The 97,675-nt window shown below is 67.5% G+C and carries 90 protein-coding genes, 2 pseudogenes and 1 riboswitch; of the genes and pseudogenes, 31 read left to right on the top strand and 61 right to left on the bottom strand.

The genetic code is table 11. The annotated features are described in order from the left end of the window. Together ABIB51_RS15090 and ABIB51_RS15095 are read right to left on the bottom strand one after the other, a co-directional pair. Positions 1-441, bottom strand: a pseudogene (locus ABIB51_RS15090) (HNH endonuclease signature motif containing protein); the annotation flags it as partial. A 193-nt stretch (positions 442-634) separates the two neighbouring features. Beyond that, on the bottom strand, positions 635-4,126 hold the full coding sequence (locus tag ABIB51_RS15095; protein ID WP_354189394.1) for a DEAD/DEAH box helicase: 3,492 nt from the start codon (positions 4,124-4,126) through the stop codon (positions 635-637). A gap of 209 nt (positions 4,127-4,335) precedes the next feature. On the opposite strand from ABIB51_RS15095, the gene ABIB51_RS15100 reads away from it, so the two are divergent. Then, positions 4,336-5,229, top strand: coding sequence for a DMP19 family protein (locus tag ABIB51_RS15100; protein WP_354189396.1), 894 nt, complete (start codon positions 4,336-4,338; stop codon positions 5,227-5,229). 66 nt (positions 5,230-5,295) lie between these two features. Here ABIB51_RS15100 and ABIB51_RS15105 read toward each other — a convergent pair whose 3' ends face one another. Beyond that, the gene (locus tag ABIB51_RS15105; RefSeq protein WP_354189398.1) at positions 5,296-5,835 is read right to left on the bottom strand and encodes a COG4315 family predicted lipoprotein; all 540 of its coding nucleotides are present in this window, start codon (positions 5,833-5,835) and stop codon (positions 5,296-5,298) included. A 160-nt stretch (positions 5,836-5,995) separates the two neighbouring features. On the opposite strand from ABIB51_RS15105, the gene ABIB51_RS15110 reads away from it, so the two are divergent. Both ABIB51_RS15110 and ABIB51_RS15115 read left to right on the top strand, forming a co-directional pair. Then, positions 5,996-6,496: a sigma-70 family RNA polymerase sigma factor gene (locus tag ABIB51_RS15110; protein WP_354189400.1), complete on the top strand. Its 501-nt coding sequence runs from the start codon at positions 5,996-5,998 to the stop codon at positions 6,494-6,496. After that, complete coding sequence (locus ABIB51_RS15115; RefSeq protein ID WP_354189402.1) at positions 6,493-7,188, top strand: anti-sigma factor family protein; 696 nt, start codon at positions 6,493-6,495, stop codon at positions 7,186-7,188. Before ABIB51_RS15110 ends, ABIB51_RS15115 begins: the two co-directional genes overlap by 4 nt. Before the next feature lie 59 nt (positions 7,189-7,247). Here ABIB51_RS15115 and ABIB51_RS15120 read toward each other — a convergent pair whose 3' ends face one another. Both ABIB51_RS15120 and trmB read right to left on the bottom strand, forming a co-directional pair. Next, on the bottom strand, positions 7,248-8,054 hold the full coding sequence (locus ABIB51_RS15120) for a DUF1206 domain-containing protein (protein ID WP_354189404.1): 807 nt from the start codon (positions 8,052-8,054) through the stop codon (positions 7,248-7,250). 251 nt (positions 8,055-8,305) lie between these two features. After that, complete coding sequence (gene trmB / locus ABIB51_RS15125) at positions 8,306-9,229, bottom strand: tRNA (guanosine(46)-N7)-methyltransferase TrmB (protein ID WP_354189406.1); 924 nt, start codon at positions 9,227-9,229, stop codon at positions 8,306-8,308. 85 nt (positions 9,230-9,314) lie between these two features. On the opposite strand from trmB, the gene ABIB51_RS15130 reads away from it, so the two are divergent. Then, complete coding sequence (locus tag ABIB51_RS15130; protein ID WP_354189408.1) at positions 9,315-9,923, top strand: class I SAM-dependent methyltransferase; 609 nt, start codon at positions 9,315-9,317, stop codon at positions 9,921-9,923. Between the two features lie 143 nt (positions 9,924-10,066). Continuing rightward, a complete protein-coding gene (locus ABIB51_RS15135) occupies positions 10,067-11,299 on the top strand; it encodes an MFS transporter (RefSeq protein ID WP_354189547.1) in 1,233 nt (410 codons plus the stop codon). 14 nt (positions 11,300-11,313) lie between these two features. Here ABIB51_RS15135 and ABIB51_RS15140 read toward each other — a convergent pair whose 3' ends face one another. Both ABIB51_RS15140 and ABIB51_RS15145 read right to left on the bottom strand, forming a co-directional pair. Continuing rightward, complete coding sequence (locus tag ABIB51_RS15140) at positions 11,314-12,600, bottom strand: MFS transporter (RefSeq protein ID WP_354189410.1); 1,287 nt, start codon at positions 12,598-12,600, stop codon at positions 11,314-11,316. A 25-nt stretch (positions 12,601-12,625) separates the two neighbouring features. Beyond that, a complete protein-coding gene (locus ABIB51_RS15145; protein WP_354189412.1) occupies positions 12,626-13,912 on the bottom strand; it encodes a M20 metallopeptidase family protein in 1,287 nt (428 codons plus the stop codon). A 174-nt stretch (positions 13,913-14,086) separates the two neighbouring features. Between ABIB51_RS15145 and ABIB51_RS15150 the strand changes: the two genes are divergently transcribed. After that, positions 14,087-15,121: an AsnC family transcriptional regulator gene (locus ABIB51_RS15150; RefSeq protein WP_354189549.1), complete on the top strand. Its 1,035-nt coding sequence runs from the start codon at positions 14,087-14,089 to the stop codon at positions 15,119-15,121. On the opposite strand, the gene soxR is transcribed toward ABIB51_RS15150, so the two are convergent. Beyond that, positions 15,118-15,648, bottom strand: coding sequence for a redox-sensitive transcriptional activator SoxR (soxR, locus tag ABIB51_RS15155; RefSeq protein WP_354189414.1), 531 nt, complete (start codon positions 15,646-15,648; stop codon positions 15,118-15,120). The two genes, ABIB51_RS15150 and soxR, sit on opposite strands and share 4 nt — an antisense overlap. Before the next feature lie 104 nt (positions 15,649-15,752). Between soxR and ABIB51_RS15160 the strand changes: the two genes are divergently transcribed. Then, positions 15,753-17,198: an MFS transporter gene (locus ABIB51_RS15160; RefSeq protein WP_354189416.1), complete on the top strand. Its 1,446-nt coding sequence runs from the start codon at positions 15,753-15,755 to the stop codon at positions 17,196-17,198. Positions 17,199-17,520: 322 nt separating this feature from the next. Here ABIB51_RS15160 and ABIB51_RS15165 read toward each other — a convergent pair whose 3' ends face one another. Then, positions 17,521-18,180 (bottom strand): class I SAM-dependent methyltransferase, encoded by a 660-nt coding sequence (locus ABIB51_RS15165; RefSeq protein ID WP_354189418.1) that lies wholly within the window; start codon positions 18,178-18,180, stop codon positions 17,521-17,523. Positions 18,181-18,330: 150 nt separating this feature from the next. Here ABIB51_RS15165 and ABIB51_RS15170 point away from each other — a divergent pair, with 150 nt between their 5' ends. After that, complete coding sequence (locus ABIB51_RS15170; protein WP_354189420.1) at positions 18,331-18,507, top strand: hypothetical protein; 177 nt, start codon at positions 18,331-18,333, stop codon at positions 18,505-18,507. 473 nt (positions 18,508-18,980) lie between these two features. After that, positions 18,981-20,879 carry a DEAD/DEAH box helicase gene (locus ABIB51_RS15175; RefSeq protein WP_354189422.1) on the top strand — a complete coding sequence of 633 codons (1,899 nt, stop codon included), beginning with the start codon at positions 18,981-18,983 and terminating at the stop codon, positions 20,877-20,879. A gap of 115 nt (positions 20,880-20,994) precedes the next feature. On the opposite strand, the gene ABIB51_RS15180 is transcribed toward ABIB51_RS15175, so the two are convergent. The 5 genes from ABIB51_RS15180 to ABIB51_RS15200 all read right to left on the bottom strand — a co-directional run bounded on the left by ABIB51_RS15180 (position 20,995) and on the right by ABIB51_RS15200 (position 24,118). After that, positions 20,995-21,645: an MBL fold metallo-hydrolase gene (locus tag ABIB51_RS15180; RefSeq protein ID WP_354189424.1), complete on the bottom strand. Its 651-nt coding sequence runs from the start codon at positions 21,643-21,645 to the stop codon at positions 20,995-20,997. A 21-nt stretch (positions 21,646-21,666) separates the two neighbouring features. Beyond that, complete coding sequence (locus tag ABIB51_RS15185) at positions 21,667-22,689, bottom strand: aldo/keto reductase (RefSeq protein WP_502916144.1); 1,023 nt, start codon at positions 22,687-22,689, stop codon at positions 21,667-21,669. Between the two features lie 160 nt (positions 22,690-22,849). Next, the gene (locus ABIB51_RS15190; RefSeq protein ID WP_354189551.1) at positions 22,850-23,245 is read right to left on the bottom strand and encodes a DMT family transporter; all 396 of its coding nucleotides are present in this window, start codon (positions 23,243-23,245) and stop codon (positions 22,850-22,852) included. A gap of 2 nt (positions 23,246-23,247) precedes the next feature. After that, positions 23,248-23,571 carry a DMT family transporter gene (locus tag ABIB51_RS15195; protein ID WP_354189428.1) on the bottom strand — a complete coding sequence of 108 codons (324 nt, stop codon included), beginning with the start codon at positions 23,569-23,571 and terminating at the stop codon, positions 23,248-23,250. Between the two features lie 9 nt (positions 23,572-23,580). Further along, a riboswitch (guanidine-III (ykkC-III) riboswitch) is annotated at positions 23,581-23,648 on the bottom strand. 50 nt (positions 23,649-23,698) lie between these two features. Beyond that, entirely contained in the window at positions 23,699-24,118 is a 420-nt protein-coding gene (locus ABIB51_RS15200) for a PDC sensor domain-containing protein (protein WP_354189430.1), read from the bottom strand. Here ABIB51_RS15200 and ABIB51_RS23265 point away from each other — a divergent pair. Then, the gene (locus ABIB51_RS23265; protein WP_502916145.1) at positions 24,110-24,274 is read left to right on the top strand and encodes an ATP-binding cassette domain-containing protein; all 165 of its coding nucleotides are present in this window, start codon (positions 24,110-24,112) and stop codon (positions 24,272-24,274) included. The genes ABIB51_RS15200 and ABIB51_RS23265 overlap by 9 nt on opposite strands. Next, positions 24,252-25,097 (top strand): ABC transporter ATP-binding protein, encoded by an 846-nt coding sequence (locus ABIB51_RS15205; protein WP_502916146.1) that lies wholly within the window; start codon positions 24,252-24,254, stop codon positions 25,095-25,097. The genes ABIB51_RS23265 and ABIB51_RS15205 overlap by 23 nt, the downstream gene beginning before the upstream one ends. Here the strand turns inward: ABIB51_RS15205 and ABIB51_RS15210 are convergent. Next, complete coding sequence (locus tag ABIB51_RS15210; RefSeq protein ID WP_354189432.1) at positions 25,004-25,621, bottom strand: HutD/Ves family protein; 618 nt, start codon at positions 25,619-25,621, stop codon at positions 25,004-25,006. The two genes, ABIB51_RS15205 and ABIB51_RS15210, sit on opposite strands and share 94 nt — an antisense overlap. A gap of 168 nt (positions 25,622-25,789) precedes the next feature. Here ABIB51_RS15210 and ABIB51_RS15215 point away from each other — a divergent pair, with 168 nt between their 5' ends. Then, on the top strand, positions 25,790-26,398 hold the full coding sequence (locus ABIB51_RS15215; RefSeq protein WP_354189434.1) for a phosphoribosylanthranilate isomerase: 609 nt from the start codon (positions 25,790-25,792) through the stop codon (positions 26,396-26,398). Between the two features lie 91 nt (positions 26,399-26,489). Here the strand turns inward: ABIB51_RS15215 and ABIB51_RS15220 are convergent, their stop codons facing one another. From ABIB51_RS15220 to ABIB51_RS15250, 7 genes are all read right to left on the bottom strand, one after another. Further along, a complete protein-coding gene (locus ABIB51_RS15220) occupies positions 26,490-27,212 on the bottom strand; it encodes a hypothetical protein (RefSeq protein WP_354189436.1) in 723 nt (240 codons plus the stop codon). A 247-nt stretch (positions 27,213-27,459) separates the two neighbouring features. After that, positions 27,460-27,837: a hypothetical protein gene (locus tag ABIB51_RS15225; protein ID WP_354189438.1), complete on the bottom strand. Its 378-nt coding sequence runs from the start codon at positions 27,835-27,837 to the stop codon at positions 27,460-27,462. Beyond that, entirely contained in the window at positions 27,827-29,707 is a 1,881-nt protein-coding gene (locus ABIB51_RS15230; protein ID WP_354189440.1) for a hypothetical protein, read from the bottom strand. Before ABIB51_RS15230 ends, ABIB51_RS15225 begins: the two co-directional genes overlap by 11 nt. Then, the gene (locus ABIB51_RS15235) at positions 29,704-31,827 is read right to left on the bottom strand and encodes a glycosyltransferase (RefSeq protein WP_354189442.1); all 2,124 of its coding nucleotides are present in this window, start codon (positions 31,825-31,827) and stop codon (positions 29,704-29,706) included. The genes ABIB51_RS15230 and ABIB51_RS15235 overlap by 4 nt, the downstream gene beginning before the upstream one ends. Further along, positions 31,824-32,924 (bottom strand): hypothetical protein, encoded by a 1,101-nt coding sequence (locus ABIB51_RS15240; protein WP_354189444.1) that lies wholly within the window; start codon positions 32,922-32,924, stop codon positions 31,824-31,826. The genes ABIB51_RS15235 and ABIB51_RS15240 overlap by 4 nt, the downstream gene beginning before the upstream one ends. A 69-nt stretch (positions 32,925-32,993) precedes the next feature. Beyond that, entirely contained in the window at positions 32,994-33,992 is a 999-nt protein-coding gene (locus ABIB51_RS15245) for a glycosyltransferase family 2 protein (protein WP_354189446.1), read from the bottom strand. 1 nt (position 33,993) lies between these two features. Continuing rightward, positions 33,994-34,818 (bottom strand): glycosyltransferase family 2 protein, encoded by an 825-nt coding sequence (locus ABIB51_RS15250; RefSeq protein ID WP_354189553.1) that lies wholly within the window; start codon positions 34,816-34,818, stop codon positions 33,994-33,996. Positions 34,819-35,143: 325 nt separating this feature from the next. Here ABIB51_RS15250 and ABIB51_RS15255 point away from each other — a divergent pair, with 325 nt between their 5' ends. Continuing rightward, positions 35,144-36,154 carry a glycoside hydrolase family 16 protein gene (locus ABIB51_RS15255; RefSeq protein ID WP_354189448.1) on the top strand — a complete coding sequence of 337 codons (1,011 nt, stop codon included), beginning with the start codon at positions 35,144-35,146 and terminating at the stop codon, positions 36,152-36,154. On the opposite strand, the gene ABIB51_RS15260 is transcribed toward ABIB51_RS15255, so the two are convergent. Continuing rightward, positions 36,155-37,228, bottom strand: coding sequence for a metallophosphoesterase (locus ABIB51_RS15260; protein WP_354189450.1), 1,074 nt, complete (start codon positions 37,226-37,228; stop codon positions 36,155-36,157). A 285-nt stretch (positions 37,229-37,513) separates the two neighbouring features. Here ABIB51_RS15260 and ABIB51_RS15265 point away from each other — a divergent pair, with 285 nt between their 5' ends. Beyond that, the gene (locus ABIB51_RS15265; protein ID WP_354189452.1) at positions 37,514-38,059 is read left to right on the top strand and encodes a YceI family protein; all 546 of its coding nucleotides are present in this window, start codon (positions 37,514-37,516) and stop codon (positions 38,057-38,059) included. On the opposite strand, the gene ABIB51_RS15270 is transcribed toward ABIB51_RS15265, so the two are convergent. Together ABIB51_RS15270 and ABIB51_RS15275 are read right to left on the bottom strand one after the other, a co-directional pair. After that, positions 38,056-38,466 (bottom strand): hypothetical protein, encoded by a 411-nt coding sequence (locus tag ABIB51_RS15270; protein ID WP_354189454.1) that lies wholly within the window; start codon positions 38,464-38,466, stop codon positions 38,056-38,058. The genes ABIB51_RS15265 and ABIB51_RS15270 overlap by 4 nt on opposite strands. A gap of 22 nt (positions 38,467-38,488) precedes the next feature. Further along, on the bottom strand, positions 38,489-38,647 hold the full coding sequence (locus ABIB51_RS15275) for a hypothetical protein (protein ID WP_354189455.1): 159 nt from the start codon (positions 38,645-38,647) through the stop codon (positions 38,489-38,491). A gap of 133 nt (positions 38,648-38,780) precedes the next feature. Between ABIB51_RS15275 and ABIB51_RS15280 the strand changes: the two genes are divergently transcribed. Together ABIB51_RS15280 and ABIB51_RS15285 are read left to right on the top strand one after the other, a co-directional pair. Further along, positions 38,781-39,194, top strand: coding sequence for a YccF domain-containing protein (locus ABIB51_RS15280; RefSeq protein ID WP_354189457.1), 414 nt, complete (start codon positions 38,781-38,783; stop codon positions 39,192-39,194). A 36-nt stretch (positions 39,195-39,230) separates the two neighbouring features. After that, entirely contained in the window at positions 39,231-39,749 is a 519-nt protein-coding gene (locus ABIB51_RS15285) for an SRPBCC family protein (protein WP_354189459.1), read from the top strand. On the opposite strand, the gene ABIB51_RS15290 is transcribed toward ABIB51_RS15285, so the two are convergent. The 10 genes from ABIB51_RS15290 to ABIB51_RS15335 all read right to left on the bottom strand — a co-directional run bounded on the left by ABIB51_RS15290 (position 39,728) and on the right by ABIB51_RS15335 (position 49,890). Beyond that, a complete protein-coding gene (locus tag ABIB51_RS15290) occupies positions 39,728-40,048 on the bottom strand; it encodes a hypothetical protein (protein WP_354189461.1) in 321 nt (106 codons plus the stop codon). The genes ABIB51_RS15285 and ABIB51_RS15290 overlap by 22 nt on opposite strands. Continuing rightward, the gene (locus tag ABIB51_RS15295; protein ID WP_354189463.1) at positions 40,045-40,914 is read right to left on the bottom strand and encodes a DUF4031 domain-containing protein; all 870 of its coding nucleotides are present in this window, start codon (positions 40,912-40,914) and stop codon (positions 40,045-40,047) included. The genes ABIB51_RS15290 and ABIB51_RS15295 overlap by 4 nt, the downstream gene beginning before the upstream one ends. A 9-nt stretch (positions 40,915-40,923) precedes the next feature. Further along, positions 40,924-42,129 carry an AI-2E family transporter gene (locus tag ABIB51_RS15300; RefSeq protein WP_354189465.1) on the bottom strand — a complete coding sequence of 402 codons (1,206 nt, stop codon included), beginning with the start codon at positions 42,127-42,129 and terminating at the stop codon, positions 40,924-40,926. Between the two features lie 87 nt (positions 42,130-42,216). Beyond that, entirely contained in the window at positions 42,217-43,548 is a 1,332-nt protein-coding gene (locus ABIB51_RS15305; protein WP_354189467.1) for an FAD-binding oxidoreductase, read from the bottom strand. Between the two features lie 136 nt (positions 43,549-43,684). Continuing rightward, complete coding sequence (locus tag ABIB51_RS15310; protein WP_354189468.1) at positions 43,685-44,176, bottom strand: carboxymuconolactone decarboxylase family protein; 492 nt, start codon at positions 44,174-44,176, stop codon at positions 43,685-43,687. A 460-nt stretch (positions 44,177-44,636) separates the two neighbouring features. Continuing rightward, positions 44,637-45,626 (bottom strand): glycerate kinase, encoded by a 990-nt coding sequence (locus ABIB51_RS15315; protein WP_354189470.1) that lies wholly within the window; start codon positions 45,624-45,626, stop codon positions 44,637-44,639. A 4-nt stretch (positions 45,627-45,630) separates the two neighbouring features. Further along, positions 45,631-46,563, bottom strand: coding sequence for a 3,5-dioxohexanoate:acetyl-CoA acetone transferase (kce, locus tag ABIB51_RS15320; RefSeq protein ID WP_354189472.1), 933 nt, complete (start codon positions 46,561-46,563; stop codon positions 45,631-45,633). Between the two features lie 20 nt (positions 46,564-46,583). Continuing rightward, the gene (locus ABIB51_RS15325; protein WP_354189474.1) at positions 46,584-47,348 is read right to left on the bottom strand and encodes an SDR family oxidoreductase; all 765 of its coding nucleotides are present in this window, start codon (positions 47,346-47,348) and stop codon (positions 46,584-46,586) included. Between the two features lie 47 nt (positions 47,349-47,395). Beyond that, on the bottom strand, positions 47,396-48,715 hold the full coding sequence (locus ABIB51_RS15330; RefSeq protein WP_354189476.1) for an MFS transporter: 1,320 nt from the start codon (positions 48,713-48,715) through the stop codon (positions 47,396-47,398). A gap of 116 nt (positions 48,716-48,831) precedes the next feature. Then, complete coding sequence (locus ABIB51_RS15335) at positions 48,832-49,890, bottom strand: LacI family DNA-binding transcriptional regulator (RefSeq protein WP_354189478.1); 1,059 nt, start codon at positions 49,888-49,890, stop codon at positions 48,832-48,834. Positions 49,891-50,140: 250 nt separating this feature from the next. Between ABIB51_RS15335 and clpB the strand changes: the two genes are divergently transcribed. Further along, the gene (gene clpB / locus ABIB51_RS15340; protein ID WP_354189480.1) at positions 50,141-52,810 is read left to right on the top strand and encodes an ATP-dependent chaperone ClpB; all 2,670 of its coding nucleotides are present in this window, start codon (positions 50,141-50,143) and stop codon (positions 52,808-52,810) included. 83 nt (positions 52,811-52,893) lie between these two features. Here the strand turns inward: clpB and ABIB51_RS15345 are convergent, their stop codons facing one another. Beyond that, complete coding sequence (locus tag ABIB51_RS15345) at positions 52,894-53,766, bottom strand: septum formation family protein (RefSeq protein WP_354189482.1); 873 nt, start codon at positions 53,764-53,766, stop codon at positions 52,894-52,896. Between the two features lie 288 nt (positions 53,767-54,054). On the opposite strand from ABIB51_RS15345, the gene ABIB51_RS15350 reads away from it, so the two are divergent. Both ABIB51_RS15350 and ABIB51_RS15355 read left to right on the top strand, forming a co-directional pair. Further along, the gene (locus ABIB51_RS15350; RefSeq protein ID WP_354189555.1) at positions 54,055-54,288 is read left to right on the top strand and encodes a DUF3073 domain-containing protein; all 234 of its coding nucleotides are present in this window, start codon (positions 54,055-54,057) and stop codon (positions 54,286-54,288) included. 172 nt (positions 54,289-54,460) lie between these two features. Beyond that, positions 54,461-55,243, top strand: a complete 783-nt coding sequence (locus tag ABIB51_RS15355; RefSeq protein WP_354189484.1) for a VOC family protein — start codon at positions 54,461-54,463, stop codon at positions 55,241-55,243. Between the two features lie 152 nt (positions 55,244-55,395). Here the strand turns inward: ABIB51_RS15355 and purM are convergent, their stop codons facing one another. From purM to ABIB51_RS15370, 3 genes are all read right to left on the bottom strand, one after another. After that, positions 55,396-56,559, bottom strand: coding sequence for a phosphoribosylformylglycinamidine cyclo-ligase (purM, locus tag ABIB51_RS15360; protein ID WP_354189486.1), 1,164 nt, complete (start codon positions 56,557-56,559; stop codon positions 55,396-55,398). Continuing rightward, positions 56,556-58,229: an amidophosphoribosyltransferase gene (gene purF, locus ABIB51_RS15365; protein ID WP_354189488.1), complete on the bottom strand. Its 1,674-nt coding sequence runs from the start codon at positions 58,227-58,229 to the stop codon at positions 56,556-56,558. Before purF ends, purM begins: the two co-directional genes overlap by 4 nt. Before the next feature lie 65 nt (positions 58,230-58,294). Beyond that, positions 58,295-58,675, bottom strand: coding sequence for a hypothetical protein (locus ABIB51_RS15370; RefSeq protein WP_354189490.1), 381 nt, complete (start codon positions 58,673-58,675; stop codon positions 58,295-58,297). A 94-nt stretch (positions 58,676-58,769) separates the two neighbouring features. Here ABIB51_RS15370 and ABIB51_RS15375 point away from each other — a divergent pair, with 94 nt between their 5' ends. Continuing rightward, entirely contained in the window at positions 58,770-59,618 is an 849-nt protein-coding gene (locus tag ABIB51_RS15375) for a class I SAM-dependent methyltransferase (RefSeq protein ID WP_354189492.1), read from the top strand. An 81-nt stretch (positions 59,619-59,699) separates the two neighbouring features. Here ABIB51_RS15375 and bcp read toward each other — a convergent pair whose 3' ends face one another. The 11 genes and pseudogenes from bcp to ABIB51_RS15430 form a co-directional block, all read right to left on the bottom strand. Further along, on the bottom strand, positions 59,700-60,179 hold the full coding sequence (gene bcp / locus ABIB51_RS15380; RefSeq protein ID WP_354189494.1) for a thioredoxin-dependent thiol peroxidase: 480 nt from the start codon (positions 60,177-60,179) through the stop codon (positions 59,700-59,702). 69 nt (positions 60,180-60,248) lie between these two features. Beyond that, positions 60,249-60,905, bottom strand: coding sequence for a winged helix-turn-helix domain-containing protein (locus tag ABIB51_RS15385; protein ID WP_354189496.1), 657 nt, complete (start codon positions 60,903-60,905; stop codon positions 60,249-60,251). An 8-nt stretch (positions 60,906-60,913) separates the two neighbouring features. After that, on the bottom strand, positions 60,914-62,257 hold the full coding sequence (gene allB / locus ABIB51_RS15390) for an allantoinase AllB (protein WP_354189498.1): 1,344 nt from the start codon (positions 62,255-62,257) through the stop codon (positions 60,914-60,916). Then, a complete protein-coding gene (locus ABIB51_RS15395; protein ID WP_354189500.1) occupies positions 62,250-63,446 on the bottom strand; it encodes a glycerate kinase in 1,197 nt (398 codons plus the stop codon). Before ABIB51_RS15395 ends, allB begins: the two co-directional genes overlap by 8 nt. 3 nt (positions 63,447-63,449) lie before the next feature. Further along, entirely contained in the window at positions 63,450-65,228 is a 1,779-nt protein-coding gene (gene gcl, locus ABIB51_RS15400) for a glyoxylate carboligase (protein WP_354189502.1), read from the bottom strand. Positions 65,229-65,399: 171 nt separating this feature from the next. Further along, a complete protein-coding gene (locus ABIB51_RS15405) occupies positions 65,400-66,488 on the bottom strand; it encodes a 2-hydroxy-3-oxopropionate reductase (RefSeq protein ID WP_354189504.1) in 1,089 nt (362 codons plus the stop codon). Next, a pseudogene (locus ABIB51_RS15410) lies at positions 66,415-67,122 on the bottom strand (hydroxypyruvate isomerase family protein); the annotation flags it as partial. The gene ABIB51_RS15405 and the pseudogene ABIB51_RS15410, both read right to left, overlap by 74 nt. Before the next feature lie 192 nt (positions 67,123-67,314). Next, positions 67,315-67,527, bottom strand: a complete 213-nt coding sequence (locus ABIB51_RS15415) for a hypothetical protein (RefSeq protein ID WP_354189506.1) — start codon at positions 67,525-67,527, stop codon at positions 67,315-67,317. Continuing rightward, entirely contained in the window at positions 67,518-68,096 is a 579-nt protein-coding gene (locus tag ABIB51_RS15420) for an LssY C-terminal domain-containing protein (RefSeq protein ID WP_354189508.1), read from the bottom strand. Before ABIB51_RS15420 ends, ABIB51_RS15415 begins: the two co-directional genes overlap by 10 nt. Before the next feature lie 778 nt (positions 68,097-68,874). Then, positions 68,875-69,051: a CsbD family protein gene (locus ABIB51_RS15425; RefSeq protein WP_354189510.1), complete on the bottom strand. Its 177-nt coding sequence runs from the start codon at positions 69,049-69,051 to the stop codon at positions 68,875-68,877. Positions 69,052-69,218: 167 nt separating this feature from the next. Further along, the gene (locus ABIB51_RS15430) at positions 69,219-69,860 is read right to left on the bottom strand and encodes an NADPH-dependent F420 reductase (protein WP_354189512.1); all 642 of its coding nucleotides are present in this window, start codon (positions 69,858-69,860) and stop codon (positions 69,219-69,221) included. Positions 69,861-70,019: 159 nt separating this feature from the next. Here ABIB51_RS15430 and ABIB51_RS15435 point away from each other — a divergent pair, with 159 nt between their 5' ends. Then, positions 70,020-70,952 carry a threonine/serine dehydratase gene (locus tag ABIB51_RS15435; RefSeq protein WP_354189514.1) on the top strand — a complete coding sequence of 311 codons (933 nt, stop codon included), beginning with the start codon at positions 70,020-70,022 and terminating at the stop codon, positions 70,950-70,952. Between the two features lie 44 nt (positions 70,953-70,996). On the opposite strand, the gene ABIB51_RS15440 is transcribed toward ABIB51_RS15435, so the two are convergent. The 5 genes from ABIB51_RS15440 to ABIB51_RS15460 form a co-directional block, all read right to left on the bottom strand. Continuing rightward, positions 70,997-71,773 (bottom strand): carbonic anhydrase, encoded by a 777-nt coding sequence (locus ABIB51_RS15440; protein WP_354189515.1) that lies wholly within the window; start codon positions 71,771-71,773, stop codon positions 70,997-70,999. Positions 71,774-72,050: 277 nt separating this feature from the next. Next, positions 72,051-72,863, bottom strand: coding sequence for a bifunctional allantoicase/(S)-ureidoglycine aminohydrolase (locus ABIB51_RS15445; protein ID WP_354189557.1), 813 nt, complete (start codon positions 72,861-72,863; stop codon positions 72,051-72,053). Positions 72,864-72,873: 10 nt separating this feature from the next. Then, positions 72,874-74,166, bottom strand: a complete 1,293-nt coding sequence (locus tag ABIB51_RS15450) for a DUF6986 family protein (RefSeq protein ID WP_354189516.1) — start codon at positions 74,164-74,166, stop codon at positions 72,874-72,876. Between the two features lie 3 nt (positions 74,167-74,169). Further along, positions 74,170-75,768 carry a malate synthase A gene (gene aceB, locus ABIB51_RS15455; protein WP_354189518.1) on the bottom strand — a complete coding sequence of 533 codons (1,599 nt, stop codon included), beginning with the start codon at positions 75,766-75,768 and terminating at the stop codon, positions 74,170-74,172. 16 nt (positions 75,769-75,784) lie between these two features. Then, the gene (locus tag ABIB51_RS15460; RefSeq protein WP_354189520.1) at positions 75,785-77,179 is read right to left on the bottom strand and encodes an NAD-dependent malic enzyme; all 1,395 of its coding nucleotides are present in this window, start codon (positions 77,177-77,179) and stop codon (positions 75,785-75,787) included. A gap of 220 nt (positions 77,180-77,399) precedes the next feature. Here ABIB51_RS15460 and ABIB51_RS15465 point away from each other — a divergent pair, with 220 nt between their 5' ends. After that, entirely contained in the window at positions 77,400-78,155 is a 756-nt protein-coding gene (locus ABIB51_RS15465) for an IclR family transcriptional regulator (RefSeq protein ID WP_185261646.1), read from the top strand. Between the two features lie 148 nt (positions 78,156-78,303). Here ABIB51_RS15465 and ABIB51_RS15470 read toward each other — a convergent pair whose 3' ends face one another. Both ABIB51_RS15470 and pucL read right to left on the bottom strand, forming a co-directional pair. Continuing rightward, entirely contained in the window at positions 78,304-79,809 is a 1,506-nt protein-coding gene (locus ABIB51_RS15470) for a nucleobase:cation symporter-2 family protein (RefSeq protein WP_354189522.1), read from the bottom strand. 142 nt (positions 79,810-79,951) lie between these two features. Further along, a complete protein-coding gene (gene pucL, locus ABIB51_RS15475; protein ID WP_354189524.1) occupies positions 79,952-80,860 on the bottom strand; it encodes a factor-independent urate hydroxylase in 909 nt (302 codons plus the stop codon). 363 nt (positions 80,861-81,223) lie between these two features. Here pucL and ABIB51_RS15480 point away from each other — a divergent pair, with 363 nt between their 5' ends. Beyond that, positions 81,224-81,421: a hypothetical protein gene (locus tag ABIB51_RS15480; protein WP_354189526.1), complete on the top strand. Its 198-nt coding sequence runs from the start codon at positions 81,224-81,226 to the stop codon at positions 81,419-81,421. Between the two features lie 47 nt (positions 81,422-81,468). Here ABIB51_RS15480 and ligD read toward each other — a convergent pair whose 3' ends face one another. Then, complete coding sequence (gene ligD / locus ABIB51_RS15485; protein ID WP_354189528.1) at positions 81,469-82,713, bottom strand: non-homologous end-joining DNA ligase; 1,245 nt, start codon at positions 82,711-82,713, stop codon at positions 81,469-81,471. Between the two features lie 130 nt (positions 82,714-82,843). Beyond that, entirely contained in the window at positions 82,844-84,238 is a 1,395-nt protein-coding gene (locus tag ABIB51_RS15490; RefSeq protein WP_354189530.1) for an 8-oxoguanine deaminase, read from the bottom strand. Positions 84,239-84,601: 363 nt separating this feature from the next. On the opposite strand from ABIB51_RS15490, the gene ABIB51_RS15495 reads away from it, so the two are divergent. From ABIB51_RS15495 to ABIB51_RS15530, 8 genes are all read left to right on the top strand, one after another. Continuing rightward, positions 84,602-85,096, top strand: coding sequence for a nucleoside deaminase (locus ABIB51_RS15495; RefSeq protein ID WP_354189532.1), 495 nt, complete (start codon positions 84,602-84,604; stop codon positions 85,094-85,096). A gap of 14 nt (positions 85,097-85,110) precedes the next feature. After that, positions 85,111-86,637, top strand: coding sequence for an NCS2 family permease (locus ABIB51_RS15500; RefSeq protein WP_502916150.1), 1,527 nt, complete (start codon positions 85,111-85,113; stop codon positions 86,635-86,637). Between the two features lie 295 nt (positions 86,638-86,932). Next, a complete protein-coding gene (locus ABIB51_RS15505; protein WP_354189536.1) occupies positions 86,933-88,180 on the top strand; it encodes an XdhC family protein in 1,248 nt (415 codons plus the stop codon). After that, the gene (locus ABIB51_RS15510; protein WP_354189538.1) at positions 88,171-89,106 is read left to right on the top strand and encodes an FAD binding domain-containing protein; all 936 of its coding nucleotides are present in this window, start codon (positions 88,171-88,173) and stop codon (positions 89,104-89,106) included. The genes ABIB51_RS15505 and ABIB51_RS15510 overlap by 10 nt, the downstream gene beginning before the upstream one ends. 2 nt (positions 89,107-89,108) lie before the next feature. Continuing rightward, positions 89,109-91,970, top strand: a complete 2,862-nt coding sequence (locus tag ABIB51_RS15515) for a molybdopterin-dependent oxidoreductase (protein WP_354189539.1) — start codon at positions 89,109-89,111, stop codon at positions 91,968-91,970. A 195-nt stretch (positions 91,971-92,165) separates the two neighbouring features. Beyond that, a complete protein-coding gene (locus ABIB51_RS15520) occupies positions 92,166-93,734 on the top strand; it encodes an NCS1 family nucleobase:cation symporter-1 (protein WP_502916147.1) in 1,569 nt (522 codons plus the stop codon). A gap of 44 nt (positions 93,735-93,778) precedes the next feature. After that, positions 93,779-94,522 (top strand): aspartate/glutamate racemase family protein, encoded by a 744-nt coding sequence (locus ABIB51_RS15525; protein WP_354189541.1) that lies wholly within the window; start codon positions 93,779-93,781, stop codon positions 94,520-94,522. A 28-nt stretch (positions 94,523-94,550) separates the two neighbouring features. After that, positions 94,551-95,330 carry an SDR family oxidoreductase gene (locus ABIB51_RS15530; protein WP_354189543.1) on the top strand — a complete coding sequence of 260 codons (780 nt, stop codon included), beginning with the start codon at positions 94,551-94,553 and terminating at the stop codon, positions 95,328-95,330. A 298-nt stretch (positions 95,331-95,628) separates the two neighbouring features. Here the strand turns inward: ABIB51_RS15530 and nboR are convergent, their stop codons facing one another. Both nboR and ABIB51_RS15540 read right to left on the bottom strand, forming a co-directional pair. Next, entirely contained in the window at positions 95,629-96,237 is a 609-nt protein-coding gene (gene nboR / locus ABIB51_RS15535) for a nicotine blue oxidoreductase (protein ID WP_354189545.1), read from the bottom strand. Positions 96,238-96,289: 52 nt separating this feature from the next. Then, the coding region (locus ABIB51_RS15540; protein ID WP_502916148.1) for a transketolase-like TK C-terminal-containing protein at positions 96,290-97,675 on the bottom strand (1,386 nt) is incomplete at its 5' end.

Here is a 97,675-nt window from a genome sequence, read left to right on the forward strand (position 1 = left end):
GGCGTTCAGGGTCAGCGGCAACGCCGTCGTCAGTGCCTGGCATTCTCCCAGGAGGGCGGCGGAGGCCCGTTCGCTGACGGTCAGGACACAGGCGATCTCGGCCACCAGGGCCATCTCCCGGGCGGTGTGTTCCGGCGGGGACGCCGCCGGTGGTCTCAGGGCCCTGGCCGCCCCCACGTATCCGGCGGCCAGCCTGACCTTCAGCGCAGCGAACCTGGCTTCCATCCGGGCGACGTCGGCGAGCCCGTCCAGGCAATCATCCGCCAGATCCCGCAACGGATCGGCGTCTTCCAGCGGAGCGGCGTTTCGGAGCGGATCGGGCCCGGACGGATCAGTCTGGGCCGCCCCCGCGCCGGTGAAGGCGGCAAGCGCAGCAGCGGACGCGGCGACGGCGGCCAGGGCCGCCCTGCTGTCCGCCATCCAGGCTGTGCTGCCTTCCATACACTCAGTACATCAGGAGGCGCTGACATTTAAGGGCGCCGACATTCAAAGGCGGCGAAGGCGACAACTGCGGTCGTAGGGCCGCAGTTGTCGCCTTCGGCTGACGCCGTGTGGCCGGAGCTTAAGTGCCGGTTGACGGCGGGCGGGGGCTTGAGTGCCCGTTCGCGCCATGGGCGTAGGTGCCCGTTCGCGCTCAGTCGTTGAAGAGCCCGGCGAGGTCGTCCGCCGTGAGCGCCCCGCCGGAGAGGGCATCGCCCTCCATGACGTCCGCGAACAGCCGGGACTTCTTGGCCTTGAGCGCCATGACCTTTTCCTCAATGGTGTCCTTGGCGACCATCCGGTAGACCATCACGTTCCGGGCCTGGCCGATCCGGTGCGTGCGGTCCACGGCCTGTGCCTCCGAGGCGGGGTTCCACCAGGGGTCCAGCAGGAACACATAATCCGCCTCGGTGAGGTTCAAGCCGAAGCCGCCGGCCTTGAGGCTGATCAGGAACACCGGGGCGGCGCCGTTCTTGAACTCATTGACGACGTCGGTGCGGTTCCGGGTGCTGCCGTCGAGGTAGCAGAACTCGATGTTCTCCTCGACTAGCCGCTCGCGGACCTTGCCCAGGAATCCGGTGAACTGGCTGAAGATCAGGGCCCGGTGGCCTTCCGCAACCAGGTCCTCCAGCTGCTCGAAGAGCACGTCGAGCTTGCTGGACCGCACCCCCGAGAGCGAGGGGTCGATCAGCGAGGGGTCGAGGCTGAGCTGCCGGAGCAGCGTCAGCGACTGGAAGATCGTGAAGCGGTTCTTGTTGACGTCGTCGATCAGGCCGAGGATCTTCTGGCGTTCCCGCTGCAGGTGCGTCTGGTAGACCTTCTGGTGCCGGGGGTTCAGCACCACCTCCAGGATCTGCTCCTGCTTCGGCGGCAGGTCGTGGATGACCTGTTCCTTCGTGCGGCGCATCATCAGCGGCCGGACCCGACGCCGGAGCTTGTCCAGCTGGGCCTTGTCGCCGTTCTTTTCCACCGGTTTCTGGTAGTACTCGGCAAACCGCTTGGGACTCGAAAAGAGGCCCGGCGCCACGATCGAGGTAAGCGCCCAGAACTCCATCAGGTTGTTCTCCAGCGGTGTGCCGGTGATCGCCAGTTTGAAAACCGCCGGGAGTTTCCGGGCGCACTGGTAGGCCTTGGACTGGTGGTTCTTCACGAACTGCGCCTCGTCGAGGACCAGACCGGCCCATTCCCGCCCGGCATAGGCCTCATAGTCGATCCGGAACAGCGCGTAGGAAGTGATGACGATGTCCGCACCGGCCATCGCCTCGGCCGGCGTGGACCCGCTCTTCGCGAACGTCTCGCTGATCGCCTTCACCCTGAGACCGGGTGCGAACCGCGCAGTCTCCGCCTCCCAGTTCCCCACCACACTCGTCGGTGCGACGACGAGGAAAGGGGCGGAGCCGGACGCCGCCCCGGCACCCGGGTCCCCGCCGGACCCTTTTGCGGCCTCCTTGGCCGCGCAGATCAGGGCCAGCGCCTGGACGGTCTTGCCCAGGCCCATGTCATCGGCCAGTACTCCACCGAGGCCGTGCCGGAAGAGGAAGCTGAGCCAGTTGAACCCTTCGAGCTGGTACGGGCGCAGTTCGGCGTTGAGCGTTGCGGGCAAAGGCAGGCCCGTCACGCCGCCCTCCAGGAGTCCGCCGACGGCCTCGCGCCACGCGGCGGCCTGCTCGTCCACGATGCCGAGCTGGGCCAGTTCGTCCCAGAGCCCGGCCTGGAAGCGGCTGATCTGCAGCGGCGCGTCCTTGTTGTCCTGCAGCGAGCGGGCTTCATCAATGAGCGCCCGGAGCTGGTGCAGCTCGGGCAGGTCGAGGGAGAAGTACGCGCCGCTGGGCAGCAGCATGCGTGTCTGGCCTGACGCGAGGGCGGAAAACAGGGCCGCGAAGGACACCGGCTGGCCCTCGAGGGTGATGACGATGCCGAGGTCGAACCAGTCCCGGCTGTCGGTGGCCTTGGTGGAAATCGCCACCACGGGCGCTTCTTCGGCTTCCCGGTAGTCGGCAATCTCGCCGGCCGTATCCACCGCGACGCCGGGCAACTCGCGGAGCCGGGGGAGGACCTCCTCGGTGAAGGCCAGGGTGTCCAGGCCGCTGAGTTCCGCCGAGGCCGCCAGCCGCGGCGTCCCCCAGCCGCCCGTGGCGGACTCGCCCAATGCGGGCACCACGTCCCAGGGCTGCCCCACGGCCTCCAAGACGCTGGCCTCGGCCGGGTCGTCGCGGTAGCCGTGATCGCCGGGGTGGCGCCACAGCGGCTGCGCCGTGACAAGCTTCCCGGACTTGTAGTGCCATTCCCAGTGCAGCCGCACCCGGTGGTCCGCACCGTAGTTGGCGAGCAGGGACAGGGTGGGGACAGCCAGAGTGGGCAGCTCGACGGACTCATCGGACGCCGTGACCCGCGCGGACTGCTTGAGCTTGGGATAGAAACCGGTCAGGAACCGGCTCTCATCCCGGGCCGGAATGTGCAGGGTTGCCCCTGCGGTGACGAAGGTCAGCAGCTCTTCGCTGAGCCCGCCTTCCAGCGGGGCGAGGGTGATGATCGAATCGGCCGGCGCGACGCCGGGGAGGGCGTCTCCGCCCGAGGTCAGGAAGATCCCGTGGGCCGGGCGCCCGATGGTCCCGACGGAGGCAGGATCAACGACGGCGCCCTCCACCGTGATGGTGGGCGCGAGGGACAGGCCGTCGGTCGGTAATCCGCCCGCCGCCCCCTCGACGCCCGCCGCCTTGGGGACGCCCGCCCCCTCGACGCCGTCGCCGTCCGGGCCGGCCGCGGGCAGCCCGACGCCGAAGCGGGTGAGATTAAGTCCGACGACGGCCGGGTCCTCCACGAGCCGCACCGGTTCCTGGCCCCGGCTGTGGACGAGGGCGACGCCCACCTTCCGGGCCTGGGCCAGCAGGCTCCACAGGTTCTTGCCGGCGTAGGTGTTCAGCCCCAGCCAGGGCGCGGTGCCGGAGTGCTGGCGGTTGGCGAGGGCGGTGTGCGAGGCCAGGAACTCCTGCATCCACTCGACGTGGGCCTCGTTGCACTCGCGCCGGTAGCTCAGGTAGCTCAGGGTGTTCCAGGAGACGTCGCCCCGGATCCACTTGCCCTTGGCTCCCATGATGACGGGCCGGGCCTTCAGCTGCCGGACGCTGCGGAGGGGGTCCCGGCGGCCGGTGTACGAGAAATGCGGCGCGGGTTCCTCGATCTCGAGCTGGAGCGCCAGCGGAATCCCGTTGGTGGACTGGGTGATGCCGGGGCGGGCAATCAGCGGGCTGAGGGCCTGTTCCCAGTCCGGCACCTCGAGTACCGGCGTCGGGCGGGCGAGCCGGGAGGTATCGGCCGGGGCCAGCAACTGGACACGCGTCGCAGGGTTGTCCTCGGCTGCGAACAGCAGGGCGGCCACGTGCTTGCAGTCCTTCCGGACCGGGCAGCTGCAGACGCCCACGGTGCAGCTCCAGCCGCCCGCCTTCCGGACCAGCTTCGCCGTCGTCGAATAGGGCACATCAGAGCCGCCGCGCACCTTGCCGAGCATCAGCCCGGTGGCGGCGTCGAAGGAGATCCCGGAAACGCGGCTCCCCATGGCGTAGGCAAGCCCGGCCGCAAGGGAGCGGTCGTTGATCGCGGGAGTCTGTATTGCCAGTGCCGCACTCTCGTCCGGATGGGATGGCATTGTGCGCACTACTTTCAGCAGTTGGTCATCTGATCCATCTTAGCGAGCCTGCCGCGGTCCTGAGACGACGTCCCAGGCGCAGGCCCACGGGCAGGAAGGTGCACCCAAACTTCGCCTGACGTTCAGCTGGGTCTCAACTGCCGGGCCGCCGGAGCAATTACGGTGAAATGGTTCGGAGCGCCACCCGCAGTCAACAGCGAGGACTTCCCATGACCCACAGCCTTTCCACCAGCCCTTCTGTCCGGAGCTACGCCCCCGTGCTGACCCGGGAAGGCATCAACGGCGGCGACGCGGAGGTGGTCGACGCGAACGTCGACGTGGTCAACACCATGTACGCGGAGCTGCTCGACGTCGAGGAGATCGCCCCGAACGCCCTCCGCAGCTATTACGTCGACTTTTACCTGACCCAGTCGCTGGGCGGCGGGTTCGCCCAGTACGTGTTCACCACGCCGGAACGCGACGACGTCGACCCCTACGTCCGCGAGGGGCTGAAAGGCATGGGGGCCACCGCGCACCTGGACCTTTTCAACCGCACTGTCGCGGCCTTCAATGCCCTCTCCGAGGAGGAAGCCGACGCGTACCTCGACGGGGACGCCGGTCTGGAAGGCGGCGACGCGGCCGGGACCGCGGACGTTTCGCCGGCGTTGCAGCTCCTCGAAGAGCTTGACGGCGAGTTTGAGCCGCTGCTGGAGACCGAGGATATTGTCCGGCTCAACGCCGAGTGGCTCCGGACCCAGCCGGATCTGCTGGTCCTGGACGACGAGGAACTCGACCGGCACATCGCCGAGCGGGTCTCCCGAGTCCCCAACCTGGCGGAACGCCAGGCCGAAGCCGCGGAAGAGGAACGGATGAACGTGCCGGAGTTCGAGCTCATCATCCGTGAACTCTGCGACCTGGCCGGTCACACACTCGTGAAGATCACCATGGGCGATCCCAATTACAACCACGACGGCGGGCAGTCCCTCGCCTGGCATTTCACCACGGACCAGGGCGAATTCCTGATGGTGGAGGAGAACGACGAAGCCTTTATGATCCACCCTGTCACCAAGGAGATCGTGGCCGCCGTCGAGTTCGAGGAAGCGGACAGCGGCACTCTCGGCTAAGTGTTCTGGGCCCGGCACCGGTCCTGCCGCCGGTCCTGCCGCCCCCAGCGGCGGCAGCCGGTGGCGCTAGGAACCGGGTGCAGTGGTGATCATTTCGCCGGACGGTGCCGCGAGATACCAGACGCTGTTGACGCCCTGGCCCAGGATATCCCCGGCCGCAAGGTCCTTGGCGAAGTAGTAGATCGGCATTGAGTTGATGGTCACCTGCTTCTTGCCGTCGGGGGTGGTGATGGTTCCCAGGGTGCCGGTGACGCCTTCGACCGCCGGCGCATCCGAGGTGGTGGTGACGGGAGGCCATGCGGTGAGGCATCCGCCGGTGCAGGCGCTCGTGCCCGAATCCTTTGTGTCCTTCGTGAAGTAGTAGACGCTCATGCCCTTGCCGTCCACCACGATCTGACCGAGTTTGGACGCCGCCACCTTGAGCTCCGCGGCCGTGGCCGGGGCAGGAGCCGAACTGGCGGCCGCGGAGGACGCGGGAGCCGGGCTGGTGGCCGGGGGCGCGGCGGCCGACGTCGTTGCCGTGGTGGTCCCGCTGCCGCCGGCACAGCCGGAAAGCAGTGCGGCAAGAGCAAAAGCGGACAGGCCAATGCTGAGGTGCTTCTTCAACTGCTGCTCCTTGACTCGGACCGGCCACCTCGCCAGGCCGGCGCTATCCGATACGACGTCCACCGGTGAAGAATGGTTCAAGGCGGCGCAGTGAACTTTTGTGGTGCGTCATACGTCATAGGGGTCAAAAGGCACAGGGCACAAGGCCGGGAGGGATCGCATGTCGTTGGACGAGGACGTGGTGACCGCCATCTACCGCGAGCACGGTACGGCCCTGCGGCGCTTTGTCCTCAGCGCCTCCCGGGACCCGCAGATGGCGGACGACGTCGTGCAGGAGACCATACTGCGCATCTGGCAGCAGGCGCCCGAGATCACCGGCAGCCTCAAAAGCTACTTGTTCAGGACCGCGCGCAACATCATGATCGACAACTACCGCAAAGCCCAGCGCAGGCCCCGCGAGGCCGCGGAACGCGATCTGGCCGATCCTGTCGACGCTGCCGAACGCGTCGACGAACTCCTCAACAAGGTCCTGATGGAGGAAGCGCTGCTGCGGCTCAGCGCCGAGCACCGGGACGTCCTGGTGGCCCTCCACTACCGCCGCTACACGGTCCAGGAGACGGCGAAGACGTTGAGTATCCCCGCCGGAACGGTTAAATCAAGGGCGTTCTACGCGGTGCGGGCCTTGCGGACAATCCTTGACGAAATGGGGGTGCAGCGGTGAACGGGACGGAACTCCACCGGTTGCTCGGCGCTTATCTGCTGGGCGGACTCGACCCGGCCGAAGCCGCAGCCTTCGAACAACACCTGGGCGCCTGCCCTGACTGCCGGCAGGAGCTCGACGAACTTGCCAGCCTCCCCGCGCTGCTGGACGCGGTACCCGTGGCAGACGCTGTGGCCCTCACGGTGGTCGACCTCACCGCCTTGGCTGCTGCGGCCGGACCAGGGCTGCCAGCACCCGGGGCTGATCCCGGGCCCCGGAAGCTGCTCGATGCGTTGTCCGCCCGCCGGCGGACAGTCCGACGCCGGTGGACGGCGGCGGTGGCAGCCGCGGCTGCGGCCTGCCTGGCGTTGGGGGCCTTTGCTGCGCCGCTGCTCAGCCCGCCGGCCAAGCCGGATGCCAGCTACTCCGTGCAGGCCGGCAACGGTCTGCAGTTCACCGTGGGCCTGGTCAAGAAGACTTGGGGCACGGAACTCGCGGTCGACGGCCGCAGCCTGCCGGTGGACGGCACATTCTCGCTCTGGGTGAAGGACCGCGACGGCGTCGAAGACCGGGCCTGCGCCTGGACGGCCACGCCCAGCGGTCGGGTCAAGATCACCGGCGCCACCCCCGTGCAGCTTGCGCGCATCGCCAGCGTCGAGATGCGCGACGGTCAGCAGCAGACGGTGGCCGTCATCGCCGTCCCGAATGGGTAGCCGCCCGCACCCGCCCGGCTGCAGCCGGACGGCAGGGCCGGCCGCCCGGCCCGCCCCAGCTACATCTTGGCGAGTTTGGCGCGCACCACCATAAAAACGCCGTAGCAAATCAGGCCGATGCCCACGGCCGCCAGCATGTAAATGCCGTACGGCTGTTCGCGCAGACCCTTCAGGCCGCCGTCGATGCCGGTCGATTCTTCCGGATGGACCCTCAGGGTGGCAATGATGATGAGGAAGCCAGTCAGCAGAAGGGCGATCCCCTTCGCGGCGTAGCCCACGACGCCGAGCACTGTCACCGCGGACCGCGCCTTCTCGGAGGCCGGAAGCCGGAGGTGCTTCTTGAAGGACTGCCGGAAGCCCCGGATGGCGTAGACGATCCCGGTGACGGCAACCGCAGCGCCGATGGCCAGCAGCAGCGCGTACCCGCCGGGAGCCTGCATCACGGAGACGGAAAGGTCGCTGGTGGAGCTGCTTTGCTCCTTGCCGGCGCCGACGGCGAAGGACGCGAGGGTCACAGCGAGCCCGGCGTAGACCACGGCCTGCAGGGCGGCCTTGAGTTTCTTCCCGAGCTTCTTCTTGGCCGGCAGGTGCTCGAAATCGAAGATGGCATCGCTGGTCTGCCACAGGGCCAGCGCGACGCAGGCTGCGAACGAGCCCCACAACAGCAGCGGCCCCGCCGGCTGGCTGGCGAGTTGCTGCACTGCGCCGCTGACGTCGGCCTGGCCCTGGCCGCCCATGGCCAGCCGGATCGCAACCAGGCCGATCAGGAAATGCAGGAGTCCGCTCACGGCAAACCCGGCGCGCGCCACGATTTCCAGCGCCCGCGAGTTGGTGAAGTCCTCGGTCGCATCAGCGACGTCTTTCATTTCTTTTTTGATGACGGCTCCCTCAACTGGCTCGGTTGTTTCGGCCGGGCAAGACTTCCGCCCGGCGCATGCCTCTGAAGGCAATCGTGCCATGCCACGGCGTCCGGGAACAGCCTCCGGCGCTTCGGGACCGGGCCGTTTCCGGAGGGCGCCGCGGAGAACAAGGCGGAACAAGTGGACGCCGCCGCGCCAGCAAAGCGGACGCCGACGGCGCCGCGGAAGCCGGCGCCGCGGGGGAGCGCCGCCGCCGTTCAGCGCCGCCGGTAGCTGAGGTCGAAGATGAGCCGCCCGGCCTCATGGGCCTTGCCCTCGAAGCTGGTCAGGACCCGGCCGTCGAACCTGGGTGCCCAACCTCCGGTCTGGTCCGTGCCCTCGTTGGGGCCGGTGTGTTCGGTGCTCACGGGGGCGCGGCCCTCCTTGACGGGTGCGCCGCCGACGAGGGACTCGACGCCGGATTCCCAGACCTGGGTGAGGGGGCTGTCGGCGCCGCTGCGCTCGCCCTCGTACAGGTTTTCGAAGTCCGGCGAGCCGGCCAGGACATCCCGCACATGGACGGCGTAGTTGGACCAGTCCGTCGCGATCCGCCAGATGCCGCCCGGCTGGATGGCGCGTGAGGCGAGTTCGGCGAAGGCCGGCTGGATGAGGCGGCGTTTGTGGTGCCGGGACTTGTGCCACGGGTCCGGGAAGAAGACCCACAGCTCCGTGACGGAGCCGGCGGGGAGCATGGTGGCGAGCACCTCGGGGGCGTTCGCTTCCACGACCCGGACGTTGCTCAGGCCGCGGCCGTTGATCTTGATCAGTGTGTTGGCCAGCCCGGGGGTGTACACCTCGACTGCGAGGAAGTCCTTGTCCGGGTTTGCCTCGGCGGCGTGGCAGACGGCGTCGCCCAGTCCAGAACCGATCTCGACAATGAGCGGGGCCCTGCGGCCGAATTCCGCCTCCGCGTCAAACACGTAGTCCGGGTGCACGGAGGTGTTGGCGATGTGGCGCGGGACCTCGACGGCCCAGCGGTCGGAGTGCTCTTCCCAGGCGACCTGGCGGCGGCCCTGCAGGCGGGTGCCGCGGCGCACGAAGCTGACCGGGCGGCCGCCGTAGGTACCGAACGAGGCCTGGGTTCCGGGGGTCACCGGGCGGGGCGTCTGCGGCGTCTGGGGGGATTCTGGGGTTTCACTCATCCCTTCCAGAATAGTGGAGTTCCGGCGTCCCGCCGGGTGGGCCGTGGCGCCTGTTCCTGTCAGGGGGCCGTGGCAGACTGTCCGCATGATCGACTCAACACTCGAATACTGGGACGGGCAGGCGGCAGAATTCGACCGGGAAGCCGACCACGGCCTGCTGGATCCGGGCGTCCGCCGGGCCTGGGCGGAGCTGATCCTGCCGCTCATTCCCATGCCCGGCAGTGAAGCGGCAGATTTAGGCTGCGGGACCGGCAGCCTGTCCATCCTGCTTGCGGAGGCAGGCCACAGCGTCAGGGGCCTGGACCTGTCCGCCCGGATGGTGGACGCAGCGCGGGCCAAGGCTGCCGAAGCCGTAGGCGCCCGACTTTCGGCAGCGGTTGAGTTCATGCAGGGCGACGCCTCAGAACCGCCATACCCGCCGGCGAGCTACGACGTCGTGCTGGCCCGTCACGTGCTGTGGGCACTCCCGGACCCGGACGCCGCGCTTGGTCGTTGGGCGCGGCTCCTGCGCCGGCCGGGAACTATGGTCTTGGTGGAAGGGCTGTGGGGCACCGGCGCCGGAATGCCCTCGGCGGAGTGCCGGGAACTGGTACTCAGGCACCGCCACCACGCCGAGGTCGTGCCGTTGACAGACCCGGCGCTGTGGGGAAAGGAGATCAGCGACGAACGCTACCTGATCCTCAGCCGGAGGTGACAGGACCGCCGGCAGTGCTGCTCTAGACAGGGCGCTGTTGACAACGCCTGCGGCGACGGACCTGCCAAAATGGGTCCGTGACTGTACCGAAGAGCTCCCAGGACTCCACCGTTCCCGGACTCGAGATCGAGGCCGGCCGAGGCATGCTGGTGGACGCCGAAATCGACGACGTCCCCGCGGCCGGATCAACCCGGGTCGGCAGCCGCCGTGCGCTGGCCTACCTCGGCGTGTGCCTGGTCCTGATCGGGCTGAACCTCCGCACCGTCTTCTCCAGCTTTTCCGCGGTGCTTCCGGAAGTGACGGCCGACGCCGGGCTGCCGGGCTGGGCGGCGGTGGTCCTCACTACGGTGCCCGTGACGCTGCTTGGCGTGTTCGCCCCGCTCGCCCCTGTGCTGGCCCGCCGCTTCGGCGCGGAACGTGTGCTGCTCGGCGCCATGCTGGCGCTGACCGCGGGCTTGCTGCTGCGCCCGGTGGAGGTGACCGGCGCGGGGCACCTGCCCGCCCTGCTGGCCGGAACGGCAGCCTGCGGCGCCGCGATCTCGCTCTGCAACGTGCTGCTGCCCGGCCTCGTCAAGCGTGACTTCCCGCACCGGCTAGGCCTGATGGGTGGCCTCTACACGACGGCGATCTGCGCCTCCGCGGCGCTCGGCGCCGGCTTCACCTACCCCGTTTTCGCCGCGACCGGGGAGTGGACCGCGGCGCTTTGGTTCTGGGCGCTGCCCGCCGGCGTCGTCCTTGTGCTGTTCCTGCCGCTGGCCGTGAGGCAGCGCCACGGCCGGCACCAGCAGGCGGCCGGCGTCGTCAACGTGTGGCGCTCGGGCATCGCCTGGCAGGTGACCATCTTTATGGTCCTGCAGGCGATGATGTCCTTCAGTGTCTTTGCCTGGCTGGCCCCGATCCTGCGCGAGCGCGGGGTGGACGGAGGCACCGCCGGGCTGATCGTTTCCGCCTCGATCGTGCTGCAGATGCTTGGTTCCCTCTTCGCCCCGGCCCTGGCCGCCCGGTTCCGGGACCAGCGCGCCATCAACGCCGTCGTGGCGCTGATGACCGGCGGCGGGTTCGCGCTGAGCATCTTCGGCCCGTTGGAGCTGATCTGGCTCTGGACCGGGCTGCTGGGCCTGGGCCAGGGCAGCCTGACCGCCGTCGCGCTGACCATGATCATGCTCCGCACCCGCGACGGCCACACCGCAGCCCACCTGTCCGGCATGATGCAGGGCGTCGGCTACGGGGTGGGATCCGCCGGCACCCTCCTGGTCGGCCAGCTGCACCACTCCACCGGGTCCTTCGCCGCGGCCGGGGCACTGTTCCTCGGGGTTGGCGCGCTGGCGGCCGTGTTCGGCTACCGGGCCGGGCGTAACCGCTTCGTTGGCGGCTGAACCCGGCCCGGAACTCAGCCGCGCAGGTCCTTGCCCTTGGTCTCCGGGATGCTGAAGATGAACAGGATGCTGATGACCAGCAGGGCCACCGCGTAGAGGTTGAAGGCCTGGGCCATGTTGATGTCCTTGAGCCACTGCTGCAGGTACGGGGCGGTCCCGCCGAACGCGGCCACGCAGATCGAGTACGGGACGCCGACGCCCACAGTCCGGATGCTGGTCGGGAACAGTTCGGCGAACACGGCCGGCACGATCGCGGCGCTCGCAGCGATGAAGACCAGCATCACCGACATGCTGACCGCCAGCTGCCAGGCCGAATCCTTGAGCAGCCACGTCATCGGGAAGTGCAGCACCGCCGCACCGGTGGCGCCGGCCCACAGGACCTTCTTGCGGCCGATCCGGTCCGAGAGCTTCCCCCAGAACGGCAGGGCGGCAATGAAGACCACGTTGCCGATGACTCCGGCCCACAGGGCTTCGCCGCGGTCGATCTTCAGAGCGGTGGTGGCGTAGCTGGGGGCCACCACGCCCCAGATGTAGTAGATGACGGTGAGGCCGACGGTCAGGCCGATCACCTGGAGCGCCTGCTTGCGGTGCCGGACGATCTGCGGCCAGATGGGTTCCCGCTTGTCCGCCGCGGGCTCGTCTTCGAAGACGCTGCTCTCGTGCATCCGGGCGCGCATCACCAGGGCGTAGAGACCCATCACGGCACCGATCAGGAACGGGATCCGCCAGCCCCACGCGTTCATCATCTCCGTGCTGAGGCTCATGTTCAGGACCGCGCCCAGCAGCGTCCCGAACAGGATCCCCACGGTGCCGGAGGTGTAGATCAGGGTCGACCAGAGCCCGCGGCGTTCCCGCGGCGCGATCTCGGACAGGTACGTCTGCGACGACGGCAGCTCGCCGCCGTGCGCAAGCCCCTGGATCAGCCGGGCCACGAGGAGCAGCACGGACGCCCAGACGCCCACGGCGGCGAAGGTGGGGGCAATGCCGATCAGCAGGCTGCCGAGCGAGGCCAGCCCGACGGCCAGCGTCATGGAGGACTTGCGGCCGATCCTGTCGCCGATCCAGCCGAACAGGAAGCCGCCGAACGGCCTGGCGACGAAGCCGACGGCGAAGATCGCCAGGGTGGACAGCACCGCCGAGGCGGGATCGGCTTTGCTGAAGAGCTGGCTGGCGATGAACGGCGTGAAAGTGGCGTAGATCGCCCAGTCATACCATTCGACGGCGTTGCCGATCCCGGTGCCGACGATGGTTTTCCGGAGTGTGGCCCGGGCATCGCGCTGTGGGTTGAGGGTGGTTGTCATTGCATCTCTCCAGGGCAGGGGTGAGTCAGGGGCGGATGGCGGGAGCGGCGGCGTCTGCGGCCGCGCCGGGGCGGGCGGCCAGTGCTGCGATGCGCTGCAGGGCCAGTTCGGCGTAGAGCGCCGCGCCGTCGGCGAGCACGCCGTCGTCGAACGTGGCATACGGGGAGTGGTTGAACGCGGAGGTGGTGTGGTCCGCGTCCGCGGGGACCGCGCTGAGTCCGATGAACGTGGACGGGACCTCGTTCATCACCCGGGAGAAGTCCTCGGATCCGCTGAGCGGGTTCGCGAAGCGGGTGTGCCGCTCACTGCCGAAAAGCTCGTGGATGACGCGCTCGGCCGTGTGCGTCTCGTCCTCGTCGGTGACGCTCAGCGGGTATTCGGCGCGGTAGTCCACGTCCACCTCCACGCCGTGTGCTGCAGCGATGCCCTTGAGCAGCGCCGGGATGGCGGTCATCATTTTGTCCCGTGCCTCCTCGGAGAAGGTGCGGACGGTCGCCTCGAACCGTGCGGTCTCGGGGATGATGTTGCGCTTGGTGCCGGCCTGCAGCAGGCCCACGGTGATGACCACGGGATCGAACATGTTGAACTGCCGGGTGATCATCACCTGCAGGGCGGTGACCATTTCGGCGGCCGCGGTCACGGGATCCTTGGCCGCGTGCGGTGCCGAGCCGTGCCCGCCTGCCCCCAGGACTGTCACGAACAGCCCGTCGGAGGCGCTCATGATCACGCCGGGCCTGGTGCAGAACCGGCCGTAGGGTTCCAGGGCGGAGAACACGTGCATCCCGTAGGCGGCGTCCACCCGGCGGCCGGACGCCTCCAGGACGCCTTCGCGGATCATGTAGCTGGCGCCGTCGAAACCCTCCTCGCCGGGCTGGAACATCAGGACGACGTCGCCTGCGAGTTCGTTCCGGCGCTCTGCGAGGAGGGTGGCCGCGCCGGTGAGCATCGCCGTATGGAGGTCGTGGCCGCAGGCATGCATGGCCCCGTCGATCATCGAGGTGAAGGCGGCGCCGGTTTTCTCCTGGACGGGCAGGCCGTCCATGTCCGCCCGGAGAAGCACGGCGGGCCGGCCGGCGGCCGAGCCGGCGGTCGCGCCGGCTGCCTCCGGGCGGGGGGCCTGGCCGCGGAGGACCGCGGTGACCGACGTCGTGTCCCGGCCGAGGGTGATCTCGAACGGGAGGCCGTCCAGCGCCTTGAGCACTTTCTCCTGGGTCCGGGGGAGGTCCAGCCCGATTTCCGGTTCCCGGTGCATCTCGTGCCGGAACCTGGTGAGGTCCCCCTGCAGTTCCCTGGCGTCTGCGGCGATCGGCATTCGTGGTCCTTGTCTGTAGATCCTGGCTGGCGTGTCGCTGTCCGTGCCTCCGGTCTGTGACGACCGTTCTGCCAATTCTCCAGTGGCGCAGCTCACACTGGCCCAGGCTGCTGGAATAATGCATTTTCAAGCATCATCATGAATTTTCGCGCAATCATTGAAGGCAAGGGTGAAATGGAACTCAGCGAAGAAGACCTGGCGCTTATCCATGCGCTGCAGATCGCGCCGCGTCTGAGCTGGCAGGACGCCTCGCGGGTGCTGGGTGTCCATGCGACGTCGCTCGCGGCCCGCTGGGAGCGGCTGCGCTCGGCCGGCGCCTCGTGGGTGACAGCCCACCTGGTGGGGGACCCGAAGCAGATGTGCCTCGCCCTGGTGGACATCGACTGTGAAATGCACCGCCGGGCCGAGGTGACGGCGGCCCTGGCGGCCCTTCCGGCGGTGGTCACCATCGAGGAGGCCGCGAGCAACCGGGACCTGATGCTGACCGTGATCACGCCCTCCCTGGAGGAATTCAGCGCCGGTGTGGTGACCCGGCTCAAGGACGTGGACGGGCTGCTGAAGAACCAGGCCTCGCTGTGCACCCGGCTGCACAGCGGCGGCGACGCCTGGCGCCTCAATGTGCTGGACCGCACCCAGCGGGCGGCGCTCCGGGCGGTGGCCGGTCCCGAGGCGTCCGGACTGATGCCTGCGGAACGTGCCGGGCCGCCGCTGCCGGCCAGCCACCTGGCGCTGCTGCCCTTCCTGTCCCGGGACGGCCGTGCGACGGCGGCCGAGATCGCCCGCGCCCTCGGCCGGCACCCCGCCACCGTGCAGCGCCAGCTGAACCGGGTCCTGGCCAGCGGGATGTTGTCCTTCCGGTGCGAGGTCGCGCAGAAGTATTCAGGCTTCCCCGTCACATGTCAGTGGTTCGCCAACGTACCGGCAGGCCAGCACGAGGCGGCTGCCGCCGCGCTCCGGAGCCTGCGGAACGTCCGGCTGAGTGCGTCCACCACGGGCCGGACGAATTTCGTCATCATCATGTGGCTGCATTCGCTGGCCGAGGTGATGAATGCGGAGCTGGCGTTGCGGCAGCGGGTGCCGGGCATCGAGCTCGCCGAGAGCGTGGTCATGCTCAGCACGGTCAAGCGGGTGGGCTGGATGCTGAACCCGGACTCGACGGCGAGCGGGTCCGTCGTCGTTCCCGCCCATGGCCTCGACCTCGCGGATTAGGCCCGGTCCGCCGTGCCGGCAGCGGGCAGTGCCGTCGTCGCCGCCGCCGCCGGCGCGGCAGCGGGCAGTGCCGCGGGCTCCCAGCGCCGGGGGCCGGTCCCGCTGCCGCCCAGCTGGTCGTCGGGGTTCTGCAGCCGGCAGGTCTTCAGGCTCAGGCAGCCGCAGCCGATGCAGCCGTCCAGGTCGTTGCGGAGGTGTTCCAGCGCCGCGATCCGCTCGTCCAGCTCGGACCGCCACAGCCGGGAGAGCCTGGCCCAGTCACGCCTGGTGGGGGTGCGGCCCTCCGGCAGGGAGTCCAGTGCGGCCCGGATGTCCTTCAGCGGGATGCCCACCCGTTGCGATACCCGGACGAAGGCCACCCGGCGCAGCACGTCCCGCCGGTACCGGCGCTGGTTGCCGGTGTTCCGCGTCGAGGAGATCAGCCCGTTGCGCTCATAGAAATGCAGGGCCGACGGCGCCACACCGCTGCGCTGGGACACCTCGCCGATACTCAGGGGGTGGTGCGCCCCGCCCGCCAGCTGTGGCATGCTTCCCCTTTAGCCTTCACTCAAACTCCGCCGAAGACACTCCAGCAAACCGCAGGAGGACGGGCCTTGACCTCAACTTTAGTTGAGGTTTTAGGGTTGCGTCCATGACTATCGATCAGGCCACTCCCTTGACCCGTACAGCACCCGCCCAGGCCCACGAATCGGCCGGCCTGTTCCACCGCAGCTACCTGCTGGTGACCCTCGGTGCCTGCGCCCTGGTGTTCCTGGCCGCCTTCGAATCCATGGCGGTGACCACCATCATGCCGCTCGTCAGCCGCGAACTGGACGGCGCCGCCCTCTACGCGCTGGCGTTCGCGGGGCCGCTCGCCACCGGTGTCATCGGCATGGTGGCGGCCGGCAACTGGGCCGACCGGCGCGGTCCTGTCGGCCCCCTGTACGCCTCGGTGGCGTTGTTCGTCCTGGGCCTGCTGATTGCCGGCACGGCCGGGAGCATGGCAGCTCTGGTGGCCGGCCGGCTGGTGCAGGGCCTCGGCGGCGGCGCCATGACGGTGGCGCTGTACGTGGTGGTGGCCAGGATCTATCCGGCAGTGCTGCACCCGAAGATTTTCGCCGCGTTCGCCGCGTCCTGGGTGATCCCTTCCCTCGTGGGCCCGTTCGCCGCCGGGATCGTGGCGCAGCTCGCCAGCTGGCACTGGGTGTTCCTCGGCGTCGTGGGACTCGTGGTGCCGGCGTTGCTGATGATCGTCCCTGCCGTGCGCGGCCTGCGCGGAGCCGCGGAGCGCAACGTGCCGGAGGGCATGTCCAGCGGCCGCGCCGAGCCCGCCCGCACGCCGTGGGGTTACGGGCGGCTGGCGTGGGCTACCCTGGCAGCACTCGCCGTGCTGGGCCTCAACCTGTCCGCAGAGGTCCCGGTGGCCGGCGGCGTGCTGGCGGCCGCCGCCGTCGCCGTGGCGCTCGTCGCCGTCAGGCCTCTCGTGCCGCGAGGAACGCTCACGGCCCGCCGCGGGCTACCGAGCGTCATCCTCACCCGCGGACTGGCCTCGGCGTCATTCTTCGGCGCGGAGGTGTACCTGCCGTATCTGCTCGTGGAACGCTACGGCTTCTCGCCGACCTTCGCCGGGCTGACCCTCACCGGAGGGGCCCTCGCGTGGGCGGCCGCCTCCGCCATCCAGGGCCGGCTCGGATCCCGTCTGGATCACCGACGCGCGGTCCGGATCGGTGCGGCGCTGGTGCTTGGCGCCGTCGTCCTTACCCTGGTGACCACGTGGCTCGGCTGGCCGGCCGCCGTCGCGATCACCGGCTGGGTGTTTGCCGGTGGTGGCATGGGGCTGATGTATCCGCGCCTGAGCGTGATGACCCTGGCGCTCTCCACCAAGGACACCCAGGGGTTCAACAGCTCGGCCATGTCCATCTCCGATTCCCTTGGCGGGGCACTGGCCCTCGCCGCCACGGGAATCGTCTTTGCCGCGTTCACCACGACGGCGGCGTCCTTCGCCGGCGTTTTCGCGCTCACCGCGGCCATCGGCGTCGCCGCCGTTGTGGTCGCCCCGCGGGTATCCGGGACGCCCGTCGGCGGCCCCGGGGCCTAACCCCGGCTGAGGCCGTCCTCGGGCGTGCCGGCACCGGGGCCTGATGCTGCCGTTGGGATCGCCAAGGGCGTCCCTTACAGCCCCGCCGGCCTCCTGCAGCGCGGCCCGGTCCTGCCGGCCCGCACGATTCGGCGCGTGGGCCCCGGCCTGTTTCCCGGCACCCTCGCTCGCGGCGCCGAGGTGGTGAATGACCGTGTACTTGACGTTGTCGTTGCGTCCCATGAGATGTCCTTGCCTGCTGTTGACCGGTGGTTCCACCGGTAATCCGGAGCAGGACCGGGCCTGGATGGCCCGTGACCGGAGGGAATCTCCACCACGGCGCTCAGCGGCCGGCGAGCCTGGTGGCGCGCAGCACGGCATCGGCGATTTCGGCCGGCTCGCCGTCCGGGCCGGTCATACTGCGGCGCCGGCTCACCGCCACGTCTACGCGCCACTCGGGCGCTGCTATCCCCAGCTCCCGCACCACGTCCTCAGCGCTGAAGTACGTCTCCGGTGAGTGGTGGTTTCCCCAGGGCGGCAGGCCCTCGGGGTGGTGGCCGACGACGAACAGGGTGCCGCCCGTCCGCACCGCTGCGGCCGCGAGCTGCAGGGCCTCCTGCCACGGCATCAGGGTGGAGTGCAGGAACTGGGCGCTGACCAGCTCGTACTGCCGTTCCGGGACCCAGGTGGCGAGGTCCTGCCGCACCCACTCGATGTTCCCGGTTTGCCCGGACTCCAGGGCATGGGCCGCAGCCCGTTCCAGCGCGACGGCGGAGACATCTACCGCGGTGACAGTCCAGCCCTGGGCGGCGAGCCAGATCGCGTCGGCGCCCTCGCCGCAGCCCAGGTCCAGGGCGCGTCCGGGCGGCAGGGCGGCCGCTTCGGCGAGCAGCTGCGGATTCGGCCGCCCGCTCCACACACGGGGCTGGCTGCTGTATCTCTCATCCCACAGCTGAGCCGCCGTGCCGTCGACGGTGCCGTCGGTGTGCTGGTGCTCGGTCATGATGCTCCTTCGGGTCGCTGTTCACATCATGGCAGGCCGGCCCGGGCGGCGACACAAAGAAATCACGGCGCGGAAACGCCGCGGAAACGTTCCGGGTGCAGGCTGGAGCCTGACAACGAAATAGCTGGAACGTGGGGCAAGGAGCAAGCCATGGCTGCAGAAGAGGCCCGGCAGGTCGATTCGAGCTCGGAGCTGTCGGTGGGGGACGAAATTGAGGCGTGGCACAACGGCAAGCTCTTCCACCGCGGCCGGGTCTCGCAGACGGTGGCGTCCGTGGACTCGTGGACTCGTGGATCGTGGACTCGAGGACCGGCACCCGGCGGCTGATCGACGCCGAGGCGCTGGTCATTCTGCGCGCGGCCGCCCAGGCCGTGTCCGCCCAGGCCAGGACAGGCTCCGTGGCCCCGGCGCACGCGGCGTCGCACACCCGTTGTTCCAGGCGCCCAGCCTGGCGTTGTAGCGGGCCGCGCGGCGCGAAGCGGGCCCGGGGCCGCCCGGATGATAGACTGGTGAAACTTGATGTGCAGTGATGCCCACTCTTGATTCGGTTGACCGGCTTCGGTCCATCATCCGGATCCCCTGCTGGATTCCTTCCGGATTCCGGCTCAGGGAGTGGGATTTTTTCATGTGAGAGGCACATCCTGCGTCGATGAACGCGTTCCATTTGGTCCCGGCGGCCGCTTGCTGAAGTTTGGCAACAGCCCGGTTGATCACCTGACTTTTCTTCGGCGAACCCCTGGGCCAACCGGCACCGGGGGCCGATATCCGCACGGATACCGCCTGAAAGACCTTTGAAACATATGACTACTTTCGCTGCCCTCGGCACGCCCAAAGCACTTGCCGACACCCTCACCGCCCAGGGGATCGTCGAACCGTTCCCCATCCAGGTCAAGACCCTCCCGGACACACTGGCCGGACGCGACGTCCTGGGCCGCGGCCGCACCGGCTCCGGCAAGACCATTGCCTTCGCCATCCCGCTTGTGGCACGACTCGCCGAGCGGGAAGCCAAGCACTTCCGCAAGCCCGGCCGCCCCATGGGCCTGGTCCTCGCACCGACCCGTGAACTGGCCACCCAGATCAACGCCACCATCGAGCCGATGGCCAAGGCCATGGGCCTGACCACCACCGTGATCTACGGCGGCATCTCCCAGGCCCGCCAGGAAAAGGCCCTGCGTGCCGGCGTTGACATCGTCATCGCCTGCCCGGGCCGCCTGGAGGACCTGATCCGCCAGCGCATCCTGACCCTCGAAGGCGTCGAGATCACCGTCCTGGACGAGGCCGACCACATGGCCGACCTCGGCTTCCTGCCGGTGGTCAAGAAGCTCATGGACATGACCCCCAGCCAGGGCCAGCGCCTGCTGTTCTCCGCCACGCTGGACAACGGAGTGGACAAGATCGTCCAGCGTTACCTGTCCAACCCGCTGACCCACGCCGTGGATGAGTCACAGGCCGCGGTGACCACCATGGAACACCACGTACTGGTGGTCAACGACCAGACCGTCAAGAAGCAGCTGATCGTCGAGCTCGCCTCGGGCGCCGGCCGCCGTGTGCTCTTCATGCGCACCAAGCACCACGCCCGGAAGCTGGCCAAGACCCTGACCGACGCGGGCATCCCCGCCGTCGACCTGCACGGCAACCTCTCGCAGAACGCCCGTGACCGCAACCTGGCCGAGTTCTCCTCCGGCGAGGTCCGCGTCCTGGTGGCCACCGACGTCGCGGCCCGCGGCGTCCACGTCGACGACGTCGAGCTGGTCATCCACGTGGATCCGCCCACAGAGCACAAGGCATACCTGCACCGCTCGGGCCGTACCGCCCGCGCCGGCTCCGACGGCACTGTGGTCACGCTGACCCTGCCGGAGCAGCAGTCCGACGTCAAGAAGCTGATGAAGGCTGCCGGCGTCGAGGTCAACTTCGAGCGGGTCACCGCCAACTCGCCCCTGGTTGCCGAACTGGTCGGCGAAATGGCCGACAAGATTGATCCGCGCACCCGCGCCGCGCTGCTGGCCGCCAAGTCCAACCAGGGCGGCGGCAGCTCCACCGGCGCCAACGCCGAGCGCAAGCGCGCCCGCCGCACCACCCAGGCTGCACCCACCGCGGGTGGCCGTGGCGGCCGTGGCGGACGCGGACGCGTCGGGGCTGAGGCTCCCCGCACTGACCTTCCCCGTGCCGAGCGCCGGGCTGTGGCCTACGAAGGCCAGGCTGCCGCGCGCAACGCAGCAGAGCGCGTCATCGAGCGCAATGAGGACCGGCAGGATGCCGAGCGAGCCGAGCGCCGCAGCGTCCGCAGCCGCGCAACGTCCTACGGCACCCACCGCAACGACGTTCCGGCTGCAGGCGGCCGCGCCGCGGCCGGACGCGGTTCCGATGGTCGCGCCGCAGAAGGACGCAGCGACGCCCGGGGCGCTTCGGCTCCCCGCAGCGGCGCACCCCGCACCGGCGGAGCACCCCGCACGGGTGCCTCGGCCGGCGGCCAGCGCGGCGGACGTCCGGCAACCGGCCAGCGTGCAGCGGCCGGCGCCAAGTCCGGCGGAAGCAAAGCCGGAGGCAGCGCGGCTGTCTGGTCATCCAACACCGGTGGCACCTCGGGCGGATCCTACGCAGGCGGCGGCAACGGCCGCTCCAGCGAAGGCCGTCCGGCACGCAGCGGCGGCCCCCGCCGCGCGTCCGCCCCGGCGTCGAACGAACGCCGCAGCCGCTAAAGTTTCGCCTGCCCGCTACTTAAAGTAGCTGGCGATGCGCTAAATGCCGGTCGCTACGGGAATTCCCGCGGCGACCGGCATTATGCGCAGCGCAAACCACGAAGCGCAGCATCAGCTACCAGCCGCGGGCGCGCCACTCTTCCAAGTGCGGGCGTTCCGCTCCCAGGGTGGTCGGCTTGCCGTGGCCGGGGTGCACCACGGTGTCATCCGGATAAACGGCGAACAGCCGCTCGGCCACATCGGTGATGAGCTGGTTGAACCGACCAGGATCCTTCTGCGTGTTGCCCACGCCGCCCGGAAACAGCGAGTCGCCGGAAAAGATGTGGGCCGGGCCCTCCGGGTCCTGGTACACGAGCGCGATCGAACCCGGTGTGTGGCCGCGCAGGTGCACTGCCGTCACGTTGAAGTCGTCGAAGTTGCCGACGTCACCGTGATCCAGCAGTACGTCCACCGGCACCGGCAGCTCCGGGGCATCGTCTGTCCCGGCCGCCGTTTTCACACCCGTTGCTTCCACCAGGCCCGGCAGCGCCCGGACGTGGTCCCAGTGCTGGTGGGTGGTGGCAACCAGCGCCAGCTTCGGCGTCGCGGAGGTATCCGCGGCGGCATCGGCAAGCAGCCCCTGGATGGCGGCCAGATCATCGGCCGCATCGATCAGGAGCTGCGCGCCGGATGCTTTGCTGGTGAGCAGATACACGTTGTTGTCCATCTCGCTGACCGATATCCGGCGGATGGTGATGTCATGTAAAGAGTGAATGAGCGAGTCCATGGGCTTCAGTCTACGGAGGCGCTATTCACGGCCCTCGGATACCCAGTTGGGGTCCGCGGAGCGGGAGCCGACGACGGCGTCCGCGGCGGCGTCGAGTTTCTCCAGTTGCGCTGGGGTGAAGTCGAGCGCCAGGGCGCCCAGATTTTCATCGATCCGGTCCGCCTGCCGCGTGCCGGGGATGGGGACCACAGGCAGTCCGAGCTTCCGGCCCTGCGCGAGCAGCCAGGCCAGCGCCACCTGGGCGGGAGTTGCGGCCCGCCCGGAAACGTTCAGTTCCGCAGCGACAGCCCGCACGGTGGCCACCACATCCTGGTTGGCGTCGGCGGCGGCCGCGGCGAAGCGCGGGATGTTGCGGCGGAAGTCGTTGCTGCCCAGCGTTGAGGCGTCCACTGTGCCGGTGAGGAATCCCCGGCCCAGCGGCGAGTAGGGCACAAAGCCCACCCCGAGTTCGGCCGCGGCAGGAACCACGTTGCGTTCCACATCGCGGCTCCAGATGGACCATTCGCTCTGGACCGCGGCGATCGGGTGGATGCTGCTGGCTTCACGCAGCTCCTCGGCCGTCACCTCTGACAGGCCGAGATGCCGCACCTTTCCGGCCTGCACCAGCCCCGCCATGGCCTCCACGGTTTCCACAATCGGAACGCGGAGGTCGCGGCGGTGCATGTAGTACAGGTCGATCGAGTCGGTGCCCAGCCGTTGCAGGCTGCGGTCCACGGCCTGCCGCACGTAGTCGGCGTCGCCCCGGATGTCCGTGTAGCCGGCCGACGGTGTACCCACGAGCCCGAACTTGGTGGCCAGCTGGACTTCGCCGCGGCGTTCCTTGAGCAGCTGGGCAATCAGCTCCTCGTTGCCGCCCCCGCCGTAGATGTCCGCCGTGTCGATGAAGCTGACGCCGGCATCCACCGCGTGATGCAGGGTCCGCAGGGCCTCGGCCGGGTCCACGTCGCCGTACACCGGGGTCAGGGCCATACCTCCGAATCCGAGCGGGCTGACTCCTAGTCCGTCGCCGAGCTGGACTGATGCTGCCGTCATCTGGGTCTCCATTCGCTGTCTGTGCTGCCGGGAAGTGCCGTCCCTGCGAAGAACCGCGCCCGGAGCAGGAGTATTCCGCCGCGGTTGCGGCCCGGCCGAAGATTCTGCACGCCTTTGACGGTGGCGTGGCCGGACCGACGGCGCGTCGCGGGGGACACGCCGTCGTACTGGCTCAGACGTGGGGAGATTCCGCGGCGGACGGCGACTGCCCTGCTGGCGGGACTGGCTGGTCCCCGGCCGGAAGCAGTTTCAGTCCTGCCGCGCAGCCCACGATCCCGGCGATGAAGAGCAGTTTCACGGGGCTGGCAGGCTCGACGCCGGTCGCCATCGCCCAGCCGACCGTCAGGGCCGCGCCGATCCCCACCCAGACGGCATACGCGGTCCCGAGCGGGATGCGCTTCACGGCCAGCCCGAGTCCCGCCAGGCTGAGCGCGGCGGTGATGGCGAAGGTGAGGGTGGGCAGTGCCCGGGTGAAGCCGTCGGAAAGCCCCAGGGCGGTGGCCCAGACTGCCTCCAGCACGGCGGAGGCCAGCAGGATGGTCCACGACATTGCAGTTGATTTCGCCATGGTCATGCCACCAGCTTCAGCCCGGCGACGCAGGCCGCGATTCCGATGAGCAACAGGATCCGCGCTGCGGTGGCGCGTTCAACTCTGGCGATCATCGCGTAGCCGGACGTCAGGACGACGCCGACCCCCACCCACACGGCGTAGGCCGTTCCGGTGGGGATGGACTGCATGGCGACCGCGAGGCCACCTGTGCTCGCGATGACGGAAACGAGGAAGACGAGGGCCGGGACCAGCCGGCGGCGGCCCTTGGCCTGGGCGGTCCGGTGCAGGGCCGCGGCCCAGACTGCTTCGAGGGCTCCGGAAAGGATAAGAATTAACCACGGCATGAAAGCTCCTGTGGCCAGTCTTGTCGCGTGCCGGGTACTGAACCGTCGTCCGGAGGCCCGGTGAAAGGGGCCTTGGAATCCAGAATAGCAACCCGCGCACCGGGCAGCGAACCCGCCGGAACACGCCTCAGAGCGCGGTGGCTGAACTCCAGATCTTGAACCTCCGCCCCACCGGGTAGACGTTGCACTGATCCCCGGCGGCGGCGAGGTCGCCCGCGGCGATGTCCGCGGCCGCGGAGACGATGGCCCTGCCGTCGGGGCTCGCGAGCGTGGCCCGGTCCCCGATCCGGCGCAGGAGCGCCATGGCCCCGCGCTCGAGCCGCTGCACCGTGACGTCAATGCCCACGATTCCGGCCACCGGCCCGTCCGGACGGCAGAAGACCGGGTGCGTGAAAGTCAGGACGTATTCGTCCGTGCAGAGGAAATCCATGTACGGTCCGGTGGCGTGGGCCTGCCCGGTTTCCACCGGGATCCGGAACCATTCCGCCCTGACGTAGCGGCTGATGGAGTTGGCGCTGAAGTTGGCCAGGGCGTCCACGTGTTCCATGTCAAGGTGTTCGGCGACACCGTCGCCGTGAACGGCGTCGACCTCGACGTCCGGCAGGGGGAATTCGTCTCCATGCTCGGGCCCTCGGGCTCGGGCAAGACCACGGTGCTGCGGGCTGATCGCCGGATTCGAAGTGCCCGCCGCCGGCAGCATTGAGCTCGACGGGAAAGACGTCACCGGAATGGCGCCGTTCGAGCGCGACCTCAACACCGGCTTCCAGGACTATGCGCTCTTTCCGCACATGTCCCTCGTGGACAACGTCGCCTACGGCCTCCGCGTGCGCGGCATGGGCAAAAAGCAGCGCCACGAACGGGCCCGCGAAGCGCTGGAACGCGTGCAGCTGGGCAAATTCGTCAGCCGCAAACCCGCGCAGCTCTCCGGCGGCCGGCGCCAGCGGGTGGCGCTGGCCCGGGCCCTCGTGGACGAGCCGCTGGGGGCCCTGGACCTGAAGCTGCGGCAGCAGATGCAGGTGGAGCTGAAGGAACTGCAGCGGTCCCTGGGCATCACCTTCATCTTCGTCACCCACGACCAGGAGGAGGCGCTGACCATGAGTGACCGGATCGGCGTTTTCAACAACGGCAGCCTGCAGCAGATCGGCACGGCGCACGGGATCTACGACCGCCCGGGCGGGACGTTTGTGGCCAACTTTGTCGGCACCTCCAACATCTTCGACGCAGCCCACGCCCAGCGGCTCTACGGCCGGGCCGAGCCTTCCGATCTGGATCCTGCAGAACCTCTTCCGGCCCAACCAGGCACCGGTGGTCAACGTCGTGGCCGTGGTCCTGATAGTTGTTTCAATCGTCCCCATCTGGCTCGCGCAGCGGCTGTCCGGGGATTCGGTGGGTGTGGGCGCCGCCCGGGTGCGGGCGAAGGACGGGCTGCCCGTTACCCAGGTAGGCGGTCGATAGACACGACGGCGAGGAAGCCGCGGCCCAGGATTTCCGGTGTGGCGGTATCGGAGCCGACGACGGCGTCGTAGCGGTTCAGCGTCTCCGGTCCGGCTGCTTCAGGCTCCGCGTCACCGAGGCTGGCCGTGGCCTGGCCCTGCAGCAAAATGCCGAACTGGCCCTCGAAGACGGGATGGGCGCGCTTCTTGGAAAGCTCGATGATGGACGTGTACCCCTTGAAGGAACCGGTCCGGGTGAAGACGTTCAGGTCGCGGATGTCGCCCGTGGGCAGGGCGCCGGCCGCGTCGGCTGCGCCACTGAACCGGAACGGGCGGTATTTCTCGAGTGGATGTTCCGCGCCGTCGACGCTCAGGAGCAGCAGTTCACCCTCGATCACGGTCAGGACGCGGTCCATTCCGGGAAAGGCGGAGAAGGCGCCGGCCTTGGAGACCTCGGCGATGCTGACCCGCCAGTCCCAGGCGCCGTCCTGCGCCGTGCCGGCATCCGCGGCTCCGGGCTCCGCGCCGGGCTTTGGACGGCTGGCCACGTCCCGGGTCACCCCGCCGCCATTTCGCCAGGGTTGGGCTTTCAGCTCGGCAAAGCGGATGATCTCCATCTCCCCAGCCTATCCGCCGATCCCGGAAGCAGCGGCCGGCCAGGGCGAACGGCAGCAGGACGACGGGACAACAGCCACGTGACGTCGGCGCGGCCCGCCGCGAGTTGCTAACGTCGGAGACAGAGTCAAAGTCAAAGTCAGAGTCAGAGGCATGGCGGAAGGAGCCGAATGTTCGTCAAAGTGTGCGGCCTCAGTACCCCCGAGTCGGTCCGGGCCGCGGTCGAGGCCGGGGCAGACGCCGTCGGGTTCGTGCTCACGCCCAGCCCGCGCGAGGTGACCCCCGCCCGGGCCCGGGAACTCCTCGCCGACGTTCCCGGCCGGGTGGCCGCGGTCGGCGTCTTCCGGCACGAGACCGCGACGGCGGCCGTCGGCCTGGCCCGGCGCGCCGGGCTGGAGTGGGTCCAGTTGCACGGCGACCGCATCAGGGGGGACGTGCAGGCCGTGCACGATGCCGGGTTGAAAGTCATCCGGGCAGTGACCATGGACGCCGCCGCGGAGGCGTTCGCCAGCTGGGGCGAGGATCTGCTGCTGATCGACGCCGCAGTGCCCGGTTCCGGGGAGGCGTGGGACTATTCGTCAGTCCGGGCCAAGGGGCTGGCGGGCCGGGACTGGCTGCTGGCCGGCGGCCTGGATCCCGCCAATGTTGGCGAGGCGGCGGCCAAGGCCGGTGCCTGGGGCGTTGACGTGTCCTCCGGTGTCGAATCAACCCGCGGGGTGAAGGACCTGGCCAAGATCCGAGCGTTCGTGAAATCCGCGAAGTCCGCGAAGTCCGCGTAAGGCTTTCAGGACGCGGGCACAGGAGCGGCGGCCGGGGGACTGCCCGGCCGCCGCTCCTTTTGTTGCCGTCTCCTGCTGCTACGGCGCAGGGTTATGAGCGCTTGATGATCACGTCATCGATGTACTCATCGCCCTTCTGCCGGTTGTGCTCGGCCCCCAACTGGACCTTGCTCAGGCTTGTGGCATTGATGTTGACCGCACTGCTGGAGTATTTCAGCGTGTTGTCGAACCACACCTGGACCGTTGATTTGGAGCCGTTCGTCGTAACCCGCATGCCCACGCGGTGCCAGGCGTTCAGGGTGATGCTCCCGGACGTCAGCTTCGTGTAGACGAACCCGGTGGGCGACGTGACCCGCAGCCACAGCTGGCCGTTGCTGTTGTACCGGTAGACATCGGCAATCCGGGTTGTGCCAGAGAAGAAGCGGAAATAGGGAACATCGTTGCCTGCGACTCCGGCGACGGTGATGTTGAACCAGCCGTCGGCGTAAGCGGTTTTGGTGGCCGTAGTGAACGGCATGGAAAGGTTTGCGAGCGAGCCGGAAGTGTCGGTCACATGCAACTTGGCCGACTTGGTTCCGGTGTGTTTCTGGGTGCCCGAAACGGTCGCCGTGCCGTCTCCGCCCAAAGTCGGAGTGAAGCCGCAGAAGCCGCCTGCTTCAAAGCTGGTGTCCATTACGGCGGTTCCCGGAAAGGTGTTTGACGGCGAGGGCTCGCAGATGGCAGCGGTTGCCGCCGGCGCGGAACCGAAAACCAGGGAACCGGCGACGAGCAGCCCTAACGTCCCTGCGGTGCTGAGCGCTTTTACTGTTCTCATTTGATTCACTCTCAGGATCAGTTGTGGATGTAGTCCGTCGTTTGCGGACAAGCCCAGCGGCATGGGCAGGCTGGCGCCGCTTAGAGAAGGCGCATCAGCTGCGCTATTACCGAGACACTTACTACGCACAGAAGAGCCGCCGTCGCGTACAGCGCGGTCCGGGGAAGTGCTTTGTTGGGGTTCATTTCCCGCAACACGTCGCAGGTCACAAGCGAAGTGATGGCGGCCAAACCCGTCAGGAAGGCAATCATTTCGCACCTGCCAAAGAGCCCCGCGACCGCTTGGCCTCCACTGCCAGCAGACCAAGCGTGAGGAGGGACAGGAGGCACACACCGACCGGGGGTGACCAGAGGTGTGCGTAAATCATTGCCGTCGAGACGAGCGTTGACATCGCGAGACTGAAGGCGATGGCTATGGCGATGACGAGGGGAAGCGCGCCGCCGCTCTGCTCGGAGGGCTGGGGGGCGAACCGGAGCAGCAGGACCAGCGCCGTTCCCGGACCCGAGAGCATCAGCAGCCCTATGAAGGCCAGACGGAGGCCCTCGGGACCGAAGAATGAGAGCGGGATGGACGCTATTGCGACGGCGGCCGTCGCGTAGCTCACGTATCGGCGTTCAATTGCCATTTCGAGCTCCTTCAATGTGGAAAATCACGCCGTCGTTGTTCTCGGAAACCCTCGTCCAGCCGGCGCTGTTGCCGCACGTCGCGACAAATTTCTGAAGGTCTCCTGTCGGGGTTGAACCGCGGAGTTCCGCGGCGTGTAGCTGGCTGATAGTGACGATCAAATAGGCCCCGGACCGCGCGGCAATCTCGTTGGCGGCGTCACACGTCAGCGGGCTCGCGCCGGGCCTGGGCTCGGCCGGAACCAGCGCCCGGTAGTCGTATCCGGCGTAGTGCTGGAACTTCCAAGGTGTGTTGCGCACGGCCTCGATCAGAACGGACCCGGCGGGCGCGGTCTCATACAGACGGTTCACCAGGGCGACTTGGTCCGTGGTGAAGCTCTCCATGATGTCGTTGCCGTATCTGGTCACCACGGTGGCCGTGGCGAAGACAGCCCCCAGCAGCACCAGGGCAATGCCGCGCCGCCAGCCCGGACCGTTCGGCTTGTCCGACATCAGCGGCAGCACGGCCAGGCAGGCCACGAACGGAAGGCTGAACAGGTAGAGCCGCAGCAGCAGCTCGCCGCCATATGGCTGGACCGGGACGAGGACCAACAGGGCCAGCGCTCCGACCGCTGCCGTGAGCCAAGGCGCCCCGCGCCGGCGGCCCACCACGGCCCCCACGACAGCCAGCACCCACAGCAGCGCCACCTCGGCCAGCCGCAGGTAAACGACAAACATGTGGGAGTCGCTGCCGGATACCCTCGAGCTCAAGCTGCCTAAGGTGTTGGCCCCAATGTCCCCGATCGAGCCGAACAGTTGCTCTTGGTGCCCCTGGAAATAGCTCGATGCCGCAAAAACGAGCCACCCCACCGGCAGCATCACCGTCAGCACGGGGAGGAAGCGTAGCCGCAACCGTCCCGTCAGCAGGAAGGCCGCCACGATGGGGATGGCCGCAAAGGGCGTCAGCTGGTGCGACACCGTCATGGCCACGAGGAGTACCGCACAAACAACGACGAGGACCGCCGTGGTTTCCCGGGACGTCCCGTCGAGGCCCGGCTGCGGAGCGGCGGTGTCCAGCTTTCTGGTGATCCGGGACAGTGCGCTGCCAAGACCGTCCCGGTCCGTCCGCCACGCCCACCCGGTAAAGGTATTGAGGATGCAGGCGAGGAGGGCCACAAGGAGCACAAAGGCGTAGGCCTGCGGCGCCAGGTAGTCCTGGCCCACCCAACTGGTCAGATAGAAGAGCCAGACGGCCGCCCATGCGTGGCGGCGGTGGGATGTCAGCCGTGTGGCCAGCGCCAACAGCGGGGCCAGGAGGATTACGTTGATTGCGACGGGCGACCATGTCGCGACGGCCATGAGGTCCTTCACGCCGGTTGCCCCTGATAGCATTCCCAGCAGGTCAAAGAAGCCCGGCCAGCTAAAGTAGGCGTCCAGGTTCGGGTCCAGCTGTCCGGACTGGGCTATGTAGTCGGCAATCCCCAGGTGCCGGTAGCTGGCTTCAAGCCGGGGGAGGCCGTGGATGATCGGCCCGGCTCCGTGCAGGATTATTACCGTGACAAGGATCTGCCAGGTCAGCAAGACCGGCTTCACCTGGGGAAGGCTCAGCGAAGCGACGAATCCCACGATAATCAGGGCGAGGGCCACGAAATAGGCGGGCGGCAGCGCGCCGATCAGGCCGGCACCCCCGATCTGCAACGGATCGACGCTGGCCAGGCTCCAGATACCGAGAATCAGGCATGCTGCGGCGAGCCCGGCGAGGGCGGCGACGTGCCACGCGGGCGTCACCCGCGGACCGGCGGCGGCCGGCGGCCTCCCGCCGCCGCGGTGCAAAGCGTCCGTCACGCCGTGCGCGGTGGCGGCGGGTGCGATTGCTGTCGACTTATGTGTCATGGTGTCTCCATTCCGGTCGGTTCCTGGTTCGCCGACGAACGAATCTGTACGGCACCGGAGGAAGCCTTGACGTGAGTCAGGGCTATCAGGCGCCAGCTTGCGATCAGCGCCACTGCAGCCTGCGCCAGGGACCACAGCATGGAAATGCCGGTGAGCCCGTATAGGTGGGCAACGGCGGGAGCCGGCACCAGCACAAGGACTGCGGCCGCCGCGGCGACTGCCGTGGATTCCAAGAGCCGCCCCTGGGCCCGGCACAGCCCGTAGTACACCTGGGTGATGCAGCTCAGGAGGACCGCGGGGACGAGGATGGGAATGAGCGCCGAGGCCGATGCGTAGTCCGGTCCAAGGAAACGCAGCAGGAGGGGTCCGGCAAAAATGAGCAGGCCGCCGGCCACCAGCGTCAGCAGAAGGCTGGCCCGGAGGGCGGAAGCGACCAGGCCGGGCCGCTCACGCGATCTTGCCAAAGCCGTCTGAAGGGAGAAACCGGCCGACTGCGGCACGAAGAACACTGCCGAAGCCATCATCCACACGATGTACCAGGCTGCGGTCGGTGCCGGGCCCAGCGTGGCCGCGACGATGAGGGGAAGCAGGTAGCCGGGGGCGCGGTCGGCAAGCATCAGAGCGTGGTTCGGGAGCCCGGGCTTAAGGAGCTTCAGGGCGAGCGGGTGCCGCAGCCCATGCCGCCAGTCGGGGGCGGCCTTGGCGCGGCGGAGCTGGCGCAGCCCCACCACCACGCTGGCCACGGTCCCGGTCGCCACGGCGCCTACAACAACCGACACTTCGTGGATTCCGAACGTGAAAGCGAGTGCCAGCACCGAGAGCTGCACAATGCTCTGGACGATGCTGCGGCGAAGTGCACGGTCGGCGCGCTCCTGGGCCACGCCGATGTGGTCGAGCTGATAGGCGACGGCGCCGGACACGGCTGTGGCGAGGAACAGGACCGTGACCACGGGATTGTTCCAGGCCGCGCCGACTCCCGAACCGAAGTAGCCGGTTATCGCGGCAAGCCCTCCGGCCACCGCGAGGGAGAAGGTCCCTACAGTCAGCAGGCTGGTGGCAATGAGGCGGCGGCCGCCGTCCGGTTCGGCAGGCAGGAGGGTCAACGTGGCAGGTCCGACGCCAAACATACCCAATTGCACGGTCAGGAGCGCCGCGGACACCACGGCGGATCCGAGCCCGGTCTGGGCGGGGGAAAGGACGAGGGCGACCATGGCCCAGAAGAGGAAACCCGTGACCATCGGGGCCACCCTGGCAGCCGCGAGCCACGCGGCGTTTCCACCGACCGAAAGGGGCTGGCCCGCCGGGCGCAGGATCTCGCCGATCATGGACCGGTAGTTATAGAGGAGGAAACCGGGCCAGTAGAACAGATACCGGGGCGCACGAACCAAGGACATGCCCACGCCTCGCACCGTGGCCAGCAGGGGGAGCGCCACTATCCATCCGGCGCGGGCCGGATGTTTGCGGATTGTCCGGGCCATTCCGGCGCCGTCCTGCTCCCATTGGTCGCGGGCCCCGTCAAAGGTGTCGGTGAACCGGTGCCGGACCACGGTCGTGGGTGACACGCCCAGCCGGTAGCCGGCCTTCTGCAGGCGGATCCGCAGTTCGATGTCCTCGCCCGAGCGGAAGGAATCATCGAAGCCGACCGAAAGTAGCAGGTCGCGGCGCATGATCGTGGCGCAGACACCGAACCAGGACCGCACCCGGCTGTGATTGTGGTGCCAGGCCAGGGCCGACCCCCAGTACCCGGGCCCGTCGGACTCGCTTGCCAGGCCGAACTGCAGGCCGTCGAAGCCGCCGGTTTCGAATTCACCCAGAAGCCGGCCGAGGCTGCCTGGCGGGAGGACGACGTCGGCGTCAATGAGGGTGACGATGTCGCAACGGGCGTTCTTGACCCCCAGCATTCGTGCGGCCGGCAAGCCGCGGCCCTCGTCGGAGATGACCTGCGCACCGAAGGAGCGGGCGATCTTGATCGTGTCGTCGGTTGAACAGCCATCGACCACGATCAGTTCGCGGGGACCCTGACCCGTGATGGACTCCAGACACTCACCAAGCCAAGCGGCGGCGTTCCGCGCCGGAACGACCACCGACACTTCGAGTTCGACCACGTCAGTCCACCTCACTCGTCGAGCTTTGAACACACAACGTTCGCGACGAAATCAGAGGTCCGGTCAGCGGACCACTGGACAGGGAGGCGAAGCAGTGAGCACGGCACGCCTTCAAGGGCGCGCCGCACAACGGTGGCCTTTGCCCCGAAATGTTCCTCCAGGGGGACCAGTCCCGACGCGCCCAAGGCTTCTACGAGCCGGCGGGACACCATCGGGAGTTCGGAATGGAAGTTCCCGACGATGCGGGACGTCATCCAGTCGGCACTGCGCGGTTCGAGCTGCGCTTCGGTGCCGTCGAAGCGCTCAAGGAAGATCGCCAGCTGCGCCGGCGCAGCTGATGAGATCCGGTCCGCGCCGAAAACCTGTTCCGGGTGCACCATCCGGTGTTCGGGGGACCAGCGCCTGGTGAACGCGGCTGTCTTCGGGTAACGCACGATCACGGGGTGGACAGTCGTCGCCAGATGGGCCACGGGGGTGGTGAGCCAGCCCGGGGCCAACGGCTTGCGCGTTCCGTGGAACAGTGCGGGATAGATGGCCCGGTGGTGTGGCTTGATGAACATTGGTTTCGCGTAGCCCATGAGCATGCCGCCAGCGCCCAGGAACGCCCAGTCATCGGCCATGAACCGGACACCGGGCATGGCTACCAGTTTGGCAACGGTGCTTGTTTTGCCCACCCCGCCCCATGCTGGCAAGAGGACTCCGGAGCCGCGGAAATCGACAACTGCGGCGTGGATCATCGCCGTCTCTTCCTGGACGCAAAGCCGGTCCAGCAAGGGGATGACGGCGGTCAGCAGCTCACCGCTGCCTTCGATCCTGTACCCCTGTGGCGTTTCGATAATCTGGACGCGGTCCGCGGGGATGTACAGCGAATCCGCTGTGAAGCGATAGGCGCCTTCGGCGTGTGACCGGTCGGAGACCGGCGAGATCTCTTCGGTGATGAAGAGCCGCCTGGAAGCCAAGGATTTGCCTAGAAAGGGGGCGAACATGTCCCGCAGCTGCGACTCGCCGGGTGTTCCAGGTGCCACCTCGATGCCCACCATGCCATGGATATCAAATCCGGCCCCGCTGGCGGCGCCGGACTGCTCAATCACGTCTCGTTCAGACTGGCTCATGGCAGGATCTTTCTGACGTCGTGACTGCCGGAGCGGCGAACTGCGGGGTGTGCGGCTGGTGAAGGTGTCTCACTGGACTTCCCTCCACAGCTCGTCCTTTGGGTCGGGGTTGGTCTCCGGTGCCGCAGGTCGGGCGGGCAGGCGGCGGCCGCGCAAGTATCCGGCGGCGGTGGACGCGAGTACCACGATGATGATTCCCGCACGGCTCAGGCCGGCCGGGTCGTTGCCTCGGGTCCAGTCGCGGATGCCGGCGAATACGGCCCGCGGCAGCACTTGCCGGACATAGCGCCGTTCGGGGCCGAGGGCACGTTTGTGGCCGACCACCCGGCTCACCTGGGCCTTGGAGATGCCCTCGGCCCAGGACCGCGTCAGCATGTACCGCAGCGTGCCACGCTCCGCGGGCACGTGGTGGTTGACGAGGGCCGCCGGCTCGTACACGACCCTGCAGCCGGGGGCGCCCATGACCGCCCGGATGCAGAGTTCGGTCTCTTCACACCCGAGGGGGACAGTGTCCTGACGGCCCAGTGACGGATTGAATCCGCCGACCCGGTCCAGGACCTCGGCACGGAATGACATGTTCGCGCCGATGACGTTACGCACTTCGGCAGCGACCTTGGGCAGGCCGCGGTAAGAGCAGCCGACGATCCAGTCCAGTTCCCGGGCAAAGTACGCCGGCCGCCCGGCCGCCCAGTGTGGCTCGACACGGCCGCCCACCGCCAGGACATCCGGATCGTCGTACAAGGCTACGATGCGTTCGAGCCAATCCGGTGCGGCTGCGGCGTCGTCGTCGAGGAAGGCCACTACCTTGGCGTTCGCGACTGCGGCCCCGCTATTGCGGGCGCCGGAGAGGCCTTTGGGCCCGTTGTTTTCGACAATCACAACGTCCGGCACCGTGAAGATCAGCCGCTTGTAGAGGTTCATGTTGTAGTCCACTACCACGATCGTCTGCTGCGGCGGAAGCGACTGGACACGGACCGAGTCCAGAGCGCCCATGAGCAGATCCCACCGCTCTTCTGCGTACGTGCAGATAACTACGGAAATCGTCGGTGTTCCTGGGGCCTGGGACATCCTAGGCCCCTCGCCGCAGTCCCAGGACGCTCTGGGGATCTGTGGGGATGTGCGGCAGCGCGACACTCGGATACTTGTACTTCACCCGTCGCAGCGCCTCCGGCCGGGCTCCGGCGGTCGGGGCCTCCCACGTGTAGCGTTCACGGGCGAGGGTCCGCAGCACGCGCCATCCGTCCCGGAAGGTGTGGAGGTTTGACTTTCCGGAGATGCGGCACAGTTCGTGGCTGGGGACCTCGGCGATCCGAAGACCTGCCCTGGCCGCCCGCACGATCAGCTCCGTCTCGATTTCAAAGCCATCGGACCGCAACTCCAGGATGTCAACGCACTCCCGGCGCAGTGCGATGTATCCGTAGCAGAGGTCGGAATAATCGCTTTTCAGGACGGCGTTGGCAAGCCGGGTCAGCACCCGGTTGCCCGAGCTCCGCAGCTTGGTCAGGTCATCGGAGCCGCCACCGGTGACGTAGCGTGATCCCTTCACGAAGTCGTAGTCATGCTGGAGCGGGGTGACGAGCCAGCCAATTTCATGCGGATCCATGCTGCCATCACCGTCCAGCATCACGATGATGTCGCCCGAAGCGGCGGCGAATCCTGCCCGCACCGCGTTGCCTTTGCCGGCGCGGGGCTCGGCAACAACCACGACGTCCAGGCGGAGTGCGCGGGCGACGTCGACGGTGTTGTCCAGGGACCGGCCGTCGACGATCACAACTTCGTCAACATACATCGGCATCCGGCGAAGGACCCAGGGAAGGTTCATCGCCTCATTAAGCGTAGGGATAATTACGCTGACCGAAGGGCCAAGATGGGGCGGTATTGATTGCGTGTGCATCTTGGGTTTGAGATTTGGGACGGACATCAGCCTCACCACTCAATGACGTTTTTTGGCCCCATCTACAGCTTGGCCTGCCGCGAACCGGGAATCGCAGCCTTGTCGCTGTTGAATAGAAGCATTCGGGTAAAAACCCCCCTGCTAGATACTGGTCCGTTTACCTTTCGGAAACCTTGGGATTTATTGAAACTACAATGTCCCAAATTCTGGCCTGTCCAGGGGCGGCGCTGGACCGGCCTGGCTCGGTGATGGGCTGCCGGAATGGGCCCCGGAATCGGGGCCAGATCTGTTGATCGAACGGATGGATGCATGCGAGACTGGCCGGATGAGGTCACCCGGTCATGGCGGCGTTGCCCGAAGCAGCAACCGGCGCCTCCGAAATTCCCGGTTGGTGCTGGTTCCTGCCGTCGTGCTGGCCCTCGTGGGCTGCGGGGCAGACGCGGTTCCCCGGAGCCAGAGTCCTCTCGGGTCGGAGTCCGGCTCGCCGCCGACGTCGAGCCCCGCCCCGCCGTCCGGCTCGAGTACGTCATTGCCGTCCACCTCGAGCCGGACGCCGACCGCCAGCCCGCAGGCCGCCACCCCCAAGCCGACCCGGACGACCGATGTGAACCCTGTGGGCGATCTGCCCGGCTGGCGACAGGTCTTTATGGAGGACTTCACGGCCGGTGACGTCCCGATCGGCGCCTTCCCGGGACCCCTCTACCAGGAGCGTTGGAGCGCCGGGTACAAGGACGGGATTCCGGACACCGCCGGCCAGATCAGCGGCGGCAAGTCCGGCTACTACCCGTCGAAGGTGCTCAGTGTCCACGGTGGTGTCCTGGACTGGTACCTGCATTCCGAAAATGGCATTTCCATGGGCGCTGCACCGCAGCCCAGAATCCCTAACGCCAGTGCAAATCCGCCGCGCTACAACAGCTTCCTGTACGGACGCTATTCGGTCCGCTTCAAGGCCGATTCGCTTGCCGGTTTCAAGACGGCGTGGCTCATGTGGCCGGACAGCGGGGTCTGGCCGCGTGACGGTGAAATCGACTTCCCGGAGGGGGAGCTCACCCGGACCATCTATGGAGCAACGCACGCGGGAACCAACCATGCTGAGGTGTTCGATTCGGGTGTGCCGTTTACCTCTACCTCGTGGCACATAGCGACAACGGAGTGGAGCCCGGAGCGCCTTGAATTCTTTCTCGACGGACAATCCCTCGGCGCCAGCACCACCGACGTACCTTCGACGCCGATGCACTTTATCCTGCAAACCGAGTCATGCCTCACCGGCTGTCCCGCGCCGGAAACCCAGGGCCACGTCTATCTGGACTGGATCAGCATGTGGGCCCCGGCGTAGCTATTTGCGCTGGATCCGGAAGGAGTCCGTGAGGCTGTACCCCTCGGCGGGAACAAACCGGGCACTCAAGTCGCTGGATGTGGCGTTGACGTCCAGGGTACCCATAGCGGGGTTTTGGTTCCTGCCGGACCACTTCGCAAAGTAGCCCATCTCGGGATCCTTGCTTTTGATGTCGTAGAGTCCGACGCCGCCGACGCCGATGGTTGCGAACACAGTTCCGGCGCCCTGCACCGTGCTGCTGTCCACATCAGCCAGGCAGTTCGCGGAGAAGGATGCCGGCACCAGGCCCCGGCAGCTGGTGCCGGTCGCCAGCTGATGCGACCGCTGATAGACGTGGTCATGGCCCGACAGGACCAGATCGACCTTCTTGTCGATCAGCATGTTGGTGAATTCTTCGCCGGCCTGGCAGTCATATCTGCCCAGGCTGAAGCAGGGGACGTGCATGCCGACGACGGTCCAGGGGATGTTTTCCGCCCTCGCCCCGTCGATGGCGTCGGTGGTCCAGCGCCACCGATCGCTGTCCCTTGAGTAATCGAGCGGCCCGTTCCGGAAATCGATGCCGGGGGATACCAGGATGAATCGGACCACCGGGTTCTTTTCGGGGACGTCCGCGTACCACTGTGTTCCGTATTCCCCCTGCAGGCCGGGGAGCTTGTTGGGAAGGCAGCGGACGAAGTTTTCGATGTCCCCTTCGTGCCCATCACTCTCGTGGTTTCCGGTCACGAGCTGGTAGGGGAAGTCCGTACCCAGTTTGCCGGTCACCATGTCGCAGAATTGCTGTTCGATTCCGGCCTCGTACGAGAAGTCGCCGAGGGCCAGGTTCAGCTGCGGCTTGAGGCCGGCGACGACGTCGAGCACCTTTTTGGCCCCCGAGCCGACGCCGATGTCCCCCTGGGCCGTGAAGTGCACGGTGGTGTCCGCCGATTGCCCGGACGTGGTCGGCTGCGGCGAACCAGTGGGGGAGGGCGGCGGGGGCTCCGGGGGGCCGGGGAGGCAGGCGGTCAGAAGGAGGCTCAAGGCCAGAAAAGCAGCCCCGAGCCTGAACTTGCCGCGTGTGCGTAGCGATCCGGCCACGATTCCTCACATTGGATGGATCAGGCTTCCGTGAAATCTAGGAATTTACAGGCCAGACTAACGCCGGGGCGGGTCCGGCAACAGACGCCGAACCCTGGGACCACAAAGCGCGGCCCGAAAGCGCGGCCCGCGACGCGCCCGCCGCGGCCCGGCCCGGGGCCGGTGTTCGCTCCGGACGTCCGGAGTCCCTAGCCGGGAGCGGTGCGGCCTCGCTAGCATGCTTGGTGGGGGAATACCCCGAATGCCCGGCGGGTCCGGCCCGCCACCCTCTCGAAGGAGACCATTGTGACTCTGCCCGAAGGATTGACCCCCGGCGTCTGGACGCTGGAGATGTCCCACAGCGAGATCGGATTCAGCGTCCGCCATGCAGGCATCAGTAAGGTCCGCGGCCGGTTCAACGAGGCGTCTGCCGAGGCCAGGGTGCGGGAATCCCTCGCGGATGCCAGCCTGCACGCCAGCGTCAAGACGGCCAGCTTTGATTCCGGCGACGCCAATCGCGACGCCCACGTCCGCGGCCCCGACTTCTTCGACGTCGAGAAGTTTCCGGAGATGACGTTCCGGGCCACCGCCATCAGGGGCGACGGCGAGGATTACGTCCTCACCGGCGACCTCACGATCCGCGATGTCACCAAGGCCGTGGACCTCGAAGTCGAGTTCACCGGCGTCGCGGTGGATCCGTTCGGTGCCACCCGGGCAGGCTTCAGCGCCGAGGCGGATATTCGCCGCAAGGAATTCGGGCTCACCTGGAATGCCGCCCTCGAGGCCGGCGGACTGCTGGTCAGTGACAAGGTCAAGATCAATGTCGAGGCGGCGTTGGTGAAGCAGGGCTAACCGGACGACCCGTCGAGGAAGATCAGCACGAAACCCAGGGCCGTGGACACCGCCCCGACCCCGGTGAGGATCCAGCCGAGGACCCAGGCCGCGTTCTCTGGTTTGGGCGGTGCCAGCCCCCACCGGGAGGGGTGGCACACGTCGAAGTAGAGCACGGCGTCGGCCCCGTCCTCCAGCCCTTGCGATTCTGCGGCCGGCAGGAGGGAGCGGTGGTCGGCGTTCTGGTGGTCCGTCCACGCGTAGCCCTTGAATCCTCCGGCGCTGAACACCCGGGCCGTGGTTTCGGTCCATTGACAGCGCCTCCGGAGGGCGATCCAGCCCCAGGCCAGCAGCGGCAGGCCCAGGACGAAGCCCACCCAGGTCATGACTTCCAGAATGGCGCCCATGGCGCCCCCGACCGTGGTCATCCGACGGACCGGACCCGCGGCATCAGCGAGTGGAGCGCGCGCGGCGCAGGAAGAACGCGACGCCTGCGGCCACCAGGACCAGGACCCCGATGTAGAGCAGGAATTGCACGGCTTTCACGGCAAGGCCGACTGCAAGCAGAACGACGGCGACGACCAGGGCAAGCTTCAGGAGTGCAGGCATTGTTCAAGTATTGTGCGGATCCCCGGGTTCGCAAAGCCGCGGGCTTCCGCCGGGGCACGGTGCAGGCCAATTCAGGGGTGGTTCAGGGCCTACCCCTAGGCCGGATGGGCATCGGACGGGAGACAATAGAGCCATGAAGACTTTGCTCAACATCATCTGGCTGCTCTTCGGCGGGCTGTGGCTTGCGATCGGTTACTTCGTGGCCGGGATTATCTGCTGCCTGCTCGTCGTCACGATTCCCTGGGGGCTCGCGTCCTTCCGGATTGCCTCCTACGCGCTCTGGCCCTTCGGCCGCACCGTGGTGGACCGCCCCGGCGGCGCCGGCCTGTTTTCGCTGCTTGGCAACGTTATCTGGCTGCTCGTCGCCGGCATCTGGATCGCCGTCGGGCATGTGGTGACAGCGTTCGCCATGGCCATCACCATCATCGGCATCCCGCTGGCCATCGCCAACCTCAAGCTCATCCCGGTGTCCCTCATGCCGCTGGGCAAACAGATCGTCCCGAGCGACGGGCCCTTTGCGACGGTCTACAGCAAGGCCGGCCGGTAGTCCGACGCCGGCAGTCCGACAAGGAGGAAGATCCCAATGTCTGAACGTGCCACCTTTCCAGCGGGATCGCCGGGATATGAAGAATCCGGGTCCGCGGCGCTGACGGATGACCTCATGCTGGTCATCACCCGGGAATTCCAGGTCCCGATCGCCAAAGTGTGGTCGGCATTGACGGATCCGGACCAGGCTCCTGCCTGGTGGGGGCCGCGCGGCTTCCACGTCCCGCGCGAGACCGTCGACGCGGATCTGGAAATCGGCGGCCTCTACCGCGCCTGCATGATCCAGGAGAACACCGGGCAGGAGCACTGGTGGAGCGGTGTCCACACGGACATCGAACCGCCGAACCTGTTCGTCTTCACCCATGCCTGGGATAAACGTGACGGCACACGGGGCTTCGAAACAGAGGTGACCTTCCAGCTGGAGGAGATCGATGGCAGCACCCGGATGACATTCATGCAGGGCCCTTTCGACACCCTGGAGAACCGCGACAGCAACGGTGTCGGCTGGCGGGAGTCGTTCGACCGTCTCGCCGATCACCTGCGGCCGAGGGGCTGACGGCCGGAATGCCGGCGGTTACGCGCGCGTGAACGCGCCGTCCGCGAGGACCGCGACGGCGGCACTGGCGGAACCAGCCCGGCCAGCGCATGCGAGATTGCGGAGCCGTTGGGTGAGGGGAGCACCACCCTGCCCAGTTCCGGTGTCCGGCGCAGGCTCGCCGATGACAGGCTGGGCCCGTCGCCGCCCCGCTGTCCGGCCAGCAGGGCGCCCTGCGCCCGGGCGAACCGGCCGCCGAGCCCCCATTCGAAACGCACGGTGTACGGAAGCTGCCGGCCCGCGTCCGGGGCACTGCTCATCCGAGTTCGCCCTGCAGGTTGCGGTGCGCGGCCTCCAGCCAGAGGCCGCTGGCCCGCCTCGTGTGGAAGAGCGGATCGAGTTCGAGGAGCTGGCGTACGACGGCGGCGCGGCCGGCGGCGAAGTCGGCGTCGCCGATGTGCGCGAAATCCTGCCGGACGGCGGCCAGGTAGCGGGCGTAGGCCGCCGGTTCCCCGCCGAGGACGGACAGGTCAGCGTCGCTGAGCAGGGCGCCGGCGTCGTCTCCGGGTTCCGGGCAGTGGTCCGCCGTCATCCGCACCAGGCGGGCCACCTCCTCCACCTCGGCGTCGGGCAGCCCCGCGTGCCGGAGCCGGTCCTCCGCCAGCCGGGCCGATTCCTCCTCGTCCTGGCCGGCGATCCCGCGGTAGACGGCGTCATGGAACCAGGCGGCCATCAGTACGGTGCGGGGCGGCGCGGCCGGTTCCGTCAGCAGGTCGAGTGCCTCCAGGACGGCCAGGAGATGGGTGCGGCCGTGGTACCGGCGGTGCTCCTCGCCCCAGCGGTCCAGGAGGTCCAGGAAGAGCGCGTCGTGGTCCGGGAGGACGTCGTTCCAGCGGTTGAGCAGCGGGATCTTGAGCGATCCGTTGCGTCGCCGGGCCGGGATCCGCAGGCCGCTGGCGATCAGCTGGCGGACCAGCACGCGCCCCTCCACGGGGATGGCTCCGGCCGCGACGAGGGCGTCGTACCGCTCCTTGGCGACGTCGTAGTGGTCGCCGTCGAAGGCCCGTTCCGAGATGCCGGCCGCGGCCGCGAAGGCGTGCAGTTCCTCGAGCGAGGTGTCCGAGACCAGGTGTGAGAAGTGGGTTCCGTGGGCAGGCCAGAGCGGCGGATCAAGGTAGACGGCCATGGGGGAAGTCTAGTGCGGTTGGCTGTCGCCGGCCTCGGAGTCGGCGCTCTCCTGCACCTGCTCCTCCGCCTGAGTCCGGGCGCGTCGGGGCTTGGAGCGCACGCCCTGGCCTTTTTCGTTCAGCCGGGTCTCATGCTCGGCCTCGGCGATGGCCGCGGGAGTGATGCTGTCCCCGGAATTCCAGGCTTTGATCGCGGCCCAGCCGACGGCCACGAGCGGCACGGACAGGATCGCCCCGATGATGCCGGCCAGGATGGTGCCGGCGGTGAGGGCCAGCAGGATGACGAGGGCGTGCACGCTGAGGGCCTGGCCCATGACCACCGGCTGCAGGAAGTTCCCCTCCAGCTGGTTGACGACGATCACCACGATGATGACGATCAGCGCGGTGACCGGCCCGTTGGCCACGAGGGCAACAAGGGCGGCGAGGACACCGGCCAGGGTTGCGCCGATCAGCGGGATGAAAGCGCCGATGAAGACAATTGCCGCCAGCGGCAGCGCAAGCGGGACGCCCAGGACTACGAGGGCCAGGCCGATGAAGAACGAATCGACCAGGGCCACAACGGCGGTTCCGCGCACGTAGCCGCCGAGCACGTTAAGGCTCCGCTCGCCGACGCGGCGGGCCTTCACCAGGTTCTTGCCCTTGAACGCGCGCAGCAAGAACGCCCAGATGCTTTCGCCGTCCTTCAGGAAGAAGAACAGGATCACCGCCATCAGCAGGGCGCCGGTGATGAAGTTGCCCGCGGCGCTGAGGCCGGAAATGGCACCCGCGCCGACGGTGCTGCTCGTGGCGAAGTCGACGACGGCGTCGCGCGCCTGCTGGATCTGCTGGTCATCGACCGGGATGGGCCCCGTGCGGATGAGGGCGTAGACCCGGTCGACGCCATCCGTGGCCTTGCTGGCCAGCTCGTCCGCCTGGCTCATGACGGCGAAGACGATGCCGGTGATCACGCCGCCGAACGCAAGCAGGAGCCCCAGGAAGGACGCCGTGGTGGCGAGAGTGCCGGGCCAGCCCCTGCGGCGGAGCCAGTGCACAAACGGGGCAATCGCGGCGGCGAGGATCAGCGCCAGAACCGCCGGGATCACGACGAGCCGGACCTGGATCAGGGCGACGACCACCACCACCGCCAGGACCAGCAGCAGGAGGACCTGGGCGGTCCTGATGCTGGCGCGGCCCAGGCTGTCGCTCCAGGGGGTTGTCTGTTCCGGACTGCCCATGCTGTGTTGTCTCCCGTGGTTGAATGCGTAGTGGCTATAGGTGTTGCCTATAAACCGTCTCACAGACCGGGATATTCACGGGGAGCTTCAGGTGGCGGGCAGGATGTTCTGGTTGCCGCGGAACGTGTTGTCCGGATCGAACTGCCGCTTCACCTGCGCCAGCCGGTTGTAGTTTTCGTCGCCGTAGGCCGCGCGGATCCGGGCTTGTCCTTCGTCGCCGATGAAGTTCAGCCACACGCCGCCGGTCGCGTAGGGGGAGATGTCCCGGCGGAACTGTTTGACCCAGGCTTTCGCCTCCTGCCCGCCCTTCGGATCGTCGCCCAGACCGAAAGGGTGGCTCACCCAGCTGGCGCCCCGGTTCAACAGCGGGGTGGCCGCGGCGGCCGGGCCTCCCACAGCCCCGCCCCAATGGGCTATCAGCTGCTGGGAACTCGGTCCCGGCAGGCACCGCGCGGAGTCGATGATGATGTCCAACGCATCGTCGGAGAGTTCGTCGTGATAGTCGGCGCTCCAGTAGTTGTACTTTCCCGGCGGGTCATCGAGGGAGCACTGGAAGTCTGCGTAGCCTGTGTCCTCCACCAGGTCCACGACGGGGCCGAGCTCCCGGTAGGCCTTGGCGTGCTCCTTGCCTTCCTCGGCGTCCCCGGCGAACACGTACACCACATACACCGCCATCTTGCCCACCAGGTCCGGGGGCACAAAGGGTTCCGCCGGTGCCGTCGCGTACACGAGCGTGGCTGACACTTCGTTGGGAGCCGCAAGGGCCAGCTTCCGGTAGCCGCGGCTGAGTTCCGTGGCCGCGTCCCCGGGCCACATCAGCAGACCGGCATGGACTTTTGGCCCGAGCTGGTGCAGGCCGAAGGTGAAGGACGTGGCGACGCCGAAGTTCCCGCCGCCTCCGTGCAGGGCCCAGAAGAGTTCCGGATTCTCCTGGGCGCTCGCCGTCACCTGCTCACCGGCGGCCGTGACCAGGTCCACGGAGATGAGGTCGTCACAGGCGAAGCCGAAGGCGCGCTCGAGCCAGCCGGAACCGCCCCCGAGCGTGAAGCCGGCGAGGCCGGTCGTCGAGACCCGCCCGCCGGTGATGGCGAGGCCGTGTTCCTGGGTGGCGCGGTCAAACTCCCCGCAGGTGAGGCCGGCACCTACCGTGGCGGTGCGGGCCTCCGGGTCCACCCGGGCGGATTTCATCGGACGCACGTCGACCACCAGGCCGCCGTCGTTCAAGGACATGCCGGCCACGGAATGGCCGCCGGCGCGGACCGCCACGGCAAGGTTGTTGTCCCTGGCGTACTTCAGGGCCTCAGCGACGTCGGCCGGGGTGCCGCACTGCGCGATGACCGCCGGGCGGCGGTCGATCATGGCGTTGAACAGGGTCCGTGCATCGTCATAGTCGGGGCTGTCAGGCTTCATCCACTTCATGGCCGTGCTCCTAGCCGACCGCGGCTCTACCCCTCCCAAATCGTACGACCGATGCGTCCGGTGGGGCCACCGCGGGGTGGAACCTTGGGTCAGGGACGGTGACGCCTACGCGCGGGGCGGGGCGGGCGGCGGGGAGCTAGCCCCGGGCAGCGCGGACCGGGTGCTGGCTGACGATGGAGACCCGGTTGAACGCGTTCATGGTGATGACGAGCCAGCTGACGGCCGAGAATTCCTGGGCCGTCAGGTGCCTGCGGGCGGCTGAGCCTTCGCGCTCGCGGGCGTGGGTATCGGAGATGTTGGTGACGGCCTCTGTCAAGGTCAGTGCGGCGCGTTCCTTGTCCGTGAAGAGTGTCGTTTCACGCCAGGCGGGCAGCACAGCCAGGCGCTGTGCCGTTTCGCCGTTCTTGAGCGCGTCGCCGACATGGAGGTCCAGGCAGTACGCGCAGCCGTTGATCTGGGAAATCCGGACGTTCAGCAGTTCGATCAGGGTCTGGTCCAGGCCGGCCTCCTCGGCGGCTTCCTTGGCTTTCAGTCCCAGTCCGTTGAGCGCCCGCCAGGCCGCGGGATGTTCCTTGTCGAGGAACACGCTGCGGGTCGTCGGGTGCTGCGGTGCCGCTGTCTCATCCATGGCTCCAGATTACCCGTGAGTTTCCGGATCACAACGCGTGACAAACTTGTCATATATGTGACAAGCTTTACAGGCGGAAGATCCTCGATCCGGTGATCGGCTCCTTGGGGGAGCCGACCGCCGGATCGCTATTTAATGGACCCCCGTCCCCTCGGCCAGGGGGACATGCCCATTCTTGCGGCCTGATTCCGGGGGACATGTCCAGTCCTGGGCCTGGGCAGTGCGCGTATTGGGATTGTGTCCGGCGGCCGGGGCTAGGAGGGCACATGTCCAGTGGTGCGGGGTAGCCGGTGCACGGCCAGGGGGCCAGCAGAGGGCATGTCCATTCTTCCGAGCTCATCCCGGGGGGACATGTCCAGTCCTCGGCCCGGGGAATGCGCATATGGGGATTATGTCCAATGGCGCGGGTTAGCGGGGGGCATGTCCGGTGGTGCGGGGTGGGTATGCCCAATGGCAGGGGTCAGCGGGGGGCATGTCCAGTGGTGCGGACCAGCTGCGCACCTGCGGCCGCCATCGCCGCCGCGTCGCTGGCAATCATGACGCGGGCAAAGCGCTCGACGTAGTCGCCCAGGTCTGCGTGCACCGAACCCACGACGGCGTACACCGGTTTCGAGCCGGAGCGGGCGAGGATGCCGGCGATGATCTTGCCCTGGCCGGTCTGCGAATCCAGCCGGCCCTCACCGACCACCACGGCCGTGCAGGCCTTGACCCGCGCCTCGAACTCCAGCAGATCCAGCACATAGTCGGCGCCGGACACCAGCCTGGCCCCGTAGCGCGCCCACATCCCGCCCGAGAACCCGCCCGCCGCGCCGGTCCGGTCCAGCGGGCGGGGGTCGCGGCCGTAATCGGCGGCAAATTTCCCGGCCTGCAGCTCGAGCCGCCGGGTCAGGGCCGCAACCGTGTCCGGGCCGGCCCCCTTCTGCGGACCGAACACCCGGGCGGCGTCGTTAAAGCGGGTGGTGACGTCGCTGAGGATCACAACTTCCGCGCCGCCGAGTCCGCCGCGCTCCTCGATCGCCGCGATGGCGCCGGCACCGCCGTCGGTCGTGGCGGATCCGCCGGCCGCGACAAGCAACCGGCGGGCACCGAGCCGGACGGCCTCCGCCATGAGGACCCCGGTCCCGTAGGTGCTGGCGGCCACCGGATCCCGGTCCGCGGAGGTCGGCAGGTTGAGTCCGCTGGCGAAGGCAAGCTCGACGACGGCGGTCCCGTCGTCGGTCAGCGCGATGGCGGCGTCCACCGCGTCGCCCCACGGGCCCACAGTGCTGATCCGCACCGGCCGGGCGTCCAGGCCCCGGACCAGGACCTCGAAGGTTCCCTCGCCGCCGTCGGCCACGGGCAGTTCGACGGCGGTGCCGCCGGCCGAGCGGATCCCGGCGGCAATGTGCGCCGAGACCTGGGGTGCGGTGAAGGTCCCTTTGAAGCTGTCCGGGGCCACGAGGATGCTCATGCGCTCAGAAGCCGACCTTGTCGCGGCCCTTGAGCTGTAGCATCTGGCGGGCCTCATCCGGGGTGGCGATCTCGAAGTTAAGGGCTTCCAGGATGGTGCGGATCCGGGTGACCTGCTCCGCGTTGGAGGTGGCCAGCTGGCCGGGGCCGATCCAGAGGGAGTCCTCCAGGCCCACCCGGACGTGGGAGCCCATGGCCGCGCCGATCGTGGCCAGCGGCATCTGGTTCTTGCCTGCGCCCAGGATGGACCACTCGTAGTCCTCGCCCAGCAGCCGGTCCGCCGTGCGCCGCATGTGCATGAGGTCCTCCGGATGCGCGCCGATCCCGCCGAGCAGGCCGAAGACCGACTGCACGAACAGCGGACCCTTCGCGAGCCCGCGGGCGTGGAAGTGGGCCAGGTTGTTCAGGTGCGAGATGTCGTAGCACTCGAACTCGAAGCGGGTGCCGTTCTGGTTGCCGATGCCAAGGATGGTTTCGATGTCCTGGAACGTGTTCTTGAAGACCAGGTCGCGGCTCTTCTCGAGCCCCTCCCGCTCCCAGTCGTGGCCGAACTCGGTGAAGCGCTCGAGCATCGGGTACAGCCCGAAGTTCATCGAACCCATGTTGAGGGAGGCAAGTTCCGGCTTGAACAACGCCGCAGGCTGCATCCGCTCCTCGACGCTCATGTGCGGCGAGCCGCCGGTGGTGATGTTGATGACGGCGTCGGTATTGCGCTTGAGCTTGTCCAGGATCGGGGCGAAGTGCTCCGGGTTCTGGGAGGGCCGGCCGTCCCGGGGATCGCGGGCGTGCATGTGCACAATCGCGGCTCCGGCCTCGGCAGCGCCGATGGCGGCGTCGGCGATCTCGTCCGGAGAGACCGGGAGGTACGGGGACATGGAGGGGGTGTGGATGGCGCCGGTGACGGCGCTGGTGATGATGACTTTGCGTGCAGCAGCCATGGGGGTCGCTCCTTGGGGGATCAGTAGAGTTTTTCGGTGTTGCCGTCGACGGCGAGGGCCTGGCCGTTGACGTTGCGGGCGAGGTCGCTCGCGGCGAAGGCGGCCATGTTGGCGATGTCCTCCGCCTCGATCAGCCGTCCCAGCGATGACTGGTTGAGGTAGAGCTCGGAGACCTGGTCCGCTGGCAGGCCGAGCATTTCGGCCTTGGCGTTGATGACCGCGTCGATCCGAGGGCCGTTGACCGCGCCGGGGCAGATGGCGTTGACCCGGATCCGGTCCGGGCCAAGTTCGATCGCGAGGGTCTTGGTCAGCCCGACGACAGCCCACTTCGACGCCGAATAGGCGCTGCGTCCGGCCATGCCCAGCCGGCCGGCGGCCGAGGAGAGGTTGACGATGGACGCGTCCCGGCCCTCCCGCAGCATCGGAAGTGCGTGCTTGATGCAGAAGAACTGCCCGTGGATGTTGACGTCGAAGGTCGCCTTCCAGGCCGCCGTGTCCAGCGTCTCGACGGGGCCGGTGGGCCCGGCGATGCCGGCATTGTTGACGAGGATGTCCAGGCCGCCCAGCTCCTCCCGGACCGTGGCCATGAGGGCGCGGACCTGCTCTTCGTCGGAGACGTCGCTGACCGCGGCGGCGAGGCCGTTGACGCGGGCCTTTTCGACGGCGTCCGGATCAATGTCCGTGACGAAGACGGTGGCGCCGAGTTCCTGGAATCTATTGGCGATGGCCAGTCCGATGCCGTTGGCTCCGGCGGTGACCAGGACTCTTTTTGAGCTGAAATCCATGAGTTTTCCTAGCGGTGGTGGTGCGGTGGTGGTCAGTGCGGGCCGTGTCAGTGCGCGGCCGGGACGCCTACGGGCTTCTCGGCACCCCGCTTGAGCAACAGCGACAGGAGCGCGCCGATGGTGCACATGCCGACGATGAACCAGAGGCCGGAGAGCTTGGAGCCGGTGACGTCCTGCATCAGACCCATGACGTACGGGCCGAGGAAGCCGCCGCAGAGACCGATGGTGTTGACGAACGCGATGCCGCCGGCGAGGGCCGCGCCGGTGAGCCGGGTGGCCGGGTAGGTGAAGAGGATCGGCTGCAGGGCGAAGAAATTGAACGCGGCGAGGCAGAAGCCGATCATGCCGAGCACCGGGCCGCCGACGGCGCCGAGGGCGAAGCCCGCGATGATGCCGATCATCGTTCCCGTGACGAGGAGCCGGGAGCGCCGGCCGTCGGTGGCGAAGCGGGGGACCAGCAGGGCGCCGGCGGCGGAGAAGATCCACGGGATGGCCGTCAGCAGGCCGATCTGCAGCGGGTTGAGCTTGCCGTAGGTGCCGATGATGGAGGGCAGGAAGTAGGAGAGCGCGTAGACGGCGATCTGGTGCGTGAAGTAGATGCCCACCACGAGGAGGATCTGCTTGTCCTTGAGCACGTCCCGGAGCCGGTGGTTGCCGGAGGCTTCCGCTCCGGCCTTCTCCTCGGCGGCGATGCGGGCCTCGAGGTCAGTGGCTTCCTCGGCGGTGAGGAAGGTGGCCTTGGTGGGGCGGTCCGGGAGTTTCTTCCAGACGACGTAGGCGAGTACGCACGCCGGCAGGCCTTCGATGATGAACATCCACTGCCAGCCGTGCAGGCCCGCGAAGCCGTCGAGGGTCAGCAGCAGTCCGCCGAGCGGGGCGCCGACGATGTTGGCGATGGAGACACCCAGCAGGAACATGCCGTTGGCCTTGGCGCGGTCCCTGACCACAAACCACTGCGTCAGGAAGTACATGACCCCCGGGAAGAGGCCGGCTTCGGCGACGCCGAGCAGCATCCGCATGATGTAGAAGGACCACTCACCCTGCACAAACGCCATGCAGGCGGAGATGATGCCCCAGGTGATCATGATCCGCATGATCCAGAAGCGGGCGCCCACCTTGTGCATGATCAGGTTGGAGGGGATCTCGGACAAAGCGTAGGTCAGGAAGAACAGCCCCGCCCCGATGCCAAAGGCGGTGGCGGAGAGGCCGAGATCGATCTCCAGCCGGTCCTTGGCCATACCGATGTTGGTCCTGTCCAGGAACGCCATGATGTAGGCGCCGATCAGGAGCGGCATGACTTTGCGGAGAATCACCCCGTTGATTTCCTGCGGTGTGCGCATCTTCGTTGGTGCGGATACAACTGACATGGTCTTCGTCCTTGAATTGGTGGTCAGGGTTGATGGTCAGGAACAGTGGGCAGCCCGGTGGCCGGGCAGCCCCGTAGAAGCCAGGCTCGCTGGCCAAAGCAGGGGGTCGGGTGTGGCTAGCCGGCGGGCGGCGTGCAGCCGCAGGTCCGCCCGATATGCAGGCGGTGCCGGCACACCTTGGTGCTGTAGGTGCTGGACGGGACTTCGATGCGTTTGAGCAGCATAGTGAAGGCCTCGTGGGCCATTTCCTGCTGCGGCTGGACAATGCTGGTGAGGTTGATCAGCCCCGAGCGGCTGTGCGGCAGGCCGTCGCAGCCTGCGACGGCCACGTCCTCCGGGATCCGCAAGCCCTTGGACAGCGCGTGCTCCATCACCCCTATGGCCAGCTCGTCGCTGCCGCACACTACGGCCTGCGGCGGGGTGCCGGCCGAGAAAAGCCGTTCGGCGGCCAGCCGGCCGCCCTCGTTGTTGACCCGGGTGCTGATCTTGCGGTCGCCGCCGATGGTCACGCCGACCGCGGCCGCGGTGCGGACAAAGGCCTGTTCGCGTGCCAGCGACGCGGTGGAGAACCGCGGGCCGATCACGGTGGCGATCTCGGTGAAGCCGTGGCCCAGCATGTGCCGCATCAGCAGGGTCGCAGCGGCGTCGTCGTCGATTCCGACGAAGTCCGAGTCGAGGAAGTCCGCCCGGCGGGAGAGGCAGACGTACGGAATCCGCGCCGCCCTGAGCGTGCGCAGGGCGGTGGCGTCGTCCCGGAGCGACGCGGCCAGGATGATCCCGTCCACGTTGCGGTGCGCGAGCGTCGTGGTGACCTGGGCGAGAACGGCGGGATCGTCCTGGGTGGTGGCGACGAACACCTCGTAGCCTGACTCGGCTGCGGCGGAAATGACGCCCTGGGCCCAGCGCGGGAACATCGGGTTGATGATGTTCGGCAGGATCAGGCCGATCACACGGGTCCGCTGCATGTCGGCGGACTGTGAGGACTTACGGGGCCTGAAGCCCAGCTCGTTCGCCACGTGGATGATGTGGCGCCGGGTCTCGGGCGAGACGCCGCCCTTGCCGTTGAGCACATAGGACACTGCCGCCGCGGAAACCCCTGCGGCCCGGGCCACAGCCGCAGCCGACACCGGCGAAACGGGGCGGGCTGCGGCAATGCTCATGGCTTCCTTGCGCATTTCCGTCCCTCCTTGGCCGTGGTTTCTGTCCGCTGTGACCTCAGTTACATTAGGGAAGCGTCCAAACATTAAGCAACGTTAAGTATCCCTTCCGCGGCAGAGGGGCGGCAGAGGGGCGGCGGCGGCCGGTGGCGCCCTGCCCTGGACAGCAGTTTCGCCGTGGGCAAACATGGACCCAGAGGGGTCAAAGGCAGAGTTGAGCCGGGTAGACTCAACTTTGACACCGACACCGTTCCGGAAGGAGCTCTCTTTGGACGCCAAATTCACCACCAAGAGCCAGGAGGCTCTTTCGGCAGCAGCCATGAACGCCTCGACGGCAGGGAACCCGCAGCTCGAACCGGCGCACCTGCTCAAGGCGCTCATGGACCAGCGGGAGGGCGTCGCCGTCGCACTCCTCCGCGCCACCGGCACCGACCCGGACGCCGTCAGCGTCCAGGCGAGCAGCGCCATCAAGGCGCTCCCGGCCACTTCCGGCGCTTCCGTGCAGCAGGCCCAGCTCTCCCGGACCGCCATGCAGGCCATCAAGAACGCCCAGACCGAGGCTGAACGGCTCGGGGACTCCTTCGTCTCCACCGAGCACCTGCTGCTCGGTCTCGCCGCCGGGAACGATCCGGTCGGCAAGCTCCTGCGCGACGCCGGGGCCTCCCACGAGGCGCTGCTCGCCGCCCTGCGCGGCGTCCGCGGCGACCGCAAAGTGGACAACGCGGATCCGGAAAACACCTTCGAAGCCCTGGAGAAGTTCGGCACCGACCTCACCGCGATCGCCCGCTCCGGCAAACTGGACCCCGTGATCGGCCGCGACGCGGAAATCCGCCGCATTATCCAGGTCCTGAGCCGGCGCACCAAGAACAACCCCGTGATCATCGGCGAGCCCGGCGTCGGCAAGACCGCCGTCGTCGAGGGTCTGGCCCAGCGGATCGTCGCCGGCGACGTCCCGGAGAGCCTGCGCGGCAAGACCCTGATCGCCCTCGACCTGGCATCCATGGTGGCCGGGGCCAAGTACCGCGGCGAATTCGAGGAACGGCTCAAGGCCGTGCTGCAGGAGATCAAGAACTCCGACGGGCAGATTGTCACCTTCATCGATGAGATCCACACCGTGGTGGGCGCCGGCGCCACCGGGGACAGCTCCATGGATGCGGGCAACATGCTCAAACCGATGCTGGCCCGCGGTGAACTCCGCCTGATCGGTGCCACCACCCTGGACGAGTACCGCGAGAACATCGAAAAGGACCCCGCCCTCGAGCGCCGCTTCCAGCAGGTCTACGTCGGCGAGCCGAGCGTGGAGGACACCATCGGCATCCTGCGCGGCCTCAAGGAGCGCTACGAGGCGCACCACAAGGTCGCCATCGCGGACTCGGCCCTCGTGGCCGCGGCCACGCTGTCCAACCGCTACATCACCGGCCGGCAGCTGCCGGACAAGGCGATCGACCTCGTGGATGAGGCCGCGTCCCGGCTGCGGATGGAAATCGATTCCGCGCCCGAGGAAATCGACCAGCTGCGCCGTGCGGTGGACCGACTCACCATGGAGGAGCTGGCCCTCGCCGGCGAGGCGGATGCCGCCTCGAGGGAACGCCTCGCGGCCCTGCGCAAGGACATGGCGGACAAGAAGGAAGAGCTCGCGGCCCTCAACACCCGGTGGGAATCCGAGAAGGCCGGCCTCAACCATGTCGGCGACCTCAAGGCCCGGATCGACGAGCTGCGCTCCGCAGCCGAAAAGTACCAGCGCGAGGGCGACCTCGAGGCCGCCTCCCGGATTCTTTACGGCGAGCTTCCGGCCCTCGAGCGGGAACTGAACGCCGCCGCCGAGGCCGAGACCGCCCGGGTGGCCGACGGCGGCGCCAAGCAGGAATTGATGGTGGCCGACGAAGTCACCGCCGACGACATCGCCGAAGTCATCTCCGCCTGGACCGGCATCCCCGCCGGGCGCATGCTGCAGGGCGAAAGCCAGAAGCTGCTGCATATGGAGGAGGAGCTCGGCAGGCGCCTGATCGGCCAGCACAAGGCCGTCACCGCCGTGTCCGACGCCGTGCGCCGCGCCCGCGCCGGCATCAGCGACCCCAACCGGCCCACCGGTTCCTTCCTGTTCCTGGGCCCCACCGGCGTCGGGAAGACCGAGCTCGCCAAGGCCCTCGCGGACTTCCTGTTCGACGACGAGCGCGCCATGGTCCGGATCGACATGTCCGAGTACTCGGAGAAGCACTCCGTGGCGCGGCTGGTCGGGGCACCTCCGGGCTACGTCGGCTACGAGGAGGGCGGCCAGCTGACCGAGGCCGTCCGGCGCCGCCCGTTCTCCGTGCTGCTGCTGGACGAGGTGGAGAAAGCCCACCCGGAGGTCTTCGACATCCTGCTGCAGGTGCTCGACGACGGACGGCTCACCGACGGGCAGGGCCGCACCGTGGACTTCCGCAACGTGATCCTGGTGCTCACCTCGAACCTGGGCAGCCAGTTCCTCGTGGACCCCGGCCTGGACGCCGCCGCCAAACGCCAAGCCGTGATGGCCACCGTGCATGCCTCGTTCAAGCCCGAGTTCCTGAACCGGCTGGACGAAGTGGTGCTTTTCGACCCGCTCAACGTCGAGGAGCTCTCCCGGATCGTGGAGCTGCAGGTCAAGGAACTGGCCGACCGGCTCAAGGGCCGCCGGCTGAACCTGGAAGTCACCGAGGGCGCCCGGTCCTGGCTCGCCGTGACCGGGTTCGACCCGGCCTACGGTGCCCGTCCGTTGCGCCGGCTGGTGCAGCGCGAGATCGGCGACCGGCTGGCCAAGGCCATCCTGGCCGGCGAGATCACGGACGGCGACACGGTTCTGGTCGACACTGCACCGGACCTGATGGAGCTCACCATGGGCGGCGCGGAACAGTCGGAATGGCCCGACGGCGGTGCCGCCACGGGCAGCGGGCTGTCGGTCCGCCGCAAGGAATAGGCGCTACGCCCCGCCCGGGCGCCCCGACAGGGGCGCCCGGGGCGGACCAGCCCGCACCTGGACAGGGCTCAGCCCGGCAGGTCTCAGGGGCGCAGGGAATCCATGATGACGTTCCCGGCGTTGGCGATCACGTAGCAGTCCACGCGGCGGTCGCCCTTCTCCCAGCTGGAGGCACTCGGGTATGCCAGCTTGTAGCTCAGGTCGTAACTGCCGGACTTCTCGGCCAGCGGCGCCGACTTGCAGGCGCTCCGGGCGCGCTGCTTCAGCGGATCCCGGCCCGGGTAGGCGTCAGCCTTGTCGTAGCGCGCGATCGCGACGAGCTGGGCGGAGTGGCCGCTGGTGCAGTCCACCACAGTGGACTGCGGCGCATCCGGGTCAAAATCCTTGAAGCAGTCGTTGAGCTGGAAATCCAGGGGGCTGACGTCTTCCAGCGGGAGCGCTCCGCGGCTGGGAGACGCGGACGAGGAGGCGGCGGCCGGGGCGAGCGAGCCTTCCGCGGCCGGCTTGGGCCCGGCGAGTGTCGAGGGCAGCAGCCAGACCAGGAGCCCGACGACGACGACGAGCGCCACCACGGCTGCGCCGATCCGCGGCAGGCTCTGGCGCCGGGCCCAGGGGCCGAGCAAGGCTGCATTCGCGGAGAACTGCCTGGCGGCGCTTGTGGCCAGGCTCCCGGCCGTCTTCCGGAGGCCCGGAAAGGCGGAGGACGTCCGGGTGTGGTCCCCGCTGACAGGGGGCACGGAGGGTCGGACGGGCGATGCGGGGGTGGCGGGCGGCTCCGGCTGGCGGGTGGCAGCAGCGGACGAGGCGGGCGGCACAACCGGAATTCCCGACGTCGGCGGCGTAGATGGCTTGGGCGGCATGGAAGGAACCGTGGAGGTGGACGGATCGCCCGGACCGTCCGCAGGGGGGACTCCGGGCGTGCCGGCGTCGCCGTGCCTTGCGTTCTCTTCGGTCACTGAGACTTCACCACTTTCGTGCATCTTTGCCGCGGCGGGACGCCCGGCCTTGTGGCCCGTTTCTGGAACTCCACTCCGAAACTCTATCGAAGAAGCCGGCCGGGCGGCGTGTCGGGGTCCGCCGGCGGGACCGCCTTCGGGGCCGCACTGTCCACAGCAGCCGGACTGGCGAGCAGTTGCCGCCGAAAGCATGTAATCTAGGTGTACGACAAATTGACCAAACATTCCGGGGCCTCACTAACGCCAATGGTGACCACCTCCGGTCCGAGTACAAAAGGGGGTCACGCCATGGGGCGCGGCCGTCAAAAGGCAAAAGCTACCAAGCAGGCTCGGGATATTAAGTACTATTCCCCGAACACTGACTACTCTGCGCTTCAGCGTGAGCTCAAAAGCACCGAGGGTCGAGCACCGAGCCATTTCTCGAGTGAGCCGGTTGAACCGGATTATTCGGCTTATGTGGATAAGTACGCGGACGATGTGGACGAAGACGACGACGAGGTAGATTCCCGTCGTATAGGTTAGTCGCCACTTCTTTCCGGCATGCCCCTCTACACTGGGGTACCGGCCATTGATTACCAGGCCCGTCGGCCGCACCCTTCTGGGGTGTGGCCGGCGGGCCTTTTCCTTTCCGGGCCGGCGTGCTTCCATCGAATGACGCCCGGCACCACTCCGCAAAAGCATCGGAAGGCTATCCATGACGAAGCGCACAGGGTTCAGTGAAGGCGAGGTCTGCTGGACGGACCTTCAGACCAACGATGTCGAGGCTGCGAAGTCCTTCTACTCGGACGTGTTCGGCTGGCGCTATGAGGATCTGCCGACCCCCGACGGACGCAGCTACGCCCGGGCGTTCCTTGGCGACGGGCTCGTCACCGTCATCGCCCCGCAGAACCCCCTGCAGGAAGCCGCAGGCGCCTCCGGCCAGTGGAATGTGTACTTCGCCACCGAAGACGCCCGTGAACTCGCTGACGGCCTGGCCCACGCCGGCGGGACCCTCGAATTCGGCCCGGAGGCCGTGGGAGAGACCGGCGTCATGGTCTTCTTTGCCCCGCCCGGCGGCGGCACCACCGGCGCCTGGCAGGCGGGGAAGCACGCTGGCACGGCCCGGACCGAGGAGCCCGGCGCGCTGGCCTGGGCCGAGCTGCTCACGCCCGAGCCGCAGTCCGCCGTCGGGTTCTTCCAGCAGGTCTTCGGGCACGAGGTCACCGAATACCCGCAGTACGACGGCGGCACCTACACCACGCTTATGGCGGACGGCACGGAGGTGGCAGGCATCGCAACGGTGCCGGCTGATGCCGAGAGCACGCTCACGCCCGGCTGGCAGGTGTACTTCGGCGTCTCCAGCGTGGCGGACGCCGTGACGGCGGCGGTCGCCGCGGGCGGCGTCGTGCTGATCGAACCGGACGAGGTCGAGGAAGCCGGCACCATCGCCACACTCCAGGACCCGCAGGGCGGAGTGTTCAGCATCCTTGAGGTCTAGGGGAGCCGCCTAAACACATCGAGCGCTCCCCACCGGCCCCCGCCTCGCAAGCTCGGCCAGGGAACCCTGCCGGCGTGGGCCCACTGCCGTTTTCAGGTCTCAAAACGGCGGTTACGGAGCACCCGATGTCGGGTCAGTCGGGTCGGGCGGGGTCAGGCGTAGGCGTTGACCAGCCGGACGCCGCCGCCGTCGACGCCCTTGGCGCCCTGCACATAGTCCGGTCCCGTCTTGAGGATCGAGTCCGAATTCTGTTCCACGGTGCCCATGACCCAGGCCGGCACGCCGCGGTCGTTGAGGCGGTTCACCGCGGCGTCGGCGATCTCGGGGGAAACGATCGCGACCATGCCCACACCGAGGTTCAGGGTGCGTTCGAGGTCGGCCAGCGGGACGTTGCCCAGCTCGGCGACCAGCTTGAAGATGGGCGGCAGTTCCCACGTGGCGCGGTCCACGGTGGCCAGCAGGCCCTGCGGGAGGACCCGGGCCAGGTTGGCTGCCAGGCCGCCGCCGGTGACGTGGCTGAAGCCGTGCACGCCGCGGGCCGAGTTCACCGGGAAGGTGCGGGCCAGGTCCAGGCAGTCCGCGGCGTAGACGCGGGTGGGCTCCAGGAGTTCCTCGCCCAGGGTGCGTCCGAGTTCGGAGACCTGGCGGTCCAGGGCCCAGCCGGCGTGGTTGATGACGCGGCGGACCAGCGAGTAGCCGTTGGAGTGCAGGCCGGATGAGGCCATGCCGATCACAACGTCGCCGGCGCGGACGCGGTCCGGGCCGAGCAGATCTGCGGCTTCGACAACACCGGTGGCGGCACCGGCGACGTCGTATTCGTGCTCACCGAGCAGGCCGGGGTGCTCGGCGGTTTCGCCGCCCACCAGCGCGGTGCCCGCGACGGAGCAGGCGGCCGCGATGCCGCGGACAATGTCCGCGATGCGCTCGGGGACAACCTTGCCGCAGGCGATGTAGTCGGTCATGAACAGCGGCTCGGCGCCGACCACGACGATGTCATCGACCACCATGCCGACGAGGTCGAAGCCGATGGTGTCGTGGATGTCCATGGCCTGGGCGATCGCCACTTTGGTGCCGACGCCGTCGGTGGAGGTGGCCAGCAGCGGGCGCTTGTACGTGAGCAGCTTCGAGACGTCGTAAAGTCCGGCGAAGCCGCCGACGCCGCCGATCACCGAGGCGTTGTGGGTCGCCTTGACGGCGCCCTTCATAAGTTCGACAGCGCGGTCGCCCGCTTCGACGTCGACGCCCGCGGAGGCATAGGTGATGCCGGCGGCGTTCTGGGCGGCGTTCATGTCAGCGGCCGGGGAGGCGGAAGTCATACGGGCTCTTTCTTGTCGGCTGTGGTGACGCGGTCGGCATCGGTGAGCAGTTCTTCGAATTCGGCGTCCGGTCCCGGATCGCAACCGGTGGCACCGGCCTTCTCGGCCGGATCCTCGTCGGCGCTGATGCCGGCGGCGGCTTCAGCGGCGGATTCCGACGCTGAAGCGCCGAGGGCGGCATCTCCGGCGGCGGGCAGTCCGCCGAGGTCCGTGCGCTCCAGCAGGTTCTTGCCGAGCTTGTCCGAGCCCGGGAGCTCGATGGGGTACTTGCCGGTGAAGCAGGCGGTGCAGAGACGTTCGCGCGGCTGCTGGGTGGCGCCGATCATGCCGTCTTCGGAAATGTAGGCCAGGGAATCGGCTCCGATGGCCTGGGTGATTTCCTCGACGGTGGCGCCGTTGGCGATCAGCTCCGCGCGGGAGGCGAAGTCGATGCCGTAGAAGCACGGCCATTTCACCGGCGGGGAGGAAATCTTGATGTGGACGCTGGCGGCGCCGGCTTCCCGGAGCATCCGGACGATCGCGCGCTGGGTGTTGCCGCGGACGATCGAGTCATCCACCACCACAACCCGCTTGCCGCGGATCACGGATTCCAGGGCGTTGAGCTTGAGCCGGATGCCGAGCTGGCGCAGCGTCTGCGAGGGCTGGATGAAGGTGCGGCCCACGTAGGAGTTTTTGACGAAGCCGTGCGCGAACGGGATGCCGGATTCCTCGGCGTAGCCCACAGCCGCGGGGGTGCCCGATTCCGGGACCGGGATGACAATGTCCGCTTCCTGGGTGTTTTCGCGGGCCAGCTGGCGGCCCATTTCCACGCGGGATTCGTACACCGAACGGCCCGCAATCGAGGCGTCGGGACGTGCAAGGTACACGTATTCGAAAACGCATCCGGCCGGCGTCGCCTCGGCGAAGCGCTGGGAGCGGACGCCGTCCTCGTCGATCGCAATGAACTCGCCGGGTTCGATTTCGCGGATGAAGCTGGCGCCGACGGTGGCGAGGGCGGACTGCTCGGAGGCAACCACCCAGCCGCGTTCCAGCCGGCCCAGGCAGAGCGGGCGGATCCCGTAGGTGTCGCGGGCTGCGTAGAGGGTGCCTTCGTCCATAAAGACGAAGCAGAAGCCGCCCTTGATCTTGGGCAGCAGCTCCATGGCGGTCTGTTCCAGGGACTTGCCCTCTTCGCCCTCCAGGAGCGCGGTGACCAGGGCCGTGTCCGAGGTGTTGCCCTGCTTCATTTCGCCGCTGAGCTGGCCGCCGTTGCGGTCCTCGATCATCGCCTTGAGCTCGGCGGTGTTGGTGAGGTTGCCGTTGTGGGCCAGGGCCACAGTGCCTGTGGCGGTAGCGCCCAGGGTGGGCTGGGCATTGGCCCAGTGGCTGGCGCCGGTAGTGGAGTAGCGGCAGTGGCCGACGGCCAGGTGCCCGGTCAGGGTGTTCAGCGTGGTCTCGTCGAAGACCTGGGAAACGAGGCCCATGTCCTTGTAGACGTTGATCCGCTTGCCGTCGCTGGTTGCTATGCCAGCCGACTCCTGACCGCGGTGCTGCAGTGCATACAGCCCGTAATAGGTGAGTTTTGCAACCTCTTCGCCGGGAGCCCAGACCCCGAAGACGCCGCAAGCGTCCTGAGGGCCTTTTTCGCCAGGGAGGAGATCATGAGAAAGTTTTCCATCGCCGCGTGCCACTGGTCGATTATCTCACGTTGTGCGCTAAGACTTTTCCGGTCGCCGCTTTATGACCTGCACGGGACTCAGGGGCGGTGCTGGTTCCCCGTGCCGCCGTCGGACCGGCCGTCGTTCTCCGGTCCGGCGTCGGGAACGCTGTCTGGGACAGCCTCGACGACGGCGCGCTTCGCCCGGCGGATGCTCAGGCGGTCCAGCAGCAGGGCGGCGACGGCGCCGAGGACGGCTCCGCCGGCGGCGCACAGCACCACGAAGAAGCCGAAAACAGCACCGGCGTCGTAGCTCTCGTCGCCCGGGACGCCGTAGGCGAGGAAGGCGGCCACGCCGAAGCCCAGGAGCCCGCCCAGTACCAGGAACGGCACGTACTTCGGCGCCCGGCGCACGGTGACCTCGCGCCGCTCGGGGACGTGCTGCTCGCCTGAAGTGCCGGAGTTATCGGGGGTAGACATGCCGTTAAGCCTACTGCCCCGGTAGCCATTGCCGCCGCCGGGGCGGCGGAGCACACTTGGGGTGGGGGAAGGCACGGAACAGCCTAGGAGCGCCATGTCAGCCTCAGCGGAGCAGATCAGGGACCAACAACGCAGCATCTGGGATGCGTTCTCCGCAGGCTGGCGAAAATGGGACGCCGAAGTGCTCGGCTGGCACGCACCCTTCGGTGACGCGGTGATCCAGGAGGCGTGGCTCCGCCCGGACTCCGCCGTCCTCGACGTCGCCGCCGGAACCGGCGAACCTGGTCTCACGGCTGCCGCCCTCGTCCCCCGCGGCAGCGTCGACCTGCTGGACCTCTCCGAGGGGATGCTGCGGGTTGCCTCCGAGAAAGCGGCGGGCCGCGGGCTCATGAACGTCCGCACAGCAGTCGGCGATGCCGCCGCCCTGCCGTTCGGGGACGACACGTTCGATGCGGTCCTCTGCCGTTTCGGCCTGATGTTCTTCCCCAGCGTGTCCTCGGCGGTGAATGAAATGGCGCGCGTTGCCAGGCCGGGCGCGCGGGTCAGCGCCGCCGTCTGGGGCAGGGCGGCCGAGAACCCGTGGGCCACGCTGATCCTCGGTACGATCGCACGCCACACCGAGCTGCCGGTGCCGCAGACCGGCGCACCCGGGCTGTTCCGGTGCGCCGCGCCGGGGTTCATGGGCAGGGTCTTCAGGGACGCCGGGCTGGTCGACGTCAGCGAACGGAAGGTCAGCACGGACCTGGTGCACAAGTCGCCGGAGCTTTACTGGGAGTTCATGACCGACATTGCAACCACCGTGGGGGTGGGGCTGGCCAGGGCGGACCGGGACTCCCGGGAGCTGATCCGCGCCGACGTCTTCCAGCTGCTGGGCCGTTACGAACACGACGGCGCCATCCGGCTCCGCTCCACGGCGACCATTGTGGCGGGGACGCGGGTGTAGGCGGTTCCGCGGCAATTTCGGACGGGCGCTGCGCGGATCCGCGGTGCGCGCGTCCGAAAACGCCGCGTAATCGCAGTGTAGCTAGACGCCCAGCCCTTCCTTCAGCGCGGCGACGTGGCCACGCGCGTTGACCTGGTACTGCGCCAGCTTCACCTTGCCCTCGGGATCGAGCACTACGGTGGAGCGGACGATCCCTTCGGTGACCTCGCCGTTGACCAGCTTCTCGCCCCACGCGCCGTAGGCCAGCGCCACGGCGTGGTCTTCGTCGGAGAGCAGCGGGAAGGTGAGGGCGAAGTCGCCGGTGAAGTGCGCCAGTGCCTCCGGGGCGTCGGGGGAGATGCCCAGCACCTCATAGCCGGAACCCTGCAGGGACGCCAGGTTGTCGCGGAAATCGCAGGCCTCGGTGGTGCAGCCAGGGGTGGCGGCCTGCGGGTAGAAGTACACAATGACATTCTTGCCGCGGTAATCGGCCAGCGCGACCTTCTGCCCCGCGGCGTCAGGAAGGGTGAAGTCCGGGGCGGGGGTTCCGGGCTGGAGTTTGACGGTCAGTTTGGAGCTCATGGGATTTCCTTCGGGGTCTTGAGGGGTCTCGTTGCGGAAAAAGCTGTCTGCCGATGCACAACAACTGGTTCAGATGCTGTATTCCGCTGGCCCGCGCACCTTGGCATGGGGTCCGGGCACAAACTGGTAGCCGCCGCCGCGGACCGTGGCGATCGCGTGCCGCCCGCCCCGCAGCTTGCGCCGCACCCGGCCCACGTACACATCGATGGAACGGGACGCCGCCGCGGGGGAATCAAAATATTCAAGGAACAGCCGGAGCTCTTCCCGGCTCACGGTGTGGGAGCAATGCTCCACTAGGTACCGCACCAGTCTGAACTCGACGCCGGTCAGCGGGACCCGCTGCCCGTCCAGCTGCACCTCGGCGGCGGCAAGGTCCACGCAGACCAAGCTGGCGGGACCGGCCGACGGCGGCAGGAGGGTGGCGCCGTCGTCGTCCTCCTGCGGGGAGTCCTCCGCGGGGGACGGCGACGGCACGGTGTTTCCGCCGTCGGCGGACGTTGCAGCCCCTGGGGCGGGCCAGAGCTGGACGTCCGCCCCCGGGGCAATCTTCTCGGCGTGCGCCAGCAGCAATTCTGCGGCCCGCGCCAGCACGGCGCGATCGATGTCCCGGCCGGCGGCCGGCGTTACCCAGACGGCCAGGCCGTGCGCGCTGAGCCGCGGTCCGGAAGCCGGACTAGGCCGACGGCGCGCATATATGCCTGGTGGGGAATGGACTTCGGTTGCCATGGAAGCCGTCAGACTCCGCCGCGGCGGAGCAGCCGTCCGCTGGGGGTGCGGCCGTCGATTTCCTGGCCGCGCAGGAAGGTCCGGCGGACCACACCGGAGAGCGCCTTGCCGTCGTACGGGGTGATGGGGTTCTTGTGCTTGAGCTTGGAGACGTCCACGACGAAGGCCTCGTCGGGCGCGAAGACGGAGAAATCAGCGTCGTAGCCCAGGGCCAGCTGGCCCTTGGTGGCCAGCCTGGCCAGGGCGGCGGGCTTGCCGGCCATCCAAGACACCACCTGTTCCAGCGGAATGCCGCGGTGCCGGGCCTCGGTCCAGATCAGGGACAGGCCCAGCTGGAGGGAGGAGACCCCGCCCCAGGCCACGGCGAAGTCGCCGTTTTCCAGGTCCTTGAGGTCCAGGGTGCTGGGAGAGTGATCGGAGACGATGCAGTCGATGGTGCCGTCCTGGAGGCCCTTCCAGAGCAGTTCCCGGTTGGAGGCCTCGCGGATGGGCGGGCAGCACTTGTACGCCGTGGCACCGTCCGGGATCTCCTCAGCCGTGAGCGTGAGGTAGTGCGGGCAGGTCTCCACGGTGAGCTTCACGCCGTCGCGCTTGGCGCTGGCGATCATGGGCAAGGCGTCCGAGGAGGACAGGTGCAGGATGTGGGCGCGGGCGCCGGTCCAGCGGGCCCGTTCGATGACCTCGGCGATGGCCTTGTTCTCGGCGCCGCGGGGGCGTGAGGCCAGGAAGGTGGAGTAGTGGTCGCCGCTGGGGTGCGGTGCGCGGTCGATCGCGTGCGAGTCCTCGGCGTGGACGATCATGAGCGAGTCAAAGGACTTCAGCTCCGCCATGTCCTCTTCCATCTCATCCGCTTCCAGGTGCGGGAATTCGTCCACGCCGGAGTGCAGGAGGAAGCACTTGAAGCCGAAGACGCCCTCGTCGTGCAGCGGCCGCAGGTCTGCCTTGTTGCCGGGCACTGCACCGCCCCAGAAGCCCACGTCAACGAACGCCTGGTCCTCGGCGACTTCGCGCTTGAGCTTGAGGCCTTCCACGGTGGTGGTGGGCGGGATCGAGTTCAGCGGCATGTCGATGATGGTGGTCACGCCGCCCGCTGCGGCTGCGCGGGTGGCGGAGGCGAAGCCCTCCCACTCGGTGCGGCCGGGTTCGTTGACGTGCACGTGCGTGTCCACGAGGCCGGGAAGGAGGGTCTCGTCGTCGGCCAGTTCGATGATCTCGGTGCCGGCCAGGCCGTTGCCCAACGGTTCCAGGGCCACGATCCTGCCGCCGCGGACGCCTACTTCGCGCGGGGCGATCCCGGCGGTGGTGAGGATGCGCCGGCCGCGGATGATCAGGTCAAAACGTTCTTCAGACACGGAGGTCCTCCTTGGTTTGGGCGGCGCCGGCGGGCTTTTCGGCCGCCAGCCAGCCGCTGATCCGGGTGCCCAGCTGCTCGAGAAGCGCTCCCGCCTCTGCTACGCACCTGTCTACATTGCTTTCCAGCGCGGTCAAAGCATAAATGTGCTCGAAGCCGGCGGCTGTCGCCTGGTCGGGAGCCAGCGTGGTGCGGCCGCAGACGGCGATCACGGGCACGCCCTGCGCTGCTGCGGCCCGGGCCACCCCGATGGGGGTCTTGCCCAGCAGGCTTTGTTCGTCCAGGCTGCCTTCGCCGGTGATCACCAGGTCGGCGCCGGCCAGGCGTTCGGCCAGGCCGGTGAAGCCGAGGACCACGTCGATGCCCGGGCGCCGGGTGGCGGCCAGGACTGCGATGGCCGCGAAGCCCACGCCGCCTGCTGCGCCGGCGCCGGGCGCTTCGGCTGCCCTAACAGCACGGAATCCGATTTCCCTGGCCAGGACTTCGACAAACCTGGCCAGGGCGGCGTCGAGCGTGTCGACATCCTGTTGTGTGGCGCCCTTTTGCGGGCCGAAAACCGCCGCGGCGCCCTGGGCGCCCAGCAGGGGGTTGTCGACGTCGGACGCCAGCACAAAGCGTGTATCCACCAGACGGGGCTCAAAGTCGGTGAAGTCGATGCTGTGGAGATTGGCCAGCGCGGCACCGCCGGACGGGAGTTCGTTGCCCTGGCGGTCCAGGAACCTGGCGCCGAGCCCCTGCAGGAGTCCGGCGCCGCCGTCGGTATTTGCGCTTCCCCCAACGCCCAGCACAATGCGGCGGCAGCCCTCATCCAGGGCGGCGCGGATCAGCTGGCCGGTGCCCCGGCTGGTGGCCGTGGCGGCTGTTTCCGGATCCGGCCGGCCACCGGCCATGACCTGCGGCAGCAGCGCGAGCCCGGAGGCGGTGGCCATTTCGATGACGGCCTCGTGGTTCCGGACGGCGAACTCCGCGTCCACGGGTTCGCCGGTGGGGCCGGCCACCGTGACGGTGCGCCGGGTGAAACCGGAGCCGACGGCGGCGTCGAGGGTGCCCTCGCCGCCGTCGGCCACGGGAATCCGGATGACCTCAAGGTTGCCGCCGGCGCCCGCCTGCAGGCCCTTTTCCAGGTGCCTGCAGACGTCCGGGGCGGAGAGAGATCCCTTGAACTTGTCCGGCGCAATGACGATCCGCATGGTTTACGCCTGCAGTGCCAGGATGGCGGTGGGGGCGTCCGCAGCGGTTTCGGCCAGTTCCTCGAACTCGTTCACGGCGTTGATTTCCACACCCATGGAGATGTTGGTGATCTTTTCCAGGATCACTTCAACCACCACGGGAACCTGGAACTCGCCCATCAGGGCCTTGGCCTTGTCGAACGCTGACGGCAGATCCGCCGGGTCCAGCACGCGGACGGCCTTGCAGCCCAGGCCCTCGGCAACCTTCAGGTGGTCCACGCCGTAGCCGTTGGTTTCGGGGGAGTTGATGTTCTCGAACGCCAGGGACACGTTCTGCTCCATCTTGAAGCCGCGCTGGGACTGGCGGATGAGGCCTAGGTAGGAGTTGTTCACCACCACGTGGATATACGGGATGTTGAACTGGGCGCCCACGGCCAGTTCCTCGATCATGAACTGGAAGTCGTAGTCGCCGGACAGCGCCACGACGGTCTCATCCGGCTTGCCGCGGACCACGCCAAGTGCGGCGGGGCCGGTCCAGCCCAGGGGGCCTGCCTGGCCGGCGTTGATCCACTTGCGCGGGCCGAAGACGTGCAGCATCTGCGCGCCGGCGATCTGGGACAGGCCGATCGTCGAGACGTAGGTGGTGTCGCGACCGAAGGCCTTGTTCATCTCCTCGTACACGCGCTGCGGCTTGATGGGGATGTTCTCGAAGTGCGTCTTGCGGTGCAGGGAGGCCTTGCGGTCCTGGCACGCGGCAGCCCAGGCGCTGTAGTCCGGCAGGGATCCTGCTGCCTTGCGCTCCTTGGCGAGTTCAATCAGGCCGGTCAGCGCCGCACCGGCGTCGGACGCGATGCCCAGGTCCGGGGAGAACACGCGGCCGATCTGGGTGGGCTCGATGTCGATGTGCACGAACTTGCGGCCGGCCGTGTAGGTGTCCAGGCCGCCGGTGTGGCGGTTGGCCCAGCGGTTGCCGATGCCGATCACGAAGTCTGAGGCCAGCATGGTCTCGTTTCCGTAGCGGTGGCTGGTCTGCAGGCCCACCATGCCGGCCATCAGCGGGTGGTCGTCGGCGATGGCGCCCCAGCCCATCAGGGTGGGGATGACCGGAACGTTCAGCAGTTCGGCCAGTTCCACCAGTTCCGCGGAGGCGCCGGCGTTGATGATGCCGCCACCGGCAACGATCAGCGGGCGCTCGGCTGCGGTCAGCATGTCCAGGGCTTTCTCCAGCTGCTTGCGGCTGGCCGTGGGCTTCTGGACAACGATGGGCTCGTAGGTGTCGATGTCGAATTCGATCTCGGCCATCTGCACGTCGATGGGCAGGTCCAGCAGGACCGGGCCCGGGCGGCCGGAGCGCATGAGCTGGAAGGCCTTCTGGAAGGCGCCCGGAACCTGGCCGGGCTCCATGACGGTCATGGACATCTTGGTGACCGGGGCGGCGATGGTCTGGATGTCCACGGCCTGGAAGTCTTCCTTGTGCAGTTTGGCCACGGGGGCCTGGCCGGTGATGCAGAGCATGGGGATGGAATCGGCCCACGCCGCGTACAGGCCGGTGATCATGTCAGTGCCTGCAGGGCCCGAGGTGCCGATGCAGATGCCGATGTTGCCATCCTTGGCTCGGGAGTAGCCGTCTGCCATGTGGCTGGCGCCTTCAACGTGGCGGGCCAGCGTGTGGCGGACGCCGCCGTTCTTCCGCATGGCGGAGTAGAACGGGTTGATGGCCGCTCCTGGCAGGCCGAACGCCTCGATGGCGCCTTCCTTTACCAGGATCGCGACGGCAGCGTCAACGGTGCGCATCTTAGTCATTGTGTACTCCTTGAAAGTGGTGGTCGAGCCTGTTGAGACCCGAAATTTGGTGTGCTTAAGTAGCCCGGCGAACGGTCGCGGGGCACTTTGGGGGAGTCGTCGTCGTAAATTACGACGGCGGCCGGCGTGTCCGTGTCGAAGTGCCCCAGTTGTGGTCGGTCGGCGCTGCTCCTACTTGCGGCCGCTGAGCTGCAGGACCTGCTTGAAGAGGCCCGAGTGGTCCAGTCCGCCGTCGCCCTGGTTGACGGTTGCGGCGACGAGCTGTGCGACGACGGCGCCGAGGGGGATGGCGACGTTGGCTTCGCGGGCTGCGGAGGTAACGATGCCGAGGTCCTTGTGGTGGAGGGCCAGACGGAAGCCGGGGTCGAAGTTGCGGTCAAGCATCTTCTGGCCCTTCTGGTCGAGGACCTTGGAGCCGGCCAGGCCGCCGCCGAGGACCTTGAGGGCGGCGTCGGTGTCCACGCCGTAGGCCTCAAGGAAGGCGATTGCTTCGCCGAGGACCTGGATGTTGACGGCCACGATCAGCTGGTTGGCTGCCTTGACGGTCTGGCCGGAGCCGGAGGGGCCGACGTGGACGATGGTCTTGCCGACGGCAGTGAGGACCGGCTGTGCTGCCTCGAAGTTGGCTGCCTCGCCCCCCACCATGATGGAGAGAGCTGCGTTGATGGCGCCCTGTTCACCGCCGGAGACCGGGGCGTCGAGGGGGCGGATGCCGGCTTCTTTGGCATCGTCAGCGAGGCGCTTGGCGACATCCGGGCGGATGCTGCTGGCGTCAATCCACAAGGTGCCCTTCTTCGCGTTGGCGAAGACGCCGTCCTTGCCGCTGACTACGCCCTCGACATCGGGGGAGTCCGGCACCATCGTGATGACGACGTCGGCATCCTTGACGGCCTCCGCGATGCTCGTAGCACCCTGGCCGCCTTCGGAGACGAGCTTGTCGATCTTGTCCTGGCTGCGGTTGAAGCCGGTGACACTGTGGCCGGCCTTGACGAGGTTGATGGCCATGGGGAGGCCCATGATGCCGAGTCCGATGACTGCAACGTTGCTCATTGTGGTTCCTTCACTGAAAGTCTGTTGGCGGTGCTGGCGGTGGTTAGCGGGCGACGCGCTGGCGGATGGCCCAGGCGAACGCGGTTTCCGCCGGTTCCTTGTATTCGAGGCCGATGTAGCCGTCGTAGCCGAGTTCGCGGCTGCGGGCGATCCATTCGCCGAGGGGAAGCTCGCCGGTTCCGGGAGCCCCGCGGCCGGGGTTGTCGGCAATCTGGATGTGGCCGAAGTCCTTGGCGTGGTTTTCGATGACGGCTGCGACGTCGTCCCCGTTGACTGCCAGGTGGTAGAAGTCCGCGAGGAGCTTGACGTTCTCTACGCCGGATTCCGCCTTGACCCGGGCGATCACCTTGAGTGCGTCTTCAGCCGTGAGGAGCGGGTACTTGGGTGCACCGCTGACGGGTTCGAGGAGGACGGTGCCGCCGATGCCCGCAACGCCGGCAGCTGCCGCGGCGAGGTTTTCGGCGCCGATGGCGTCCTGCTTTTCAGCCGATTCGCCGTCGACGCGGTTGCCGTAGAGGGCGTTGAACGCCTTGCAGCCGAGGCGCTCGCCGATGCCGGCAACGACGTCGATGTTGTCCAGGAATTCGGTGGAGCGGGCGGGCCAGGAAACCAGGCCGCGGTCGCCGCCGGGCATGTTGCCGGCGTTGAAGTTCAGGCCCGTGAGCTGGACGCCGGCGTCCTTGATGGCGTTCTCGAACCCGGTGACCTGGGCGTCCGTGGGGACGGAGGTGTCGAAGGGCCACCAGAACTCGACGGCGTCAAAGCCGGCAGCCTTTGCGGCTGCGGGGCGCTCGAGCAGGGGAAGCTCCGTCAAGAGGATGGAGCAGTTCACTGTGTACGTCATCGTAGGTCCTTCCGAGGAGGGCTTTGATCTATCTTCCCGGCTGCTTGGCTCTTGGCTGGTTCAGTCTATCGAGTTTCCGCTTTGTGGAATTTAGATTCTGCTTTATGAAAAGTTTAGGGAAGGTGGGCGCGGGAGTCAAGGGGGTGTTGGGATAAGCGGGGGCTCGAAGGCGCCGAGGGGACTTGCCGCAGCTCAGAACGCCGCGCGGCCGCCGGGGCGCGTCGAATCCCGTTTGGGCTCTTTGCGGTCTCGCCGCGCGTAGATGCGGGCCCTTTCGCTGGAAAGGGCGAGGATCAGCAGGATGTCCAGGGTGAGGCCGGGCAGGTTTGCTTCCAGTGTTGCCAAGGGGCCGCCGTTCACAACGTCGATCGCCTGGATGGCGATGGCTACTGTACTCAGGGCCATGGCGGTGACGCGGGCCCGGTTGCTGCCAAGGAAGACGAACCAGGCCAGCAGAAGTTCGCCGAGGGCAACGAGGCCAACGAAGCCAACGAAGCACAGTCCCGCGTAGAGGACGATCTCAGCCTGGTCAGGCCCAGTCCGTCGTCCGATTGAATGCTGACGCCCTGCAGCAGATCGTCCGGGGACAGGAAACCGGACACCACTGCGACGATGGCGGCCACTGCCCGTGCACCCGCGAGAAGTGCCCCCACGATGGTGGGCGCCGGCCTCTTGTTTCGGCTGTCGCTGGGCGAATGTTGGGCCGGCCCCAGGGCCGCCGTGATTAGTCCCAGATCCACGATGGGAAGGTCGCCGTCGGTGGTGATGGTATCGCCTCCGCCGTTGCGGGTGTGGTAGCCGGTGGAGAAGTCACGAAGCACCTCCACCTTCGCCGCGGGATCGGTCTTGACGATGCTTGAGACAATGTGGTCGCGTTCGGTATCGGTGTTCTCGTCGATCTTGTGGGTGATCTGCAGAGTGAAGAGGGAGAATCCGACGCTCCGGTCATAGGTCCCGGCAGTCAGCCAGTCCACCGCGTGCCCGCCCGGCGATTGCGGCGGCAGTAACGGCCTGCAGCCCCAGAAAGACCCACAATGGCGGCGAAGCGTCATAGCCATGGAGGTAGAACGTCCACATCATCTGCCACACGAAAAAATGGGATACCTCCCACGGCAGCAGCTTCACCACGGTGCGCACCAGGACTCTCCGGCGGGCAGGAGCCGAGCCGTCGACGGCCGTTACCTCCAGGCCCATTCGGCGCTTACCCCAGGTTGCATGATGTGGGCCCGATTCGCAGCGATATTCGTCAGCTTGGGCCGGGGGGCATTGCCACGGAACCCCCGAGCAGACCCAATGAGAGGGCCGGAACCAGAGCGATTCGTGCCCGGATTGAACGGGTTTTCATTGTTAAAGTGATAGACATTTTTCTTGCTCCTATTAGGGATCCGATTCACCAAAATTCGGGCAGGGTTAAGCCGACGCGACTGAGCCTGTCGCGATTGATCAGTGTGGCGGCCGCAGCCAGCCCGTCCCATTTTCAACAGCACACCCCGCCTGAGCGGGGGCCGGATTCATCATGATTTTGTGATCCGGTAGTTCAATCCCGCGCCTGCATTTGGGCCCGGTTAGGGCCATGGGTGCCCGGTTTGGCACGTTTTTCGAGAGTCAGCCAAATGCGTTGTCTCCCGCGATAACAGGCGCAAATCTGCTCGCTCCAGCAACGCCACGCGCTCGGGGGCCTCGGAGTAGTCCCTGGCGGGGCATAGAAAAACGGGCGGTTCCTGGCAGAGCCGCCCGTTCGATTAATCGAATTTAGTGCCGCTTGAAGGCGTGCCTGATCTTGTCGCCGGCTTGCTTGAGGTCGGCCCGAACTGCGCGGGCCGTGCCTTCGGCCCTCATGCGGTCGTTGCCGCTGACCTCGCCGGCGACCTTCTTTCCCTTGCCGTGCAGCCTCTCCGCGGCGTTGTGGATCCCCTCACCCAAACCCATTGCGGTCCTCCTTGTGGCGCGGCCCGTGCAGCTGATTGCTGCAGCTGCCGCCACTTAATTGTAGAAACGAATGGTCCCCACTGCACCACAGATTTTGACGTGGTCGTGTGCCGGCCCGCAGCCGCAACTGGACTAATTGCCGCGGGCCGGCGCCGCCCGCCAACCCGTCAGATGGTCCGCGACGCCTTGGCCAGGTTCTCGCTGAGTTCAGCAGCGTTCTGCCGCACCACATACGCCGGACGGTCCCGCTCCGCGCGCCAGCTCTCGGAGAGCGGGCCGATGTTGACCGTGTCGAAGCCGAACTCGTCATAGAGCTTCTTCACGAGCTCGCTGGCCTCGGGGTAATCGCTCGCGGTGGCCAGTGCTCGGCGGTTCGGCGTGCCGGCAGGGGTGCCGTCCGTGGTGATCTCGCTGTACCGGATGTGGTTGAAGGCCTTCGCCACCTTGGAGGTGGGCAGGTGTTCCTGCACCAGACCGGAAGTGGTGGCCTCACCGGCGTCGAGGGCAGGAACCCGGCCGTCGCGCTCCCAGTAGTAGTTGCCGGTATCGATCACGATCTTCCCCGCCAGCAGCTCCACGGGTATGCCGCCGAGACTCCTGAAGGGAACGGTCACGACGGCGAAATCGCCCGCCGCTGCCGCCTCGGCCGGCGTCGCGGCCCGGGCGCGGGGTCCCAGTTCCGCCACGAGTGCGGCCAGCGTTTCCGGGCCGCGGGAATTGCTGAGCACGACGTCGTAGCCGAGTTCGACCGCTTTGTGGGCAACCTGGCTGCCAATGTGTCCTGCTCCGATGATTCCGATGGTTGTCATATCCGGGGCAACACCGGCGCCCGTGGGGATATTTCGAGCGTTACGCCCTGCGATGGCGATCGCCGCCGGCGCCGCCGTCGTGCGTAGTTTAAAAGCCCGCCCACGCGGGCGATAGCCTGAACATTGAAACCGGCCACACCCCGGAACGAGGAGTTCCCCATGATCACACGCACCGACGTCGACGAAGCCGCTGCCCGGATTGCCGGGAGGATCCGCGTCACGCCCGTGCTGGAGGCAGACCGCGGCACGTTCCCTGGCGAGGTGTGGCTCAAATGCGAGTTCATGCAGCACACCGGCACGTTCAAGGCCCGGGGCGCGTTCAACCGGGTCCTGGCCTGCCGGGAACGCGGCGAACTGAAGGACGACGTGGGCATCGTTGTGGCCTCCGGCGGCAACGCCGGCCTCGCCAACGCCTACGCCGCCACGGAAGTCGGCGTGCCTGCCACGGTGTTCGTGCCCGAGACCGCCCCGGCCGTGAAGGTCAAGAAGCTCGTGGCCATCGGCGCCAACGTGGTCCAGCACGGTGCCGAATACTCCGAGGCCTACGACGCCGCGATGGCCTACGCCGCCGAGACAGGCGCGGTCTACTGCCATGCCTACGACCAGCCCGAGATCGCCGCCGGCGCCGGCACCATCGGAACGGAGCTGCTGGAGCAGCTGGGCGAAGTGGACACCGTGGTGGTGGCCGTGGGCGGCGGCGGGCTCATGGCGGGGGTCGCGGCCGCCGTGGAGGGCCGGGCCAAAGTGGTGGGCGTCGAGTCCGAAACCACGCCCACCCTCCACGCCGCGCTCGCAGCGGGGACCCCCGTGGACGTGGCCGTCTCCGGGATCGCCGCGGACTCCCTGGGGGCCCGGCGGATCGGCCGGATCGGCTTCGAAGTGGCCGTCCGTACCGGCGTCCGCGCCGTGCTGGTCTCCGACGAGGACATCGTGGCAGCCCGCTCCCTGCTCTGGGAGCAGTACCGCATCATCGTGGAGCACGGCGCGGCCACAGCCTTCGCCGCCCTGCATTCCGGCGCCTACGTCCCGGCGGACGAGGAACGCGTGGCCGTGATCCTCTGCGGGGCCAACACGGACCCCGCCACAGTCTGAGCCGCACGGTCTGACCCGGACGGGGCGCGGGCCGGGCCGCGTTGCTACTGATCGACCACGACGACGTCCCTGCCGTTGAGCGGCTGGACCGGCCGACTGTTGCCCGCGTGCGCCGCGCGCAGTGTGGCGAGCTGTCCGGCTCCCAGCTCGATGGGGGTCTCGAGGAGCAGCCAGCGTACGCCTTCCGAGCAGGGCGGAGTGGTCAGGCTGCCGTCGTACGCGAAATGATCCAGCGACGTCGGGAACAGTGCAGGGAAGTCCACGACGCCGGCCGCCACCTTTTGCCCACCGGTTGCGGCCGGCACGCCGTCCGTAAACGGCGCCCACGCCGCATTGGTAGCCCCAACAGTGGCGAGGATCCCGACGACGGCCAGCCCGCCGTCGTCGGCCTGGTGGACGAAATGGAACTCGGCCTCGTGCCGGACGCTGTCCAGCGTGTGCTCGGACGGGGCGTGGAAGTGCATCTGCGTGAAGGCGTACTGCTTGCCGCCCACTGTGATGCCCTGGGCCGTGAGGGCGCGGAGTTCGGTGGTGTGGCCGTCGTCGGTCATCTCGCCTTCCGAGGCGGCATAGGCCAGGGTGAGCGGCGCCGGGGTAAGGCCGGAACCGCCGCCGACGTCGATGGGGGACTGGGCGGTGCCGGAAGAGCAGGAGCCGAAATCGGAGCGTAACGCGCCCCAGTGTTCGGGGCCTTCGGCGCCGTCGTAGGACCAGGCATGGGGTGTTGCGGCGGCGGCCGACGAGGGTGCCGCGGCCCCGGCGGCGGACTTGCCGCAACCGGTGACTAGTGCCAGCAGGCCCAGGCCGGATCCAACTAGCAACGACTTCCTGGTCATTATTGTGGCGCTGTGCATTTCCATCCTTCGGGTCGTGTAGGTCCGCACTGGAGAGCCCGGCCGGACCTACGACGACTATCACGGGGCCCGGTGGCCGGTCTTGTCACAGAGGCTCACCGCAGGATGTGACCGCAGTCCCGAAGCCAACGAAAACGCGAATCGCCGGAACCATATCCCGGTCGCTGTAACGTTGCAGCGATCGGAAACGGTTCCGGCGATTTCGGCGGCCGGCCAGTAAAGAGGCGGGCCGGTAAGCGGCAGCCTAAGTGAGGCGGATCTGGCGGTTCATGTCCTTGTACAGCAAGTAACGGAACTGGCCGGGACCACCGGCGTAGCAGGCCTGCGGGCAGAAGGCGCGCAGCCACATGAAGTCGCCGGCCTCCACCTCAACCCAGTCGTTGTTGAGCAGGTACATGGCCTTGCCCTCCAGAACGTACAGGCCGTGCTCCATGACGTGGGTCTCCGGGAACGGGATGACCCCGCCCGGCTGGAACGTCACAATGTTCACCTGCATGTCGTGGGCCAGGTCGCTGGAATCCGTGAAGCGGGTGGTCTTCCAGGCGCCGTCGGTATCCGGCATCGCGGTGGGTTCCACCTCGGCATCACTGGTGACGAAGGACTTTGCCTCGTAACCCTCGAGCCGCTCGTAGGCCTTGCGGATCCATTGGAAGGAGACGATGTCATCCGAGACGTTCTCCAGGCCCCATGTGGCACCGGCGGCCAGGTAGGCGTAGCCGCCTTCCTCGAGCGCGTGCAGTTCGCCGTCGAGCGTCAGGTTGACCTTGCCCTTGGTGACGAACACAACGCCCTCAACACCGGGCTCAAACTCGGCCTTCGGAGCGCCGCCGCCGGGGCCGATCTCCACGATCAGTTGGGAGAACGTGGTGGCGAACCCGGAGATCGGGCGGGCCAGGATCCAGGAGCGGGTGTTGGAGAAACCCGGCAGGGTGCTGGTCACGATGTCGGTCATGACGCCCTTGGGGATGACCGTGTAGGCCTCCGTGACGATGGCCCGCTCCGTGGTGAGGTGGGTCTGCGGCGGCAGTCCGCCCTGGGGGTAGTAGTACTTGCCCATCATTGGATCCTTACTTCGAAGTGGAGTGTGCCAGCCGCGGGTGCGCCAGTGCGGTCAGCTGGGAAAGTTCGACGCCGGCAAGCGCCTGGACCTCTTCGGTCCCCACTGCGCCGCACTGGACGCCGCGCAAGACGAATGCGGCCAGGGCCCGGGCGGTGGCGGGTTCGTCCATGACCCCGCCTTCGGTGCTGTCTGCGTTGTCTCGTTCCACGTAGGTGCGCAGGCGTGCCGCTGCGGCCGGGAGGCCCTCGCGGTAGAACGCGTACGTAGCGGCGAATCGGCTGGGTAGCTGGGCAGCGTGCAGGTCCCAGCCCTGGTAGTAGCCACGCTCCAGCGAGCGGCGGACGAGGCGTCCGTGCAGCTTCCAGGCATCCTCGACGGCGTCGCCCACCGGGATGATGTTGGTGGAACCGTCGGAGAGCCGGATGCCCGTGCCGGCGACGGCCAGCTGCATGACTTCCTTGGCGAAGTCCGCCACGGGGTGCTCCATGGACTGGTATTCGGCCGAGATCTGCACCGAGGCGGAGTAGTCGTAGGTGCCGTAGTGCAGGGCGCTGATGCGTCCCGGAACCACGTGCGGCAACTGCGCCACAGGGGACGTGCCTTCCGGTCCGAGGATCAGCTGCGGCGTTTCCACCTGTACCTCGAAGCGGAGCCGGCCAGCGGGAAGCCCATGGACTTCCTCCAGCCGGGACACGGCGAAGTCCATCGCCTGGACCTGGGCCACTGTGGTGACCTTGGGCAGGGTCAGGATGAGTCCGGCAGGAAGTCCGCCGGCCTGCGCGAGCGCGGAGACGAACAGGTCCAGTGTCTTCAGGCCGCGGGCCCGGGTGGGCGCCTCGAAGCACTTGAAGCGGATGCCAATGAACGGCGGCGCGGTGCCGGCGGCAACTGCCGCGGCCACAGCGTTGGCCGCCGCGACCGCTGCCACGTCCTCTGCCTCATCGCCGCGGTCGCCGAAGCCATCCTCGAAATCGAGGCGCAGGTCCTCGATCGGTTCCGTGCGCAGCTTGGCGCCGACCCGGGCGGCGACGGCGGCGGCGAGCTCCGGCTCCTGGCCCAGCAGCCCGCCGAGCTTCTCGAGGCCGCCGTGCGCCTCCGCCGTTGTGAGCGCCTGGGCGCCCCAGTCGGCAGCGAACGACGGCGTGAAACGGTCCGCCGGCACGTACACGGTGTGCACGGGCTGGCGGGTGCCGTCGTCGCCCGGGTAATTGCGTTCCAGAAGCTGGTCAGTGGCGGCCAGCTGTGCGTCGATGGCGGCGAGGTCCGCCGCGGAGAGCGACGGCGTGGGGGAGACCGCCATGCCTCAGCCCACCAGTTCGTAGGCCGGGGTGGTGAGGAAGTCCGTGTAGTCCTCGGACAGGCAGATCTCGGCGATCAGCTTGCTGGCCGGCTGGTAGTACCGGCGGAACGCCTCATCCCCGAATTCGGTCCGGAGCCGTTCCGTTTCCTCGCCCAGGATCCGCTCCACCAGTTCGCGGGTGACCGTGTTTCCGGTGTCCGCGAGGACGGATTTGTTGCGGATCTGCTGCCACACCTGCGAGCGGGAGATTTCCGCGGTGGCGGCGTCCTCCATCAGGTTGTGGATGGCCACGGCCCCGTTTCCGGAGAGCCAGACGGCGGTATAGGCGACGGCGACATACAGGTTCAGGCGCAGCCCGCCTTCGGTGACCTGCCCGTCAGCCGAGGCGATGTCCAGCAGCTGGTCCGCGGTGACCGAAACTTCGGGGCGCTGCTTGTCCAGCTGGTTGGGGCGCTCGCCGAGCGCGGCGTCGAACACCTCGCGGCAGGTGGGGACCAGGTCCGGGTGGGCCACCCAGGAGCCGTCGAATCCGTCGTTGGCCTCGCGGGTCTTGTCGGCGCGGACCTTGGCGAAGGCGGCCTCGGTGACTTCGGGGTGCCGGCGGTTGGGGATGACGGCAGCCATGCCGCCCATGGCGAAGGCGCCGCGCTTGTGGCAGGTCTTCACCAGGAGCTCGGTGTAGGCGCGCATAAACGGTGCGGTCATAACCACCGAGGCACGGTCCGGGAGCACAAATTCCTCGCCGGCGTCACGGAAGTACTTGATGATGCTGAACAGGTAGTCCCAGCGGCCGGCGTTCAGGCCGGACGCGTGGTCGCGCAGTTCGTAGAGGATCTCGTCCATTTCGAACGCGGCCGGGATGGTCTCGATCAGCACGGTGGCGCGGATGGTGCCCTGTCCAAGGCCCAGGAAGTCCTGCGCAAAGACGAACACATCGTTCCAGAGGCGGGCCTCAAGGTGAGACTCCATCTTGGGCAGGTAGTAGTACGGGCCCTGGCCGTTGAGCACCAGTTGCTTGGCCACGTGGAAGAAGTGCAGGCCAAAGTCAACCAGCGCACCCACGGCGGGTTCGCCGTCGATCAGTAGGTGCTTTTCCGGCAGGTGCCAGCCGCGCGGACGGGCCACCACAACGGCGATCGGAGCGTCCGTGCGGAGCTTGTATTCCTTGCCTTCGGGCGAGGTGTAACTCAGGCTGCCCGTGGCGGCGTCCCGCAGGTTCAGGATGGCGTCGATGACGTTGGCCCACGTGGGGGTGCTGGCGTCCTCGAGGTCCGCGAGCCAGACCTTGGCGCCGGAGTTCAGGGCGTTGATGGCCATCTTGGCCGGGGTGGCCGGGCCGGTCATCTCGACGCGGCGGTCCTGCAGCGCGGCGGGCGCCTCGGCGACCTTCCAGTCGCCGTCGCGGATTTGCTGGGTCTCCGGGAGGAAGTCCAGGCGGCTGGTGCGGGCGACGCCGTCGCGCTTGGCCTGGCGGGCCTCGAGCAGCTCATTGCGCGTGCCGGCGAAGCGCTGGTGCAGCCCCTCCAGGAAGGCCAGAGCTTTGGGGGTGAGGATCTCTTCGGCGCGGTCCACCGGCAGGTGGTCAGTGACAGTGATAGCCATGTTCGTAAGTCCTTTTCTAGAGAGCACGTGCGGCGCGGGCTGCGCCTGCCACTGCGGCAGCCACATCGGCGGCGACATGAGGATCGAAGACGCTGGGGATAATGTAGCTCGCGTTGAGCTCTTCGCCAGCTACGCGGTTGGCAATGGCGTCTGCGGCGGCCACGAGCATCTCCGGCGTGATGTCGCTAGCGCCGGCGTCGAGCAGCCCCCGGAAGAAGCCCGGGAAGGCCAGCACGTTGTTGATCTGGTTGGGGAAATCGCTGCGGCCCGTGGCCACGACGGCGGCGTGCTTGGCCGCGATGACAGGGTCGATCTCCGGCGTCGGGTTGGCCATGGCGAAGACGATCGCATTTTCAGCCATGGCCGCGACCTGCTCCTCGCCGATCACGTGCGGGGCGCTGACACCGATGAAGACGTCGGCACCGGCCATGGCTTCGTGCAGGGTTCCGGAGAACCCTTCCTCGTTGGTGTTTGCGGCAATCCACGCGCGGTGCTCGTCGTCGTACTGCTCGCCCGAGTGGATGGCTCCGGAGCGGCCGGCGGCAACGATGTGCTGCGCGCCCTGGGCCTTGAGGAGCTGGATGATAGCCGAACCTGCAGCGCCGACGCCGGAGACAACAATGCGGACCTCGGAGAGCTTCTTGTCCACCACGCGCAGGGCGTTATGGAGGGCTGCGAGGGTCACGATGGCCGTACCGTGCTGGTCGTCGTGGAAGACGGGGATGTCGAGTTCATCGCGCAGGCGCTTCTCAATTTCAAAGCAGCGCGGCGCTGCAATGTCCTCAAGGTTGATGCCGCCGTAGACGGGAGCCATGGCCTTGGCGATCATGATGATTTCCTCGGTGTCCTGGGTGTCCAGGCAGACCGGCCAGGCATCAACGTTGGCGAACTGCTTGAACAGGGCGGCCTTGCCTTCCATGACGGGCAGGGCCGCGGCCGGGCCAATGTTGCCCAGGCCCAGGACGGCCGAACCGTCGGTGAGGACGGCGATGGTGTTGCGCTTGACGGTCAGGTTACGGGCTGCTGCCGGGTCTTCGGCGATGGCGAGGCAGACGCGGGCGACGCCGGGGGTATAGGCACGGGAGAGGTCGTCGCGATTGCGCAGGGCTACCTTGGGGACCACCTCGAGCTTGCCGCCGAGGTGCATGAGGAAGGTGCGGTCCGAGACGTGCTGGACCGTGACGCCGTCGAGCGCGTTCAGGGCGTCCTTGACGCGGGCGGCGTGGTCGTCGTCGGTGGTGTTGCAGGTGACGTCCACAACAAGGGTGTCGTGGAGGGATTCCGTGACGTCAAGCGCCGTGATGGCTGCGCCGGCTGCGCCGACGGCGGCAGCGAGTTCACTCGTGGCGGTGAAGCTCGACGGCGCGGCGACGCGCAGGGTGATCGAATTTCCGGGGCTCGGGTTCGCCATTGAATTTCCTCCTCGTTGGGTCCGTTCCCGGACCACTCGTGCAACCTAATGTTTTCGTATTATGGATATTATTATCTGCAAAGTGGAAATGCAACCCCCTGGCGGTCATGTTTGGGGACATCGCCGGGGACCTGGTTGTGCTGTATGTTGAGTGTTCTAAGCAACTCTTTTCACGATGTGGATAAGAGATGTCAGAATCTGAGCCATAGGAGACAACGGAATGGCTGAAAAGGCCTCCGGAGGCGTGCAGTCCGTCGAGCGCGTCTTCGAACTGCTGGAACTCATCACAGACGCGGGCGGTGACGTGACGCTCAGCGAGCTCTCCTCCTCCACGGACTTGCCCCTGCCCACCATCCACCGCCTGCTGCGCACTTTGGTCTCGCTTGGCTACATCCGCCAGCTGCCCAACCGCCGTTACGCGCTGGGCCCCCGGCTGATCCGGCTTGGCGAAGGCGCCAGCAAGCAGCTTGGAGCCGTGGCCCGCCCGCAGCTGAAGAACCTCGTGGACCGCCTCGGCGAAACCTCCAACATGGCCGTGCTGGATTCGGACATGGTCATCTATGTGGCCCAGGTGCCGTCCATGCACTCCATGCGCATGTTCACCGAGGTGGGCCGCCGCGCCCACACGCACGACACCGGCGTTGGCAAGGCGATCCTGGCCCAGCTCGACGACGAGGTGGTGCGCGGCATCGTGGCCCGCACCGGCATGCCCACCCCAACGGCCAAGAGCATCGGCGACATTGATGCCCTCCTTGCCGATCTCAAGCTGATCCGTGAACGCGGCTACTCCATCGACGAGGAAGAGCAAGAGCTCGGCGTGCGCTGCTTCGCGATGGCCGTGCCCAACGCGCCCACCCCTGCCGCCATCTCGGTCTCCGGGCCGATCAGCCGCGTGGACCAGAGCTTCGCCGACCGTGCCGTGCCGCTGCTGCGCCAGGCTGCGATGGCGATCTCCGCGGAGCTCAACCAGAACTGACGCGTCCCACCGTCGTCCTTTCCCAACCTCAACAGCGACCAACCACAACAGCGCGAACCGGCAGGTAATGCCCTCAAATTCCACATTTGAGGGCATTTGCTGCCAGTTCGCGCTTTGGGTGGTGGTGGAGTTACGGAGGTGGGTTTGCCTAGTGGTCAGACTTCGACGACGACTCCACCGTGACTTCCTTGCCCTCGGCGTCGATCAGCTTGCCGCCCTCGAAGCGGTCGCCGTCCGCGAGGCACAACAAGTCAGTTGCTGTGACCACGCGCCCGGTACCGGCCACAAACACCGACTGGTTCTCCGAGTTGCCGGCCTTGAGGTGGTTGAAGAGCAGGTTCAGCAGGATGGCCATTATGGCGGCCGAGCTGATGCCGGAGTGGAAGATGGTGCCGAACCAGGACGGGAACTGGTCGTAGAAGGCCGGTGCGGCGATCGGGATCATGCCGAAGCCGATGGACGCGGCCACGATGATCAGGTTCATGTTGTTCTTGTACTCCACCTTGGACAGCGTGCGGATGCCGCTGGCGGCCACCGTTCCAAAAAGTACGACGCCGGCACCGCCCAGGACAGGGGTGGGCACCGCCGCTACCACCCGGCCGAGGACCGGCAGCAGCCCCAGCACCACCAGGATGACGCCGCCGGCGCTGACCACAAAGCGGCTCTTGATGCCGGTGATGGCAACCAGACCTACGTTCTGGGCGAAGGCGCTCTGGGTGAAGGAGCCGAAGAGCGGCGAGATGGCACTGGAGAGCATGTCGGCGCGCAGGCCGTCGCCGATGCGCCGGGAATCGACCTTGGTGCCCACGATCTCGCCGACGGCAATGATGTCTGCCGAGGTTTCGGTCAGGGTGACCAGAATGACGATCAGCATGGAGATGATGGCCGCGATGTGGAAGGTGGGCGGCCCGAAGGCGAACGGAGTGGGGAAGGCGACGATATCGCCTTGGCCCACCTTGGAGAAATCGGCCATGCCGGTGACGAAAGCGATGACAGTCCCGATGATCATGGCCAACAGGATGGACAGTCGGGAGATGGTGGCGCTGCCGACCTTGCTGAGCAGCAGCACAATGCCCATGGTGGCCGCGGCCAGGCCGATGTTGGCCACGCTGCCGTAGTTGGGTGCCTTGCTGTTGCCGCCCATGGCCCAGTTGGCGGCCACCGGCATCAGCGTCAGGCCGATGGTGGTGATGACGGTGCCCGTGACCACCGGCGGGAAGAACCGGATGATCTTGGAGAACAACGGGGTGATGGCCAGGCCGATGAGCGAGGCGACGATGACCGAGCCGAAGACGGACTGGATACCCCCGCCGCCGTGGACGATAGCCACCATGGTGGAGACTCCGGCGAACGAAACGCCCTGGACCAGCGGCAACTGCGAGCCGAAGAACGGGATGCCCACGGTTTGCAGGATGGTGGCCAGGCCGCCGACAAACAGGCAGGCCGCGATGAGCAGGCCGATGTCCGTTGAGGACATGCCGGCTGCGGCTCCGATGATGAGCGGTGGGGCGATGATGCCGCCGTACATGGTCAAGACGTGCTGGAAGCCGTAGGCGAAGCTGCTGCCAATGGAGAGGCGCTGGTCTTCGGGGCGGTCAGAGGGCTGGCGGCCGGTCTTGGCGGCCGGGCTGGGGGACTTTTTCTTGAGGTTCACGGCAGACTTTCTGGTTCATGGCAGACGTCTTTGTCTGGCTAACGTGGTCTGGCTAAAAGTGCGGGGACTTGCCCGGTGGATTTCTCCCGGTGGTCGAGCCTGTCGAGACCCGGGGATCCCGACAGGCTCCATCATCGATTGGTCAGCAGAACCCGGCGATGCCGGACCAGGCGATGTCCGCCGGGGTGGCGTCGTCGCGCTGGACCGTGGCCTCGATCAAGCCGTACGGCCGGTCGGCTGCGAAGAAGACCTCGTTGGGGTTCTCGAGCCCGAACGGCGAGAGGTCCACCAGGAAGTGGTGCTTGTTGGGCATGGAGAACTTGATCTCGTCGATCTCGCTGTGGGCTTCCAGGACCTTGGTGCCCATCTCGAACAGCGTCTGCTGCAGGGCGCGGGAGTACTTCTCCGTGAACCCCTCGAGCAGGAGGCCCTTGACGTCCTCGTAGCTCTTGTTGAAGTCCAGGGTGCCGAAGTCAGTCCCGGTCTTGAAGCGCCAGCGGGCGGAAACGTCGGTGGCCAGGATGCGGTCCGTGGTTTCCGGGAGGGTGGTGTATTTGTCCTTGGGGTAGCCCACAAAGCCGGACTGCGTGGTTTTCAGGACGGTCAGGTCCTTGAGCCCGGAGATCAGGTGCGTTGCGGCGCCGTCGCGGACCAGGACGGCGGTGCGGACTTCCTGGCCGTTGCGCACGAAGGAGTGGTCGTGTTCGCTGCCGTGGGCCTGGATCCGGTCCCAGCTGTAGGACTCGGCTTCCCAGCGGCCGCCCGTAACCCAGTCGAAGCCCGAGGTGAAGTGCTCCCCGAGGCGAAGCAGGAAGGCTTCGGGCGAGCCGACACCTTCCCGGGCGAAGGCGTAGATGGTGTTCTTCTGGGTGTCCGTTGCCACTACGTGGGCGTTGTCGCCCTCGCGGTGGGCGGCCTCGAAGTCGCCGCGCAGCTGCGAGGTGACGTTCAGGTCCTCTATCTCGTGGCGGTCTGTGTCGCGGGTAATTTTGACGACCCGGACTTCGGCCTTTCCGTACTGGTTGTGGCCGAGGATGATGTTGCTGCTCATGGTCAGATTCCCAACTTCAGGTATGTGGGACCAAGGTTCCACATAGAAATTAAGCGCGCATTTCCCGCGCGTTTCTAGTACCGTCGGCCCAACAAAAAATGAGCCGACATCAATTGACGTCAGCTCATTACGACCCTGCCTGCTGCTCCCAGGTTACGTGACTTGCGCCACGAGTTAGGTATCAGAATAGCCCAGCTTCGGGGTGGCGTACATCACAATCTGAAAAATCAGTTTGTGACCGAGGGCCGCCCGGACCATTGACGTACCGAGACCCGGCAGTTTAGGCTATTTCACATAGCAAAAGTTCTTTTCCACTTTGCGGAATCATAGAAGCACCATCAACCCACCTCGGAGGAGGATCAGATGTACCAGCAGGACACAACGCCGGCCGCACGGGAAAACACGGCGGCACCGGCCGTTCAGGAGTTCTACCTCCCCCTCGGAGGCGGAACAGATCCGGACTTCTATCTGCCCGCAGACCGGGAGCATGTTCCGGGGCGCTTCTCGCGCTGGGTCCACGGCCTGCCGGGCTTCGGCAGCCAGCGTTCCCAACGGGGCTGACGACACGCATCTTTGCGTGTCGCGGCGCCTTTTGCGCGTCGCTGGCGCTACGGCCCAGGGCGCCCCGGCCACTGCTTGCCGGCCCATGGGTCGTAGTCGGCGATCAGCTCCTCCTGCGGCGGGCGCTCCGCCTCGGGGACGTGCTGCAGGTTCACCCGCACCCTGTACCAGAGCGAGCTGGATCCGCGCATTCCGTCGACGAGCACATCGGCCGGATGCAGGGCCGGGATTAGGTCCGCATGCCCGGTCTTCCACTCCTCAAGCGCCGCGAGCGCCTCGGGCTTGGACTTTGTCCGGGCCACCTCGATCAGCGGCATCACGGACAGCCGGCGGCCGGAGCCGTCTCCGCTGCGCGGCGCCTTCTCCGCGGGGCCGAGCTCTTTAGCCAGGGCGAGGAGTCCATCGAGTGAGCCGACAGCGTCGTCGATCCCGGCGTGCGGATCGCCCACATCGGCGAAGCGCTCAGGCACCGTGCGCACGGTGAACTGTTCCGGCCGGATGGAGCGGACCTCGTCCCAGGTGAGGGGCGTCGAGACCCGGGCGTCGGTCAGGGGCCGGATTGAGTACGCGGATGCCACGGTGCGGTCCTTGGCGTTCTGGTTGAAGTCGACGAATACACTCTCGCCGCGCTCCTCCTTCCACCACCGCGCGGTGGCAAGGCCGGGAGCGCGGTTTTCGACCTCGCGGGCGAGCGTCTCGGCGGCGAGCCGCACGTCGCGGTATGACCACTGCGGCGCGATGCGCACCAGGATGTGGAGTCCGCGCGACCCGCTCGTCTTCGGCCACCCCACGAGTCCAACGTCGTCGAGCACCTCCCGCGCGACATAGGCGACATCGACGATCTGGGACCAGCCGACGCCCGGCATCGGATCGAGGTCGACCCGGAGTTCGTCGGGGTGCTCGAGGTCCTCGGCGCGCACGGGATGCGGGTTGAGGTCGAGGCAGCCAAGATTCACCACCCACGCCAGGCCCGCAGCATCCCGGATGACGGCCTCTTCAGCCGACGTCCCCGATGCGTAGTGCAGCGTCGTGGTGTCGATGAAGTCGGGGTGGTTTTCGGGCACGCGCTTCTGGAAAAACGGCTCAGCGTCGATGCCTTTCGGGAAGCGCTTGAGCACCATGGGCCGGCCACCCGCACCGCGCAGCGCACCATCCGCCACGGCGAGGTAGTAGTGCACCAGGTCGAGCTTCGTCAGCCCGGGCTCGGGGAACACCACCTTGTCCGGACTCGAGATGCGCACCTCGGTGCCGGCAATGTTGAGGATCTCGGCCGGGGTCTTCGACGGGCTCATTCCGCCACGCTAGCAACGATCGGATGTGGCAGCCAGACCTGAAGCATGGGCCCCGTTCGACGGTTCCCTGCAGGTACGACGTCGCTGAGCGTCGTGTGCGCAGGGAACCGTCGAAATGGTCGGCAAAGAGCTACCCCGCCACGAGCTTTCGCGCCGCTGCCGAGTGCTTCGCGATGAGCCCGGCGACGTCCAGGCCGGGGATCTGACCGTCCACCACGCGCCATTCGCCGCCCACCATCACCCGGTCCGCGCGGTCGGCGCCGCACAGCAACAGTGCCGCCACCGGGTCGTGGCTCCCGGAGAAGCGCAGGTCGTCGAGGCGGAAGAGTGCCAGGTCGGCCTGCATCCCGGGCGCCAGTTGACCAATATCGGAGCGCCCCAGCACGGCTGCCGAGCCCCGCGTCGCCCAGCCGAGAGCGCGCTCCACCGGAACGTCCGCGCCATAGCGCAGCCGCTGCAGGTACAGCGCTTGCCGAGCTTCCAGAATCATGTTGGAGGCATCGTTCGACGCCGATCCGTCCACTCCCAGCCCCACCGGGACCCCGGCTGCCTCGAGTTCCAGCACACGAGCGGTACCTGATGCAAGCCGCATGTTCGACGTCGGGCAGTGCGCGACGGCGGTGCCCGCGGCGCCCAGCCGGGCGATCTCGTCGTCGTTGAAGTGGATGCCGTGGCCCAGCCAAGTGCGGTTGCCCAGCCAGCCGACGCTTTCCAGATAGTCCACGGTTCGTAAGCCAAACATCGAGTGGCAGAAGTCTTCCTCGTCGATGGTCTCGGCGAGGTGCGTGTGCAGCCGGACGTCGAGCCGCTCGGCCATCAAGGCGCTCTCGGCCATGATTTCCGTGGTCACCGAGAACGGCGAACACGGGGCCAGCGCAATCTGGATGACGGCGCCGTCGCCGCGCTCGTGGTACCGGGAGATGAGGCGTTCGCTGTCCGCCAGAATGATCTCCGGCCGCTGCACCGTGGACTGCGGCGGGAGGCCGCCGTCGTCCGTTCCCAACGTCATGGAGCCGCGCGTGAGCGTGGCCCGCATGCCCAATTCGCGTACGACGCCGACCTCCACATCGATCGCGTCCTCGAGTCCCGCGGGGAACAGATAGTGATGGTCGGCTGCCGTGGTGCAGCCGGAGAGCAGCAGCTCGGCCAGGGCCACCTTCACCGCGAGTTCCAGGCTGTCCGGAGTCAGGCGCGCCCAGACCGGGTAGAGGTTCTGCAGCCACGGGAACAGTGGGGCATTGGCCGCCGGACCCCAGGCGCGCGTGAGGGTTTGGTAGAAGTGGTGGTGCGTGTTGATCAGGCCCGGCATCAGGACATACGCGGAGGCGTCGAACACGGCGGAACATGGTGCCGACGGCTGCCCGCCGGCCGGAACCAGCTCGGCGATGATGCCGCCGCTGACCACGATGCCGCCGCCGGCATCGAGCTGGTTGGCGGTGAAAGCGGCGAGCGGGTTCTTGATCCAGAGCCTGGACGGGGATGGGGCGGGGGATGAGACCGGGGACGGGGTTTGCGGGTGGGCCATGGATGGCTCCTTGTCTGGTCGGCGACAAATGCGTTCCAGCTCAGTTAGGCCCTGTCTGCTGATCCAGGATGCCGGACTGCTCACTGGCGGCCGGTGGGATTCAGCGTAGGACGCACGCGGAAGCGCGTCAATGTGACCCGTCTGAAGCCTGAATTTCACATCACGAAATTAAGTTTCCAGAATCTATGGCGCTGCTCACACATCCGGTGCTAATCTCGAACTTGCCAAAGGCGGGCACCCGGACTCCGGGAAGCTATCTACCAGGCGAACCTTCAAAAGCACATGCTGAAGCCTGGTAGCCGTATCACTGGCGCGTCCCGTCTCAGGGTTACTGGGCTTCCTTGCCACTAAGGAAGTCGCACAATGAGCACAACCGTCACGGCCGAACATTTCCTGGCCACATCCATAAAACTGGCAACAGCCAACGTCCTGGACAGCGGCGGCCCGTTCGGCGCCGTCATAGTCACAGCGGATGGCCGCGCCTTCGAAGGCGTCAACCGGGTCACCGCCACGAACGACCCTACGGCCCACGCCGAGGTCACCGCCATCCGCAATGCCTGCCGCGAACTCGGCACCTTCGATCTCAGCGGATCCACCCTCTACACCAGCTGCGAGCCCTGCCCCATGTGCCTGGCCTCGGCCCTGTGGGCACGGATCGGCAACGTGGTCTTCGCCGCAGACCGGCACGACGCCGCCTCCGTGGGCTTCGACGACGCGGTCTTCTACGAGTACTTCGAGAACGAGGACCGGGATGCACTGATGCCGGTCGCCAAGCTGGAACTGGGCGACCCCCAGGCCCCCGCCATCCTGGAACCGTTCAACACCTGGAACACGCTCGATTCCAGGATTGACTACTAGGGCCGGTGGCTGACATGACAATCCTGGACCCCGCAGAAATGCGACCGGCAGCTGAAAAGCAGGCTGCGCCCGCAGGCGCAGGGCAGACAGCGGCACCCCGCCCCCCGGCGTCGAAATCCTTCCTGGACAGTTTCTTCCAGATCACCAAGCGTGGCTCCACGCTGGCCCGCGAATTCCGCGGCGGCATTGTCACGTTCTTCACGATGGCCTACATCGTGATCCTCAACCCGCTGATCCTGGGCGGCTTCTCGGCCGAGAACGCCCCTACCGACGTCGCCGGCGGCTGGCTCCCGGCAGCGCAGGTGGGGGCCGTCACCGGGCTGACCGCCGGCGTTATGACCATCGTGTTCGGCCTCGTCGCAAACCTGCCCTTCGGGCTCGCGGCGGGCCTGGGCATCAACTCGTTCCTGGCCGTGGCCGTCATCCAGGACGTCACCTGGCCCGAAGCCATGGGCCTGGTGGTCATCAACGGCATCCTGATTGTCCTCTTCGGCGCCACTGGTGCCCGGACGGCGATCTTCAGGGCAGTCCCCAAGGAACTCAAGGCCGCCATCACCGTTGGCATCGGCCTGTTCATCGCCTTCATCGGCTTCGTCGACTCCGGTTTTGTCCGCCCCACCAAAGGCGGGCCGCCGGTCCAGCTCGGCAATGACGGCTCCATCACCTCCATCCCCACACTCGTCTTCATCATTGGTCTGCTGGTCATGGGCATCCTCGTGGCCCGCAAGATCCAGGGCGGCCTGCTGATCGGCATCGTCGCCACCACCGCCCTCGCCGCCGTCGTCGAGGCCGTTATGCACATCGGACCCGGCAGCGCCGACAACCCCGGCGGCTGGCACCTCAACGTGCCGGTGCTCGCCGGCCAGCTGGTCTCAATGCCGGATCTCGGCCTGGTGGGGCAGTTCGACCTCTTCGGCTCGTTCTCAAGGATCGGCGGCCTGGCCGCCACCATGCTGGTGTTCACCCTGGTGTTCACCAACTTCTTCGACGCCATGGGCACCATGACCGGCCTCGCCAAGAGCGCCGGCGTGGCCCACAAGGACGGCACCTTCCCCAAGCTGAAGTCGGCCTTCATCGTCGAAGGCCTCGGCGCAGTGGCCGGTGGCGCGACGTCCGGGTCATCGAACACCGTGTACATCGACTCCGCCGCGGGAATCGGCGAAGGTGCCCGCACCGGCCTGGCCTCCGTGGTCACCGGCGTGCTGTTCCTGGGCTCGATGTTCTTTACGCCGCTGACCTCGGTGGTACCGCTCGAGGTTGCAGCCTCCGCCCTGGTGGTAGTGGGCGCCATGATGATGGCACAGATCCGCGAGATCAAGTTCAGCAAGTTCTCGATCGCGCTGCCGGCCTTCCTGACCATCGTCACGATGCCGCTGACCTACTCGATCGCCAACGGCATCGGCGTCGGATTCATCTCCTTCGCGGTCATCAGCGCTGCGTCCGGCAGGGGCAGGAAGGTCCATCCGCTCATGTGGGTGGTCACCGCGGGCTTTATCATCTACTTCGCCCGGGGACCCATCAACGCCCTGATGGGCGTGTAGGCCCTGGCGTTACCGCCCATTCGGGCGCCTCAGACGGCGGTCCATCCGCACCCACCGCAATGAGTAGGCGTCCGCCGCCGTGGTTCGCAGCACCGGAACCCACGACGGCGGGCGGCGATGGAGTGCGGCTGCTCCGTCACGGACCGGGGCGGGATTAGAGGCCCGCCCCGGTCCACTCAAACAACTACCCTGACTTTCCCTCTACACCAGCAAGGAATGAGATTATGAGGCAAGACCGCGCACTGTTCCGGACAGGCTTCCCGTCCGGGACCTCAGTGGTAAAGGACGTGTTGCCATGCTGGACCTAATACCTTCGCTGGAAAGCTGGCGGCCCGCGGTCTCCGGCCAGCGATGCGCCGTCGCCACCATCGTGGCCGCGGGGGGCTCCGTGCCCCGGCCGCTCGGCACCTCCATGCTTGTGTCGGAACACGGCGATGTGCTGGGTAGTCTCTCCGGCGGCTGCGTGGAAGGCGCCGTGGTGGACGCCGCCCTTGAGGCCATGCGCGACGGCGGCAGCCGCCTTGAGTCGTTCGGCTACAGTGCCGAGGACGCGTTCGCCGTCGGACTCTCCTGTGGAGGAGAGCTGGAAATCCACATCCAGCCGCTCGGGTCATCGCTGGAAGCCATGGACTTCGCCATGTTGAACAACCTGGCGGGCCGTCACTCCACCGCTGCCCTGGCACTGATCCGCAGGCTCGACGCCGGCGGGGGAGCCGTCGTCGTGCAGGATCCTGTGCGGTTCCGCGCCATGGAGTCCCCGGAACTTGCCCGGCTGGTGGGTGATCATCCCGCTACTGTTTACGCGGCAGCCGCCCAGCTCGAGCCACTGCTCCAAGGCGGCCGCGCCGGTTTGGTCCGGGTGGCACCACCCGACGGCTGCTCCGACAGCCCGGACCAGACCCACCCCGAACCCATCACTCTGTTCGTGGAAAGCCGGCTCCCCGCCGCGCGTATGCTCATTTTCGGCGCCAACGACTTCGGCGCCGCGCTGCTCCCGGCCGGGAAACTGCTGGGCTATGACGTCACCTTGGGTGATGCCCGGCCGGCTTTTTCGAACCAAAGCCGCTTCCTCGCCGCCAACCAGGTGGTCACTGACTGGCCGCACCGCTACCTTGCCGCAGAAGCAGCCGCAGGACGCGTGGACGGCCGCACCGTGGTGTGCGTGCTGACCCACGACCCCAAGTTCGATATCCCGCTGCTGGAAACCGCGCTTGGCCTGGGCCTCGCCTATGTGGGCGCCATGGGTTCGCGGCGCAGCCACCGCCAACGCATCGATGCGCTGCTCGCCGACGGCACGCCGGCGGAAGCGCTGGAGCGGCTCCACTCGCCCATCGGACTCGACCTTGGCGCCGTCACGCCTGCCGAGGTCGCGGTGTCCATTACGGCCGAGATCATCGCCTCCCGTGGCCGGGCCGGACGAGGCAGCACCACGCTGGCGCCGCTCAAGGACGGCTCCGGCCCCATCCACCCCACATCAGAACCCCGCTCCACCCACGAACCCCGTTCCACCCACGAACCCCGCCAGGAGGACCCATGGACATGAATACCATCGAGGCCGTCGTCCCCACGGCAGACCCCGCCGACTGGCGCGACGGCGACGCCTGGCTGGCCGGCGGCACGGTCCTGTTCTCCTACGGCAGCACCGTCCTGAAGCGATTGCTGGATTTGGGCGAATCCGGTTGGCCGGCCGTGACCGTGAGCGACGCCGGGATCGAATTGGCCGCCACGTGCACCGTCGCGGAGCTCTACGCCCTTCCGGTTTCGGACGAAGTTGCCGGCAGGGAGTGGCCGGGCTTGGACTTGTTCCGTCCGTGCTGCGACTCCTTCGTGGCATCCTTCAAGATCTGGAATATGTCCACCGTGGGCGGCAACCTGTGCACGTCGCTCCCGGCCGGGCCCATGATTTCGCTCGGCGCCGGGCTGGACGCCACCGCCACCATCCTCGGCCCCGGCGGCAGCAGCCGCACGGTCCCGGTGGCCACGTTCATCACCGGGGACGGGCAAAACAGCCTGGCACCCGGGGAGCTCCTGCGCAGCATCCATCTGCCGGCGTCGTCATTGGCCGCGAAAGTGGCCTTCCGGCGGCTCTCGCTCAGCAACCTCGGCCGTTCCGGGGTGCTGCTGATCGGACGGCGCGACGCCGGCGGCGGCCTGGTCCTCACCGTCACCGCCGCCACCAAACACCCCGTGCAGCTGCGGTTCACCGCCGCCAAGATGCCGGGCCCCGCGGCCCTGGCGGCCGCCGTCGGGAAGGCCATTCCCGCGGAGCTGTACCACGACGACATCCACGGGCTGCCTGAATGGCGCCGGGACATGACCCTCCGGCTCGCGGAGGAGATCCGTGCGGAGCTGCTGGAGGAACGGCTCACCGTGTCGGGCGATTTCTGGACCGGCCGGCCGCACGCCTTGTCGCCGCAGCCGAGCGCGCAACCCGAAACAATACAGAACAAGCAGCAGAAGGAGGCCTGAGCATGGCAATCGAAATCAACGGCACCGCCATCCCGGCCACCCCCCGCCCCGGCCAGTGCCTGCGCACGTTCCTGCGCGAACAGGGCAACCTGGGCGTCAAAAAAGGCTGCGACGGCGGCGACTGCGGTGCCTGCACCGTCCACGTGGACGGCACCCCCGTGCACAGCTGCATCTACCCCGCCGTCCGCGCGGAGGGCAAGGCCGTCACCACCATCGAAGGACTCGCCCAGGGCGGTGCGCTGCACCCTGTGCAGGAGCAGTTCCTTGCCGAACAGGGTTTCCAGTGCGGCTTCTGCACCGCCGGCATGATGATGACCGCGGCCACGTTCGACGACGAACAGAAGGCCAACCTGCCCCGCAGCCTCAAGGGCAACCTTTGCCGCTGCACCGGCTACCGTTCCATCGCGGACGCAGTGTGCGGGACCCGCGACAAGCACAATCACGACGGCGGCACGGCAGGAGACGCGGTCCGTGCAGCTTCCGCAACCGGCTCCGCAGCCGCCGGCAGCACCGCCGCGAGCAGCGCCGCCAGCACGACAGCACCCCGGGCCGGGCAGCTCGGCGACAACGTGCCCGCCCCGGCTGGCCTCGGCGTCGTCACCGGAAACGCCCGCTACACACTCGATGTCCCGGCCGAAGAGCTCCAGGGCCTGCTGCACCTGAAGCTGCTGCGCTCACCCCACGCGCACGCCCGGATTGTTTCCATCGACAGGACGGCGGCGCTCCAGGTGCCCGGCGTGGTCGCGGTCTTCACCCATGAGGACGCCCCGGCGCAACACTTCTCCACCGCCCAGCACGAGCTCTACACGGACGATCCCGACGACACCCGCGTCCTCGATCACGTGGTGCGGTTCATCGGTCAGCGAGTTGCCGCCGTCGTGGCCGAATCCGTGGGTGCCGCCGAGGCCGGGGCCCGCGCCCTGCACGTGGAATACGAGGTGCTGGACACCGTCTTCAGCCCGCAGGACGCCATGCTCCCCGGCGCACCAGCCCTGCACGGGGACAAGGATGCCGTGAAGGCCCGGATCTCGCGCCCGCGGCAGAATGTGGTGGCCGAGCTGCACTCGGAACTGGGCAGCGTGGCGGATGGCTTCGCCGCTGCCGAGTTCATCCATGAGCACACCTACAGGACCCAGCGCGTGCAGCACGTCGCCCTGGAAACGCACTCCGCCATTGCCTGGCTCGATGAAGCAGACCGCCTCGTGGTCCGCACATCCAGCCAGGTCCCGTTCCTGGTCCGGCGCACGCTGGGCCGGGTGTTCGACCTGCCGGAGGACCGCATCCGCGTGGTGGCCGGACGCGTGGGTGGCGGTTTCGGCGGCAAGCAGGAAGTGCTCACCGAGGACCTCGTTGCCCTCGCCACGCTCTCGCTGCGCCGGCCCGTGCAGGTGGAGTTCACCCGCACGGAGCAGTTCACCGCCACTACCACGCGGCACCCCTTCACCATCAAACTCAAGGCAGGCGCCAGCACGGACGGGCTCCTCACCGCGCTGCAGCTGGACGTCGTCACCAACACCGGCGCCTACGGCAACCACGCCCCCGGCGTGATGTTCCACGGCTGCGGCGAATCGCTGGCCGTGTACAAGTGCGCCAACAAGAAAGTGGACGCGCATGCCGTCTACACCAATACCGTGCCGGCCGGGGCGTTCCGGGGCTACGGGCTCAGCCAGATGATCTTCGCGATCGAGTCGGCCATCGATGAGCTGGCCGTCGGCATCGGCATGGATCCCCTGGAATTCCGGCGCCGGAACATGGTGCGCGAGGGCGATGACATGCTCTCCACCAACCCTGAGCCCGAGGAGGACGTCCACTACGGCAGCTACGGCCTGGACCAGTGCATCTCCTTGGTGCGTGATGCGTTGGATCGCGGCAAGCAGCGCTACCGCGACGCCGGGCTCGATGACCTCGGCCCTGACTGGGTCACCGGGGAAGGTTCCGCGCTGTCCATGATCGACACCGTCCCGCCCCGCGGCCACTTCGCCCACACCCGCGTGAGCCTGCTTCCGGACGGCACGTTCGCGGCCGACGTCGGGACCGCCGAATTCGGCAACGGCACCACCACAGTGCATGCCCAGCTAGCCGCGACGGCGCTGTCCACCACGGCGGGCAAGGTGGCCGTGCGACAGTCCGATACCGACCTGGTGGAGCACGATACCGGTGCTTTCGGTTCGGCGGGGACGGTGGTGGCCGGCAAGGCCACGCTCCTGGCGGCCACCTCGCTCGCCTCCCGGATCATCACCGTGGCCGCGGCGCTGACCGGCGTTCCGGAGACCGAATGCGTGCTCGACGACGGCGGTGTGGCCTGTGCCGGACGGCGGATTCTGCTCGCGGACATCCACGACGCCGCGCGGCACCAGGGCGTGCAGCTCGCCGTTGAGGGCAACTGGGACGGGACCCCGCGATCGGTGGCGTTCAACGTCCACGGTTTCCGGGTGGCGGTCAACACCGGCACGGGGGAGCTGAGGATCCTGCAGAGCGTGCAGGCAGCGGACGCCGGCGTGGTGGTGAATCCGCGGCAGTGCCGCGGCCAGATCGAAGGCGGAATCGCGCAGGCGCTGGGCGCTGCACTGTATGAGGAGGTTCGGGTGGACGACGCCGGCCGGGTCACCACGGACATCCTGCGGCAGTACCACATCCCGTCCTTCGCGGACGTGCCGCGGAGCGAGGTCTACTTCGCTTCCACCAACGACCAGGTAGGCCCGCTCGGTGCGAAATCCATGAGCGAAAGCCCGTTCAACCCGGTGGCCCCGGCCTTGGCCAACGCCATCCGGAACGCTACGGGGGTCCGGTTCGCGGAGCTGCCGTTCGGACGGGACAAGATCTACCTGGGCTTGAAGAAAGGAGGGCCCGTCCACTCCCGCTGACGCCATTGCTGACCGTTTGTGACTGCCGTGATTCGGCGAACCCTTGACTGATGCGTGACCTAGGTCATACCGTTATTTCACTACTCGATACCCATTTTCCGCATTGTGGAAAAAGCAATGACGCTCCTGCCGGTAGTTTCGGCATAAATCCCACTGCTGAACACATGGAAGACATCTTCAAGAAGTGAGATCACAATGCAGACAACCCCGTTGACCGGCGTCGATCCGGCACCCGAAGCACCGGTGGACATGGGCAAAGCAGCCCACCCCTCCATGGGTGTCGACGCGCTATGCGATGCAGCCAGCGTCGCCTCCGGCCGCGCCATCAGCCCCACCCTCTACAACATCGACCTTGCCCCGACGAAGCGGGAAGGTCGCCGCTGGACCGCTTACAGCATTTTCACCCTGTGGGCCAACGACGTCCACAGCCTTGGCAACTACGCCTTTGCCATTGGACTCTTCGCCCTCGGACTGGGCGGCTGGCAGATCCTTCTCGCCCTGGGAGTCGGCGCCGTCCTGCTGTTTGCGCTTCTCAGCTTGTCCGGCTTTATGGGCGTCAAGACCGGTGTCCCGTTCCCTGTCATGAGCCGGATCAGCTTCGGCATCAGGGGCGCCCAAATTGCCAGCCTCCTGCGCGGGGCAGTGGCCGTGGCCTGGTTCGGCATCCAGACCTACCTTGCGTCCGTGGTGCTCCGGGTCATGATTGTGGCCATGGTTCCCTCGCTGCGGGAGCTGGACACCAACTCCATCCTCGGTCTGTCCACGCTGGGCTGGGTTTCGTTCGTGTCCCTCTGGATTGTCCAGCTGGTCATCGTCAGCTTCGGCATGGAGATGATCCGCAAGTATGAGGCCTTCGCTGGGCCCATCATCCTGGTGACCATGGCGGCCATCGCCGTCTGGATCTTCGTCGAAGCCGGTGGCGCCATCGCCTGGGCCGGGGACAATGCCCTCGAAGGCGCCGAAATGTGGCGCACCATCTTTGCCGGCGGTGCCCTGTGGGTGGCCATCTACGGAACGTTTGTCTTGAACTTCTGCGACTTTACCCGGTCCGCCGTCTCCAAGCAGGCCGTGGTGCGCGGCAACTTCTGGGGCATCCCTATCAACATGCTCCTCTTCGGCGCGATCGTGGTGGTCATGGCCGGCGGACAGTTCAAGATCAACGGCACCGTCATCCAGAGCCCGTCAGACATCGTCCAGACCATCCCGAACACCCTGTTCCTTGTTTTGGCCTGCCTTGCCCTGCTTATCCTGACCATCGCCGTGAACCTGATGGCCAACTTTGTGGCCCCCGTCTATGCCCTGACCAACCTCTTTCCGAAGCACCTGAACTTCCGCAAGGCGGCTTGGGTCAGCGGCACCATCGGCCTGATCATCCTGCCGTGGAATTTGTACAACAACCCGCTGGTGATCGTGTACTTCCTGGGCGGACTCGGAGCGCTGCTTGGCCCGCTGTTCGGCGTGGTGATGGCCGATTACTGGCTGCTGCGCCGCGGCAAGGTCAATGTCCTTGAGCTCTACTCCGAGGACCCGGCAGGTGCCTACTACTACAAGAAGGGTTTCAACCCCCGGGCCATCATCGCTATGGTGCCTGCTGCCGCCATTGCACTCCTGATCGCCTTTGTTCCGGCGCTGGAAGCCGCCGCGCCGTTCGCGTGGTTCGTCGCTGCCGGCATCGCCGCGGTGCTCTACTACGTCATCTCGGACCGCACCCAGCGGCTCGACGACGTCGACGGCGAGTCGATCGCCGTCGCCAGCACCCACTGACCAAAGCGCCAGCTGACCAACCCGTCCCGAAAGAGGAAAGCACCATGCGTATCCTTGTGGCCAACGTCAACACCACACAGTCCATGACCGACTCCATCGCCGCGCAGGCAAACCAAGCCGCGCTTCCGGATACGGAGATCGTGGGAATCACCCCGCGCTTCGGCGCGGACTCCTGCGAGGGAAACTTTGAGAGTTACCTTGCCGCGATCGCCGTGATGGACGCCGTGGTCAACTACCCGGAGCCGTTCGACGCCGTCATCCAGGCCGGCTACGGTGAGCACGGCCGCGAAGGGCTCCAGGAGCTCCTGGACGTTCCGGTGGTGGACATCACCGAGGCGGCCGCGAGCACCGCGATGTTCCTGGGCCACAAGTACTCCGTGATCACCACCCTGGACCGTGCCGTGCCGTTGATCGAGGACCGGCTGAAGCTGGCCGGCCTCGATGCCCGGTGCGCCTCGGTCCGGGCCAGCGGCATGGCCGTTTTGGAACTGGAGGAGGAGCCGGAGCGCGCTGTGGAGGCCATCATCGAACAGGCGCTGCTGGCCGTCCGCGAGGACAAAGCGGAGGTCATTGTCCTCGGGTGCGGCGGCATGGCCGGTCTGGACGAGGAGATCCGCCGGCGTGCGGGCGTCCCTGTGGTGGACGGTGTGGCGGCTGCCGTCACCATTGCCGAATCGCTGGTCCGGCTGCGGCTGAGCACCTCAAAAGTCAGGACGTACGCCACCCCGCGGCCCAAGAGAGTCATAGGCTGGCCCATAACGCCGGCGGAAGTGCCCGCTGCACCTTAGCCCGGCCATCAATTCAAGGAGCGACCCCATGACTGCAACCCACCGGCCCGCACATCCCCACCGGCCGGGGCCGGTCGCCGTCGTGACCGGTGCAAGTTCCGGGATTGGCAGGGCGGTGGCGCGGCTTATGCTGGCCGACGGGTACCGCGTGGTGTTGGCCGGCCGCCGTGAGGCTCCGCTGCTGGAGTCCGCGGCCGGCCACCGCCAGGCGCTGACGGTGCCCTGTGACGTGAGCGTGCCCGACGACGTCGAGCGCCTTTTCGCCGCGGCCCTCGGGAAGTGGGGGAGGGTTGACGTCCTGTTCAACAACGCCGGCGTGTTCGGCCCTGCCGCGTCGGTGGATGAAATCAGCGTGGCCGACTGGGACGCGGTGGTGGCGGTGAATCTGACCGGCTCCATGCTCTGCGCCGCCGCGGCCGTCCGGGCCATGAAATCCCAGGAGCCGCAGGGTGGCCGCATCATCAACAACGGGTCCATAGCAGCGCATTCGCCGCGGCCGCGGACGGTGGCCTACACGGTCACCAAGCACGCCATGACGGGTCTCACCAAGAGCATCGAGCTGGACGGCAGGGACTTCGGCATCACGTGCGGCCAGATCGACATCGGCAACACAGCCACGGACATCATGGGCACCATCGGCGTGGACTCCGGCGCCCTGCAGGCTGACGGCAGCCGCAAGGTGGAGCCCACGTTCCCGGTGCAGGACGCCGCGCGCGCCGTGCTCCTGATGGCAGGAATGCCGCCGTCGGCCAGTGTGGGCTCCGTGGTGATCACTGCTGCGGGAATGCCGTTCATCGGCCGGGGCTAACCAGGGGACTGACACCTTTTGCGCTGCGGACGCGGACGCCGCACCTATGAGGCGCTGACGACAGCGAAGGGCAACAAGGAAGTGGGGCCCACCTTAATCTTCTGTCGTCTTCAAGTGGGAAGACGAGCTCTATCGAAGACTTAGGATCAGGGCGTTCGAGGGCGAAATCACCAACCACGATTCCGCCATCACCCCTCGGCGTCGCGGCAGATCCGCGTTACACAGGAGGCGGCACACACGCGCTGCCGCGCCTGACGCTTCTTCCCACGCGGCAGGCGGGACGAAAGAGGCCGGACCGCTAATCGAGGAGGTGCAGCTGTTCGGGGGTGTCGAGGTCTTCGCCCCCGGAGAGGTCGGTGCAGTCCACGAGGTCTAGCAGTTCCGGGTGGGCCTGGAGGAAACGGCGTGCCCCGGCGTCGCCCGTTGCCGTTTCCGCGGCCTCAGCGCGGAGGCTGGAATCCAGGAGCAGCGGATGTCCCCGCCGGAGTTTTCCGTCGGTGCCACGGTAGGCGGCCGCCGTCACCCGGCCAGGCCTGTGGGATGCCAGCAACCGGGCGACGGTCTCGGTGGTCAGGCCGGGCTGGTCCACCAGCGCGATAAGCACATGGTCATCCGGGGCTGCCGCGGCGACTCCCGCCCGGAACGAACTTCCCATTCCGCCGGCCCAGTCCGGGTTGGCGATGACCCGGTGCCGGCTGAGATCGGTGGCGGCGTGGACCGTTGCCGCGTCCGCGCCGAGCACCGCCACCACTTCCCGGCAGCCACCCGCGAGCAGCACGTCTGCCAGCACTTCAACGAGCGTACGGCCGCGGAACCGGAGCAACGCCTTGGGGCCGAGCCCCAGCCGCGTCCCGGCGCCGGCGGCAAGCAGCACCGCCGTCGTGCGTTGATTGTCCAGGTCAGCCATCGCCCCAGTCTATCCAGCCAGATGCCGTCAACTGTTCTATGGATGAAGGGTGTCAGGCGTCGCCTCCGGCGCCGCCGGTGGTCCCGGCGTTGACGTCCAGAAGCTTGTAACGGTCCATCGCGTAGGCGGGCACGCCGCCGTCGACCTCTCCCCGGGAGGCCAGCAGCTGCAGCGTCTTGACGACAATCGAGTGGGTGTCGTTCTTGAAGAAGCGGCGTGCTGCGGCGCGGGTGTCGGAGAAGCCGAACCCGTCGGCGCCGAGCGAGGCGAACTGGTGCGGGAGGAACTGGCGGATCTGGTCCGGTACGGCCTTCATGTAGTCGGTGACTGCCACGATCGGACCGGTGGCGCCGGCGAGCTGCTGGGTGACGAAGGGGATGCGGGCGGGCTGGCCGGGGTTGAGGAAGGAGTCTTCCTCGGCGGCCATGGCGTCGCGGCGCAGTTCAGTCCAGGAGGTCACGGACCAGACATCGGCTGAGACGCCCCAGTCTTCGGCGAGGATCCGCTGGGCCTGGAGGGCCCACGGCACCGAGACGCCGGAGGCCAGGATCTGGCTCTTGGGTCCTTGAACGTCCGACGCCGATACCCGGTGGATGCCTTTCAACACACCGTTGACGTCGAGGTCCTCAGGTTCGGCCGGCTGGAAGATCGGCTCGTTGTAGACCGTCAGGTAGTACATGAGGTTCCGGTCGCTGCTGTCTTCGCCATACATGCGCTCCAGGCCGTCCCGGATGATGTGGCCCATTTCGTAGCCAAATGCGGGGTCGTAGGTGAGGACGGCCGGGTTGGTAGAGGCGAGGATGGGGGAGTGGCCGTCGGCGTGCTGCAGGCCTTCGCCGGTCAGGGTGGTGCGGCCGGCGGTGGCGCCGATGATGAACCCGCGGGTCATCTGGTCCGCGGCGGCCCAGAAGGAATCGCCCGTGCGCTGGAAACCGAACATCGAATAGAAGACGTAGACCGGGACCAGCGGTTCGCCGTGCGTGGCGTAGGACGTTCCGGCGGCGGTGAAGGCCGCGACGGCCCCGGCCTCGTTGATGCCCGGGTGGATCAGCTGGCCCTGTGCCGATTCTTTGTAGGCAAGGACCAGGTCCCGGTCCACGGACAGGTAGCCCTGGCCGTCCGGGTTGTAGATCTTCGCTGAGGGGAAGAAGGCGTCCATCCCGAACGTGCGGGATTCATCCGGAACGATCGGGACAATGCGGTGCCCGAATTTCTTGTCGCGGAGCAGGTCCTTGAGCAGGCGCACGAAGGTCATGGTGGTGGCGGCCTGCTGTTTCCCGGACCCGCGCTTGGCAATCTCATAGGTTTTGGGGTCAGGCAGCTCCACCGGGGCGTGGTCAGGCCGGCGCTCGGGGACGAATCCGCCGAGTTCCTTGCGGCGGCCCATCAGGTACTGGATCTCCGGGGAGTCCATGCCGGGGTGGTAGTACGGCGGCCG

It is taken from the genome of Arthrobacter sp. UYCu712, from assembly GCF_040547005.1.
Classification (GTDB): Bacteria; Actinomycetota; Actinomycetes; order Actinomycetales; family Micrococcaceae; genus Arthrobacter.

Coding starts and splice junctions, on each gene's coding strand:
- kce (WP_354189472.1), bottom strand. CDS start 46,563: ATGGCTGCTGCACGCAAAGTCATCATCACCAGCGCCGTCACCGGCGCC.
- ABIB51_RS15130 (WP_354189408.1), top strand. CDS start 9,315: ATGATCGACTCAACACTCGAATACTGGGACGGGCAGGCGGCAGAATTC.
- ABIB51_RS15220 (WP_354189436.1), bottom strand. CDS start 27,212: ATGAGAACAGTAAAAGCGCTCAGCACCGCAGGGACGTTAGGGCTGCTC.
- ABIB51_RS15195 (WP_354189428.1), bottom strand. CDS start 23,571: ATGCCGTGGTTAATTCTTATCCTTTCCGGAGCCCTCGAAGCAGTCTGG.
- ABIB51_RS15290 (WP_354189461.1), bottom strand. CDS start 40,048: ATGAGCAGTGCCCCGGACGCGGGCCGGCAGCTTCCGTACACCGTGCGT.
- ABIB51_RS15185 (WP_502916144.1), bottom strand. CDS start 22,689: ATGGAGACCCAGATGACGGCAGCATCAGTCCAGCTCGGCGACGGACTA.
- ABIB51_RS15490 (WP_354189530.1), bottom strand. CDS start 84,238: ATGGCCCACCCGCAAACCCCGTCCCCGGTCTCATCCCCCGCCCCATCC.
- ABIB51_RS15305 (WP_354189467.1), bottom strand. CDS start 43,548: ATGAAGTGGATGAAGCCTGACAGCCCCGACTATGACGATGCACGGACC.
- ABIB51_RS15445 (WP_354189557.1), bottom strand. CDS start 72,863: ATGGGCAAGTACTACTACCCCCAGGGCGGACTGCCGCCGCAGACCCAC.
- ABIB51_RS15500 (WP_502916150.1), top strand. CDS start 85,111: ATGACAATCCTGGACCCCGCAGAAATGCGACCGGCAGCTGAAAAGCAG.
- ABIB51_RS15350 (WP_354189555.1), top strand. CDS start 54,055: ATGGGGCGCGGCCGTCAAAAGGCAAAAGCTACCAAGCAGGCTCGGGAT.
- ABIB51_RS15215 (WP_354189434.1), top strand. CDS start 25,790: ATGTTCGTCAAAGTGTGCGGCCTCAGTACCCCCGAGTCGGTCCGGGCC.
- ABIB51_RS15510 (WP_354189538.1), top strand. CDS start 88,171: ATGGACATGAATACCATCGAGGCCGTCGTCCCCACGGCAGACCCCGCC.
- bcp (WP_354189494.1), bottom strand. CDS start 60,179: ATGAGCTCCAAACTGACCGTCAAACTCCAGCCCGGAACCCCCGCCCCG.
- ABIB51_RS15175 (WP_354189422.1), top strand. CDS start 18,981: ATGACTACTTTCGCTGCCCTCGGCACGCCCAAAGCACTTGCCGACACC.
- ABIB51_RS15285 (WP_354189459.1), top strand. CDS start 39,231: ATGTCTGAACGTGCCACCTTTCCAGCGGGATCGCCGGGATATGAAGAA.
- ABIB51_RS15210 (WP_354189432.1), bottom strand. CDS start 25,621: ATGGAGATCATCCGCTTTGCCGAGCTGAAAGCCCAACCCTGGCGAAAT.
- ABIB51_RS15435 (WP_354189514.1), top strand. CDS start 70,020: ATGATCACACGCACCGACGTCGACGAAGCCGCTGCCCGGATTGCCGGG.
- soxR (WP_354189414.1), bottom strand. CDS start 15,648: ATGCCACAGCTGGCGGGCGGGGCGCACCACCCCCTGAGTATCGGCGAG.
- ABIB51_RS15395 (WP_354189500.1), bottom strand. CDS start 63,446: ATGCGGATCGTCATTGCGCCGGACAAGTTCAAGGGATCTCTCTCCGCC.
- ABIB51_RS15370 (WP_354189490.1), bottom strand. CDS start 58,675: ATGTCTACCCCCGATAACTCCGGCACTTCAGGCGAGCAGCACGTCCCC.
- ABIB51_RS15495 (WP_354189532.1), top strand. CDS start 84,602: ATGAGCACAACCGTCACGGCCGAACATTTCCTGGCCACATCCATAAAA.
- ABIB51_RS15385 (WP_354189496.1), bottom strand. CDS start 60,905: ATGGCAACCGAAGTCCATTCCCCACCAGGCATATATGCGCGCCGTCGG.
- ABIB51_RS15275 (WP_354189455.1), bottom strand. CDS start 38,647: ATGCCTGCACTCCTGAAGCTTGCCCTGGTCGTCGCCGTCGTTCTGCTT.
- ABIB51_RS15250 (WP_354189553.1), bottom strand. CDS start 34,818: ATGCACACGCAATCAATACCGCCCCATCTTGGCCCTTCGGTCAGCGTA.
- ABIB51_RS15310 (WP_354189468.1), bottom strand. CDS start 44,176: ATGGATGAGACAGCGGCACCGCAGCACCCGACGACCCGCAGCGTGTTC.
- ABIB51_RS15430 (WP_354189512.1), bottom strand. CDS start 69,860: ATGACAACCATCGGAATCATCGGAGCAGGACACATTGGCAGCCAGGTT.
- ABIB51_RS15170 (WP_354189420.1), top strand. CDS start 18,331: ATGGCTGCAGAAGAGGCCCGGCAGGTCGATTCGAGCTCGGAGCTGTCG.
- gcl (WP_354189502.1), bottom strand. CDS start 65,228: ATGACTAAGATGCGCACCGTTGACGCTGCCGTCGCGATCCTGGTAAAG.
- ABIB51_RS15180 (WP_354189424.1), bottom strand. CDS start 21,645: ATGGACTCGCTCATTCACTCTTTACATGACATCACCATCCGCCGGATA.
- ABIB51_RS15505 (WP_354189536.1), top strand. CDS start 86,933: ATGCTGGACCTAATACCTTCGCTGGAAAGCTGGCGGCCCGCGGTCTCC.
- ABIB51_RS15225 (WP_354189438.1), bottom strand. CDS start 27,837: ATGGCAATTGAACGCCGATACGTGAGCTACGCGACGGCCGCCGTCGCA.
- ligD (WP_354189528.1), bottom strand. CDS start 82,713: ATGAGCCCGTCGAAGACCCCGGCCGAGATCCTCAACATTGCCGGCACC.
- ABIB51_RS15465 (WP_185261646.1), top strand. CDS start 77,400: ATGGCTGAAAAGGCCTCCGGAGGCGTGCAGTCCGTCGAGCGCGTCTTC.
- ABIB51_RS15110 (WP_354189400.1), top strand. CDS start 5,996: ATGTCGTTGGACGAGGACGTGGTGACCGCCATCTACCGCGAGCACGGT.
- ABIB51_RS15415 (WP_354189506.1), bottom strand. CDS start 67,527: ATGGCCCTGAGTACAGTAGCCATCGCCATCCAGGCGATCGACGTTGTG.
- ABIB51_RS15300 (WP_354189465.1), bottom strand. CDS start 42,129: ATGGGCAGTCCGGAACAGACAACCCCCTGGAGCGACAGCCTGGGCCGC.
- nboR (WP_354189545.1), bottom strand. CDS start 96,237: ATGGCTGACCTGGACAATCAACGCACGACGGCGGTGCTGCTTGCCGCC.
- ABIB51_RS15525 (WP_354189541.1), top strand. CDS start 93,779: ATGCGTATCCTTGTGGCCAACGTCAACACCACACAGTCCATGACCGAC.
- ABIB51_RS15425 (WP_354189510.1), bottom strand. CDS start 69,051: ATGGGTTTGGGTGAGGGGATCCACAACGCCGCGGAGAGGCTGCACGGC.
- ABIB51_RS15325 (WP_354189474.1), bottom strand. CDS start 47,348: ATGGATTTCAGCTCAAAAAGAGTCCTGGTCACCGCCGGAGCCAACGGC.
- ABIB51_RS15135 (WP_354189547.1), top strand. CDS start 10,067: ATGCTGGTGGACGCCGAAATCGACGACGTCCCCGCGGCCGGATCAACC.
- ABIB51_RS15375 (WP_354189492.1), top strand. CDS start 58,770: ATGTCAGCCTCAGCGGAGCAGATCAGGGACCAACAACGCAGCATCTGG.
- ABIB51_RS15515 (WP_354189539.1), top strand. CDS start 89,109: ATGGCAATCGAAATCAACGGCACCGCCATCCCGGCCACCCCCCGCCCC.
- ABIB51_RS15270 (WP_354189454.1), bottom strand. CDS start 38,466: ATGACCACGGTCGGGGGCGCCATGGGCGCCATTCTGGAAGTCATGACC.
- ABIB51_RS15245 (WP_354189446.1), bottom strand. CDS start 33,992: ATGTCCCAGGCCCCAGGAACACCGACGATTTCCGTAGTTATCTGCACG.
- ABIB51_RS15330 (WP_354189476.1), bottom strand. CDS start 48,715: ATGTCAGTTGTATCCGCACCAACGAAGATGCGCACACCGCAGGAAATC.
- ABIB51_RS15315 (WP_354189470.1), bottom strand. CDS start 45,626: ATGAGCATCCTCGTGGCCCCGGACAGCTTCAAAGGGACCTTCACCGCA.
- ABIB51_RS15460 (WP_354189520.1), bottom strand. CDS start 77,179: ATGGCGAACCCGAGCCCCGGAAATTCGATCACCCTGCGCGTCGCCGCG.
- ABIB51_RS15160 (WP_354189416.1), top strand. CDS start 15,753: ATGACTATCGATCAGGCCACTCCCTTGACCCGTACAGCACCCGCCCAG.
- ABIB51_RS15165 (WP_354189418.1), bottom strand. CDS start 18,180: ATGACCGAGCACCAGCACACCGACGGCACCGTCGACGGCACGGCGGCT.
- ABIB51_RS15145 (WP_354189412.1), bottom strand. CDS start 13,912: ATGCCGATCGCCGCAGACGCCAGGGAACTGCAGGGGGACCTCACCAGG.
- ABIB51_RS15150 (WP_354189549.1), top strand. CDS start 14,087: ATGGAACTCAGCGAAGAAGACCTGGCGCTTATCCATGCGCTGCAGATC.
- ABIB51_RS15230 (WP_354189440.1), bottom strand. CDS start 29,707: ATGACACATAAGTCGACAGCAATCGCACCCGCCGCCACCGCGCACGGC.
- ABIB51_RS15200 (WP_354189430.1), bottom strand. CDS start 24,118: ATGGAACACGTGGACGCCCTGGCCAACTTCAGCGCCAACTCCATCAGC.
- pucL (WP_354189524.1), bottom strand. CDS start 80,860: ATGAGCAGCAACATCATCCTCGGCCACAACCAGTACGGAAAGGCCGAA.
- ABIB51_RS15240 (WP_354189444.1), bottom strand. CDS start 32,924: ATGAGCCAGTCTGAACGAGACGTGATTGAGCAGTCCGGCGCCGCCAGC.
- ABIB51_RS15255 (WP_354189448.1), top strand. CDS start 35,144: ATGAGGTCACCCGGTCATGGCGGCGTTGCCCGAAGCAGCAACCGGCGC.
- ABIB51_RS15095 (WP_354189394.1), bottom strand. CDS start 4,126: ATGCCATCCCATCCGGACGAGAGTGCGGCACTGGCAATACAGACTCCC.
- ABIB51_RS15335 (WP_354189478.1), bottom strand. CDS start 49,890: ATGCGCAAGGAAGCCATGAGCATTGCCGCAGCCCGCCCCGTTTCGCCG.
- ABIB51_RS15520 (WP_502916147.1), top strand. CDS start 92,166: ATGCAGACAACCCCGTTGACCGGCGTCGATCCGGCACCCGAAGCACCG.
- ABIB51_RS15480 (WP_354189526.1), top strand. CDS start 81,224: ATGTACCAGCAGGACACAACGCCGGCCGCACGGGAAAACACGGCGGCA.
- ABIB51_RS15140 (WP_354189410.1), bottom strand. CDS start 12,600: ATGACAACCACCCTCAACCCACAGCGCGATGCCCGGGCCACACTCCGG.
- aceB (WP_354189518.1), bottom strand. CDS start 75,768: ATGGCTATCACTGTCACTGACCACCTGCCGGTGGACCGCGCCGAAGAG.
- purM (WP_354189486.1), bottom strand. CDS start 56,559: ATGACTTCCGCCTCCCCGGCCGCTGACATGAACGCCGCCCAGAACGCC.
- ABIB51_RS15120 (WP_354189404.1), bottom strand. CDS start 8,054: ATGAAAGACGTCGCTGATGCGACCGAGGACTTCACCAACTCGCGGGCG.
- ABIB51_RS15280 (WP_354189457.1), top strand. CDS start 38,781: ATGAAGACTTTGCTCAACATCATCTGGCTGCTCTTCGGCGGGCTGTGG.
- ABIB51_RS15355 (WP_354189484.1), top strand. CDS start 54,461: ATGACGAAGCGCACAGGGTTCAGTGAAGGCGAGGTCTGCTGGACGGAC.
- trmB (WP_354189406.1), bottom strand. CDS start 9,229: ATGAGTGAAACCCCAGAATCCCCCCAGACGCCGCAGACGCCCCGCCCG.
- ABIB51_RS15295 (WP_354189463.1), bottom strand. CDS start 40,914: ATGGCCGTCTACCTTGATCCGCCGCTCTGGCCTGCCCACGGAACCCAC.
- ABIB51_RS15530 (WP_354189543.1), top strand. CDS start 94,551: ATGACTGCAACCCACCGGCCCGCACATCCCCACCGGCCGGGGCCGGTC.
- ABIB51_RS15100 (WP_354189396.1), top strand. CDS start 4,336: ATGACCCACAGCCTTTCCACCAGCCCTTCTGTCCGGAGCTACGCCCCC.
- ABIB51_RS15190 (WP_354189551.1), bottom strand. CDS start 23,245: ATGGCGAAATCAACTGCAATGTCGTGGACCATCCTGCTGGCCTCCGCC.
- ABIB51_RS15450 (WP_354189516.1), bottom strand. CDS start 74,166: ATGGCGGTCTCCCCCACGCCGTCGCTCTCCGCGGCGGACCTCGCCGCC.